The 113,970-nt window shown below is 66.6% G+C and carries 105 protein-coding genes, 1 tRNA gene and 1 other RNA gene (1 of these 107 cut by a window edge); 38 read left to right on the top strand and 69 right to left on the bottom strand.

What is annotated here, in order from left to right:
• From AC1Q5A_RS03775 to AC1Q5A_RS03660, 24 genes are all read right to left on the bottom strand, one after another.
• Window positions 1–685, bottom strand: partial view of an FkbM family methyltransferase gene (locus AC1Q5A_RS03775; RefSeq protein ID WP_492698456.1) — the 5' portion only. The gene continues 209 nt to the left of window position 1, outside the view; the window shows 685 of its 894 coding nt (coding positions 1–685); its start codon is at window positions 683–685; its stop codon lies off the left edge, out of view.
• A 94-nt stretch (window positions 686–779) separates the two neighbouring features.
• On the bottom strand, window positions 780–1,964 hold the full coding sequence (locus AC1Q5A_RS03770; protein WP_492698454.1) for a glycosyltransferase family 4 protein: 1,185 nt from the start codon (window positions 1,962–1,964) through the stop codon (window positions 780–782).
• A 43-nt stretch (window positions 1,965–2,007) separates the two neighbouring features.
• Complete coding sequence (gene wecB, locus AC1Q5A_RS03765) at window positions 2,008–3,138, bottom strand: non-hydrolyzing UDP-N-acetylglucosamine 2-epimerase (protein WP_492698452.1); 1,131 nt, start codon at window positions 3,136–3,138, stop codon at window positions 2,008–2,010.
• A gap of 2 nt (window positions 3,139–3,140) precedes the next feature.
• Window positions 3,141–4,247 (bottom strand): UDP-2-acetamido-2,6-beta-L-arabino-hexul-4-ose reductase, encoded by a 1,107-nt coding sequence (wbjC, locus tag AC1Q5A_RS03760; RefSeq protein ID WP_492698450.1) that lies wholly within the window; start codon window positions 4,245–4,247, stop codon window positions 3,141–3,143.
• Between the two features lie 3 nt (window positions 4,248–4,250).
• A complete protein-coding gene (locus AC1Q5A_RS03755; RefSeq protein WP_492698448.1) occupies window positions 4,251–5,285 on the bottom strand; it encodes a polysaccharide biosynthesis protein in 1,035 nt (344 codons plus the stop codon).
• A 47-nt stretch (window positions 5,286–5,332) separates the two neighbouring features.
• The gene (locus tag AC1Q5A_RS03750; protein WP_492698445.1) at window positions 5,333–6,259 is read right to left on the bottom strand and encodes a glycosyltransferase family 2 protein; all 927 of its coding nucleotides are present in this window, start codon (window positions 6,257–6,259) and stop codon (window positions 5,333–5,335) included.
• The gene (locus AC1Q5A_RS03745) at window positions 6,256–7,074 is read right to left on the bottom strand and encodes an FkbM family methyltransferase (RefSeq protein ID WP_492698443.1); all 819 of its coding nucleotides are present in this window, start codon (window positions 7,072–7,074) and stop codon (window positions 6,256–6,258) included. Before AC1Q5A_RS03745 ends, AC1Q5A_RS03750 begins: the two co-directional genes overlap by 4 nt.
• Window positions 7,074–8,201: a glycosyltransferase gene (locus AC1Q5A_RS03740; RefSeq protein ID WP_492698441.1), complete on the bottom strand. Its 1,128-nt coding sequence runs from the start codon at window positions 8,199–8,201 to the stop codon at window positions 7,074–7,076. Before AC1Q5A_RS03740 ends, AC1Q5A_RS03745 begins: the two co-directional genes overlap by 1 nt.
• On the bottom strand, window positions 8,198–9,988 hold the full coding sequence (gene asnB / locus AC1Q5A_RS03735) for an asparagine synthase (glutamine-hydrolyzing) (protein ID WP_492698439.1): 1,791 nt from the start codon (window positions 9,986–9,988) through the stop codon (window positions 8,198–8,200). Before asnB (AC1Q5A_RS03735) ends, AC1Q5A_RS03740 begins: the two co-directional genes overlap by 4 nt.
• Window positions 9,988–11,208 (bottom strand): glycosyltransferase family 4 protein, encoded by a 1,221-nt coding sequence (locus AC1Q5A_RS03730; RefSeq protein ID WP_492698437.1) that lies wholly within the window; start codon window positions 11,206–11,208, stop codon window positions 9,988–9,990. Before AC1Q5A_RS03730 ends, asnB (AC1Q5A_RS03735) begins: the two co-directional genes overlap by 1 nt.
• An 84-nt stretch (window positions 11,209–11,292) precedes the next feature.
• Window positions 11,293–12,465, bottom strand: a complete 1,173-nt coding sequence (locus AC1Q5A_RS03725) for a glycosyltransferase (RefSeq protein WP_492698435.1) — start codon at window positions 12,463–12,465, stop codon at window positions 11,293–11,295.
• Window positions 12,466–12,468: 3 nt separating this feature from the next.
• Window positions 12,469–13,530: a glycosyltransferase family protein gene (locus tag AC1Q5A_RS03720; protein ID WP_492698433.1), complete on the bottom strand. Its 1,062-nt coding sequence runs from the start codon at window positions 13,528–13,530 to the stop codon at window positions 12,469–12,471.
• Between the two features lie 63 nt (window positions 13,531–13,593).
• Complete coding sequence (locus tag AC1Q5A_RS03715) at window positions 13,594–15,060, bottom strand: DUF8712 domain-containing protein (protein WP_492698431.1); 1,467 nt, start codon at window positions 15,058–15,060, stop codon at window positions 13,594–13,596.
• Between the two features lie 140 nt (window positions 15,061–15,200).
• Complete coding sequence (locus tag AC1Q5A_RS03710; RefSeq protein WP_492698429.1) at window positions 15,201–15,944, bottom strand: class I SAM-dependent methyltransferase; 744 nt, start codon at window positions 15,942–15,944, stop codon at window positions 15,201–15,203.
• Entirely contained in the window at window positions 15,944–17,182 is a 1,239-nt protein-coding gene (locus AC1Q5A_RS03705; protein WP_492698427.1) for a glycosyltransferase, read from the bottom strand. Before AC1Q5A_RS03705 ends, AC1Q5A_RS03710 begins: the two co-directional genes overlap by 1 nt.
• Complete coding sequence (asnB, locus tag AC1Q5A_RS03700; RefSeq protein ID WP_492698425.1) at window positions 17,182–19,107, bottom strand: asparagine synthase (glutamine-hydrolyzing); 1,926 nt, start codon at window positions 19,105–19,107, stop codon at window positions 17,182–17,184. The genes AC1Q5A_RS03705 and asnB (AC1Q5A_RS03700) overlap by 1 nt, the downstream gene beginning before the upstream one ends.
• A 14-nt stretch (window positions 19,108–19,121) precedes the next feature.
• Window positions 19,122–20,432, bottom strand: coding sequence for an oligosaccharide flippase family protein (locus AC1Q5A_RS03695; RefSeq protein ID WP_492698423.1), 1,311 nt, complete (start codon window positions 20,430–20,432; stop codon window positions 19,122–19,124).
• A complete protein-coding gene (locus tag AC1Q5A_RS03690) occupies window positions 20,429–20,602 on the bottom strand; it encodes a hypothetical protein (protein ID WP_492698421.1) in 174 nt (57 codons plus the stop codon). Before AC1Q5A_RS03690 ends, AC1Q5A_RS03695 begins: the two co-directional genes overlap by 4 nt.
• Window positions 20,599–20,967: a GDP-mannose 4,6-dehydratase gene (locus AC1Q5A_RS03685; RefSeq protein WP_492699046.1), complete on the bottom strand. Its 369-nt coding sequence runs from the start codon at window positions 20,965–20,967 to the stop codon at window positions 20,599–20,601. Before AC1Q5A_RS03685 ends, AC1Q5A_RS03690 begins: the two co-directional genes overlap by 4 nt.
• Window positions 20,968–20,991: 24 nt before the next feature.
• Window positions 20,992–22,038: an NAD-dependent epimerase gene (locus AC1Q5A_RS03680; protein WP_492698420.1), complete on the bottom strand. Its 1,047-nt coding sequence runs from the start codon at window positions 22,036–22,038 to the stop codon at window positions 20,992–20,994.
• A 16-nt stretch (window positions 22,039–22,054) separates the two neighbouring features.
• Window positions 22,055–23,332 carry a Vi polysaccharide biosynthesis UDP-N-acetylglucosamine C-6 dehydrogenase TviB gene (gene tviB / locus AC1Q5A_RS03675; protein WP_492698418.1) on the bottom strand — a complete coding sequence of 426 codons (1,278 nt, stop codon included), beginning with the start codon at window positions 23,330–23,332 and terminating at the stop codon, window positions 22,055–22,057.
• 420 nt (window positions 23,333–23,752) lie between these two features.
• Entirely contained in the window at window positions 23,753–25,945 is a 2,193-nt protein-coding gene (locus AC1Q5A_RS03670) for a polysaccharide biosynthesis tyrosine autokinase (protein ID WP_492698415.1), read from the bottom strand.
• 11 nt (window positions 25,946–25,956) lie between these two features.
• Entirely contained in the window at window positions 25,957–26,406 is a 450-nt protein-coding gene (locus AC1Q5A_RS03665) for a low molecular weight protein-tyrosine-phosphatase (RefSeq protein WP_492698413.1), read from the bottom strand.
• Window positions 26,407–26,564: 158 nt separating this feature from the next.
• Window positions 26,565–27,155 (bottom strand): hypothetical protein, encoded by a 591-nt coding sequence (locus AC1Q5A_RS03660; RefSeq protein WP_492698411.1) that lies wholly within the window; start codon window positions 27,153–27,155, stop codon window positions 26,565–26,567.
• Between the two features lie 26 nt (window positions 27,156–27,181).
• Here AC1Q5A_RS03660 and AC1Q5A_RS03655 point away from each other — a divergent pair, with 26 nt between their 5' ends.
• Genes AC1Q5A_RS03655 through AC1Q5A_RS03640 form a run of 4 tightly spaced genes read left to right on the top strand, consistent with a single transcriptional unit; the run spans window position 27,182 to window position 31,908 of the window.
• On the top strand, window positions 27,182–28,285 hold the full coding sequence (locus tag AC1Q5A_RS03655; protein WP_492698410.1) for a polysaccharide biosynthesis/export family protein: 1,104 nt from the start codon (window positions 27,182–27,184) through the stop codon (window positions 28,283–28,285).
• Window positions 28,286–28,340: 55 nt separating this feature from the next.
• The gene (locus AC1Q5A_RS03650) at window positions 28,341–29,000 is read left to right on the top strand and encodes a YjbF family lipoprotein (protein ID WP_492698408.1); all 660 of its coding nucleotides are present in this window, start codon (window positions 28,341–28,343) and stop codon (window positions 28,998–29,000) included.
• Window positions 28,997–29,770, top strand: coding sequence for a capsule biosynthesis GfcC family protein (locus tag AC1Q5A_RS03645; protein WP_492698407.1), 774 nt, complete (start codon window positions 28,997–28,999; stop codon window positions 29,768–29,770). Before AC1Q5A_RS03650 ends, AC1Q5A_RS03645 begins: the two co-directional genes overlap by 4 nt.
• Complete coding sequence (locus AC1Q5A_RS03640) at window positions 29,767–31,908, top strand: YjbH domain-containing protein (RefSeq protein WP_492698405.1); 2,142 nt, start codon at window positions 29,767–29,769, stop codon at window positions 31,906–31,908. The genes AC1Q5A_RS03645 and AC1Q5A_RS03640 overlap by 4 nt, the downstream gene beginning before the upstream one ends.
• Before the next feature lie 384 nt (window positions 31,909–32,292).
• On the opposite strand, the gene AC1Q5A_RS03635 is transcribed toward AC1Q5A_RS03640, so the two are convergent.
• Window positions 32,293–32,649, bottom strand: a complete 357-nt coding sequence (locus AC1Q5A_RS03635) for a Rieske (2Fe-2S) protein (RefSeq protein ID WP_492698403.1) — start codon at window positions 32,647–32,649, stop codon at window positions 32,293–32,295.
• A gap of 77 nt (window positions 32,650–32,726) precedes the next feature.
• Here AC1Q5A_RS03635 and AC1Q5A_RS03630 point away from each other — a divergent pair, with 77 nt between their 5' ends.
• The 6 genes from AC1Q5A_RS03630 (at window position 32,727) to AC1Q5A_RS03605 (ending at window position 38,872) form a co-directional block, all read left to right on the top strand.
• Window positions 32,727–33,002, top strand: a complete 276-nt coding sequence (locus AC1Q5A_RS03630) for a hypothetical protein (protein ID WP_492698401.1) — start codon at window positions 32,727–32,729, stop codon at window positions 33,000–33,002.
• A gap of 54 nt (window positions 33,003–33,056) precedes the next feature.
• Window positions 33,057–33,968 (top strand): drug/metabolite exporter YedA, encoded by a 912-nt coding sequence (gene yedA / locus AC1Q5A_RS03625; protein WP_492698399.1) that lies wholly within the window; start codon window positions 33,057–33,059, stop codon window positions 33,966–33,968.
• A 499-nt stretch (window positions 33,969–34,467) separates the two neighbouring features.
• A complete protein-coding gene (locus tag AC1Q5A_RS03620) occupies window positions 34,468–35,856 on the top strand; it encodes a short-chain fatty acid transporter (RefSeq protein WP_492699044.1) in 1,389 nt (462 codons plus the stop codon).
• A gap of 202 nt (window positions 35,857–36,058) precedes the next feature.
• Complete coding sequence (locus tag AC1Q5A_RS03615; protein WP_492698397.1) at window positions 36,059–36,745, top strand: fumarylacetoacetate hydrolase family protein; 687 nt, start codon at window positions 36,059–36,061, stop codon at window positions 36,743–36,745.
• A gap of 110 nt (window positions 36,746–36,855) precedes the next feature.
• Window positions 36,856–37,266: a large-conductance mechanosensitive channel protein MscL gene (gene mscL, locus AC1Q5A_RS03610; RefSeq protein ID WP_492698396.1), complete on the top strand. Its 411-nt coding sequence runs from the start codon at window positions 36,856–36,858 to the stop codon at window positions 37,264–37,266.
• A 175-nt stretch (window positions 37,267–37,441) separates the two neighbouring features.
• Window positions 37,442–38,872: a M20/M25/M40 family metallo-hydrolase gene (locus AC1Q5A_RS03605; protein ID WP_492698394.1), complete on the top strand. Its 1,431-nt coding sequence runs from the start codon at window positions 37,442–37,444 to the stop codon at window positions 38,870–38,872.
• 483 nt (window positions 38,873–39,355) lie between these two features.
• On the opposite strand, the gene AC1Q5A_RS03600 is transcribed toward AC1Q5A_RS03605, so the two are convergent.
• Complete coding sequence (locus AC1Q5A_RS03600; protein ID WP_492698392.1) at window positions 39,356–39,808, bottom strand: MarR family winged helix-turn-helix transcriptional regulator; 453 nt, start codon at window positions 39,806–39,808, stop codon at window positions 39,356–39,358.
• A gap of 72 nt (window positions 39,809–39,880) precedes the next feature.
• Between AC1Q5A_RS03600 and AC1Q5A_RS03595 the strand changes: the two genes are divergently transcribed.
• On the top strand, window positions 39,881–40,399 hold the full coding sequence (locus AC1Q5A_RS03595) for an O-acetyl-ADP-ribose deacetylase (RefSeq protein ID WP_492698390.1): 519 nt from the start codon (window positions 39,881–39,883) through the stop codon (window positions 40,397–40,399).
• 76 nt (window positions 40,400–40,475) lie between these two features.
• On the opposite strand, the gene AC1Q5A_RS03590 is transcribed toward AC1Q5A_RS03595, so the two are convergent.
• The 11 genes from AC1Q5A_RS03590 to AC1Q5A_RS03540 all read right to left on the bottom strand — a co-directional run bounded on the left by AC1Q5A_RS03590 (window position 40,476) and on the right by AC1Q5A_RS03540 (window position 52,855).
• A complete protein-coding gene (locus AC1Q5A_RS03590) occupies window positions 40,476–42,164 on the bottom strand; it encodes a BatD family protein (protein WP_492698388.1) in 1,689 nt (562 codons plus the stop codon).
• On the bottom strand, window positions 42,161–44,047 hold the full coding sequence (locus AC1Q5A_RS03585) for a VWA domain-containing protein (RefSeq protein WP_492698386.1): 1,887 nt from the start codon (window positions 44,045–44,047) through the stop codon (window positions 42,161–42,163). Before AC1Q5A_RS03585 ends, AC1Q5A_RS03590 begins: the two co-directional genes overlap by 4 nt.
• The gene (locus tag AC1Q5A_RS03580; RefSeq protein WP_492698384.1) at window positions 44,044–45,030 is read right to left on the bottom strand and encodes a VWA domain-containing protein; all 987 of its coding nucleotides are present in this window, start codon (window positions 45,028–45,030) and stop codon (window positions 44,044–44,046) included. The genes AC1Q5A_RS03585 and AC1Q5A_RS03580 overlap by 4 nt, the downstream gene beginning before the upstream one ends.
• Window positions 45,023–45,541 (bottom strand): DUF4381 family protein, encoded by a 519-nt coding sequence (locus AC1Q5A_RS03575; RefSeq protein WP_492698383.1) that lies wholly within the window; start codon window positions 45,539–45,541, stop codon window positions 45,023–45,025. The genes AC1Q5A_RS03580 and AC1Q5A_RS03575 overlap by 8 nt, the downstream gene beginning before the upstream one ends.
• A complete protein-coding gene (locus AC1Q5A_RS03570; RefSeq protein WP_492698381.1) occupies window positions 45,538–46,473 on the bottom strand; it encodes a DUF58 domain-containing protein in 936 nt (311 codons plus the stop codon). Before AC1Q5A_RS03570 ends, AC1Q5A_RS03575 begins: the two co-directional genes overlap by 4 nt.
• Entirely contained in the window at window positions 46,470–47,465 is a 996-nt protein-coding gene (locus AC1Q5A_RS03565) for an AAA family ATPase (protein WP_492698379.1), read from the bottom strand. The genes AC1Q5A_RS03570 and AC1Q5A_RS03565 overlap by 4 nt, the downstream gene beginning before the upstream one ends.
• A 185-nt stretch (window positions 47,466–47,650) precedes the next feature.
• A complete protein-coding gene (locus AC1Q5A_RS03560; RefSeq protein ID WP_492698377.1) occupies window positions 47,651–49,804 on the bottom strand; it encodes a type IV pilus secretin PilQ in 2,154 nt (717 codons plus the stop codon).
• A 57-nt stretch (window positions 49,805–49,861) separates the two neighbouring features.
• The gene (locus AC1Q5A_RS03555) at window positions 49,862–50,407 is read right to left on the bottom strand and encodes a pilus assembly protein PilP (protein WP_492698375.1); all 546 of its coding nucleotides are present in this window, start codon (window positions 50,405–50,407) and stop codon (window positions 49,862–49,864) included.
• Window positions 50,407–51,060 carry a type IV pilus inner membrane component PilO gene (locus AC1Q5A_RS03550; protein WP_492698374.1) on the bottom strand — a complete coding sequence of 218 codons (654 nt, stop codon included), beginning with the start codon at window positions 51,058–51,060 and terminating at the stop codon, window positions 50,407–50,409. Before AC1Q5A_RS03550 ends, AC1Q5A_RS03555 begins: the two co-directional genes overlap by 1 nt.
• The gene (locus tag AC1Q5A_RS03545) at window positions 51,057–51,797 is read right to left on the bottom strand and encodes a PilN domain-containing protein (RefSeq protein ID WP_492698372.1); all 741 of its coding nucleotides are present in this window, start codon (window positions 51,795–51,797) and stop codon (window positions 51,057–51,059) included. Before AC1Q5A_RS03545 ends, AC1Q5A_RS03550 begins: the two co-directional genes overlap by 4 nt.
• Window positions 51,797–52,855: a pilus assembly protein PilM gene (locus AC1Q5A_RS03540; RefSeq protein ID WP_492698370.1), complete on the bottom strand. Its 1,059-nt coding sequence runs from the start codon at window positions 52,853–52,855 to the stop codon at window positions 51,797–51,799. Before AC1Q5A_RS03540 ends, AC1Q5A_RS03545 begins: the two co-directional genes overlap by 1 nt.
• 256 nt (window positions 52,856–53,111) lie before the next feature.
• Between AC1Q5A_RS03540 and AC1Q5A_RS03535 the strand changes: the two genes are divergently transcribed.
• The gene (locus AC1Q5A_RS03535; RefSeq protein WP_492698368.1) at window positions 53,112–55,640 is read left to right on the top strand and encodes a penicillin-binding protein 1A; all 2,529 of its coding nucleotides are present in this window, start codon (window positions 53,112–53,114) and stop codon (window positions 55,638–55,640) included.
• Window positions 55,641–55,702: 62 nt separating this feature from the next.
• The gene (locus tag AC1Q5A_RS03530) at window positions 55,703–56,374 is read left to right on the top strand and encodes a hypothetical protein (protein WP_492698366.1); all 672 of its coding nucleotides are present in this window, start codon (window positions 55,703–55,705) and stop codon (window positions 56,372–56,374) included.
• An 80-nt stretch (window positions 56,375–56,454) separates the two neighbouring features.
• On the opposite strand, the gene AC1Q5A_RS03525 is transcribed toward AC1Q5A_RS03530, so the two are convergent.
• From AC1Q5A_RS03525 to rpoZ, 7 genes are all read right to left on the bottom strand, one after another.
• A complete protein-coding gene (locus AC1Q5A_RS03525; protein ID WP_492698364.1) occupies window positions 56,455–57,750 on the bottom strand; it encodes a citrate synthase in 1,296 nt (431 codons plus the stop codon).
• A 274-nt stretch (window positions 57,751–58,024) separates the two neighbouring features.
• Window positions 58,025–58,279, bottom strand: a complete 255-nt coding sequence (locus AC1Q5A_RS03520; RefSeq protein WP_114343596.1) for a type B 50S ribosomal protein L31 — start codon at window positions 58,277–58,279, stop codon at window positions 58,025–58,027.
• Window positions 58,280–58,360: 81 nt separating this feature from the next.
• Window positions 58,361–59,296 (bottom strand): nucleoside hydrolase, encoded by a 936-nt coding sequence (locus tag AC1Q5A_RS03515; protein ID WP_492698362.1) that lies wholly within the window; start codon window positions 59,294–59,296, stop codon window positions 58,361–58,363.
• 82 nt (window positions 59,297–59,378) lie between these two features.
• Complete coding sequence (recG, locus tag AC1Q5A_RS03510; RefSeq protein ID WP_492698360.1) at window positions 59,379–61,493, bottom strand: ATP-dependent DNA helicase RecG; 2,115 nt, start codon at window positions 61,491–61,493, stop codon at window positions 59,379–59,381.
• 82 nt (window positions 61,494–61,575) lie between these two features.
• Complete coding sequence (locus AC1Q5A_RS03505; RefSeq protein ID WP_492698356.1) at window positions 61,576–61,959, bottom strand: RidA family protein; 384 nt, start codon at window positions 61,957–61,959, stop codon at window positions 61,576–61,578.
• 104 nt (window positions 61,960–62,063) lie between these two features.
• The gene (locus tag AC1Q5A_RS03500; protein WP_492698354.1) at window positions 62,064–64,229 is read right to left on the bottom strand and encodes a RelA/SpoT family protein; all 2,166 of its coding nucleotides are present in this window, start codon (window positions 64,227–64,229) and stop codon (window positions 62,064–62,066) included.
• Between the two features lie 127 nt (window positions 64,230–64,356).
• The gene (rpoZ, locus tag AC1Q5A_RS03495; protein ID WP_068092597.1) at window positions 64,357–64,647 is read right to left on the bottom strand and encodes a DNA-directed RNA polymerase subunit omega; all 291 of its coding nucleotides are present in this window, start codon (window positions 64,645–64,647) and stop codon (window positions 64,357–64,359) included.
• Window positions 64,648–64,844: 197 nt separating this feature from the next.
• Between rpoZ and AC1Q5A_RS03490 the strand changes: the two genes are divergently transcribed.
• Window positions 64,845–65,675, top strand: coding sequence for an MlaA family lipoprotein (locus AC1Q5A_RS03490; RefSeq protein ID WP_492698350.1), 831 nt, complete (start codon window positions 64,845–64,847; stop codon window positions 65,673–65,675).
• An 86-nt stretch (window positions 65,676–65,761) separates the two neighbouring features.
• On the opposite strand, the gene AC1Q5A_RS03485 is transcribed toward AC1Q5A_RS03490, so the two are convergent.
• The 7 genes from AC1Q5A_RS03485 to AC1Q5A_RS03455 all read right to left on the bottom strand — a co-directional run bounded on the left by AC1Q5A_RS03485 (window position 65,762) and on the right by AC1Q5A_RS03455 (window position 71,191).
• Window positions 65,762–66,070: an STAS domain-containing protein gene (locus tag AC1Q5A_RS03485; RefSeq protein ID WP_492698348.1), complete on the bottom strand. Its 309-nt coding sequence runs from the start codon at window positions 66,068–66,070 to the stop codon at window positions 65,762–65,764.
• Window positions 66,067–66,738: an MlaC/ttg2D family ABC transporter substrate-binding protein gene (locus AC1Q5A_RS03480; protein ID WP_492698346.1), complete on the bottom strand. Its 672-nt coding sequence runs from the start codon at window positions 66,736–66,738 to the stop codon at window positions 66,067–66,069. The genes AC1Q5A_RS03485 and AC1Q5A_RS03480 overlap by 4 nt, the downstream gene beginning before the upstream one ends.
• Window positions 66,739–66,789: 51 nt before the next feature.
• Window positions 66,790–67,641: an outer membrane lipid asymmetry maintenance protein MlaD gene (gene mlaD / locus AC1Q5A_RS03475; RefSeq protein WP_492698344.1), complete on the bottom strand. Its 852-nt coding sequence runs from the start codon at window positions 67,639–67,641 to the stop codon at window positions 66,790–66,792.
• Window positions 67,642–67,689: 48 nt separating this feature from the next.
• Window positions 67,690–68,466, bottom strand: coding sequence for a lipid asymmetry maintenance ABC transporter permease subunit MlaE (gene mlaE, locus AC1Q5A_RS03470; protein WP_492698342.1), 777 nt, complete (start codon window positions 68,464–68,466; stop codon window positions 67,690–67,692).
• Window positions 68,463–69,299 (bottom strand): ABC transporter ATP-binding protein, encoded by an 837-nt coding sequence (locus AC1Q5A_RS03465; RefSeq protein WP_492698340.1) that lies wholly within the window; start codon window positions 69,297–69,299, stop codon window positions 68,463–68,465. Before AC1Q5A_RS03465 ends, mlaE begins: the two co-directional genes overlap by 4 nt.
• Before the next feature lie 299 nt (window positions 69,300–69,598).
• Complete coding sequence (gmk, locus tag AC1Q5A_RS03460; RefSeq protein ID WP_492698338.1) at window positions 69,599–70,231, bottom strand: guanylate kinase; 633 nt, start codon at window positions 70,229–70,231, stop codon at window positions 69,599–69,601.
• A 102-nt stretch (window positions 70,232–70,333) separates the two neighbouring features.
• Window positions 70,334–71,191: a YicC/YloC family endoribonuclease gene (locus tag AC1Q5A_RS03455; RefSeq protein WP_492698336.1), complete on the bottom strand. Its 858-nt coding sequence runs from the start codon at window positions 71,189–71,191 to the stop codon at window positions 70,334–70,336.
• A gap of 104 nt (window positions 71,192–71,295) precedes the next feature.
• Here AC1Q5A_RS03455 and rph point away from each other — a divergent pair, with 104 nt between their 5' ends.
• From rph to cydX, 8 genes are all read left to right on the top strand, one after another.
• On the top strand, window positions 71,296–72,024 hold the full coding sequence (rph, locus tag AC1Q5A_RS03450; RefSeq protein ID WP_492698334.1) for a ribonuclease PH: 729 nt from the start codon (window positions 71,296–71,298) through the stop codon (window positions 72,022–72,024).
• 121 nt (window positions 72,025–72,145) lie between these two features.
• The gene (rdgB, locus tag AC1Q5A_RS03445; protein ID WP_492698332.1) at window positions 72,146–72,748 is read left to right on the top strand and encodes an RdgB/HAM1 family non-canonical purine NTP pyrophosphatase; all 603 of its coding nucleotides are present in this window, start codon (window positions 72,146–72,148) and stop codon (window positions 72,746–72,748) included.
• Window positions 72,745–73,926, top strand: coding sequence for a radical SAM family heme chaperone HemW (gene hemW, locus AC1Q5A_RS03440; RefSeq protein ID WP_492698330.1), 1,182 nt, complete (start codon window positions 72,745–72,747; stop codon window positions 73,924–73,926). The genes rdgB and hemW overlap by 4 nt, the downstream gene beginning before the upstream one ends.
• Before the next feature lie 485 nt (window positions 73,927–74,411).
• Window positions 74,412–75,728 (top strand): Xaa-Pro dipeptidase, encoded by a 1,317-nt coding sequence (gene pepQ / locus AC1Q5A_RS03435; protein ID WP_492698329.1) that lies wholly within the window; start codon window positions 74,412–74,414, stop codon window positions 75,726–75,728.
• A 210-nt stretch (window positions 75,729–75,938) separates the two neighbouring features.
• The gene (gene cydP, locus AC1Q5A_RS03430; protein ID WP_492698327.1) at window positions 75,939–76,169 is read left to right on the top strand and encodes a cytochrome oxidase putative small subunit CydP; all 231 of its coding nucleotides are present in this window, start codon (window positions 75,939–75,941) and stop codon (window positions 76,167–76,169) included.
• Window positions 76,166–77,737: a cytochrome ubiquinol oxidase subunit I gene (locus AC1Q5A_RS03425; RefSeq protein WP_492698325.1), complete on the top strand. Its 1,572-nt coding sequence runs from the start codon at window positions 76,166–76,168 to the stop codon at window positions 77,735–77,737. The genes cydP and AC1Q5A_RS03425 overlap by 4 nt, the downstream gene beginning before the upstream one ends.
• Before the next feature lie 10 nt (window positions 77,738–77,747).
• Window positions 77,748–78,878: a cytochrome d ubiquinol oxidase subunit II gene (gene cydB, locus AC1Q5A_RS03420; protein ID WP_492698323.1), complete on the top strand. Its 1,131-nt coding sequence runs from the start codon at window positions 77,748–77,750 to the stop codon at window positions 78,876–78,878.
• 15 nt (window positions 78,879–78,893) lie between these two features.
• Window positions 78,894–79,034 carry a cytochrome bd-I oxidase subunit CydX gene (cydX, locus tag AC1Q5A_RS03415; RefSeq protein ID WP_114343546.1) on the top strand — a complete coding sequence of 47 codons (141 nt, stop codon included), beginning with the start codon at window positions 78,894–78,896 and terminating at the stop codon, window positions 79,032–79,034.
• 27 nt (window positions 79,035–79,061) lie between these two features.
• On the opposite strand, the gene AC1Q5A_RS03410 is transcribed toward cydX, so the two are convergent.
• Both AC1Q5A_RS03410 and AC1Q5A_RS03405 read right to left on the bottom strand, forming a co-directional pair.
• Entirely contained in the window at window positions 79,062–80,402 is a 1,341-nt protein-coding gene (locus AC1Q5A_RS03410) for an aminopeptidase P N-terminal domain-containing protein (RefSeq protein WP_492698321.1), read from the bottom strand.
• Window positions 80,399–80,962 (bottom strand): UPF0149 family protein, encoded by a 564-nt coding sequence (locus tag AC1Q5A_RS03405; RefSeq protein WP_492698319.1) that lies wholly within the window; start codon window positions 80,960–80,962, stop codon window positions 80,399–80,401. The genes AC1Q5A_RS03410 and AC1Q5A_RS03405 overlap by 4 nt, the downstream gene beginning before the upstream one ends.
• Window positions 80,963–81,058: 96 nt before the next feature.
• Between AC1Q5A_RS03405 and AC1Q5A_RS03400 the strand changes: the two genes are divergently transcribed.
• The 6 genes from AC1Q5A_RS03400 to rpiA all read left to right on the top strand — a co-directional run bounded on the left by AC1Q5A_RS03400 (window position 81,059) and on the right by rpiA (window position 83,690).
• A complete protein-coding gene (locus AC1Q5A_RS03400; protein WP_492698318.1) occupies window positions 81,059–81,298 on the top strand; it encodes a TIGR02449 family protein in 240 nt (79 codons plus the stop codon).
• Between the two features lie 8 nt (window positions 81,299–81,306).
• Complete coding sequence (locus AC1Q5A_RS03395) at window positions 81,307–81,615, top strand: cell division protein ZapA (RefSeq protein WP_114343540.1); 309 nt, start codon at window positions 81,307–81,309, stop codon at window positions 81,613–81,615.
• Between the two features lie 75 nt (window positions 81,616–81,690).
• A non-coding RNA gene (ssrS, locus tag AC1Q5A_RS03390) (6S RNA) lies at window positions 81,691–81,877 on the top strand.
• Between the two features lie 67 nt (window positions 81,878–81,944).
• Entirely contained in the window at window positions 81,945–82,565 is a 621-nt protein-coding gene (locus tag AC1Q5A_RS03385; protein WP_492698316.1) for a 5-formyltetrahydrofolate cyclo-ligase, read from the top strand.
• A gap of 11 nt (window positions 82,566–82,576) precedes the next feature.
• The gene (locus AC1Q5A_RS03380; protein WP_492699043.1) at window positions 82,577–83,014 is read left to right on the top strand and encodes an EVE domain-containing protein; all 438 of its coding nucleotides are present in this window, start codon (window positions 82,577–82,579) and stop codon (window positions 83,012–83,014) included.
• Between the two features lie 34 nt (window positions 83,015–83,048).
• Window positions 83,049–83,690, top strand: a complete 642-nt coding sequence (gene rpiA, locus AC1Q5A_RS03375; RefSeq protein WP_492698314.1) for a ribose-5-phosphate isomerase RpiA — start codon at window positions 83,049–83,051, stop codon at window positions 83,688–83,690.
• Window positions 83,691–83,723: 33 nt separating this feature from the next.
• On the opposite strand, the gene AC1Q5A_RS03370 is transcribed toward rpiA, so the two are convergent.
• From AC1Q5A_RS03370 to rplM, 4 genes are all read right to left on the bottom strand, one after another.
• Window positions 83,724–85,670, bottom strand: a complete 1,947-nt coding sequence (locus AC1Q5A_RS03370) for a chloride channel protein (RefSeq protein WP_492698312.1) — start codon at window positions 85,668–85,670, stop codon at window positions 83,724–83,726.
• Between the two features lie 210 nt (window positions 85,671–85,880).
• Window positions 85,881–85,955, bottom strand: a tRNA-Gln gene (locus tag AC1Q5A_RS03365).
• A 12-nt stretch (window positions 85,956–85,967) separates the two neighbouring features.
• On the bottom strand, window positions 85,968–86,360 hold the full coding sequence (gene rpsI, locus AC1Q5A_RS03360) for a 30S ribosomal protein S9 (protein WP_492698310.1): 393 nt from the start codon (window positions 86,358–86,360) through the stop codon (window positions 85,968–85,970).
• A 65-nt stretch (window positions 86,361–86,425) separates the two neighbouring features.
• The gene (rplM, locus tag AC1Q5A_RS03355; protein WP_492698308.1) at window positions 86,426–86,854 is read right to left on the bottom strand and encodes a 50S ribosomal protein L13; all 429 of its coding nucleotides are present in this window, start codon (window positions 86,852–86,854) and stop codon (window positions 86,426–86,428) included.
• Window positions 86,855–87,183: 329 nt separating this feature from the next.
• On the opposite strand from rplM, the gene coq7 reads away from it, so the two are divergent.
• Window positions 87,184–87,825 carry a 2-polyprenyl-3-methyl-6-methoxy-1,4-benzoquinone monooxygenase gene (coq7, locus tag AC1Q5A_RS03350; protein WP_492698306.1) on the top strand — a complete coding sequence of 214 codons (642 nt, stop codon included), beginning with the start codon at window positions 87,184–87,186 and terminating at the stop codon, window positions 87,823–87,825.
• A 103-nt stretch (window positions 87,826–87,928) separates the two neighbouring features.
• Here the strand turns inward: coq7 and AC1Q5A_RS03345 are convergent, their stop codons facing one another.
• Entirely contained in the window at window positions 87,929–90,427 is a 2,499-nt protein-coding gene (locus tag AC1Q5A_RS03345) for a S8 family peptidase (RefSeq protein WP_492698304.1), read from the bottom strand.
• A 283-nt stretch (window positions 90,428–90,710) separates the two neighbouring features.
• On the opposite strand from AC1Q5A_RS03345, the gene AC1Q5A_RS03340 reads away from it, so the two are divergent.
• The 6 genes from AC1Q5A_RS03340 to AC1Q5A_RS03315 all read left to right on the top strand — a co-directional run bounded on the left by AC1Q5A_RS03340 (window position 90,711) and on the right by AC1Q5A_RS03315 (window position 98,149).
• Window positions 90,711–91,553 (top strand): DUF6689 family protein, encoded by an 843-nt coding sequence (locus AC1Q5A_RS03340; protein ID WP_492698302.1) that lies wholly within the window; start codon window positions 90,711–90,713, stop codon window positions 91,551–91,553.
• Between the two features lie 113 nt (window positions 91,554–91,666).
• The gene (locus tag AC1Q5A_RS03335) at window positions 91,667–92,578 is read left to right on the top strand and encodes an FHA domain-containing protein (RefSeq protein WP_492698300.1); all 912 of its coding nucleotides are present in this window, start codon (window positions 91,667–91,669) and stop codon (window positions 92,576–92,578) included.
• Window positions 92,575–95,874, top strand: a complete 3,300-nt coding sequence (locus AC1Q5A_RS03330; RefSeq protein ID WP_492698298.1) for a protein kinase domain-containing protein — start codon at window positions 92,575–92,577, stop codon at window positions 95,872–95,874. Before AC1Q5A_RS03335 ends, AC1Q5A_RS03330 begins: the two co-directional genes overlap by 4 nt.
• Window positions 95,871–96,602: a sensor histidine kinase gene (locus AC1Q5A_RS03325; RefSeq protein WP_492698296.1), complete on the top strand. Its 732-nt coding sequence runs from the start codon at window positions 95,871–95,873 to the stop codon at window positions 96,600–96,602. The genes AC1Q5A_RS03330 and AC1Q5A_RS03325 overlap by 4 nt, the downstream gene beginning before the upstream one ends.
• A 57-nt stretch (window positions 96,603–96,659) precedes the next feature.
• The gene (locus AC1Q5A_RS03320; RefSeq protein WP_492698295.1) at window positions 96,660–97,310 is read left to right on the top strand and encodes a response regulator; all 651 of its coding nucleotides are present in this window, start codon (window positions 96,660–96,662) and stop codon (window positions 97,308–97,310) included.
• Window positions 97,311–97,423: 113 nt separating this feature from the next.
• Window positions 97,424–98,149, top strand: a complete 726-nt coding sequence (locus tag AC1Q5A_RS03315) for a 2OG-Fe(II) oxygenase (RefSeq protein WP_492698294.1) — start codon at window positions 97,424–97,426, stop codon at window positions 98,147–98,149.
• 83 nt (window positions 98,150–98,232) lie between these two features.
• Here AC1Q5A_RS03315 and speD read toward each other — a convergent pair whose 3' ends face one another.
• Window positions 98,233–99,018, bottom strand: coding sequence for an adenosylmethionine decarboxylase (speD, locus tag AC1Q5A_RS03310; RefSeq protein WP_068092516.1), 786 nt, complete (start codon window positions 99,016–99,018; stop codon window positions 98,233–98,235).
• Window positions 99,019–99,309: 291 nt separating this feature from the next.
• On the opposite strand from speD, the gene crp reads away from it, so the two are divergent.
• Window positions 99,310–100,011, top strand: coding sequence for a cAMP-activated global transcriptional regulator CRP (gene crp / locus AC1Q5A_RS03305; RefSeq protein WP_492699041.1), 702 nt, complete (start codon window positions 99,310–99,312; stop codon window positions 100,009–100,011).
• 307 nt (window positions 100,012–100,318) lie between these two features.
• Here crp and AC1Q5A_RS03300 read toward each other — a convergent pair whose 3' ends face one another.
• The 10 genes from AC1Q5A_RS03300 to AC1Q5A_RS03255 all read right to left on the bottom strand — a co-directional run bounded on the left by AC1Q5A_RS03300 (window position 100,319) and on the right by AC1Q5A_RS03255 (window position 110,536).
• Window positions 100,319–100,993 (bottom strand): haloacid dehalogenase-like hydrolase, encoded by a 675-nt coding sequence (locus tag AC1Q5A_RS03300; protein ID WP_492698293.1) that lies wholly within the window; start codon window positions 100,991–100,993, stop codon window positions 100,319–100,321.
• A 5-nt stretch (window positions 100,994–100,998) separates the two neighbouring features.
• Complete coding sequence (gene trpC, locus AC1Q5A_RS03295; RefSeq protein WP_492698292.1) at window positions 100,999–101,793, bottom strand: indole-3-glycerol phosphate synthase TrpC; 795 nt, start codon at window positions 101,791–101,793, stop codon at window positions 100,999–101,001.
• 88 nt (window positions 101,794–101,881) lie between these two features.
• Window positions 101,882–102,940 carry an anthranilate phosphoribosyltransferase gene (gene trpD, locus AC1Q5A_RS03290; protein ID WP_492698291.1) on the bottom strand — a complete coding sequence of 353 codons (1,059 nt, stop codon included), beginning with the start codon at window positions 102,938–102,940 and terminating at the stop codon, window positions 101,882–101,884.
• Complete coding sequence (locus AC1Q5A_RS03285; RefSeq protein ID WP_492698290.1) at window positions 102,937–103,533, bottom strand: anthranilate synthase component II; 597 nt, start codon at window positions 103,531–103,533, stop codon at window positions 102,937–102,939. Before AC1Q5A_RS03285 ends, trpD begins: the two co-directional genes overlap by 4 nt.
• A gap of 203 nt (window positions 103,534–103,736) precedes the next feature.
• Window positions 103,737–104,972 (bottom strand): dicarboxylate/amino acid:cation symporter, encoded by a 1,236-nt coding sequence (locus AC1Q5A_RS03280; protein ID WP_492698289.1) that lies wholly within the window; start codon window positions 104,970–104,972, stop codon window positions 103,737–103,739.
• On the bottom strand, window positions 104,969–105,748 hold the full coding sequence (locus AC1Q5A_RS03275) for a L,D-transpeptidase family protein (protein WP_492698287.1): 780 nt from the start codon (window positions 105,746–105,748) through the stop codon (window positions 104,969–104,971). Before AC1Q5A_RS03275 ends, AC1Q5A_RS03280 begins: the two co-directional genes overlap by 4 nt.
• Window positions 105,749–105,898: 150 nt before the next feature.
• On the bottom strand, window positions 105,899–106,756 hold the full coding sequence (locus AC1Q5A_RS03270; RefSeq protein WP_492698286.1) for a MurR/RpiR family transcriptional regulator: 858 nt from the start codon (window positions 106,754–106,756) through the stop codon (window positions 105,899–105,901).
• Complete coding sequence (locus tag AC1Q5A_RS03265; RefSeq protein ID WP_492698284.1) at window positions 106,756–107,856, bottom strand: dipeptide epimerase; 1,101 nt, start codon at window positions 107,854–107,856, stop codon at window positions 106,756–106,758. Before AC1Q5A_RS03265 ends, AC1Q5A_RS03270 begins: the two co-directional genes overlap by 1 nt.
• A gap of 92 nt (window positions 107,857–107,948) precedes the next feature.
• The gene (locus AC1Q5A_RS03260; protein WP_492698282.1) at window positions 107,949–109,352 is read right to left on the bottom strand and encodes a C40 family peptidase; all 1,404 of its coding nucleotides are present in this window, start codon (window positions 109,350–109,352) and stop codon (window positions 107,949–107,951) included.
• Between the two features lie 26 nt (window positions 109,353–109,378).
• Window positions 109,379–110,536 (bottom strand): DUF819 family protein, encoded by a 1,158-nt coding sequence (locus AC1Q5A_RS03255; RefSeq protein ID WP_492698280.1) that lies wholly within the window; start codon window positions 110,534–110,536, stop codon window positions 109,379–109,381.
• Window positions 110,537–110,696: 160 nt separating this feature from the next.
• Between AC1Q5A_RS03255 and AC1Q5A_RS03250 the strand changes: the two genes are divergently transcribed.
• A complete protein-coding gene (locus AC1Q5A_RS03250) occupies window positions 110,697–112,226 on the top strand; it encodes a transglutaminase-like domain-containing protein (protein ID WP_492698279.1) in 1,530 nt (509 codons plus the stop codon).
• Between the two features lie 252 nt (window positions 112,227–112,478).
• Window positions 112,479–113,690, top strand: a complete 1,212-nt coding sequence (locus AC1Q5A_RS03245; protein WP_492698277.1) for a dipeptidase — start codon at window positions 112,479–112,481, stop codon at window positions 113,688–113,690.
• Window positions 113,691–113,970 lie beyond the last annotated feature (280 nt).

Here is a 113,970-nt window from a genome sequence, read left to right as displayed (position 1 = left end):
GAGAGCCGCTGCCGTTTAGCTCCATAATTACAGCGCTTAACAGCTTATTTTCTAACGTTTTCTGCGCTCCTTCTAGAACTAGTGTTTCATACCCCTCAACATCGATTTTTATGAGTGACGGGACCATCCCATCCAAGGCCCCGTCCAACGAAGTGACCTCAACAATTGTTGTATTCGCACATAACTCGTCAGGCGCAAGCGCGTGGTTCGTTGTGTCTCCATCAACAGTGAATGTGATTGCTCCAAGCTTAGCACCCACGCCCTTGTTTATGCATTTTACTTTCTCGTCCAAATGATTTATGCGCATGTTTTCGATTAGCCTGCTGTAGGTGCTTGGGACTGGCTCGAATGCAACGCCTTTAGCTCTAACCGCCGAGCATGCAAGAATAGTGTAAGATCCAACATTTGCACCAATATCAACAAAGAGATCATTCTCCCGCAAAAAATGGAGCAAAAAACCCATATCTGGAAACTCGTGGAGCCCAGTATATATATTTCCCGTTAATCCCGTTTCTCCAGCTTGAACCAAAAACTTTGAGTCGTTAACCCAAGTGTAAACAATTTCTCTCGCGGGAACTAATCGGCTTCCGGCCTGCCATTTTGCGAATTTAATTATTGAGCTGAATTTATGCCCACGGTTTAATGGGTGATTAGTAATAAATTTAATGGTGTTAAAGATCGACATTATGATTTCCTCCTTATGTTCCTGCGTAAGTCATGATCATTCTTCAGCCGAGCCGCCAGAAATGGGAATAGATCATTCGATATTACGCCACTATTTAGACAAGGCCTGAGACAACTCGCCTCGCAGCTGAAGCAGGAGAATATCTAGCTTCCGCCAACCACCTGCCCCGCTGCGCCATTTCATTCCGTAGCCATGGATTGTCCAGGAGTCTGATTGCAAGTGGTCTAAGTTGATGCTCCGCCAGACCCACGCAAACACAACCGACTCCATTTGCATTAATGATCTGCTCAAGGTCATTCCCCGCGTTGATGCGGGCGAGCACAGGCAGGCCGGCACGCAGGTAGGTCAGAAACTTTCCCGGAATGTTATGCGTGGTATGCCTTGGGTCGAGCGCGATCATGCCTACATGACATTGCGCCAGCAGCCCGGGAATCGACTTCGGATCGACCTCGTCCATGAACAACACGTGGTGCAGGTCGTGAAGCCGTGCATACTCGCGCAATCGCTCCACTTCACTGCCGCGCCCCACGAAAAGAAACCCGACATCGTCGCGACTGGCCATGTCCTCCGCCAGCTCCAGCAGACAGTCCATTCCCTGTGCCGCCCCCATGTTGCCCGCGTAGACAAAGATCGTCCTGCCGGCGAGCGGCGTTGTCTGCAGCGAAACGTGGCACTCGCCGTGCGCCGACTCGGATAGCCAGTTTTCCAGCACCTCGATCCGCGCCGCACCGACGGCAGTTGCTTCAACCATAGGTATATTGCTAGGCGTCTGCACGCCAATTACGTCGGCTTGGAGGTACTGGTAACGCTCCACGTGCTTCAACAGGCGATATGCCAAACCTCGCCGCATGATGCCCGCATCGACGGCCCAATCAGGGAACAGATCGCGCAAGATCAAATAAGACTTGAGGTTCTTGCGCCGTTTAAGCCAAGCAACTACGGGCCCAAGAAAGATCGTCGGCGAGTACCAGACCACCCCGCCCCACGATTCCTTGGCAAGCGGGCTGCGCTTGAGGCCGCGGAGCAAACATAGCGACAGCAGGAACTCCGCGAACACCCTGCGCAGGTAACCGACATCCTTGGTGCGCAAGGCCTTGACACGGAGAACCTCCACGCCTTCCAGCGTTTCCATGGTCCACGCACGATCGAGGTCAGGGGCCGGCACGATGACGGTGGGCCGGTGCCCTTGCCGGACGAACTCAACCGCCAGATCGCGCATCTGCAGAGCCCCAGAAATGCGGGCTGGCACGTACGTATCGATCACGATCAGGATGCGCATGGGTGCCCCGGGATGCGGAGTGCAACAGATCCAGGGAAACAGCTCACGGCTTCCCCCAGACAACCCGGTTCACATAGTCCACGTAGCTGTGGATGACCCGTACGACTTTGTCGGATACATTCGGCATGCTGTAGTCGCCAACCTGCCGCAACATGCGCTGCGCGCCAGCAGGCTGCGTCTCCAGAATAGCAAGCGCCTGCATCACACGTTCGACATTCAAGCCGACCATCATCACCGCGGCCTCCTCCATGCCTTCGGGCCGCTCATGCGCCTCGCGCAGGTTGAGCGCGCGAAAGTTGAGGATGGACGATTCCTCATTGATCGTGCCGCTATCAGACAACACCGCCTTGGCCGATGACTGCAGCCTCACGTAATCGGAAAAGCCCAGCGGCTTCAGCAGCTGGATGCGCGCATCCAGCGTGTAGCCCATGTGGTCAAACCGTTTTCGCGTGCGCGGATGGGTCGACACGATAATCGGCATGTCGTAACGTCCGGCCACCGCATTGAGCACCTCGACCAGCGCTCCGCAGTTTTCGTCCGACTCGACGTTCTCCTCGCGATGGGCGCTCACCACGAAATAGTGCCCCGCTTCCAGGCCCAGGCGCACCAGCACGTCGGAAGCCGCAATCCGGTCCTTGTAGTGGCCCAGCACCTCGCACATCGGGCTCCCGGTCTTGATCACCATGTCCGGCGGCAGACCTTCGCGCAGCAGGTACTCGCGCGCAATGTCGCTGTAGGTCAGGTTGATGTCCGCGGTGTGGTCGACGATGCGGCGGTTGATCTCCTCCGGCACGCGCATGTCGAAACAGCGGTTGCCTGCCTCCATGTGGAAGGTAGGAATCTTGCGACGCTTGGCCGGAATCACCGCCAGGCAGCTGTTGGTATCACCAAGCACCAATACCGCATCGGGCTTAACCTCGCCCAACGCCTGATCCACGGCAATGATTACCTTGCCTATGGTCTCCGCGCCGCTAGCACCGGCTGCCTCCAGAAAGTGGTCCGGTTTGCGGATGTCCAAGTCGTCGAAGAATATCCCGTTAAGCTCGTAATCGTAGTTCTGTCCAGTGTGGATCAGCACATGCTCGCAATGCTCATCCAGCTTGGCGAGTACGCGTGAAAGCCGGATGATCTCCGGCCGCGTGCCCACCACCGTTGCCACTTTCAGCTTCTTCATCGTCATACCTTGCTGGCGATGGTGTCGGGCCGCGCCCGGTCGAAAATCTCGTTGGCCCACAGCATCACCACCATCTCGTCGTCACCGATGTTGGTGATGTCGTGCGCCCAGCCGGGAATGGTCTCCACGATCACTGGCTCGTCGCCCGACGTATCGAGCGCATAGACCTCGTCGGTGAGGATGTGGCGGAACTTGAATCGCGCCCTGCCCTTGATGACCAGGAATTTCTCGGTCTTGCTGTGGTGGTAATGGCCGCCTCGGGTAATCCCCGGGTGTGCAGTGAAGAAGGAGAACTGACCCGAGTCCCGAGTCTTCAGCATTTCCACGAACACGCCGCGCTGGTCGCCGTACTTCGGCACCCCGTAACTGAATTGCGCCGGCTCCAGGTAGCTCACGTAGGTGGCATACAGCGCGCGCACCAGCCCCTCGCCAACCCGCTCGGTCACCAGGCTGCCGCGCACCTCACCGAACGCGCGGATCTGTTCGACCAGTTCACCGACGGTGGCCGTGTAGGCAGGTGCAACCGCACCGAACACGACGCCAGTCGGCGGCTCCCGCAGGAATCGCAGAAGCTCGGCCACCACATCATCCACATAGACCAGCTGCACGGGTGCAGCCGGATCATTGATCTGCACAGGCAGGCCACGCGCGATGTTGTGGCAGAACGTGGCCACGGCCGAGTTGTAGTTTGGACGGCACCACTTGCCGAACACGTTCGGCAACCGGTAGATCGCCACCGGCGAACCCGTGCTGACGGCATGCGCGGACAGCCGCTCCTCCGCGGCGCGCTTGCTGCACCCGTAGGGATTCTCCTGCACCGCCTGGATCGAAGACGCAAACGCCACTGGAATCGCCCGGCCGGATCGCGCCAGCAGATCACACAGATGCCCGGTGAAGTCGGCGTTGCCCGTTGTGAACTCCGCGGGATCCTGTGGCCGGTTCACGCCAGCCAGGTGAATCGCGGCGTCGGCGTCGCTCACCGCTGCCTGCAAGGCGGCCGAATCGGTAGCACGCGTGACAGGCAATACCTCGATGCCCTCGCGCTCACCCAGCGCCACGCGCAGATTCTTGCCAATGAAGCCGTCGGCCCCGGTGATCAAGACCTTCATGGCTCAATCCACCGGCTTGGCAACACGGCCAGCGATCAGGTCGCGAATGAAGTCCAGCTTCAGCAGCAGCTTCTTCATCCCTTCCACATCAAGCTGGTCGGTGTTGTGCGAGGTGTAATCGTCGCTGCGGCTGATCTTCGCCTCGCCATGCTCCACGAACTTGCCGTAGTTGAGATCGCGCAGGTCCGCCGGTATGCGGAAATAGCCCGGCAGATCATCCGTACGCGCGTGCTCCTCACGGCTCAGCAGGGTTTCGTGCAACTTCTCGCCATGCCGGGTACCAATGATGTCGATGCCGTGGTCCGGACGGCCCAGCAACTCGAACAAGGCATGTGCCAGCACGTCCAGGTTGGCGGCGGGTGCCTTCTGCACGAGGATGTCGCCGCTCTGGCCATGCTCGAACGCATACAGCACCAGGTCGACGGCATCGTCCAACGTCATCATGAAACGCGTCATCGCCGGGTCGGTAATCGTCACCGGCCGCCCCGCCAGCATCTGCTCCACGAACAACGGAATCACTGAACCTCGCGACGCCATCACGTTGCCATAGCGCGTACCGCAAATGGTGGTGCGCTCCGGGTCGACCACGCGCGACTTGGCGACGAAGATCTTTTCCATCATCGCCTTGGAAATGCCCATGGCGTTGATCGGGTAAACCGCCTTGTCGGTGCTCAGGCAGATCACCTTGCGTACGCCGCACTGGATCGCTGCCTCGACCACGTTCTCGGTACCGAGCGCGTTGGTCTTCACCGCTTCCAGCGGATAGAACTCGCAAGATGGTACCTGCTTGAGCGCAGCCGCATGGAAGACGTAATCCACTCCACGCATGGCGTTCATTACGCTCTGCGGATCGCGCACGTCGCCGATGTAGAACTTCAGCTTGTCGTTGGCGTACAGCTTGCGCTGATCGTCTTGCTTCTTTTCATCGCGGCTGAAAATGCGGATTTCGCGCACGCCAGTCTGCAGGAATCGCCGCAGTACGGCGTTGCCGAAAGAGCCGGTGCCGCCGGTGATCAATAAAACCTTGTCATCAAACACAAAAACCTCCATGCCCTCTTCGCCCCGGCGTGCTTGCCGGGCACCGATCAATACTGTGGAACCCGCGGATCCGGCTTGCCTGGTCCGTTCGGACGCTTCAGCGGCAGCCGCCCGGTAATTCGAATCTCGCGCAGCTTGTATTCCCACACCCGGTAGACGTCGCTGCGCAGGCGGGACCAGGCATAGCCCACCCAACCAACGCGCCATGCGCCCTGGATCAGATAATGATGCAGGAAGATCACCTGATAGCGGCACGGAAAACGGCGATAATGTTTCTTGATCCACATTCTGCGTTGCAGGGCATTGCCCAACAGCCGCGGCTCGACTGAAAGCGCGCGGCCCTCATGAGCCGCGACCGCCTCTGCCGACGTATACCGGTTCTGCTTGTCCAGCCAGTGGTCGAGATCGGGGCTGTCGTGATGTTCGATATCGCCCTCGACGCGCCGAATTTCCCCCTCCACCATCGGATGCTCATTGACCAGCACATCGGAGAACCGGCAATGGCCCGTGCGCCATACGCGAAGCAATTCATGCCGCACCGGCAAGGGACGCCCCATGAACCAGAGGCGCCGGTCCATCGAAAATCCGTCGGCCTTAGCGTTCGGCATCGCCAGGGTCAGGACCAGGTTCTGTTTCAACGCATCCGTCAAACGCTCGTCCGGGTCCAGCTTCATGGTCCATGGGGCCGTAATGGGTAGAGTCTCCAGCGCAAAGTTCCACTGGTCTCCGAAGCCATGGAATGCATGCTGCACGACGTGCGCACCGTGACGGAGCGCGATCTCCACCGTGTCGTCCGCACTGTAGCTATCAACCACGAACACTTCCTGCGCCCAGCCTTTCAGGTTATCGAGCACCGCATCCATGTTGTGCGCTTCGTTCAGCGTGATCATGACGACGGCCACAGGTACCCCGCCGCATCCTGATGAAGGCACATCGGCCACTGCGGATTCGGCCCCATGTTCGGACGCACTCATGAAGGTCGCCCTTCTCCATCCGATGGGAGCGCCACCAGATTGGTCGTTCGCATCCCGACTTCTCCAGGCTCCCTGGTGCCGAATGACTCGCCATCGAAAACGTCATAGCTCGCGGACCGCAAGAGGGCCACGACCTCGGCGCGCGTACCGCCAGTCACCTCACAATAGATGCGGGGCCTAATGTCGACCAACATGCGGCGGCCACCCCGTAACACGTCCAACTCCGCGCCCTCCACATCGATTTTCAGCACGGAAGGCGGCCGGAAATATTCAACAAGCTTGTCCAAGCGCAAGGCCGGGAGCGTTCGCACTTCCAGGACACCACCCGTTTGGGTGGAACCATAGCCTTCAATGGCGTTGGAGGCTCGCGCCCGGCGCGCGATGGCGAAACGCACAAAGCCGTCCTGATCGCTGATCGCGATTGGCAGAACCGTCAATCGGCGGTCAGCACGGCGTGCCGTCTTGAACAACAATGACACGGCGTCTTGATCCGCTTCGACGGCCACAACGCTTCCGGTACTGCCGACGTGATGCATTGCCGCCATCGAAAAAAGACCCACGTTGGCGCCAACATCCCATACGCAATCGCCGGGCCGGACCAAGGCTCCGGCAATCCTGAGAAGTTCGGGATCAAACTTACCGGATCGCTTGAACAGATACTTGAGCCCACCGACACGCGCACTGACCACAAGTTGCCCACCTCCGCTGCTGGCTGGGAGCCTGCGGGCAATCGTCAACGGCCCCAGAAGGCGCTCTGCGCACCGTCGCAGGAACCCAACCGGCAACACCGCTGTACTTTGATCACTTTGGCTCATCAGGCATCCTTCACAGATCCAGGCGGCGTGCCACCCTGCAACAACCATGCATATGCCGATTCCATCCGATCAGCCACCGACGCCCAACTGAAATCCCGCTGCATCCACGCACGTCCTGCGCGCCCCATGCTTGTACGCTGCTTGTCCGGCAAGCGCATCGCGGTATCCAGCGCCTGGGTCAACGTTGAGACCTCGTTGGAAACCCACCAACCGCACCCTTCGTCTTCGACACCGGACCATGGCGCGCCCCGGCTGACCACCACCGGGCAAGCATGGGCCAAGGCTTCCGCAACCACCATGCCGAAATTTTCTGAGTGCGTGGGCAGCACGAACAGATCCGCCTGGAAGTAGGCCTCCGCCTTGGCGGCGCCATACAGCGGGCCGGGGAACTCCACGCGCTGCAGCCGCAGTGACTGCGCCAGTGCCTCGACCTCCCGCACGTGCTCCGGCTCCCCTTGCCCGGCAATCACCAGTCGCCAGTCCGAATGCAAGGCTTGCAGTTCCATCCAGGAATGCAACAGCCGGTCCAGTCCCTTCGTCGGGTGAATCCGACTCAGAAACAGCAATGTGCGTGTACCACTTGGTGACTTGGCCGTTGGTAGCGGTGGCAGGTCGATGCCATTCGGCACCACGACGACAGGAGCGGTGAAGCCCCGTGCGCGGATCTCGGCATATTCCACTTCACTGGTGGCATGCAATAAATCCGCACGCGACAAGGCGCGGCGTTGTAGTGGCCACAACGCCGCCTTCAGCGCCTTGGTGCGGCCTAATGCCCAAGACGAGAGCGTGCCGCGCGGGGAAGTCACGAGCTTGGCACCGCGTCCGGGTACCACCCATCCGCTGGCAACATTCACCATCGACCACAGGCTGTGGTTGTGGACGATGTCCACGCGACACGCTTTTGCGTGCAGCGCGCGCGCAAGACTCGATGAAATGGCGAACCGCCCCGACACCGGCCATTGCGGGTGCACGTCCAGCCGGACACCCGGGATCTCGCCGCGTGTGGCCAGGCAGGATAATTCCACGTCGTGCCCGCGGGCGGCCAGGCTTTCACACAGGCGCGGCACTGAGTAGGAGGGACCTGCCGCCTCCTGGTCGATGTGGGGCACCACGTGTACCAACTTCATGTTCCCGCCTCGAAGGTCGCGACGACCTCTTTCGCCCAGGCACGGCTATCCAGAGTCGAGCCTGCTTTACCCGCCCGATCCGCCAGCCAACGGCCCACGGGTATCCCGAAGCCGGTCTTGCGGCGCTCGATGATCGCGCGCGGCAATGGTTTGGCGGGGGCCTCCGCCAGCAAGGTCTTCTTCGGAAACCGCTGGAACGCCGACAGCAGCGGCTGAACGTCGGCCAATAGCCATGCGTCGACCAGTGGTGTTCGCAGCTCCACGCTGTGATCCATGCTGGCCCAGTCACTGTCGCGCAGCAGCTGGTTGCGCATGTAAGTGGTAGATTCGATCTGCCCCAACGCGAGGCGCGGGTCGCCGGGAATAGGTCCGCTCATGCGCTGCGTCCACGTATCGGCTTCAAACCCCATCAGCGCCTCCCTCGCCCGATCCTCACCCATCAAGCCAGGCAGTTCGTCAGGCGCGTGCAGACTGCGACGCAGCCACCAGGCGCCCGACAGCGTGCGTGACCATTGCGCAGCGTGGCGCCAACGTTGGTTGCCAGTCCGGCGTGCCTGCAGATTTCCGGCCAATCGTGCCGCCATACCTGCGCCCGGGATGCGCATCGCCGCAGAGCAGCGCGCAACCAGACGCGGCAGCTCATCGAAACTCTCATAGCCCTGGAACAACTCGTCACCACCCACGCCTGACACCACGACCTTCAGCCCAAGCTCCGCGACGGCCTTGCTGGCGTACCAGGTATTGATGCCATCGATGCTGGGCTGGTCCATTGCATCCAGGATGCGCGGAAGGTCGGCGAGGAATTCCTCACGCGTTACTCGCCGGACGTGGTGGCGGATGCCGTAGTGAGCAGCGATGGCTGCCGCAACTGGCGCTTCATCCTGATGGCTGCCTTTGAATTCATCGTAGGAAATGGTGATGCCCTGCACGTCCCTGACACTTGGATCCACCATCAGGCCCGCCAGTGCGCCCGAATCGATGCCGCCGGAAAGAAAGACACCAACAGGTACGTCCGACACCAGATGATTCGCCACCGATGACCGCAAGGCTGCGCGCGTACGCTCGCAGGCTTCGTCATCGCTCACATCCGGGGCTGACGCAGCATTTCGCCAAGATTCGCCGATGTCCCAGAACATTCGCGGCTCGGCGATGCGCTCGTGCTCTACCCACGCATAGTGCCCTGCGGGCATTGCGTGGATATCGCGATACCATGTGTGCGGTTCCGGCACGCTGCCCAATAGCCAGAATCCCGCTTGGCCATGGACGCCCGGCTCGCGCGAGACCACGCCCGTGGCCAGCAGTGCCTTGACTTGCGAGGCAAACAAGACCCCTTCCCTGGAGACCGCGTAATACAGCGGCTTGATGCCGTAGGGATCACGCGCCGCGAACCCGCGTTTGGCCATCCGATCCCAGATCACAAAAGCGAACATACCCCGCAGTTTTCGCAGCATTGCTTCGCCTTCCGCTGCGAACAATGCCAGCAAGACCTCAGTATCCGACGTAGTGCGGAACGTGTCCCCTGCCGCTTCACGCTGGCGGCGCAAGTCGGCGAAGTTGTAGATCTCACCATTGAAGGCGATGACATAGCGACCACAGGCCGAATGCATCGGTTGGGCAGCACGCGAGTCCAGATCCAGGATCGCCAGTCGGCGGTGTCCCAGGCATGCGCCTTCCTCCTGCCACAACCCTTCGCCATCCGGGCCACGGCGTTGCATGCGTTGCAAGGCGAGGTGGATGCGGAATTGCGGCACGGAGGCAGGGCTGAATGTTGCGATGAGGCCGCACATCAGGGTTCTTTCCTTTTTCGCATCAGTCGCTCCCACATGTCGATGAATGCTTCACCGGCTACGCGCTGGTCAAAACGCTGCTCGATGGTCTGCCGGGCCTTTCCTCCCATCACGATATTGAGCTGGAGATTTTGCAGTAGTTGAGCCAGCCGCGAGGCCATGGCGGCAGCGTCGTCCAACGGCACCAGATAGCCATCGCTCCCATCCGTGATGATCCCATCCGGACCGCCACTGCGAGTGGAAACCACCGGCACGCCGCAGGCCATGGCTTCCAGGACAACGACGCCCAGCCCCTCCTCATCCGAAGGAAACCCGAACACGCTTGCCCCTTGATACAGGCGCAACAACGCGTCCTGGTCCGGCATTTCCACATAGCTGACCCGCTCCCGCAAACCCAGCACCGTGGCGCGCTGCCAGAATGCATCGGGTGGCCCGCTGGAACCGGCCAGCACCAGCCGCACGTCATCGCGAAGCTGGGCCGGCAGCAACGCATAGGCCTCCAGCAACAATCGGATGTTTTTGCGTGGGTCATCGAGACGAGCCACGCACAGGATGTAGGGATCGTGTCCAAGATCACGTGTCATGGGCGGACGAAAAGTCTCGGCATCGACACCTGGTGGCGCATAACGCAAGTCAACATCGCGGCCAGCATTCAGACCACGCGCATATTCCAGCATCCACGGGTTCATGACCTGGATCGCATCCACACCACGCAATGCGCTGTCATCCATGCGATCCGTGATTTCTGTCATGGCCTTGCGCCACCATTCGGAAAGGCGCCTGGGATTTGCATCGCGCTGGCGCCTCTCGACACGTGCCCGCGTCGCAACCTGCAGGGCAACCGGCTTGCCCAAGCCAAGCACCGCGTTCGCCCAGGCGGGCGATCCGCAGACCACCTGGATTATGTCGCAATCGGCAAGCAACGCTGCCAATGCAGCGCGTGGCCGATAGCGCTGGAACTCGAATTGGGCGAGACGGGCGCCCACATGGGGTACGTCGTAATCGAGCCACCTGCGACGCCCTGCGGTTGGTGCACGCATCCAACTGCCCGGCTTGAACACAGAAGTGCTTTCGCTATCGGTGGTCGACATGCAGAGTGAGACGGGACGCACGAGCCACTCGCCACTGCGTTCCGCGGTGTCTTTCATGAAACGGGCGACGGCAGGAACACCGCCTCCCTGATGGAGACCTGGAACAACAAGGGCAAGACGCGGGGTCATGGCGTGCAAGCCTCGACGGTACCCGGAGCGACTCTCGACAAGACGCACCCGTTTCCCATCACCGAATTCGCATCCGATATCCATCTAGTGGCCATGAGGATTTGCCACCACTCGTTTCGCAGCTTCCGCGATAGCATCTACCGTGCAGGTGATATCCCACGATTGAATGGTTATGCGGGCACGTTCCGCCATTTGCTTGCGCTGCATCTCATTCCCGAGAACAGTGGTCAGACATTCCGCCAATGCGAAGATATCACCACAGGGATACACGAGCCCCGCACCGGTGTCAGCAACCAAGTCACGCGCCGCCCCCACCTCATCGCTGACGACGACCGGCAAGCCTGCGGCCATGACTTCATTGACGACCAGGCCCCACGGCTCCGAATCGGACGGCAGCACAAAAACGTCGCACGATGCGTAGATTTTCCCGAGCTCCGACTGATTTTTGAAGCCGAGGAAGTGAATCTGATACTGACCGAGGGCAGTCGCCTGTTTCCGAAGTTTGGCTTCTTCCTCTCCCGAACCGACTATCACCAGCGCAGCATCGGGGAATCGACTCGCGGCGACTGAAAAAGCTTCGATGAGATCAGCCGCACGCTTCAGCGCAATCAACTTGGATGCAAACAAGACAAGCTCCGCGTTTTCTGACGTCCCGAGCTCTTTCCTGAACGCCGTGCGCACAGCTTCGCGACGCTCTTCTGGTATTGTGAACGCCGCGTTATCCACACTGAACGGCGCGAAAAAAATCGAATCCCTCGCCATCCCCAAGGAAGCGTAGTAATCACGGTTGGCGGAGCCCACCGCGATGGCACCGTGACACAGGCGCAAGATGGCTTGCTTTAGGCGGCGCTTGAATGGTGAAACGTTGCTTTCCTGAATCCTCGTGTCGCCACGTATGAGCACCCGCACGCCTGTCATGCGGGCGACCAGCATGGCCAACAGGTTGGTGGGGGAGGTATAGCCATGCACGATCAGCACGTCGGGCTTTTTTCGCATCAATTCCCAGGCGACTCGCCACTGGCACCCGCCATTTTCCACGCGGCTTGAGAGAAACCGATGGGAGTAGCCGTCCAGTAAAGGAAGATCCCATTGCACCTCGCGTCCGAAGCCTTCATCACGATAAGGCACCGTACCCATCCGCGTGTGGTAGAACACCTTGAAATCCAACTCCTGGCGTTCTGCCAGCAATCGAAACAAGGGAACGAAATACTGGATTGGATGGCTGACCAAGATGGCCAGACGCAAATTCCGGCGCATGGCCTAACGGTGCCCCGACCGCTTCTGCAACAGCTGCAAGATGTCAGCCGCGCGTGCATCTAAAGAATAGGCCGGAACGGCACGCGCGTGAGCTCGCGCCGCGAAAGCAGCACGCTTCAGTGGCTGGTCGACGAAATGGCGCACGTGCGCCGCCAGTTCGCTTGCATCGTCGAACATTGGCACTTCGGTGGCTTCGTCGTAGGCGAATTGCACGAAGGGCGTGCGCTGATGGATGAAGAAACAGTGGGCTGCAGCCAGCTCGTAGGTGCGCGTGGTGTCTTCATCGCCCGGCTGCTTCCTGCCGTCGATCTTGATCTCGCGATTGATCGGGGCGATGCACACACTGGAAGAGCGCAGGAAATCCACATATGAGCGCCCCTGAAGTGCGCCGGGGAATTGCCAATGGGCGGGAAACTCCGCAGCATGGTCCAGCCAACCAATGCCGCCAATCCCTACTCGCAGATGGAGGTTGCTCAGCGCAGGTACAAGCGCCAGCATCAGCCGGTGATACTCCGGTCGCCACGTGGCGACCATGCCGAGGTCAAACTGCGGCTCACTCTTGGCCGCTGCTTTTGCCAGATGCAAGGCCGGGTCGTAGCCCTGCGGTACGAACACGCACTCGTTGGAATAACCGTAGGTCGAGTTCCACTCGGACGGATGGAAAGTCTTGCTCGAAATGACCAGATCATAGGCACCCATTGCCTCGCGATGGCGCTGCCCATGTGCATGCGGGGAACAGTCTGGGTAAATATTGACAGTTAGGACATTCGATGCGCATGCCTTGATCCGCGCAAGAAGGTCCGCACCGATCGGATTGCCCTTGTAGGTCATGACTACGTCCGGTTGCAGGCGCTTCGCCCGCGTCATAATGGCGTCGCCCAGCTCTCGACGGTACTGCGGTCCCAGCAAACGGTGAATACCGCGTAACCATCGTGCGCGATGCTTGGGCAGGAACGCATCTTCGTTGATTTCGTCTAACTCGACGTCGGGGTAACGCGCGAGCGCCTCGCGCATGCTGCGCGCGCAAGAGCCAAGCCAAGACTCTCCGATGAACAATATCTTCATTACTCGGCACCCCTCGCCTCAACGCTATTGAAATCCCGTCAACCGTTGTTCTCACGAACAAACCTAACCTTGTCTGGAAGAACAGCGTGAGCGTATCCCCACCAACCTGCCCGCCCAGTCAATCATGACCAGAAAAATCGTCGAAAAAGCAATTGTTGTATAGGCATAAACAACGGATTTTTCGTCAAATCGCAGCACCCAGTACAAACTAATGAAGCAGAACGCCGAGTATGGAAAGCCCGGCAATCGCCCTGCCAACCAACGCTGCGCAAACCCCAACATCACGCCAAAAAGACCTGCTCCCAAAACGACACCCAACCATCCCCCACCCAGATAAAGTTCGGTTGAAAAGCCGGCTGCCGTCGCAGAGTGCACCTCTGAAAGCGGTCCACTGAATCCTAGTATGCGGGCAGTCTGCATGGCGCCAGGCTGTAGCACGGGTTTTCCCGGCCAGAGAAAGCGTGGGATAAAGCTGGCAGGAATCATCCCGAACACATTGACTGGTTCAAAACCGTTATGGTCCGCCAATGTCACCGTGATTGCATGCGCCGTCGTCATGTTCAGGCGCGAGCTGATGGCCGAGAATGCCTCGGCTTTATCCACCGTTCCCATCGATTCGCCAAAACTTTCCACCAACTCCATTGTGGATACATTCGAGGCACCCCCACTGCTCCATGTGAGATCCCGAACATGACTAACGTACAACTGCGCGACCGAAATTACGGTGAATGCCAGGGCAATCATGCCCCCCCGTGCCAGGGGGGCCTTGAAATGCCACCAATAGATCATGGCCGAAGGAATCAAAGGAAAGAACATCTCCTCTTTCATGCCACTACCCAAGGCCATTACTGCCATCGGAAACCCCATCAGGATCGACACCACCAGTTTTTTCCAGCGAGATCTGGCGTGCGAAGCAACGAAATAGATGGCCGCGACACCAAAGATAAACAAGAGATAACTCAATTGCTGTACCAAATCAAATTCAACCCCCAATACACGACGAAGGACGTCCACTGCGAACGCGCCAAGATAGACAAGAAGCGACAGCTTCAGCGGCACTTCCTTCAGATCTCGATTCAACGAGTACCGCTCAACTTGCGCCCCAACGGTCAGTCTCCAGCTACAAGCCACCAGTATAGTTCCGAAGACCGTGATGAACTCCGACTTCAGGAACAGCAACAACAGTTCATCCGGTAACGACACGGCGCTATAGGCGTACAGATCGTCCAATCTGACCCCAAAGGTCGCGGCATCCAGCAAGGCATGTATGCGAAAGGCCGCACTCACAAGTAACAGCGCTGACCCGAAACAGTCGTAGCGTGCGCTGCCCCAGCGGCCCATACGCCAAAACGATAAAAGCGCAGCCGCCCCCCCCCCGTGAATCAGGCATAGTGAGATCTCGGTGACAATGCTGGGCGAAGTAACCAGCACGGCAGCCGCAAGAAAAACTCCGTAAATCGTGAGTGACAGAAAGACAGTCTGGAACGCATAAGGCAGGCCAAAAGATACTGGTCTAAGATGAGACTTCATATGTGGATCCCACTACAAGGCCGTTTCATGACCTTTTCTTTAGGTTCTGATCGCATAGAAAGAAAAAGCATGACAGACATGGCTCGGCGCCCCAGAGCAGGAGCAAATGAGCGAAGGTGCCAGAGCAGATTTCCAACGACTTAGCGTTTGCGCAACCGGAACATCATGTCAGCCGTATAAATTCCGCCTTTTGACGAGCCCAGTTCCACAAACAACCAGAAGGCCACGAGCCCCCGGATCCCTTGCCAGAGCAGATACCGGATTCCGCTCACCAACCCATGGGGAACGGGACCACACTCCCGGAAATCTGGCTCGTATCCAAATCCGACAAGGCGTGTGAGCTGATGCACGCTGCTCGGTGTGAACGCATTGAAATGGGTAATATCCCAATAACGGGTCATTCCACCAAATGGCGAAGTGGCATTCGGCACCATCGCCACCAGTGCCCCTTCCGGGCGAAGTACCCGGCAGGCATGTTGCAGAACCGACACTAGAGTGTCCTTGTCGACATGCTCAAGGATATTAAGCGCGAAGATGCGATCGACGGATTCATCGGGCAGCGTGGCCAGATAGCGGCCGATATCGTCCACCACGAAATCCGCGGCAACGCGTTGCCGTGCGAACTCGACCTCTCCCTCACTCAGATTGACCCCGGTGACACGCGCCGCACCGCCCTGCACTGCCAATGCGCAAAGTTCCCCCGTCCCAGAGCCAAGGTCGACCACGACCTTTCCTTTGACATCCAACCAAGGACCCAAACGACGGATCAAACCCTGCTGCGAAAAGGCGAAGGCCTGTTCGCTGAATGCGCTGCCGGCGGCGGAAGTAGTCTCAAAGTAGTAGCGAACGACCAGGTCGCGGGCGTTGTTCGATTGCGGCTCCATCATTTTCTTCCTTCCAACACGGATGCGAACACGGTTTCAAGATCGGCTGCGAGCGCAGACCAAGTAAAGGGAAACGTATCGGCCTTGTGCGCCGGGGCAGCTCGCCGTTCGCCCAACGGATTTCCGGCCAGCCTTGCCAGCGCCTCTGCGACCGCTTGGCGGGTCGCCGCCTCCACCAAAGCACCTCCCGTGCGCTGCGCCAAGACGCGCGACTCACCCGATTCTCCCGGATACACCACGGTCGGCCGACCACAAGCCAACAACTCCAGCAACTTGTGGTGGAAACCTCCGTCATGGCGCACGTACAGATTCGCGACTGCTGAACGGCAGAATTGAGCGAGCTCACCGAGGCCCACATATCCGTGCGACTCAAGATTGCGCGCCTCGACTACATCCCTGGCGGCATCGGCGAACAGCTGGGTATCACCCCCGAAATAGCGGATGCGGACTCTCGCGCGTTGCGCATCCGTCAGCTGCGACATCCAGTCTGCAACACCGCCGAGCATCGTCCTGGTGCGCCCAGCATCGTAAAGTCCACCAACGAAATTGATCGCAAGGGGATCATGGCTTGGGAGGGTGTCGTGTTGAGCGAGCAAGAACTCATCCGCCACGCCGCTGTAGATCACGGTGGCATCCTGGCTCTGCCACTTGCGCGCCATTATGCGGGTGAACTCCGCATTTGCAGTGAGCGCTGCCCAACCACGGGTACGCCACGCCATCAGGTGGCGCAATCCGTTCGGAATATAGAGCTCCCAGTTGTCCTTGATATCCAAGATCCAGGGACATGTGGCTGCGCGGGCCAAGTGCCGCGCGGAGATGGCGTTGCCGGTGTGACCAAAGGTGGTCCAGACCAGATCTGGCCGGAATGCACCGACACACTCCTGCGCACTTGCCGCCACCGCATCACTCCAGCGCCAGCGAGGGCCACCGTGCACCAACAGGTTCCAGGCTGTCTGCATGCGCCTGATGAATGAAGGTACATGACGGAGTGGAGCATCTCTCGAAAGATGCTGGGGCACGCCCAACTCATGCAGGAACGGTTGCAACCAGTCATGGGCGGCCAGACGAGTCGCAAGCCCGGAATCGCGTTGAGCCGGTTCAGGCGTTGCGTCCCGTCGTTGGGTGATAAAGAGGACGTGGTGGCCGCGCACCGCCAGTTCGCGGGCGAATGCCCATAGGCGCACCGCTGAGATATGCGGCGTATCGGGATGCACATCGCTGACGAAGACGAGGCGCATCAAGGCGTGCCAGCTTGTGCACGCATCTGGCGAAGCGGCGCCAGGAAGTACCGCTTCCATTGCTCCACCATGTACGGGTGCCATAACGTCCAACCGAGAGCAAGCTCGCCTTGCTCCACGCGGCGCAATGCACGCTGCCACCAGCTTGCAATCCAGTACTCGCTATCCCGGAAGGCCTGGCTATGGAACGTATCGCGCACCGACGCCAGCATGTCGGGGGACTGGAACCATAAATCCTGCGGCGGACGGAAACCCTGCTTGTTCCAGCGGGTCCTGATCTCCTCGGGCAGGATCCCGCGCATCGACTCGCGTAGCAGGCGCTTGGTCTGGACTTCCCCCATCAACAGATACGGCGGCAAAGCGGCCACGAATTCGGCGATGCGATGGTCGCAGAACGGCAGGCGTACTTCGCGCGAATGCGCCATCGAATTGCGATCGCCGTAGCGCAGCAGCGTGGTCAGATAGCGACCAAAGGTGTCTTGGACCAGCGCATTCGCCAACGAGTTGAAGCCATGCACCTGTGGAAGTACGGTCTCGTGGGCGACTGTGGCCGCCTTCGACGGCTTCATCCCGTATAGCAGACCGGTGCCAAGGCCGAACCGGTTGGACAGCGCATGCCGGATCCGGAAGGGCAGCCGGTCGCGCAAAGCGCGGGCCGGCGGCGTCAGTGCAAGTGGATAGCGCTCACGGATCTTTGGCAATTCGTGCGTCAGGCGCTCGCTGTCTCCAGCCTGGTGCAAGGCTTGCGCGTACCTTGCGAAATACTGCTCGTAGCCGCCCAGGGTTTCATCCGCGCCCTGCCCGTCCAGCAACACCGTTACCCCGTGCTGCTTCGCTAGGCGAAACACGTTCCATTGGGCATATTGGCTGGAACTGCCCACAGGCAACTCGTTATGCCAGAGGAAGTCCGGCAATTCATCCACGAAGCCATCCACCGTGGGTTTCACCACATGGCTGTCCACGTGAGCCGCCTCCACCACCTGCTTTGCCCAGTTCCATTCATCCGCATGCGTACCCGGGAACCTCCCGGTGAACGTGTGGTACCGGGCATCATCGCCCAGTAGCCGACGAGCGATACAGACGATCGCGCTGGAGTCCAAGCCTCCAGACAAACAGGAACCCACCGGCACATCGCTGCGCATGCGGATACGCACGGAATCGATCAGCAGATCGCGGAACTCCGCGAACACCTCCTGCTCGTCGCTCACCTGGCGAGCCGGCTGAGGTTCCACTTGCCAGTAGCGCCAGATACGATGCTGCAAGGTGGCGACCTCCACCTCCATGGCCTCGCCGGGCAGAAGTTGCTGGACATCGTTGAAGACGGTCTGCCGGTCCGCGTCCAAGCCGGTGCTCGGATTATAGGCGGCCTGCACCAAGCGCCACTCATCGAAGTCCAGCGACAACCCCGGATGCTGCAACAGCGCTTTGTACTCCGAGGCGAACGCGAAGAATCCCTTGCCGAACCCGAACAGGAACGGCTTCTCCCCGTAACGATCGCGTGCGCAGAACAGCACACCACGCACGCTGTCATAGAGCGCGAATGCAAACATGCCATTGAAGCGCTGTAGACAGTCCACGCCCCAGTGCTTGTAGGCCTCCAGCAGTACTTCCGTGTCAGAGTGCGAGCGGAACACGACGCCCATCGAGGCCAGCTCCGCGCGCACTTCGAGGTAGTTGTAGATCTCGCCGTTGTAGGTCAGCACGAATCGACCGGAGGCGTCCAGCATCGGTTGATGGCCCGCTTCCGAGAGGTCGAGGATGGACAATCGACGATGTCCCAGACAAACCGACGCAACATCGTTCGACTCAGAGGACCAAATACCTTGCCCGTCGGGGCCACGATGAGCCTGAACTCCAAGCATCACCTGAACCCACCGAATTTCGGGCGACTGTTGTGACCCGATAGTTCCCGCTATGCCGCACATACACCGACCCCAATTTAATTACTTTTCGTAAATCCGTTGTATTCAACTCGATCCATTGCAATCACAAGCGCAAGAAACAGAAAAGAACCAGACAGCAGGGAAATCGCATACCCCAATGCACCGTAACTTGGTATCAACACCATGAAAGCCACACACATGACCAACAAGTACGGAATTTGAAGCCACAGCTGCCGCCACATTCGCGCCGCACCTATAAGTTCCTGCATATATACATTTGCGACTACCGCAGGAATCGTGGATAGAACGATCAGACAGAATGCGAGCCTGCCTCCTGCGAAACCATCACCGTACAACTTCATGATCCATCCGGAGCCTGCGATCACGACAACCGCCACTCCAGCGGCAACCATCAAATTGACCAATGCAAGATTTCGCCGTAGCCTTCTGGTAGCAAGCGGATCACCACTTGTCGACAATCTGCTGAATACGGGGACTGCAACGCCTCCCAGGGAGGCTGCCAGCAAGAGAACCGGGCCGCGCCACTGCTGGCCCGTATTGACAATTGCAACACCCTCAAAGCCACCAGGTTGTCTTGAAAGAATATACATTCCAAGCCATGTTACAAAACCGACAACCAAACTGACTGCCATGGATGGAAAGGCAAAGCCAGTGACGAGCCCCATGAACGAGACTCCCCTTCCGAATTGTGGAATCTGTTGAAGTTGGCGCGTCTTTTTGATGGAAAACCATAAAATCAGTAATTTCAGAAACAGACCGGCCAGAACGATGACAAGCACGCCCATCAGACCGAATCTTACTGCACCTGGGTATATAACTGCCAAGCTGAGCGCAGACGTGAGTATCTTCAATCTGGCGAGCACGCCGAAGAGTTCGAATCCCTGCGCAATCCCATCCTGAACACCACTTACAATTGTCGCACCGACAAACAAAATACCAAGGATGATCGGCATCTGGTATTTACCCGAATCAAGCAACCACATTGAAAGGATCTTGCTGAATGGCAGCGTTGCAACAATGAAGATAACTGCGACCGCACAAGCGAACTTCGAAACAATGGAAATGACGGCGGCCGCTTTCGTTTTTTCCATGTCACGATATTTGGCTATGAACACTGTTGCTGTGAGCCCCATCTGGAGACCCACAACCGACGCCACGAACCCGATGGTGCCAAATAGCAACCCGTAGATCCCGTACTCCGTAATTCCCAACGCGCGTGATATCAATACTGTCTGGGCAACTGCAAACAATCTCTCGAACGCAGAAAGCCCTGTAAACCAGAATACATTTCGACCAAAACTCGATCTCCCTAGTTCTGCAATTTTCCCCCTCAACAAGATATTCATGACATGAATTCAAAATCGCGCGAGCTAGAAGCCCTACAATTCGCGTATGGGCAGCACTTATCACGAATACAAGCAAGAGCCTTACTGCAGACACCTGACTCAAAAAGTGCGATGAGAATCACCTGAGCTTTCGCATCATTTTGCAACTTTTCATCAGTAATTTTCTTCATTTCGGGTAACCTTGCGGATTCAGAGTTTGCCACCGCCAAACGTGCGCACTCATCGCCCGCAGTTCATTCTTTGCACGCCACTGCAAAACTCCGTTTGCTCTGGAAGGGTCCGCAGTCAGCGCGGCAACATCGCCCGCACGGCGTTCCGCGACGCAATATGTAACTTCTTGCCCGACGACAGCCTCAAACGCCGCCACCATTTCCATAACCGAACATCCCCTTCCCGTCCCCAGATTGAATACCTCGCATCCCGCTTGTTCCATGGCGTATTCCACCGCTTTCAGATGCGCTGCGGCCAGGTCCATCACGTGCAGGTAGTCGCGCACGACGGTGCCGTCCGGCGTCGGGTGGTCATCGCCATAGATGCGACAGAAAGGGGACGAAGAGAATCAAGCATGCCCAATTCCCTCCGTCCCTTTTTCGCACCGCGCTGCGTAATAACCCCGATACCACGCCACGAAATTGGCCACCCCCTCCTCCACCGACACCACCGGCCGGTAGCCAACATTCTTGGTCAACGCCGACACGTCCGCCTCGGTGTCCGGCACGTCGCCGGCCTGCAAAGGCAACATCTCCATCCTCGCCTTCTTGCCCAGGCACTGCTCCAGCACTTCGATATAGCGAAGCAGTTCGACCGGCTGTTCGTTGCCGATGTTGTAGATCTTGTAAGGCGCGACGCCGCTGCTGCTCGGGTCCGGCGCATGGCCATCCCAGGCCAGGTCCTTGCCCGGCACCTTGTCTAGCGTACGGATCACGCCTTCGACGACGTCGTCGATGTAGGTGAAGCTGCGCTTGTGGTGACCGTGGTTGAATACCTTGATCGGTTCGCCAGCCAGAATAGCCCTAGTGAACAGGAACAGCGCCATGTCGGGGCGACCCCAGGGGCCGTAGACGGTGAAGAAGCGCAGGCCGGTCGATGAAATGCCGTAGAGATGCGCATAACTGTGCGCCATCTGTTCATTGGCTTTCTTGGTGGCGGCATACAGCGTCAATGGATGCTCGGTGCTCTGGTGCTCGGAAAACGGCATCGTCAGATTGGCGCCATATACCGAGCTGGTCGACGCGAACACCAGATGCTCCACGTCGTGATGGCGACAGCCTTCAAGAACATGCAGGAAGCCGATGACATTGCTCGCCACATAGATGTGCGGATTCTCCGCCGCATAGCGTACGCCCGCCTGTGCCGCAAGGTTGATCACCCGCTGTGGCTTGTGCGTGGCGAACACGCTTTCAACCAGGGCACGATCGGCCAGGTCGCCGTGGACATGCGTGTAATTCGGGTGATTCATGAAGCGTGCGAGCCGCGCCTTCTTCAGGCTCACGTCGTAGTAGTCGTTGAGGTTGTCGAATCCAATGACCTTGTCGCCACGCTCAAGCAATTTGAGGGCAACATGCGAGCCAATGAAGCCGGCGGTGCCGGTGACCAAGACTTTCATGCAATGCGATTCCGACTCAAAGACGACCATCTGCCGCGCCTCGCGGCAGAACGTATTTCACATCGTAGACAACGGAGTCCGGCTTGCCGAAGGCGCGGATGCCGTCGGAACCAAGCGAGACAAACTCCTGATGACCTACTGCCACGATCACGGCGTCGTAGCTGCCAGTTTGCGGCTGCGCCACAGTCGCGACCCCGTACTCGTGCCGCGCTTCGACGCTGTCGACCCAAGGGTCATGGATGTCGACCTCGGCGTTGTAGCCCTTCAGCGCATCCACGATGTCGACCACACGCGTATTGCGCAGATCCGGGCAGTTCTCCTTGAACGCCAGACCCAGCACCAAGACGCGCGCGCGCACCGGGTTGATGCCTTTGCGGACCATCAGCCGAATCACTTCGCTGGCAATATATGGGCCCATGCTGTCATTGGTGCGGCGACCGGCCAGGATCACGTCCGGATGGTGGCCCACTTCCTGCGCCTTGTGGGTGAGGTAGTACGGATCCACGCTGATGCAGTGGCCACCCACCAGGCCCGGGCGGAACGGCAGAAAGTTCCACTTGGTGCCGGCGGCTTCGAGCACTTCCAGCGTGTCGATGCCGAGTTTGTTGAACAGGATGGCGAGGTCGTTGACCAGGGCGATGTTGAGATCGCGCTGGGTGTTCTCGATCACCTTGGCGGCCTCGGCGACCTTGATGCAGCTGGCCTTGTGCGTGCCAGCGGTGATGATCGAGCCGTACAGACGGTCGACAAAGTCCGCTATTTCGGGCGTGGAGCCCGAGGTCACCTTGAGGATGCTGGTGACGCGATGCAGCTTGTCACCCGGGTTGATCCGCTCGGGGCTGTAGCCGGCGAAGAAGTCGCGGTTGTAGGTTAGGGCTGAAACCTTTTCCAGGATCGGCACGCAGACTTCTTCGGTGCAGCCGGGATACACGGTGGATTCGTACACCACGATGTCACCGTGCTTGAGCACCTTGCCCAAACTCTCGCTGGCCTTGACCAGCGGGGTCAGGTCGGGACGCTTGGCCGAGTCGATCGGGGTGGGCACGGTGACGATGTAGACGTTGCAGCCGCGAATGTCATCCAGACTCGCGCTGAAGCTCAGGCGCGGCGCGGCGGCGAGTTCGGCAGCATCCACTTCCAGCGTGTGGTCATGGCCACTGCGCAACTCGTCGATACGCGCGGTGTTGATATCGAAGCCCACTGTGTCGAAGTGCTTGCCGAATTCCACCGCAAGCGGCAGGCCGACATAGCCGAGGCCAATGATGGCTATCTTCGTGTTGTCCAGTGAGTGCATGGGGCTTCCGTTGGATGATCGGGTCGGGACTGTCTGGCGCAGGTCGGACGAATAGCGGGAGCCTTTACCGCGGGTTCGATCGCTGATTATGGGGTTTTCGTGTTACGGGGGCGATGCTGGATGGTTTGAAGTTGCCTGAGGCGGGAGACGGCTGGCTAGCGGGAGGGTTGGCAGCTGCTGCCGAAGTGGGTGTGGGGCGGTTTTTTTGCCGGGTTCAGGGGGTGGGGTATTGGCTGAGAGCCAAGAGCGACCCCTCCTCAGTCCTCCCCTGCTATGCAGGGGAGGAGGTGGTATCGGCTCGGTCCTCCCCTGCTTTACGGGGGAGGAGGTGGTATCGGCTCAGTCCTCCCCTGCTTTACGGGGGAGGAGGTGGTATCGGTTCCGTCCTCCCCTGCTTCGCAGGGGAGGAAGCAAAGCGGGTTATTTGGCGGTTTTGTATTCGTAGTAACCGTAGGAGTAGTAGCCGGCGGCGCGGCGTTCGACGGCGTTGAAGATGGCGCCCTTGATCTCCACACCGTTCTGCTGGAAGCGCTGTTTGGCCAGGGCGATCTCACGTATCTGGTTGAGGCCGAAGCGGGTTACCAGCAGGCTGATGCCGGCATGCTGGCCCACCACCGCGGCATCGGTGACGGCGAGGATGGGCGGGGTGTCGATGACGACGGTGTCGTAGGCCTGCGTGAATTTGTCCAGCAGGGCCTTGAAGGCCGGACGCATCAGCAACTCGGAGGGGTTGGGTGGCACCTTGCCGCGCGGCAGGAAATACATTCCAGCGATGTTGTCCACCGCTCGAATGGCCGCACTCGCCTCGACCTGGCCGCTGATCAGCTCGGACAGTCCGCCCTCTGGGCGGCCACCCAGGATGCGGTGCATGGTGCCCTTGCGCAGGTCGGCATCGATCACCAGCACGCGCTGACCACTCTGCGCAATCACCGCGGCAAGGTTGGTGGAGACGAAGGTCTTGCCGGCGCCCGGGCTGGAACCGGAGATCATCAGCACATTGCTGCCGGCTTCCATCCGCGCGAAGTGCAGGCTGGTGCGCAAGGAGCGCAGTGCCTCGATGGCGAGATCGGCCGGCGTATCCACCACCAGCAGGTGCTGGCGGCCGTCGCCGTGGCGTTGGCTCGCGGGCAGCAGCGCCACTTCGCGCGGGCTCAGCGGGATGACCGCGTACACCGGCAGACCCAGCTGCTCGATCTCGGCCGGGTCTTCCACGCCGCGGCTCAGCATCTTGCGCAGGAATACGAACGCCACGGACAGGAATGCCCCCAAGAACGTGCCAGTCAATACCACCGACGAACGCTTGGGCTTGACCGGATGCGTGGCATCGGTGGCCGCGGAGTCGACGATGCGCACATTGCCTACGGTGCCCGCGCGGGCGATCTCCAGCTGCTGGGCCTGGTTCAACAGCTCGATGTAGGTGGTATTGCTGACCTTCACGTCCTCGGTCAGGCCAAGCAGTTCCTTCTGCGTATCGGGCAGCAGGTCGACCTCCTCCTGCAGCTTGGCCTTTTGCGCCTGCAGTGCGCCGATCTGCTGCATCAGCACCTTGTAGGCCGGGTGATTGGCGGTATAGCGGCGCTCCACGTCGGCCTGATCGATCCTGAGCTTCTGGATGCTGGTGTCGATGCCTACCACCTGGTCGAGCAGGGCCTTGGTCTGCAGCGTGACATCCACCGAATGCGCCTTCACCTGGAAAGCGTTCAGCGCAGCCTGCGCCTTTTCCAGTTGCTGGCGCGTCACTGGCAGTTGCTGCTTGACGAAGGCGAGGCTGCTGGCAGCCTGTGCGGAGTTCTTGTCGACGTTCTGCTGCACGTAGGCCTGCTGCACCTGGTTCAGCACGGCCACCGCGAGCTTCGGGTCGCTGTTTTCGTAGCTGAGCTGGATGATGCCGGAGTCCTTGCCCTGCTCATTGGCATTTATTTGCTGCTGCAGCTTGAGCACGGTGCTGAGGATGCGATGGCGGATCACCGCGAAGTGCGTGCCGGGGTTGGCCCACAACGTCTCCACCTGCAGGGTGACGCCGTGGCCCTGGGCCACCTGCCCCACGCGCCCCTGCAGCAAGGTCGTACCGGCATGCGCCAGCGTGTAGCTACCGCCTGCGCCGGCGACCAGGGTCAGCGGCTGGCCGAGCAGGGCATCGGGCACGTCCAACTGGAACACGTCGAGCTTGGCGCCGCCCCAGTCGTCGCGGCCGAGGCCCAGCCAGGGCGTGGCCACGTCGCCGGGCTTGGCCGGCACGTAGCGGCGGGCGATGAAACCGCCAACCACCGGGAACTGCTGCGGCTGCACCGTGATGTCGAGCTTGAGCTGTTGCACCGCCCGCCCGATCACCGAGCGCGACCGGATGATGGCGATCTCGGTGGCGGCCTCGGAGTTGGAGGTGCCCAGGGTCTGGGTGAGTGCCGAGAGCCCCGGCAGTTGCGGCACCTTCTGCTCCACCTGCACCAGGCCGTTGGCCTGGTAGATCGGCGTGGCGAGCAGGGCGTGGGCCGCGGCCACGAGGAAGAAGGCGCCGGTGACCACGCCGATCAGCCATTTGTGGTCGAGCAGGGTGCCCAGCAGGGCGTTGAGGTCGATGTCGTCGTCGCCAGAAGCTTGCGGTGTTTCGGCCATGTGCGAGGTATTCACTGTCGTGGATTCTGAAGCCGGGGAAGCCAGGCCTGCACGCCCTGCTCGATCATCGCGTAGACGCGCTCGAACATGCCGCGCGGCTGGCGGTAAGGATCGGGAATGTCACGGGACGCCACCCATTTGTCCAGCAGGAAGACCTTGCCGACGGCCTCGGGCGCGAGGCGGCCGATTTGCGCGAGCTGCGCCTGCTCCATCGCCAGTATCAGCTCATGCCGGCGCAGCAGTTCCAGAGTGAGTTGCCGCGCGCGATGCGCAGACGGATCAAGCCCATGCCAGCTCAGGAGTTCGGCAGCCGTCGTATCCATGGGTTGCCCAGCCAGCGCGGCCAGACCGGCACTGCCGATCTCGAACTCATGGCCACGCAGAGCCTGGCGCATGAGCAGTTCGGCAATCGGGCTGCGACAGATATTGCCCACGCACACCAAGAGGATATTGCTGAACACGACTACGCACCGCTCCCTGACCGTTGGCCCTCTTCCCCTGCACGGCGGCCGTGGCGGCGTCCTCGCAGCGCATCGCAACTCCCAACGCAGTCGCCGCAAGAATCTTGCGGGCCTTGCATCTGCCGAAAATCCACTTGCGCGGATAGCTAGCTGTGGATTTATACTTCCAAGGCACACTTTACACAAGCGGACATCCGCAACAGGGAGGGCATGATGGCGACGATGAAGGTGCTTTGTATTGCTTTGCTCGGTGCCGGTATGTCGCTGGCGGCGTCTGCGCAGACTGCGCCGGCCAGCCAGGGCAACCAGATCCACCCGACCACCACGACGAGCCAGGCCGGGGCGACAGGTGCGAACGGGACCACAGCCAGCACGTCCGCCACGACGGGCGCAACCAGCACGTCCGCCACGACGGGCGCAGCCAGCACGTCCGCCACGGCGGCGGGCGCAGCCGGTGCGTCGGCCGCGTCCATCGGCGGCTTGTCTGCCGGCGCGATCGTCGGCATCGGCGCGGCAGCGGTGGCCGTGGGCGTGGCCGCCTCGAGCAGCGGCGGTGGCACCACCGGCACCACCGGCACCCACTGAGGCCGGCCCTCGACAAGGCACGCGGTGAGACCGCGCGCCTTGTCGGGCAACGAAAAATCGCGCCGCCCCTGAGTGGCCGATTGCAGGTTCCTCGTGACATTGCAGGCGTCGCGGATTCCATGCCGCGACGCCTGCCATGTTTTGCGCACACATCCGGCGGCCACGCCGCCGTTGCAAGGTTTCCCAGACGATGAAAGCCCTACCCGCGCTGACCGCCGCCGCGCTCGCCGCCCTGTTGTGCGGCTGCGTGTTCGCCCCCGGCCAGCACCTGGCGAGTTCCGGCTCGCTGCGCGAGAGCGATGCCAGCCGCTACTTCCAGCTGACCCCGATCACGCCGAAGCTGCTGGCGATGCAGCGAGCGACCAACGAGGCCATAGCGGCCGTGCCTGCGGCCCTGCTCGATTACCAGCCGGAGCCGTACCGCATCGGGCCGGGCGACACCCTCTTCGTGACGGTGTGGGAGCACCCCGAGTTGACGGCTCCCGGCGGATCACAGCAGCAGGCGACGGTCAACGGCCGGCAGGTGCGTTCCGACGGCACGCTGTATTACCCGTTCGTGGGCGAGGTGAAGGTGGCCGGCATCACGCTGGAAGATCTGCGCAAACTGATCACGAAGAAGCTGGCGCCGTACATCCCCAACCCGCAGGTAGACGTGGGCGTTATCATCTATGCCAGCCAGCACGTGACCCTGAGCGGCGCCTTCGTCAACACCACGCCGCAGCCGATCACCAGCGTGCCGCTGACCCTGGCGCAGGCGATCGGCACCGCGAAGATCGACGTGCCCGACGCCAACCTCTCCGGGTTGGTGCTGAGCCGCGGCGGCCACGACTTCCCCCTCGATCTGGACGCGCTGGAACACGGCGACCTGTTGGCCAGCCGCATCTACCTGCAGCCCGGCGACCGCATCTACCTGCCGCACAACGACCGCAAGCAGATCTACGTGATGGGCGAGGTGATACAGCCGCGAGCGATCCCGTTCAAGACCTCGGCGATGAACCTGACCCAGGCGCTGGGCCTTGCCGGTGGTTTGAACCCGAGCACCGCCAAGGGCAGCGCGGTGCTGGTGATCCGCGGGGTCAAGGATCTCGAAACGCAACCGGCCACCGTATTCGAACTGGATGCGAAGTCGCCGGCGGCGTTCGCACTGGCCGACAATTTCAAGGTGCTGCCCGGCGACGTGGTGTTCGTGGGTGCGGCGGGTGTGACACGCTGGAATCGCCTGATCAGCCAGTTGCTGCCGATCACCACGGCGCTGAACAGCGCCGCGGCGATCCAGAGCGCCAACCACAACTGATGGCCGTGCCCGGCAAGGTCGCCGCCCGGCGCTGGCGCCCCGGGACGACGCCGGCATGAGTCGCCGGTTCGCCCTGCCCTGCCTGTGGCTGGCCCTGTCGACACTGGCCGGCTGCTCCGCGCTGGGCGGCTCGGTCGCGGATACGGTCAGGCTGGCCGTGGCGCAGCACAGCTCGCAATTGCCGAGCGCGGCCGAGGTAGCTGCCAAGCCGTACTATCAGATGTACGCCAGCACGCGCAGCGGCCAGGCCGTGCTGATTCTGGGCAACCTCGATGGCGAGCGCGAGGCGTGGTACGGCAAGGGCGACGTGGTGCTGTTCCTGCGTCATGGCCAGGTGGTGGCCAGCAGCGGACTCGCCAGCAACCTGGAAGGCCTGCGCCTGCCGGCCGACAACTCCTTTGCGCGCGGCCTGCAGCATCTCGCGACGCCCGTGGAGTTCAACGCGAACATGGACTGGTCCGGCTATCGCTACGGCGTGGCGGTGCACGTGCGCCTGGTGCCGATGGGCGCGACCCGGCTCGAGATCCTCGGCCAGTCGCGCGACGTATTGCGGGTGGACGAGATCCTCGATGCCCCGGCCGCGCGCTGGCACGCGGTCAACCGCTACTGGGTCGACCCTGCCAGCGGGCTGGTGTGGAAGAGCGAGCAGCATCTCACACCGGAACAGGCGATCACCCTCGTGCAATTGAAGCCTTACGCCGGGGTACAGCCGTGAGGCGGCTGGCATGTTGCATCGCGTGCAGTTGGCTGGCGTGGACGGCGCCGGCTCGGGCCGGCATCCAGGTACGCGTGGCGGGCGCGGTGGCGCATCCCGGCACGCTCGTGCTGGCGGATACGGCGCGGCTCAGCGACGCGGCGCTGGCCGCGGGCGTGCAAGCGGACGCGTACCTGCTGGGCGCGGCGTGGTTGCGCCCTTCGCTGATCCGGCAGCAGACCGCATTGAAGGCCGGCATCGTGTACGACCTCGGCGCGCTGCGCGAACACGCATTGCGCGATGGCGACCTGGAGCGCGCCGGTCTCGCGCGCAGCCTGCACGCCTGGCTGGTGGATCTGCCGGTGACCGGGCGCGAAACCGCGCTGCTGGCGCCGCGCGTGGTCGAGGCCACGCCCGCCGCCAACCTGCCGCTGGCGGCGGGCGACACGCTGCTCTATCCGCCGCGCCCAAGCACCGTGCGAGTGGTCGGTGCCGTGCGACAGGCCTGCACGCTGCCGCTGCAACCGTTGCAGGGCGCACGCGAGTATCTCGGGCGCTGCGCGCCCGATGCGCTCGCCGACCGCGACTGGGCGTGGGTGATCCAGCCGGACGGCCGCGTGTTCCGCCGGGGCATCGCTGCCTGGAACCTTTCGGACACGCTGCCGCTGGCGCCCGGCGCAGTGGTCTACGTGCCGATCCGTGCGAACGTCGCCGACCGCATCGACCCCGATCTGAATCGCGAGGTGGCCGCGTTCCTGGCCACCCAGACCTTGCCGGACGCCGCGCCGTGAGCCCGCCACGCCCGTTCCCGTCGCGCCATCGCCTGCGCGCCGCCATCGGCGCGGCCCTGCTGCTGCCGCTGGTTCCACCTGCGCACGCGGGCGACGCCACTCCACCCACCTGGCTCGCGCCCACGTACAACGACTGGGGCAACACCGGCCTGTGGCAGACCCCGGTGGCCCGCATGGCACCAGACAGCGAGTTCGCCTTCACCGCCAGCCACGTGGCGCCGTACACGCGCTACAACTTCCTGCTGCAGCCGCTGCCTTGGCTGCAGGTCACATTCCGCTACTCGGCCATCGACAACCGCCTCTACGGCGTGCCTGGTCAGAGCGGCAACCAGTCCGACAAGGACAAGTCCATCGATGCCCGGCTGCACGTGTGGCAGGAGAGCCGCTACCTGCCCTCGCTCGCGTTGGGCATCCGCGACCTGACCGGCACCGGCCTCTTCTCGGGCGAATACCTCGTCGCCAACAAGCGCACGGGCCCGCTCGACTTCAGCCTCGGGCTGGGCTGGGGTTACCTGGGCGCGCGCGGCGACCTGACCAACCCGCTGGCGATCCTCGACGACAAGTTCAAGACGCGCCCACCGACCTCGATCGGCGAGGGTGGCAAGTTCAACACGCGCAGTTATTTCCGCGGCCGCACCGCGCTGTTCGGCGGCGTGAGCTGGCAGACGCCGTGGCAGCCGCTGCTGGTGAAACTGGAGTACGAAGGCAACGATTACCGGCACGAGCCGCTGGGCGACAACCAGCGGCAGCGCACGCCCTGGAATCTCGGCGTGGTGTACCGGCTCAGCCGCAACGTGGACTTCAGTGCGGCGGTCGAACGCGGCACCACCGCGATGTTCAGCCTCACGCTGCACACCAACCTGGCGGCGGTGGAACTGCCGGCCAAACCACTGGATCCGTCGCCACCGCCGCGACCGGCGTCACCCGCGGCCGGACCGACGGATTGGGCGCGGGTAAGCCAGGCTCTCGATGCAAACGCGGGCATCGCCGTGTCCAGGCTGGCCCTGCGCGGGCGCGAGTTGGTGGTGACCGGCGAGCCACAGCGTTACTACTACAGCGCGCGAACGCTGGGGCGCATGGCACGCGTACTGGACGAGCAGGTGGGAACCGGGGTCGACTGGTACACGCTGGAGTCGACCCAGGCCGGCATGCCGGTGGTGGCTACCAGCGTGGATCGCCGGCGCTTCGATGCGCTGCTCGACCACCGCCTCGCGCCGGACGAATTCGGCCGCGCAGTCGAACAGAACCAGCCGCTGCCGCAGCAGGAGAAGGTGTTGTACCGCGCGCCGCTGCGCCGCTACGACGGCGGCTTCTCACTAGGCTACGCTCAGACCGTGGGCGGTCCGAACGCCTTCCTGCTGTACCAGCTGAGCGCCGACTACAACGCCACGTTCCACTTCACTCCCGGCACGTGGTGGAGCGGCGAGCTGGACGCGAACCTGTTCAACAACTACGGCCGATTCACCTACGACGCGCCCAGCGAACTGCCGCGCGTGCGCACCTACATCCGCGAGTACCTGACCACCTCGCGGCTCACCGTGCCGCTGTTCCAGTTGACCACGGCGCGCCGCCTCGCCCCCGATTGGTACGCGATGGCCTATGGCGGCATGCTGGAGACGATGTTCGGCGGCGTCGGCGGCGAGCTGCTGTACCGACCGTTCGGCGAACGCTGGGCGATCGGCGCGGACCTGAACTGGGTGAAGCAACGCGGCTTCGACCAGCGCGCCGACTTCCGGCCCTACCACGTGGCGACCGGCCAGCTCACCGGCTACTTCGACACCGGTTTCGACAACGTGGCGCTGAAACTCAGCATCGGCCGCTATCTGGCCGGAGACTGGGGCGGCACCATCGATTTGTCGCGGCGCTACCGCAACGGCATCCGCATCGGCGCCTGGGCCACCTTCACCAATGTTTCCTCCCGCCAGTTCGGCGAAGGCAGCTTCGACAAGGGCATCTACGTCTCGATCCCGTTCACGCTGCTGTTGCCGCGCTCGACACCGGGCACCGCGCACATGACGTGGCAGCCCTTGCTGCGCGACGGCGGTGCCCGCCTGAACAAACGCTACAACCTCTACGACCTCACCAGCGACCGCGATACCGACGGACTGCAGGATAACCTGCAGAAGATCACCGAGTAGCAAGGCCTCGTACCCTCCCCTGCTTCAGAGCGAAGCGGCCTTGCTCCCTCCTCTGCGCCAGTAGGGGAGGGTTGGGGTGGGGTTCGCTATTGACCCTGCACTCCTCGCCACCCGGAGCCACCCCCTCACCTGAAGGACTCCCTTCGGTCGCCGACCTCCCCCTGCCGAGCAGGGGGAGGAGCGAAGCGGCTTTGCCCCCTCCCCTGCGCCAGTAGGGGAGGGTTGGGGTGGGGTTCGCTATTGACCCTGCACTCCTCGCCACCCGTAGCCACCCCATCACCTGAAGGACTCCCTTCGGTCGCCGACCTCCCCCTGCCGGGCAGGGGGAGGAGCAAATCGGCCTTGCTCCCTCCTCTGCGCCAGTAGGGGGAAGAGCGAAGCGACTCAGGCCAGCCGCACCTCGTCCGCCTCCACCCGCACCGCCACCGCGCGCAGGTGCTCGCCGCGGCACGGGCCGGCGATGCACAGGCCGTCGTGACGGTTGAAGGTGGCGCCGTGCACGGCGCAGATCAGGGTGGCGTCCTTCAGCAGGAAGTGGCCGGGGGCGTAGTCGAGGCGGCGCCCGGCATGCGGGCAGACGTTGAGGTAGCCGCGCACCTCCGCGCCCTGGCGCAGCAGGATCAGGCTTTCCTCGCCATCAGGCAGGCGGGCGTCGACGGCGGTGGCGCCGCCGTCGGGGATCTCGTCCAGCCGGCACAGCGTCTGCCGGCCCTGCGATGCGGCGGGGGTGAATGTATCCATCGGCACTTGCCTCGCGGGGCGGATGGCCCCATGGTTGTGGCGTAAGTCGTTGATTTTACCACACGGATTTTTAACACATGCACTTCGCCCTGCCTTCTCTTCGTCGTCCCCGCCACCCGCTGGCCCGTGCCCTGTCGCTGTTGCTGGGCGTGGCGATGCTGGGCGTGCTGCTGGTGTTCGGGCTGGTGGTGGCCGGTGTGTTGCTGGTCGGCGGCCTCGTGCTGCTGGTCGCGCGCCAGTGGAAGCAGGGTCGCATGCCGATGGCACCGGCGGCAGCCGGCGTGCACGCGCGGCCGGCCGTGCTGGAAGGCGAATTCGTGGTGATCCGCCAGGGGCGGCCGGTCGCGCATTGAGCAAACCGCAGGGGAACCGACGGATAATGCACCGTCCCCCCATGATCCGCCCCCATGTCCGACACCCCTGCCTCCGTCGCGGTCGCAACGCCGCGCAGCCTGACTGATCCCCGCTTCCTGATACCGCTGTCGCTGTTCGCGCTGTACGTGATCTGGGGCTCGACCTATCTGGGCATCCGATTCGCGCTGGAAAGCTACCCGCCGTTCCTGCTCGCCGGCGTGCGCTTCCTGGGCGCCGGCGTGGCGTTGTACGGCTTCCTGCGCTGGCGCGGGATGGCCCCGCCGACACCACTGCAATGGCGCAATGCGGCGATCACCGGCCTGCTGCTGCTCGGCATGGGCAACGGCCTGGTGTGCTTCGCGGAAGAACGGGTGAGCTCGGGCATCGCCGCGGTGGCGGTGGCCAGCATGCCGCTGTTCGCGGCGCTGTTTTCCGGCATGTACGGCGAGTGGCCGCACCGGCGCGAGGGCATCGGCCTGGCGATCGGCTTTGCCGGCGTGATCGTGCTGAACCTGGGCAGCAGCCTGGCCGGCTCGTCGCTGGGCGCGGCCGCCCTGCTGCTGGCGGCGGCGGCCTGGGCGTTCGGCTCGGTGTGGAGCCGGCGCCAGACGATGCCGCTGGGTCCGATGAACACCGCCGCGCAGATGCTCTGCGCCAGCGTCGCCCTGCTCGTCGTGGGCTTCGCCAGCGGCGAACACCTGCCGGCGCACCCGAGCACCCGCGCCACGCTGGCGGTGGTCTACCTGGCGGTGTTCGGCTCGATCATCGCGTTCAGCGCGTTCCTCTACGTGCTCAGGCACGCGCGCCCCGCGGTGGCCACCAGCTACGCCTACGTGAACCCGCCGGTGGCGGTGCTGGTCGGCGTGCTGCTGGCCGGCGAGAAGGTGGGACCGTTCGACCTGGCCGGCATGGCGATCATCCTGGCCGGCGTGGCGGTGATCACGCTGGCGAAGCAGAAGCGGTAGGTCAAGAGCGTTACCCCCACCTGACCTCCCCCTGCCTTGCAGGGGGAGGGACCGACCGTGCAACCCTGCTCCCTCCCCTGCTTGCAGGGGAGGGCCGGGGTGGGGTTGCTCTTCGCCGAACCCTAGATCAAAAGCATTACCCCCTTCCAACTTCCCCCTGCTTGCAGGGGGAAGGGTCCGACCGTGCGGCCTTGCTCCCTCCCCTGCTCGCAGGGGAGGGACTGAGCGTGCAACCTTGCTCCCTCCCCTGCTTGCAGGGGAGGGGTGGGGTGGGGTTGCTCTTCGCCGAACCCTAGGTCGAAAGCGTTACCCCCTTCCAACTTCCCCCTGCCTTGCAGGGGGAAGGGCGAACGAGGCGTCGCCGGCGGCGACGCAGCTTTGCTTCATTGAAGCGGGGGGGGGGTTCGACCATTGTCGCCTTGCTTGCCCATCCGCCGCCGCGCGACGATGTCGCGATTCACCGGCGGAGAGCGGCATGAACGCGAGACAGGACGGCTGGATGGCGCGCGCGGCATTGCGCAGTGCGGCGTGGGCGGAGCGCTGGTTTCCGGACGCGTGGGTGTTTGCGGCGCTGGGTGTGGTGGTGGTGGCGCTGGCGGCGCTCGCCTTCGGCGCTGCGCCGACCGCGACGGTCAATGCGTTCGGCGGCGGCTTCTGGAGTCTGATCCCGTTCACCATGCAGATGGCGTTCGTGGTGATCGGCGGCTACGTGCTGGCCACCGCGCCGGTGGTGGCGCGCTTCATCGACGTGCTGGCGCGGGCGCCGCGCACGGGGCGCGGCGCGATCGTATACATCGCGCTGGTCAGCATGCTGGCCTCGCTGCTTTCCTGGGGCTTCTCGCTGGTGTTCGGCGGGCTGCTGGTGCGCGCGCTGGCGCGGCGCAGCGACCTGCGCATGGATTACCGCGCTGCCGGCGCCGCGGCGTATCTCGGCCTCGGCGCGATCTGGGCGATGGGCCTGTCCTCGTCGGCGGCGCAGCTGCAGGCGAACCCGGCCAGCATGCCGCCGGGGCTGCTGGCGATCACCGGTGTGCTGCCCTTCAGCCAGACCATCTTCCTGTGGCAGTCGATCGTGCTGACCGCCATCCTGATCGTGGTGTCGCTGCTGGTGTGCTGGTACACCGCGCCGTCGGACGCCAACGCGCGCACCTCGCGCGACTTCGACGTGGGCGACGCCCCGACGCCGGCGCTGCCACCGCGCACGCGACCGGGCGAGTGGCTGGAATACAGCCCGCTGCTGGCACTGGCGATCGGCCTGCTGGGCCTGGGCTGGCTCGGCCACGAGTTCGCCAGCAAGCCGGCGGTCACGGCGATCGCCAACCTCAACACCTACAACTTCCTGTTCCTCACCCTGGGTATCCTGCTGCACTGGCGGCCGCGCAGCTTCCTCGACGCGGTGCACCGCGCGGTACCGAGCACGGCCGGCGTGCTGATCCAGTTTCCGCTCTATGGCGGCATCGCCGCCCTGCTTACCCACGTGCCGGGCGCCGACGGCGCCACCCTCGCGCACCGGCTGTCGAACCTGTTCGTGCACGTCGCCGGCACCGAGAGCTTCCCCGCGGTGATGGGCGCGTACTCGGCGATCCTCGGCTTCTTCGTGCCGTCCGGCGGCGGCAAGTGGCTGGTCGAGGCGCCTTACGTGATGCAGGCGGCGAACGACCTGCACGTGCACCTGGGCTGGGCAGTGCAGGTGTACAACGCGGCCGAGGCGCTGCCGAACCTGATCAACCCGTTCTGGATGCTGCCGCTGCTCGGCGTGCTGGGCCTGAAGGCGCGCGACGTGGTCGGCTACACCTTCATGCAGCTGGTGGTGCACGTGCCGCTGGTGCTGGGCATGCTGTGGCTGCTGGGGCTGACGCTGAACTACATACCGCCGGTGATGCCCTGAACCATCCGTAGGAGCGCAGCGCGGGGGGCGCCGCAGCCGCAAAGCCTGGCGTGCCGCCCGTGCCCTGGTCCGGCGTCGGGACGCTGCAGCCGGTGGACACCAGCCGGCGTCCCGCCCATGCAGCACCACCCCACACATCGGCAGTCCGCGTCCGGCGCCCTGTTCCGGCCACGCGTGGCCAGGCTTTGCTACGCTTGCGGGCATGAACTACGCCATCGCCCCGCCCGCCACCCCCAGCCTGCCGATCACCGGTTCCGACCAGCGCTTCCCGATCCGCCGGGTGTTCTGCATCGGCCGCAACTACGCCGAGCACGCGCGCGAGATGGGCGCCACGGTGGACCAGTCCGCGCCGATGTTCTTCTGCAAGCCGGCCGACGCGGTGGTCGCCGATGGCGCCGACGTGCCCTACCCGCAGGCCACCGCCGACCTGCATCACGAGGTGGAGATGGTGGTGGCGCTGGGTGCCGGCGGCCGCGACCTCGCCCCGGACGCAGCTGCCGCCCTGGTCTGGGGTTATGGCGTGGGGCTGGACCTGACCCGTCGCGACCTGCAGGCGCAGGCCAAGGCGAAGGGCCACCCGTGGGACGTGGCCAAAGGCTTCGACCATTCCGCCCCGGTTTCCGCGCTGCGCCCGGCCAGTGAGGTGGCAGTGGACGGGCAGACCGTGCTGCGGCTCAGCGTGAACGGCGAACTGCGCCAGCAGGCCACGCTGGGCGAGATGGTGCACGACGTGCCGCACATCCTGGCGGCGCTGTCCACGCTGTTCGAGCTGAAAGCCGGCGACCTGGTCTTCACCGGCACCCCGGCCGGCGTGGCCGCGCTGCGGCGCGGCGACCGCTTCCACGCCGAACTGGTGGGCGTGGCGGAACTGGACGGGCACATCGTCTGAGAACCTGTTCCCGATCCGGGACTTCCACGCGACCTTCATCTGTGCGCGCCTACGTTGTCGCATTAGAGTTGCACCGCCATCCGGCCCAACCCGAGGGGAGTAGACGCAGCATGAGCATGATCAGCGAGTTCAAGGCCTTTGCCATGCGTGGCAACGTCATCGACCTGGCCGTCGGCGTGGTCATCGGTGGCGCGTTCGGCAAGATCGTCACTTCCCTGGTCGACCAGATCATCATGCCGCCGATCGGCTGGCTCACCGGCGGCATCGACTTCTCCTCCATGAAGTGGGTGCTCAAGCCCGGCGACGACAGCGACCCGAAGCACAAGATCGCCGAGGTGGCGGTCCAGTACGGCGCCTTCATCAACACCCTGATCCAGTTCATCATCATCGCGTTCGCGATCTTCATGATGGTCAAGGCGATCAACAAGCTCAGCCGCAAGCAGGAAGCGGCACCCGCCGCCCCGCCGGCCGACGTGGTGTTGCTGACCGAGATCCGCGACCTGCTGAAGAACAAGCCATAGCGAACAAGACTATGGCTGCGTAGGGCGGGCACGGCCCGCCGGCTCTTTGGTATGGCCAAGCGAGAGCGGCGGGCACTGCCCGCCCTACGAAGCGGCTCCTCGCCACCGTGACTTCTAGCCTAAGCGGCAACCGGCAACCACGCCATAATCGGGGTTTCCCACGCGGAGTCCCCCGATGCGCCGTCTGTCCCTTACCTTGCTCGCCGCCAGCCTGCTGGCCAGCGGCATCGCCAGCGCCACCACCACGATTCCCGCCACAGCCGTAAAGACGGCCGAACTGCTGCGCGACAAGGCGCTGCACGACGACACTGCGTACGAGGTCACCGCCTCGCTGACCACCGAGGTCGGCGCCCGCCTGGCCGGCAGCCCGAACGACCAGCGTGCGCGCGACTGGGCCGTGGCGAAGTTCAAGGAACTCGGCTATGACAAGGTCTACACCGAGGCGGTGACCTACCCGCTGTGGGAACGCCGCAGCGAGCACGCCGCGATCGTGGCACCGTTCCCGCAGCCGTTGACGCTGACCGCGCTGGGCTATTCGGCCGGCACGCCGAAGGGCGGGCTGACCGCCGAGGTGGTGAAGTTCGACACGCTGGAGGCGCTGAAGGCGGCCGACCCGGCCAGCATCAAGGGCAGGATCGTCTACGTCGGCTACCGCATGGAGCGCGCGAAGGACGGTCACGGCTACGGCATGGGTTCGGCCGTGCGCACGATGGGCGCCGTGATCGCCCAGGCCAAGGGCGCTGCCGCCTACCTGCTGCGCTCGGCCGGCACCGATGCGCACCAGCGCGCCGCGCATACCGGCGTCGCCGGCTTCCGCGACCCGGCCAAGGCGATCCCCGCCGCCGCACTGACCAACCCCGACGCCGACCAGCTCGAACGCGTGCTGGCCTACGGCAAGCCGGTCACCTTGAAGCTCGACCTCGACTGCGGCGTGGTCGGCGAATACACCGGCGCCAACGTGATCGGCGAGATCACCGGCCGCAAGCACCCCGACCAGGTGGTGGCGATCGGCGGCCACCTCGACTCGTGGGACCCGGGCACCGGCGCGATCGACGACGGCGCCGGCGTGGCGATCGCGATGGCGGCCGGCAAGCTGATCCGCGACCTGCCGCAGCGGCCGGACCGCACGATCCGGGTGATCGCGTTCGCGAACGAGGAGATGGGCCTGTGGGGCGGCCGCGCCTACGCCGAGAAACACGCCGCCGAGGTGGCGAAGTTCCAGCTCGGCACCGAGTCCGACTTCGGCGCCGGCAGGATCTGGCGCATGAGCGCAAGCGTGAAGCCCGAGGCGCGCGACGCCATCGGCCAGATCGCCAGGGTGCTGGAACCGGTCGGCGTGGCCTACGATGCCGGCAAGCCCGGCGGCGGCGGTTCGGACCTGTCGCAGATGCACGCCAAGGGCATGGCGGCGCTGTCGCTGACCCAGGACGGCACGAAGTACTTCGACTGGCACCACACCCCGAACGACACGCTGGACAAGATCGATCCCGCCGAGCTGGCGCAGAACGTGGCGGTCTACGCCGCGTTCTCATACATGGCCGCCCAGGCCAACGGCGACTTCGGTTCCGCGCCGGGCGCATTCGCCAAGGACGGCGCCGGCGAGTAGATCGCTGCCTTGCTTCCTCCCCTGCAAGCAGGAGAGGGCCGTGACCGAAGGGAATCCCTTTTGGGAGGGTGGGGTCGCTCTTCAGGCAGATCAAAGATCAAAGGCGAACCCCCTCCCCAACCCTCCCCCTGCCTTGCAGGGGGAGGGAGTACGGGTGATGTTCACTTCGCGTAGTACTGCCCGGATCCCACCAGCGCATCCGGCACGCAGAACGTCTCCGACCGCACGGCGACAGCCAGCACCAGGACGATCTTTTTCCAGGACATGCGCGGGGGCTGCTCGATCTTCGCGCCACGCGCGGTGGCGATGCGGGTTCGGCGTGGTCGGATACCGCAGGGCTGATGACGATGCACCAAGTCCGTTGCAACGCATGCAGCGTCTTCGAGTTGACCCACCGCGAGACACGACCGTCGTCACTATGCCGCGAATTCCGCCGCACGCGCCCCCGACCCATGCACTGGCCGGCGCCGCCGCAGGCGCGCGTCACGGCGTGCCGTCGCCCTGCTCCAGCGCCTGCAGGTTGTCCTTGATCCGGCCGATCACCGCCAGCGCCTGCTGCAGCTCGTCGTGGCCGATGCCGCGGGTGGCGTCCTTGCGCAGCTCGCGCGCGATCAGCTCCATGTCGCCCACGATCACGCGCGCCTGCTCGGTGACGTACAGCCGCCAGGCGCGGCGGTCCTTCGGGTCGGGCCGGCGCTCGACGAAGCCGGCCGCCTGCAGCCGGTCGATCACCCGGCCCACCGCGATCGGTTCCATTTCCAAAAATTCGGCCAGCTCGGTTTGCCGCAGGCCCTCGCGGTGGTACAACACCTTGGTCGCACGCCACTGCGCGCGGGTCAGGCCGAATTTCACCGCGCGCCGGTCGAAATGCTTGCGGAACAGCAAGGTCACGTCGCTGAGCAGGTAGCCGAAGGAAACGTCTTCCGTTTTCGCCATGGTCCGTTGCCACCCCGCCGCGCCCGAATGCCTGCCCGAAGCATAAGCCAAGCCGTCAGCTCCCGCGAAGCCATGCCCATCCAGATCATCAGCGCCGACATCACCCGCCTGTCCGTGGACGCCATCGTCAACGCGGCCAACCCCAGCCTGCTCGGCGGCGGCGGGGTGGACGGCGCGATCCACCGCGCGGCCGGGCCGGCCCTGCTGCGCGCCTGCCGCGCACTCCCCGAATCCGCCCCCGGCGTGCGCTGCCACACCGGCGAGGTGCGCATCACGCCCGGCTTCGCACTGCCCGCCCGCTGGGTGATCCATACGGTGGGGCCGGTCTGGCGCGGCGGCGACGACGACGAGGCCGAACTGCTGGCGCGTTGCCACCGCAATGCGCTGCACCTGCTGCGCGAACGCCGGCTGCACACGATTGCTTTTCCGGCGATCAGCTGCGGCGTCTACGGCTACCCCGCCGGGCAGGCCGCCGCGGTGGCCACGGCCACGCTGCGTGACGAGCTGGCCCGCGACGACGGCATCGAGGTGACGCTGTGCTGCTTCAGCGACGCCATGCGCGCGGTGTTCCAGCAGGCGCTGGCGCCGTAGGGCGGGCACCGCCCGCCGCCCCCCGAGCGCGCCGGCAAAAGCCGGCGGGCAATGCCCGCCCCACGGCGCGAGCCGTTCAATGCAGCTTGAACGGATACAGCGGCGGCAGCCCGGAGTTTCCTTCGGTCGCATCCACGGCACGCCAGGCGAAGCCGTCCTTGAACGCTTTCGCCAGGTTCGCACCAACGTCGGGTGCCGGCGTGCCGGCGTAGTGGCGCTGCTGCAGGACGGCGATCGCCGCGCGTTGCGCGGCATCGCCCAGCGCCGCCGACAACTCGCCGAGGTGCTGGATCGCCGGCCGTTCCGCACGGGCCCAGGCCAGCAGGGTGCGCACCTGCGCGGCCGCATCGCCGCCGCGCGCCGCGGCGAGGAAGGCCAGCTGGCAGCTGCGCGCCGAAGTGCGCGCTGCGACCGGCGGCGCCGCCGACGACGCACGCCGGCGGCGCTGCCACAGCCACCAGGCCAGTGCGCTGAGCAGCCACAGGCCGAGGCTGGCCAGCGCAATCCGGCGCCATGGCGTGGCGGCAGGCGCCGCCGGGCTGGATGTGGCGGCGCCGCCCACCGCTTCGGCCAGTGCGGACGGCACGGCGGCAGCCGCCGCACCGATCGCCGGCAGCACGGTGATGCTGTGCGCGGGGATCTGCGCCACCTCCGGCTTGTCGGTCAGCACGTTCCACCACTTCAGCGTGGTGGCGGGAATGGTCAGCGTGCCGACATGCTCGGGTACGATCGCGAACGACTGCTGGCGCCGCCCGATGATCCACTGACCGTCCTGGCGGTTGCCGGTGACCGGCTTGTCCGGATACACGGTGGCGCCGTCCAGCGGCGGCAGGCTCAGCGCCGGCAGCGCCTCGTACGACAGGCCGGTGGCCTCGAGATTCATGGTGAGGTTGAGCGGCTGGCCAACCCGCGGCGACGCGCCCTGCGTGGTCGGCCAGCCGTCAAGGCTCAAGCTCAGCCGGCGTGCCGGCAACCAGGCGCTGGCGCCCCAGCCGGCCGGCGCCGGCTTCACCTCGATGGTCTGCGCCGGCGCGCTGGCGCTGACCGGTACGGTGGCGCCGAAGAAGCTGTTCGGGTCGGCCGGATCGGCCGTCTCGCCCTGGAAATCCACCGGCGGGATCTCGATCCTGCCGGCGTGCTGGGGGATCAGCGCATAGCGCTGTTCCAGCACGTGGTAGCTACGCCCACCGCGCTCGGCGTCGTAGTTCAGGCCCTTGCCGAGCGCGCTGACTTCCACGCCGTCGACCTGCGGCGGCGACGGCGCGTCGCCGCCGATGCGGTTGGCGTAGTACAGGCGCACCACGTAGGTCAGCTGCTGGCCGACGTAGCCGTGCGCCGGCTCGACCTGCGATTCCATGAAGACGTCGCGCTGCGTGGCGGCGGCCGCGGCCGTGTCCGGCGCCGTCACGGTGAGTTGCAGTGCTGCGGTGCGGCCGCCGGCCACGCTCAGCGCGGGGATCTGCAGTACGCCGACATGGCGCGGGCGCAGCGCCACGCCGAAGGTCAGCTCAGCGCTGGCCCGGCCGTTGACCACGCTGAGGCTGCTGTTCTGCGAGGTGCCGAGCAACTGGAAATCCTGGCTCAGCGCGCGCAGGTCGGGCGCGGCGGCGCCGGTGTCGCCCTCCACCCGCACGTTCAGCGTCACCGTCTCGCCCAGCTGCACGTGGTCGCGATCCAGCGTGGCGGTCACCTCGGCGGCACCGGCCAGCACCGGAACCAGCGCCAGCATCAGCAGGCACCCATGCACGACATGTCGGAACTTCACGGCTGTTGATCCTCGCTCGGCGCGCCGCCGTGGCGCTGCTGGTATTCCAGTTCGAACTTGCGCCGCAGCAGGGCACCGGGATCGTCCGGCACGCGCTGCAGGGCGTGGCGCAGGTCGGCCGGCAGCTTCGCCTGCAGGTCGTCCTTGGCCGGTGCGCCGAGCTGATGCCCAGCCTGGCGCTCGCCCGGCTTGGCCAGCGCCGCATCCATCTGCTGCTTCAGCGCCTGCCGCGCCTGTTCCGCCTCCGCCCGCTGCTCGGCCTGCTGCTGCGCGGTCTGCGGCTTGGGCTGACCGGCGGCGCCCGGCCCTGATTTGCCCTGCGGCGACTCGTTTTTGCCGGATGGGTCCTGCGCTTGCGACTTGCCGTTCTGGCCCGACTGGCCGGACGGCTCGGCATCATCCGAGGCGGACGACGGGTTCTTCGCATCCTGCTTGCCGGTCTTGCCCTGTTCGCCCGGCGACGACTGGTTTTTCTTGCCGTCGCGGCCTTCGTGTTCCTTCGGGTCCGACGGCTGCTGTTGCTGCCGGCGCAGCCAGTCCTCGACCGCCTGGCGGTTCGCCTTGGCGTCGGCGTTGGCCGGATCGAGTTGCAACGCATGGTCGTAGGCCGCGAGCGCCTTCTGGTACGCGCCCTGCTTCGCCAGCGTGTTGCCGAGGTTGTACGCCGCGTCGCTGCCGGGCGCCTGTGGCAAGGCCTGCGCCGCGGCGGCGTAGTCGCCGGCGCGATACGCCGCCACGCCGCGCCAGGCCGGATCGCGCGCGAGCTGCTGCGCCCGCTTCGCATCGCCCGCACGCAAGGCCTGCGCGGCCTGCTGGTCGGGGCGCTGCCACAGATCGTGCCAGCTCGTCGCCGCCGCCGTGCCCGGCCACAGCGGCAGCACGGCCAGCGGCAGCAACAACAGCCAGCCGCGGCGGAACGCCAGCGCCACCAGCGGCAACAACGGCAGCAGCAGCCACGCGCCGCGATCCTGCCAGGCATCGCCGACCTGTCCGTCCGCCAAGGTGGCCTTCGCGCTGCGCAGTTGCGCATGCAGCGCATCGACGTCGCGCTGGTCCGCGCTCATCGCCGCGTAGCGGCCGCCGCCGGCTACGGCCAGCGCGGTGAGCGCCGCATCGTCGCGGCGGGCCAGCAGCACGCCGCCCTGCGCATCGCGCAGGAAGCCGCCGTCGGGCAACGGCACCGGGCCGCCCTGCGGCGTGCCCACGCCCAGCACCGATACCTGCACGCCCGCAGCGTTCGCCTTGCGTGCGGCGGCATCGGCGGCGGCATCGGCCTGGTCGGTGATCAGTACCAGCGAACCGCCGCCGGCCTTGCCATCGCGGATCAATGCCACGCCGCGTTCGATCGCCGCCGCCGCGTTGTCGCCGTCCACCGGCATGGTGTCCGGCGCCATCGCGTCGAGCAGGTCGTCGAGGCTGCGCGCATCGGAGGTCAGCGGCGCCACCACGAACGCCTCGCCGGCGTAGCCGATCAGCGCGTTGAGCCCGTCCTGGTTGGCGCGCAGCAGGTCGCGCGCCTTGTAACGCGCGCGATCGAGCCGGCTCGGCGCCACGTCACGCGCCAGCATGTGCTGCGACAGCGAGATCGCCACCACCTGCGCTGCGCGGCTCGCATACAGCGGCTGCTCGACGCGGCTCCAGGTCGGCCCGGCCAGGGCCAGCGCGCACAGCGTCCAGCCCAGCGCGAACAGCCACAGCGGCAGGCTGCGGTTGCCGGCGCGCCCGTACAGCAGGTGCGGCAGCAGTTCGGCGTCGACCAGCCGCGACAGTTCCACCTGCGCCACGTTGCGGTGCACGCCGAACCAGCCCAGCAGCGGCAACAGCAGCAGTGCGGCCAGCCACCACGGCCGCAGGAAATGGAATTGCTGCAGCAGCGCGCTCATGCGGGCAACTCCCGCGCGCGCGCGAAGCGGCGCGGCACGATCACCAGCAACAGCAACGCGACCGCGGCCAGCAACGGCCAGCGGAACAGTTCGTGCCGCGGTCGCAGGCTGGGGCCGTGCTGCGGCATCGGTTCCAGCGCGTCGATCGCACGATACGCATCGGCCAGCTCGCCGCTGTCGGTGGCACGGAAGAAGCGTCCACCGGTCTCGTTGGCGATGCCGGTGAGCATGTCCGCATCCAGGTCGGCCGAGGGGTTGACCAGCTGGCTGCCGAAGAAACCGGGGATGCGCATGCGCGTGGCGCCGATGCCGATGGTGTAGATGCGCACGCCGGCCGCCTTCGCCGCGCGCGCCGCGTCGCGCGGCGCGATGCTGCCGGCGTTGTTGACGCCGTCGGTGAGCAGCACCAGCACGCGCGCCTGCTCGGGCAGCGCCGCCAGTCGCTTCACCGCCACCGCGATCGCGTCGCCGATCGCCGTTTCGGTGCCGGCCAGTCCCACCGCCGCGCCCTGCAGCTGTGCGCGCACTGCCGACAGGTCGTAGGTCAGCGGCGTCACCAGGAAAGCCTGGCTGCCGAACATGACCAGGCCCATCTCGTCACCGCTGCGGCGATCGATGAAATCGCCGGCGATCGCCTCCACCGCGCCGAAGCGGCTGACCGGTTGCCCGGCCAGTTGCATGTCCTCGGTGCGCATGCTGCCGGACAGGTCCACCGCCAGCATCAGCGCGCGGCCGCTGCGCTGCCGCGTTTGCGGCGGCCCGACCCATTGCGGCCGCGCCGCCGCGGCCAGCAGGCACAGCCAGGCCAGTGCCAGCAGCCACGGCGTGGCGCCACGCGCACGGTGGCCGGCAACGGCAGCCAGCCGCACGCCCGGCTGCGGCAAGTGCAGCGCCTGTCCCGGCGCGGCCGGTCGCAGCCAGCGACGCAGCAGCCACGGCAATGGCAGCAGCACGATCACCCAGGGCCAGGCGAATTCAGGCATCGGCGTGCTCCGTCGCGGCCGGCTTCCAGTGCGCCGGTTGCAACGCCAGTTGCAGCCAGGCCCTGGCAGCCGCTACGCTGGCTGCACGATCGAACGGTGCGGATGGCCGATACATCCGCTGCTCCAGCGCCAGCAGTTGCTGCAGCGTGGCCGCATCGACCGGTACCCGCGCCAGCGTCTGCCGCCACGCATCGCCGCGTTGCCGCACCGCCTGCGCATCATGACGGCGCGCCACGCGACGCAGCAGCTGGTGCAGCGCGCCGGCCAGCGCGGCCGCGTCGTCATCGTGCGGGTGTTGCCCGGCGATCCGCTCGAGCTCGTCCAGCACCTGGCGACGCTGGCGCCATGCACGGTGCCGGCGTCGCCACCAGTCGATGCAGAGCAGCGACAGCATCAAAAGCAGCGCCGCCAGGACCCACCAGCCAGGCGCCGGCGGCCACCAGGACGGCGCTGGCGGCAGATGGATGTCGCGCAGCTGCGGGCCGGGCGATGGCGCGGGCGGCAGCGTCATCGCGTTGCCCTCCGCACGCCGAGCAGACCGCTGACCGCATCGAACGCATCGGCCGCGGTGTCGATGCTGTTCCAGCGCAGGCCCAGCGATTGCGCCAGTTCGCCCAGCCGCGCCGCGCCGGCACCCAGCGCCCGCTGGAAATCGCCGCGCTGGCGTGCGGACTGCAGCAGCACTTCGCAGCGCTCACCGGCATGTTCCAGCGGATAGCGCCCGGGCGGCGCCGGCGCCAGTTCCAGCGCATCGGCCACCACCAGCACGCTGACCCCGGCATGCCGGCCGAGATCGAGCAGGCGCTGCCGCGCCGCGGCGTCGCAGCTGAAGCCGTCGCTGACCAGCAACACGCGGCTGGCGCCGTGCAGTACGCGGCCGGCGCGCGCCAGCGCATCGGACAACGGCTCGACCCGGCCGGACACCGGCTGCGCGTCCCATTCGGCCAGCGCACCACACACCGCCAGCGCGCCGCGCGGCCCGGCCTGCGGTCGCAGCAACGGGTCGGCGTGGCCGAAGGCCATCACGCCGACCCGTTCGCCGGCCCGCACGGCGTACCACGCGGCGGCCGCGGCAGCCCGCGCCGCCTGCACCGACTTGAAGCGCACGCGGGTGCCGAAATGCATGCTGGCATGGGTGTCGAGCAGGATCAGCAGGCAGCCTTCGCGGTCCTCCTGGAACAGTTTGGTATGCAGCTTGCCGCTGCGCGCGGTGAGCCGCCAGTCGAGCCGGCGCACGTCGTCGCCGGCCTGGTAGACGCGCGACTCGGCGTAGTCCATGCCGCGGCCGTACAGACGGCTGGACTGCTGGCCGCTGCGTGCGGCGCGGCTGAGCAGTGGCGCCAGGCGCACGCGGCCGACCCGTGCGCGCAGCGCGATCAGCTCGGCCAGAGCAACCCGGCTGCGACCGTCGCCACCCGCGGGATGTGACGCGACGGCATTCACGGCAACGGCACGAGGTCCAGCAGGCGATCGACCACCTGGTCCGGCCGCACGCCTTCGGCTTCCGCCTCGTAGCTGAGCAGCACGCGATGGCGCAGCACTTCGTGGGCGATCGCGTGCACGTCTTCCGGCAATACGTAATCGCGTCCTGCCAGCCATGCCTGCGCACGCGAACAGCGGTCCAGCGCGATGGTGGCGCGCGGGCTGCCGCCCCAGGCGATCCAGCGCTTCAGCTCCGGCCCGTAGCGGCCCGCATCGCGGGTGGCCAGCACCAGTTGGGTCAGGTATTCCTCCAGCGCCGGCGCCATGTGCACCGCCATCGCCGCATCGCGCGCGGCAAACACGTCGGCCTGGCTCAGCAGGGCCGGCGATGCCGCGACCGGATGAGCACGGCGACTGGCCTGTTCGCGTGCGAGCCTGAGGATGGCCAGTTCGGCGGCGGCATCCGGGTAACCGATCGTCACATGCATCAGGAAACGGTCGAGCTGGGCCTCCGGCAGGGTGAACGTGCCTTCCTGCTCGATCGGGTTCTGCGTCGCCATCACCATGAACAGTTCGGGCAACTGCCAGGTGCGGCGGCCGACGGTGATCTGCTGCTCGGCCATCGCCTCGAGCAGCGCCGACTGCACCTTGGCCGGGGCGCGGTTGATCTCGTCGGCCAGGATGATGTTGTGGAACAGCGGGCCGCGCTCGAACTCGAAGCTGCCCGACTGCGGGCGGAACACGTCGGTGCCGGTGAGGTCGGCCGGCAGCAGGTCGGGGGTGAACTGCACGCGGTGGAAATCCGCCTCGATCCGCGCCGCCAGCGCCTTCACCGCGGTGGTCTTGGCCAGGCCGGGTGCCCCTTCGACCAGCAGGTGGCCATCGGCGAGCAGGGCCACCAGCAGGCAGTCGATCAGGTGCGGCTGGCCGATGATGCATTGCTGCAGGTCGCCGCGCAGTTGCGCGAACGACTGCTGCAGGCGGTTCGGCGGGTTGGTTTCGGGCATGTCCATGAACGGTTCCGTACGTGGCGTGGCAACGGCGTGGCCCGGCCTGCAGAGCAGTCAGGCGCGGGGCCGGGCGGCGTGCTACAGACCATCGCCGGCGCCGGAAGTTTAGTCCGGCCGGCAACGCCCCGCCGGATGACGCAAAAAAAAAGGCGGCCGAAGCCGCCTCTTTCGCTGCATGTGCGCGGGGCCTATTGCAACGAGGCGCTGAGGATGCGCGGCGTCACGAAGATCAGCAGCTCGGCCTTGGTGTTCGTCCGCGAGGTCTTGCGGAACAGCACGCCGACGCCGGGGATGTCGCCCAGGCCGGGCACCTTGGTCATCGTGTTGGCCTTGTTGATCTCGTAGATGCCGCCCAGCACCACCGTCTGCCCGTTGTCGACCAGCACCGAAGTGTTGATCTCGCGGGTGTCGATGGTCGGGATCTTGCCGCTGCCCGGTGCGTCGACGTAGCCGGCGAGCGCGTCCTTCTTGACGTTGATCATCAGGTAGACGCGGTTGTCGGCGGTGATCGTCGGGGTCACCTTCAGCTCCAGCACGGCATCCTTGAACTGCACCGTGGCGGTACCGCTGCCGGCGCCGCCGCCGGCACTGTTCTGGAACGTGACGTAGCCGATTTCCTGGCCCTGGCGGATCACCGCCTCCTGCTGGTTCGCGGTGATCACCCGCGGGCTGGAGATCACCTCGCCGCGACCCTCGGTCTGCGCGGCGGAGAGCTCCAGGTCGATCGCGTAGTTGGCGCCGAGGATGGCCAGGCCGAAGGTTCCGGCGGCCGGGGCGACCGGCAGGTTCACGTTGAGCCCGGCGTTGGTCACGTTGCCGCCACCGAGGCCGGTGGTCAGGGCCGGCGTCGCCGCGGCGGCATTCTGGAACTGGGTGTTGTTCACCCGGCCGGTGACGCCGAACTTGGTGCCCAGTTCGCGGGTGAAGTCGTCGGAGGCGACCACGATGCGCGACTCGATCAGCACCTGCTGCACCGGCTTGTCCAGCACGGCGATCAGCTCACGCAGCTGCTTGATCTTTTCCGGCGTGTCGTTGAGCAGCAGCGTATTGGTGCGCGTGTCGAACGACACGCTGCCACGCGGCGACAGGAAGCCGCGCTGGGTACTGCTGCTGTTGCCGCCGCCGGCGCCGCCACCACCCTGCATGCTGCCGCTGGTCAGCAGCTTGGCGATGTCCGCCGCCTTGCCGTAGCTGATCGGCACGTAGTCGGTGAGCAGTTCCGCGGTGTCCTGCGCCTTGAGCTTGGCATCGGCCACGTCCTGCTCGTACTTGGCCAGCTCGGCCTGCGGCGCGACCCACACCACGTTGCCGTTGCGGCGCTTGTCCAGGTTCTTGGCACGCAGGATCACGTCCAGCGCCTGATCCCATGGCACGTTGACCAGGCGCAGCGTGACGCTGCCGCCGACGCTGTCGGAAGCAACCAGGTTGAGGCCCGAGATATCGGCGATCAGCTGCAACGCCGAACGCACCGGGATGTCCTGGAAGTTGAAGGTGACGCGCTTGCCGTTGTAGTTCGGCTCCTGGGTGAGCCGGGCCATGCGGTCGGCCGGCTTGTCTTCGGCCTTCTTCGGCGCGACTTCCACCACATACTGGTTGGCGGTCTGGTAGGCGGAGGTCTCGACGTTGCCCTTGACCGCGATTTCCATGCGCGCGCCACCACCGGCGCCGGCGCGGGTGACGATGGACTGCACCGGCGTGGCGAAGTCCAGTGTATCCAGGCGCTGGGCCAGGTTGGCCGGCAGGTTCGCATGGTCGATGGTGACCAGTACCTTGTCACCCTTGCGGACCATGTCGGCATTCGCGCCGCTGCCGCTGAAGTCGATCAGCACGCGGCCTTCGCCGTTCGGACCGCGACGGAAGTCGATGTTGGAGATGGCCGGGCCATTCGAGGCCGAAGGCAATGCCTTGGTCGGATCGATCGTGGCCGCGGTGGTGACGGACTGGTTCGCGCTGCCGTTGTCGACGGTCAGCACCAGGCTGTTGCCGTCGACCCGCGAGCGGTAGCTCGACTCGCGCATCAGTTCGACCACAACGCGGGTGCGGCCGCCGGCCGACACCGCGGACACGCCGGAGGTCGAGCCCTTGCCGATGTCCAGATGCCGTGGCGCCGCATTGTCGGTGTCGGGGAAATCGACGGCGATGCGCGGCGGATTGCTGGTGGTGAAGATCTTCGGCTGCGGCACCGGACCGCCGCCGAAGTCCAGGCGCAACGCGACGCTGCCGCCGGGCAGGGCGTCGTAGCTGATGTTCTTCAGCGTGGTGGTGGCAGCCATCGCAACGCTGGCCCAGGCGGCGCTCACGATCAGCAGGCACATCGACATGTAGCGGCTTGCATGGCGCATGACACGGCCCCGGACGGATTGGATTTGGTTGGTCATTAGCATGATGCCCCTGTCTACCTATTTCGCGTCGAGCGCGATGCTGGCAGGACGTTCCATCCAGCCACCATTACCGTTGGACACCAGCTCGACCAGATCGATGTGGTCTTCGCTGATTGCCGTGATGTGCCCGTAGTTCTGACCCATGTACTCGTTGACATGGACGCGGTGGATGACGCCGCCCGGATCCTTGACCAGCACTTCCATGCCCGCACCGGTACCGACGGTGCCGACCATCTTCAAGCTGTCCAGCGCGAACAGTTCCAGCGGCTGCTTGGCGCGGTTGGCATCCGGACGCGGACCACTTGCAGTGCTGCTGTTGTTGTCCAGTTCGGCCGTGCTCGGGCTGAACGGATCACGGCGGTCCTGGTCGTTGTAAGTGAAGGTCTCGAAGGTCTTGATCACCGGCAGCGGCTGGATCGGCGCACCCTTCTTGGCCTTTTCCTGCGCCACCCAGGCGCGCAGGTCGGACATGCCGCGGGTGCAGCCGGCCAGCACCAGCGCGACGCCCAGCATCAGCGCCAGTCGCAGGACCTGGGCGGGTTTGACGGCAGCAGACTTCTTCATCACTTCGCCCCCCCGGCTTTCTTGCCCTTGCTCGCGGTGGCGCTCTCTTCGTCATCCAGGTAGCGATAGGTCTTCACGGTGCCTTGCAGCACCAGCTGGCCGTTCGCGGTACCGTCCTTGCCCGGCGACTTCGGCGTCAGCGAGACGTCGTGCAGGGTCAGGATCACCACTCGCGGCAGCGACGCGACGCCGCTGATGAACGTGCCGAACTGGTGGTAGGTACCGGTGAAACGCAACGCGATCGGTTTCTCCGCGTAGAAATCCTTCGGCGTCTCCGGGCCGGGCTGGAACAGGTCGCTCTCCAGGCCGGCCGCCTGCGCGGTCTGCGAGATGTCGATCAGCAGTTCGGGCATCTCGGTCTTGCTGGGCAGCTGGCGCAGCAGCTGGCGCAACATGTCCTGCATCTCGTCGAGCTGCTGTTGCAGCGCTTCGAGGTTGACCGACTTCGCCTGCTTGGCGGAGAACTCCTGCTTGAGTTGGTTCTCCTTGCCGACCAGCGAGTTCAGGCTGTCCTGCTGGCCGCTGACGAAGAAATACCAGCCGGCCAGCAGCACGACGCCGAGCAGCAGCGCGGTGAAGAAGATCTTGACCGACTGCGGCCAGCCACCGACGTTGTTGCGGTCGAGGTTCTGGATATCGTGAAGGAAACTCATGATCCGGCACCTCCCTTGGCGGCGGCCGCACTCACCGGTTTGGCTTCCGGCGCGGGCGCCGCGGCCGTGGACGGCTTCGTCGGCGCGATGACGGCCTTCGCCGCAGCGGCGACCGAGGCCGGAACCGCGGGAGCCACGCCGGATCCGCTGCCGGCCGGCAGCACTGAAGTCTTGCCGGCGTCGTTCTCGTCGGCCTTCGGCTTGTTCAGCGATACGTTCAGGCCAAACACGTACGGCATGCGGCTGCCGTTATGGACATTTTCGGTCTTGCGCAGATCGGCATGCCCCATCCACGGCGAACCCTCGATGTTGCGCATGTACTCGGCGACGCTGGCATTGGACTGGGCCACGCCGTCGAGCGACATCGACTGGCCATTCTGCTTCAGCCCGCTCAGCCGGGCGCTGGCGGGAATCGTCTTCACCAGCTCGTCGAACAGGTGCACCATCTGCGAGCGGTCGGCCTGCAGCTGCTCGATGATCTGCTTGCGCGCCAACAGGTGCTCGCGGACTTTTTCCAGGTCCTTGATCTTCGCGATGCGCACGTCGAGCTGCTTGATCTCGGTCTGCAGGTACGTGTTGCGGTCGTTCTGGTTGTCGATGCGCTGATCCATCCAGAAGATCCACAGCAGCAGCACGCCCAGACCCACCACGAAGGCAGCACCGAGCTGCATGAAGAACTCGCGCTCGCGCTGCTTGCGCCGCGCTGCCCGCCACGGAAGTAGATTGACGTGTGCCATCAGTCGAAGCTCCTCAAGGCGAGGCCGACCGCAATCATCAACGCGGGGGCGTCCTGCGCCAGCGACTGTGCCTGCACCCGCGGCGACAGCGACATGCGGGCCAGCGGATTGGCGACGATGCAGGACACGCCGAGCTGCTCCTCCAGCATCGGGCCGAGCCCCTCGATCGAGGCGCAGCCACCGGCCAGCACCACCTGGTCAACCTTGCTGAATTCGCTGCCGGCGAAGAAGAACTGCAGCAGGCGGCTGATCTGCTGGATCAGCGATTCCTTGAACGGCTCCAGCGCCTCGGTCTCGTAGGACTCGGGCAGGCCGCCCTTGCGCTTGGCGCGACCGGCCTCCTCGTAGGAGAGGCCGAAGCGGCGCATGATCTCGTCGGTCAGCTGCTTGCCGCCGAAGACCTGCTCGCGCGAGTAGATCGTGCGCTGGTTGCGCAGCACCGACAGCGTGGTCATGGTGGCGCCGATGTCGACCACCGCCACCAGCGCGTCGCGACTCACGTTGAGCTGGTCGGCGATCATCGCGAAGGCGTTCTCCATCGCGAACGCCTCGACGTCGACCACTCCGGCGACCAGCCCGCCCAGGTCCAGTGCGGCCACGCGCATGTCGACGTTCTCGGTGCGCGAGGCAGCCAGCAGCACGTTGTTCATGTCGGGGCTGTCACGCACCGGGCCGAGCACCTCGAAATCGAGGCTGATCTCGTCGATCGGGTACGGGATGTACTGGTTCGCCTCGACCTGGATCTGGCCCTCCAGGTCGTCCTCGGAAAGATCGGCGCTCATCGGGATGACGCGGGTGATCACGGCCGATCCGGCCACTGCCACCGCCGCATGCCTGAGCTTGGATCCCGAGCGTGCCAGTGCGCGACGGATCGCGTCGCCGACCGCCTCGACCTCGACGATGTTCTTCTCGACCACGGCATTGGGCGGCAGTGCTTCGACCGCGTAATGCTCCACGCGATAGCGGCCACCTGCCTGACTGAGCTGCAGCAGCTTGACGGCGGTCGAACTGATATCGACACCAATCAGCGCCGGCTTCTTCGGTGTAAAGAGCCCCACGGTGTTTCCCCCTTGCCGCTGACGCCCATGACCAGGATCCTGGCGGGGTGCGCAGTGGCATTAAATCTAAAAATTAACGTAATAGCAACGGCCTACAGGAACTTTCTCAAGTAATTGGCGTGATGTCGGCCACATTTGCGCCATCGGCCCTGCACTGGCGCGACCCTTGCCTCAGCGGATCACGCCTCAGTGCGGCAGATACTGCTACATCTATACTTCGCCATGTTTTGACTCAGGTCTCGCTATCCCCCACACCATGCAAATTTTCCGACGTTTGTTGCGCTGGGCCCTGATCCTGGCGTTCTCCGGCTTGCTCCTGGCAGTTCTTGCGGTCGGTGTGGCGTACTGGCTGATTGCCCCCCGGCTCCCCTCGGTAGCGGAGCTGAAGAACTATCCGATGCAGGTGCCGCTGCGGGTGCTCAGCGCCGACGGCAAGCTGATCGCCACCTTCGGCGAAACCCGGCGCATCCCGGTGGACATCGGGCATGTGCCGGACCGGCTCAAGCGCGCCGTGCTGTCGGCCGAGGACGCGGATTTCTACCACCACCCGGGCGTGGACTGGCACGGCATCGCACGCGCCGGCTGGCACGTCATCGTCACCGGCGGCGACAAGGGCCCCGGCGGCTCCACCATCACCCAGCAGGTGGCGCGCAACTTCTTCCTCAGCCCGGAGAAGCTCTACTCGCGCAAGCTCACCGAGATCTTCATCGCGCTGCGCATCGAGCATGAGCTGAGCAAGGACCAGATCCTCGAGCTGTATCTCAACAAGATGTTCCTCGGCCACCGCTCCTATGGCGTGGCCGCGGCGGCCGAGTACTACTACGGCAAGACGCTGGACCAGCTGAGCGTCGCCGAATGCGCGATGCTAGCCTCGTCCTTCCAGCTGCCCTCGGCAGTCAACCCGATCAACAGCCAGAAGCGCGCACTCGCCCGGCGCAACTGGGTGCTGGGCGAGATGCTGCGGCACGACTACATCACCAAGGCGGTCTACGAGCAGGCGGTGGCCGAGCCGAACCGCGCCTATCCGCACGAGCAGCCGATCGAGGTGGACGCGCCCTACCTCGCGGAAATGGTGCGGCGGCAGGTGCTCGACCGCTTCGGCAACGATGCGCTCACCGAGGGCTATGTGGTCTGGACCACCGTGCCGAGCGGGCGCCAGCAGGCCGCCCTGGAAGCCGTGCGCAACGGGCTGGTCGTCTATGACCACCGGCACGGCTGGCGCGGACCCGAGGCCCATCAGGAGCTGCCCGCCGGCGCGGGCGAGGCGGATTTCGACCGCATCCTGTCCGGCTACGGCAGCGTTTCCGGCATGCAGCCCGGCCTGGTCACCGCCAGCAGCGAGAAGCAGGCTACGGTCTACCTGTCCAGCCGCGAGAGCGTGATCCTCGAACTGCCCGCGATGCAGTGGGCGCGACCGCACCTCAACGAGGATCGCGTGGGCGCCGCGCCGACCAAGGTCGACGCGGTGCTCAAGCGCGGCGACATCATCCGGCTGTCGCGTGACGTCAAGGGCGAATGGCAGCTGGCGCAGATCCCCGCGGCACAAGCGGCACTGACCTCGATCAACCCGGAGGACGGCTCGATCCAGGCGCTGGTCGGCGGCTTCAACTTCGTGCGCAGCAAGTTCAACCGGGCCGTGATGGCGGCGCGCCAGCCCGGCTCGAGCTTCAAGCCCTACCTGTATTCAGCCGCGTTCGAGCGCGGCTTCACCCCGGCCTCGATCATCAACGACGCGCCGCTCGCCCTGCCCGACCCGTCGCGCCCGAACGGCATCTGGACGCCGTCCAACGACGACGACAAGTTTGCCGGACCGATGCGCCTGCGCGAGGCGCTGGTGCAGTCGAAGAACCTGGTCTCGGTGCGCCTGCTCGACGCCATCGGCGTGCGCTACGTGCGCGAGTACGCCACCCGCTTCGGCTTCTCGCAGGACGCGATCCCGGCCAACCTGTCGATGGCGCTGGGCACCGCCTCGGTATCGCCGATGAGCATGGCACGCGGCTACGCCGTGTTCGCCAACGGCGGCTATCTGGTCACTCCGTACTTCATCCACCAGATCGACGACCGCAGCGGCAAGGCGGTGTACGTGGCCAACCCCGCGCGCGCCTGCCGCAACTGCCAGGAGCGTCTGCTCGACACGCGTCCGCCCGGGCCGCCGCCGGCGGACATGACGCCCACACCCGCCAACAACCTGGCCCATGCCGGCAGCGCCGGCGCGCCGGCCGAATCCAGCAGCGTCGACGGCGTGGGCGAGGCGGTGCTGCCGGCCGACGTGCACGGCGGAAACGCACCGCCGGTGCTCGCGCCGCGGGTGATCGACACGCGCAACGACTACCTGGTCACCTCGCTGATGAAGGATGTGATCCTGCGCGGCACCGGCTCGGCCGCGCGCGCGCTGGATCGCGACGACCTGGCCGGCAAGACCGGCTCCACCAACGATCATCGCGACGCCTGGTTCGTGGGCTTCAACGGCGACCTGTCGACCGCGGTGTGGGTGGGCTTCGACGATTACAGCTCGCTCGGGCGCGGCGAGTTTGGCGCCAAGGCGGCGCTGCCGATCTGGATGGAATACACCGGCACGGTGCTGAAGGGCCTGCCGCCGAGCACGTTGCCGATGCCGCCGGGAATCAGTACGGTACTGATCAACCGCAACAGCGGCCTGCCCACCGCGGCGGGTGATCCGGACGGCATCAACGAGATGTTCAAGGTGGAAGACGTCGACCGGCTGCGCAGCCAGGCGGCCCAGCAGAAGGAGCAGGACCAGCAGCACGCCTACGACATCTTCTGATGCCGCCCCGGGGCCGGGGTCGCCCCGGCCGCCGCTCATCCATCGTTGAAGGAGTGCCCCCCATGTCCCGAGGCGACCACCACCGCATCCACGCGCACGACCGTGCGCAGCGCAACCGCCTGCGGGTGGCCCAGGAAGCCGCGCGGCTGATGAGCGAACACGGCATCCGGGATTTCCATCACGCCAAGCTGAAGGCCGCCGAACGGCTTGGCATCCTCGATGCGCAGGCGCTGCCGCGCAACCTGGAGATCGAGCAGGCACTGCGCGAGCACCAGCGGCTGTTCCTCGCCGACAGCCAGCCGCAACTGCTGCGGCAGCGGCGCGAGGCGGCGGTCGAGGCGATGCGTTTCCTCGCCCCGTTCGAACCGCGACTGGTCGGCGCGGTGCTGGACGGCACCGCCGACGCGCATTCGGCGGTCTGCCTGCATGTGTACAGCGACGACCCGGAGGCGGTCGTGCTGTACCTGCGCGAGCGCGGCGTACCGATCGAAACCCAGGTGCGGCGGCTACGCTACGGCCGCGACGAGCAGCCCGAATATCCGGTGCTGCTGTTCGCCGCCGACACCCTGCCGTTCGACCTGACCGTGCTGCCGCGCGACGCACTGCGCCGGGCCCCGCTGGACCGTGCCGACGACCGGCCGATGCGCCGCGCTTCGCTGTCGCAGGTAGAAGCCCTGCTGGACGAGGAATCCGCCAGCGACTTCGAGCGGCGGCTGAGCGCTGCGCTGCGCTGACATCCGCAGTCGTCCATCCCGCGAAAAAACGCCCCGGCCGAAACCGGGGCGTTTTCTAGTGCTTCAGGGCTGGCCGGCGCTCAGCGCTTGGCCGTCGGCACGTAATCGCGCACGTTGGCGCCGGTGTAGACCTGGCGCGGGCGGCCGATGCGCGACCCGGGGGTTTCGTGCTGCTCGATCCAGTGCGCGATCCAGCCGGCGGTGCGGGCGATGGCGAACATCACGGTGAACATCTCGGTGGGGATGCCCAACGCCTTGTAGATGATGCCGGAGTAGAAGTCGACGTTCGGGTACAGCTTGCGCTCGACGAAATACTCGTCTTTCAGCGCAGCCTCCTCCAGCTTCATCGCGACGTCCAGCAGCGGGTCGTTCACGCCCAGCTCGGCCAGCACCTTGTGGCACATCTCGCGGATGATCTTCGCGCGCGGGTCGAAGTTCTTGTAGACGCGGTGGCCGAAGCCCATCAGGCGGAAGCTGTCGTTCTTGTCCTTCGCACGCAGCACCGCGGTCTCGACCTTGTCCGGCGAACCGATCTCCTGCAGCTGCTTGAGCACCGCCTCGTTGGCGCCGCCGTGCGCGGGACCCCACAGCGCGGTGATGCCGGCGGCGATCGACGCGTACGGATTCGCGCCGGTGGAACCGACCAGGCGCACGGTGGAGGTCGAGGCGTTCTGCTCGTGGTCGGCATGCAGGATGAACAGCAGGTCCAGCGCCTTGGCGGCGACCGGGTTCATCTGCAGCGGCTCGCTCGGCACCTCGAACATCATGTGCAGGAAGCGGTCGACGTATTCCAGGTTGTTGCGCGGATAGCGGAGCGGCCAGCCGATCGAGTAGCGGTAGCAGGCGGCGGCGATCGTCGGCATCTTCGCGATCAGGCGGATCGCGGCCATCTTGCGGTCGGCCGGATCCTCGACGTTGAGGTCATCGTGATAGAACGCCGACAGCGAGGCCACCGCGGCCGCCAGCATCGCCATCGGATGCGCATCGTGGTGGAAGCCCTGGAAGAAGTTCTTCAGCGACTCGTGCATCATCGTGTGATGCGAGACGTCATGCTCGAACGCGGCGAACGCGGCCGGCTTCGGCAGCTCGCCGTTGAGCAGCAGGTAGGCCACCTCGAGGAAGCTGGATTTCTCCGCCAGCTGCTCGATCGGATAACCGCGGTACAGCAGCACACCCTGATCGCCGTCGATGTAGGTGATCGCGCTCTTGGTGCTGGCGGTCGAGCCGTAGCCGGGGTCGTAGGTGAAGTAGCCGGTGTCCTTGTACAGCGTGCCGATGTCGATGCACGCCGGTCCCAGCGTACCGCTGACCAGCGGCAGCTCGCTGCTGCGCTTGCTCGACTCATCCACCAGCTTGACGATCTTGGGGTCGGACACGGAAACCTCCTTACATGTGGGTCGCCATCGACGGCGACCGCGAGGTCGGTGCCGTCCGACGGGGGAATGCCTGGATGCCGCACGCCGGGGAAAGCATGCGACGCAACGGACGCCTTGGCGCCGGTTCGCCGGCCATTATCGCACAAGGCCGCCGATGCATTCGATGGCGAATGGTCGTAGGCCGGACACGAAAAAACACGGGGCAAGCCTGCGCTCGCCCCGTGCCTGGAATCGGATCCGGCCGGCCCTTGCAGGCCGGGCCGCGGCCGCCCGGTTATTCCTTGGCGGAACCCGCGTAGCGGCGACGGAACTTGTCGACGCGACCGCCGACGTCCAGCGTCTTCTGCTTGCCGGTGTAGAACGGGTGCGAATGGCTGGAGATATCCACCTTGATCAGCGGGTACTCGTGGCCGTCCTCCCACTTGATGGTTTCCTTGCTGGACATGGTCGACTTGGTCAGGAACGCGAAGTCGGACGACAGGTCCTGGAACACCACCGGGACGTACTTCGGATGGATGTCAGGCTTCATGGCTGGCTCTAAAGCGGTGGTGAAAAGAGCGGCATTGTAACGGGCTAGCAGCCATGGCCGCAAGTCGGCGGCTCGTGCGCTTCAGCCAACCACGCCCAGCGCGCGGCGCACCATCGCGGCGAAGCGGGCCTGGTCCACCTCCAGCACGATGTTCGCCTGGGCCGGCCGGCCCAGCCGGCGCTTCCAGTCGACCACGGTGGCGCCGCGGGTCAGCCGGCCGTCCAGTTCCACCGCCACGGCGCGGGCCTCGCTTCGGGTGATGATCGAAGGATCCAGCGCCACCGCCATCGCCAGCGCGTCGGCGGCGACCAGCCCGTGGCGGTCGTGCTTCGCGTTGTAGCGGCGCGCTGTGGCCACGATCCTGCCAAAGAAATCCGCGCGCCGGTCGCCGGCCGCCAGCCAGCCGTCGAATTCGTCATCGTCGAACGCGTGCCGCAGGGTGGCCTCCCAGTCGACCAGCTCGAACGCGGGGAACGCCTCGAACACCACGTGCGCCGCCTCCGGGTCGAAGCCGACGTTGAACTCCGCCGGCACCCTGCCGGTATTGCCATGGCCGGTCACCGCGCCGCCCATCACCACCAGCCGCGCCACCCGGTCGGGCAGCGTCGGATCGAGCCGCAGCGCCAGCGCCAGGTTGGTCAGCGGCCCCAGCGCCACCAGGGTCAGCTCGCCCGGCCGCTCGCGGGTCAGCCGCAGCAGGGCCAGCGCGGCCGGCTCGTCGGCCAGTGCGGCGGCCGGCGCGGGGAAGCCGACATCGCCGAAGCCGTCCTGGCCGTGCACGAAGGAGGCGTCCTCGTCCGGTGCACGCACCAGCGGCGTGGCACAGCCAGCGAACACCGGCGTGGCCGCGCCGGCCAGGTCGACCAGGGTGCGCGCGTTGCGCACGGTATGGCCGAGGCCCACGTTGCCGGCGGCGATGCTGAGACCGGCGATGTCGGCGTGGGCGTAGGCCATCAGGATGGCCAGGGCGTCATCGACGCCGGGATCGGTGTCGATCAGGAGTTGCGGCTTGCTCATGGCTGGATAATCACAAGAATTGAAAAGTGCGGCCAGGGATGGCCGCCCGTTTGATCTTCGCAATCAGGGATGATCGCAAAAATCAGGCATGCGCGTAGCGCGCCGCGCCGCCGATCCAGCGCTCGATCAGCTGCGTGGTCCGCCACGGGTGCTCGGCCAGCATGTGTTCGCCGACCTGCTGCACCGCCGGCAGCAGGTGCGCGTCGCGGGCCAGGTCGGCGATGCGGAAACTGAGCTGGCCGGTCTGGCGGGTGCCCAGCACCTCGCCCGGACCGCGCAATTCGAGATCCTTCTCGGCGATGCGGAAACCGTCGCTGGTGTCGCGCATCACCTGCAGCCGCTCGCGCGCCAGCTGGCCCAACGGCGGCTGGTACAGCAGCACGCAGTTGGAGGCGACCGCACCACGGCCGACCCGGCCGCGCAGCTGGTGCAGCTGCGCCAGGCCCAGCCGCTCGCTGTTCTCCACCACCATCAGGCTGGCGTTGGGCACGTCCACGCCCACCTCGATCACCGTGGTGGCCACCAGCACGGCCAGTTCGCCGGCCTTGAACGCATCCATCACCGCCTGTTTTTCCTTCGGCTTCATGCGGCCGTGGATCAGGCCGACCCTGAAGCCAGCCAGCGCGGCGGACAACTCCGCGTGCGCCACCTCGGCCGCCTGCGCACGCAACTGCTCGGACTCCTCGATCAGCGTGCATACCCAGTACGCCTGGCGGCCCTCGCCGCAGGCGGCGTGGATGCGTTCGATCACGTCGCTGCGCCGCGCGTTCGAGATCGCGATGGTCTGCACCGGCGTGCGCCCGGGCGGCAGCTCGTCGATCGACGACACGTCCAGGTCGGCATACGCGCTCATCGCCAGCGTGCGCGGAATCGGCGTGGCGGTCAGCACCAGCTGGTGCGGCACCAGCTCGCCATCCCTGCCCTTGTCGCGCAAGGCCAGCCGTTGCTGCACGCCGAAGCGGTGCTGCTCGTCGACGATGACCAGGCCGAGCCGCGCGAACACCACGCCTTCCTGCATCAGCGCGTGCGTGCCGACCACCACCGGCACGCCTTCGGCCACCCGCGCCAGCGCCCGCTGGCGCGCCTTGCCGGTGACCTTGCCGGCCAGCCACTCCACCTCGACGCCGAGCGGCTGCAGCCAGTGGTGGAAATTGCGCAGGTGCTGCTCGGCCAGCAGCTCGGTCGGCGCCATCAGCGCGACCTGGCAACCCGACTCCACCGCCGCCAGCGCCGCCAGCGCCGCGACCACGGTCTTGCCGCTGCCGACGTCGCCCTGCACCAGCCGCAGCATCGGCCGCGGCTGCGCCAGGTCGCGCGCGACCTCTTCGCCGACACGCTGCTGGGCGGCAGTCAGTCGGAACGGCAGTCCGGCCAGCAGCCGTTCGCGCAATTCGCCCGTGCCGCCCAGTTTCGGCGCGCGCCGCCGGCGTACCGCCGCGCGCATCCGCTTCAGGCTGAGGTGCTGGGTCAGCAGCTCCTCGAACGCCAGCCGCTGCTGCGCGGGATGCCGACCCAGCATCAGCTGGCCAAGGTGGGCGTCCGGCGGCGGGCGGTGCACGTACAGCAGCGCATCGCGCAGCGAGGCGAGTCCGTGCCGGGCGCACCATTCCGGCGGAATCAGTTCCAGTTGCGCGGCCGGCGGCAGCAGCGCCAGCGCCTTGCCGACCACTCCGGCCAGCCGTTTCGGGCCCAGCCCCTCGGTGGTCGGATAGACCGGGCTCAGCGCCTCGTCCACGCTGGCTGCCGCAGCCTGGTCCAGGCGCCGGTAGTTCGGGTGCACCATCTCCAGACCCTGCGCGCCATGGCGTACTTCGCCGTAGCAAAGCAGCCGCGTGCCCGGCAGCAACTGCTCGGCCTGCGCGCGGTTGAAGTGAAAGAAGCGCAGCAGCAGGGTCTGCCGGCTGGCGTCGCCGATCGCCACCTTCAGCTGCGGCCGATAGCGGAAACCGCGCTCGACCGCCTCGACCACGCCCTCGACCTGCGCCCGCTCGCCCGCCCGCAGGTCGGCGATCGCGGTGATCCGGGTCTTGTCTTCGTAGCGCAGCGGCAGGTGGAACCACAGGTCCTGCACCCGCTCCAGCCCCAGCCGGGCCAGCGACGCTACCAGCGCCGGGCCCACCCCCGGCAGCGCGCCGACCGGCGTGAGGCCCGGGTCGGCGTCGATGGCGGAAACGGGGCGGACGGTGCGGGTGGCCATGGCCTGCAAGCCTAACCGAGCGCCGTCGCCTGCCGTAAGCCGCGCGCCGACGCCGGCCGTCGGCGCGCGGCGCCGGCGAGACTCAGTCCAGCACCATCACCGCGTCGACCTCGACCTGCGCCGCCTTCGGCAGGCCGGACACCTCGATGGTGGAGCGCGCCGGGTACGGCTGCCGGAAGTATTCGGCCATCACCGCGTTGACCGCGGCGAAGTTCGCCAGGTCGGTGACGTAGATGCCCACGCGCACGATCTGCGCCAGCGAGCCGCCGGCCGCCGCCGCCACCGCGGTGAGGTTGTCGAACACCCGCCGCGTCTGCGCCGTGATGTCGCCGTCGACCAGCGCGCCGGTGGCCGGATCCAGCGGGATCTGGCCGGAGAAGTACACGGTATCGCCGGCACGCACGGCCTGCGAATACGGGCCGATCGCGGCCGGCGCCTGTTCGGTGGAGATGATGCTGCGGGACATGGGCTTGCCTCAAGTGGGGAAAGATGCTGATTGTAGGAGCGCACCCCGTGCGCGAAAACCGGCAGGCAGCAGGGTACGGCACTTTTCGCGGACGGGGCGCGCCCCTACAAGGGATAGCGGTACGCACCGCTGACCACGCCGGTACGGCGCACGCGGCGGATCACGTCGGCCAGGTGCTTGCGGCTCTTCACTTCCAGCGTGAACAGCAAGGTGGCCGCGGTGGCATCGCGCTCGACGTACTCCACGTTCTCGATGTTCGAGTCGGCCGCGGCGATCGCGGCAGCCACGGTGGCCAGCACACCGGGGCGGTTGATCACCTCGATGCGCAGCTCGGCGCGGTAGTCGCCCTGCACGTCGCGGCCCCACTCGATCGCCACGCAGCGCTCCGGCGACTTGCGCAGCTCGGCCACGTTCGGGCATTCGTCGCGATGCACCACGATGCCCTTGCCCGAGGACAGGTAGCCGACGATCTCGTCGCCCGGCAGCGGATGACAGCAGTTGGCGAAGCTGAGCACGCCACGCTCGGCGCCGGTAATGCGGATCTTCTCGTGCGCATGCGCCGAAGCCTGCAGCTTGCCTGCCTTCCTGCCGCGCGAGGCCAGCAGCTGGCTGGCGACCACGTCGGGCATGCGGTTGCCCAGCGCGATGTCGGACAGCAATTCCTCCAGCCGCTTCAGCTTGGAGGTTTCCAGGAACCGGTCCAGCACCGCCGGCGGGATGCCGTCCAGGCTGCTGCCCTGCGCGTCCAGCGCGCGGTCGAGCATGCGGTGGCCGAAGTCCACCGCGTCCTCGTGCTGCAGGTGTTTCAGGTACTGGCGGATCGCGGTGCGCGCCTTGCCGGTGACCACCACTTCCAGCCAGGCGGGGTTCGGCACCGCGGACGGCGCAGTAATGATTTCCACCAGCTGGCCCGACTCCAGCTTCGTGCGCAGCGGCAGCAGCTTCTTGTCGACCCGCGCCGCCACCGCATGGTCGCCCACGTCGGTGTGCACGGCGTAGGCGAAGTCCAGCGCGGTGGCGTTGCGCGGCAGCGACAGGATGTCGCCGCGCGGGGTGAACAGGTAGACCTCGTCGGGGAACAGGTCGATCTTGACGTTCTCGATGAACTCCGACGACGACACGGTATTCGCCGAGCTGTCGACCAGCGAGGACAGCCACTCGCGCGCTCGCGCCTGCGCGCTGTTGGCCGGCCCCGAGTCGGTCTTGTAGGCCCAGTGCGCGGCCACGCCGCGCTCGGCCACCGAATCCATCTCGGCAGTGCGGATCTGCACCTCGATCGGCGCGCCGAACGGCCCCAGCAGCACGGTGTGCAGCGACTGGTAGCCGTTCGCCTTGGGAATCGCGATGAAGTCCTTGAAGCGGCGGTCGACCGGCTTGTACAGCGCATGCACCACGCCCAGCGCCATGTAGCAGCTCATCGCGCTGTCGACCACCACGCGGAAGCCATAGACGTCCATCAGCTGGGCGAAGCTCTTGTGGTCCCCGCGCATCTTCGAATAGATGCTCCACGCCGACTTGATGCGGCCGACCACCATCGCCGGCAGGTGCTCGGCGGCGAGCCGCGCGGACAGCGCCGCCTCGATCCTGCCCATCGCCTCGCGACGGTTGCCGAGCGCGGCGCGGATGCGCTCGCTGATCACCCGGTAGCGGTCCGGGTACAACGCGCGGAAACCCAGGTCCTGCAGCTCCGCCTTGAACTTGTTCATGCCCAGGCGCTGGGCGATCGGCGCGAAGATCTCCAGCGTCTCGCGCGCGATGCGGTGGCGCGAATCCGCATCCTTGGCGCCCAGCGTGCGCATGTTGTGCAGCCGGTCGGCCAGCTTGATCAGGATCACCCGGATGTCACGCGCCATCGCCAGCAGCATCTTGCGGAAACTTTCCGCGTCGGCCTCCTGGCGACTGCCGAAACGCATCTTGTCCAGCTTGGTGACGCCGTCGACCAGCTCGGCCACCACTTCGCCGAACTCCTCGGCGATGGCCTCGCGGCTGAGCTCGGTGTCCTCCAGGGTGTCGTGCAGGATCGCCGCGATGATCGTCTCGGCATCCAGCCCCAGTTCGGCCAGGATGCCCGCCACCGCCACCGGATGGGTGATGTACGGCTCGCCGCTCTTGCGTTCCTGCCCGGCGTGCGCCTGCGCGCCAAGCTGGAACGCGCGCAGCACGCGCTCGACCTGCGCTTCGGGCAGGTAGGCGATGCGTTCCTTCAGGGCCAGCGCGTACGGCGGCAGCGCGGACAGGTCGACCGTGGCGGTAGGGGTGGCCGCAGTCATCGGATGCCGGCGCCTGCTCAGGCGCCTACCTCGCGGCGGACGGGGGATGCGGCTGCCCGGCGCATGCAGGCCGTCGCACCGGACGCGCCGGCGCGACGGATGCGCGTGCTACAGCAGCCGCCATCCATCAGTCGTCGCCGCCCTTGGAAAGATCGTCGTCCACCTCGGCCGCCGCCCACTCCAGCGCCTCGCGCTCGGCGCGCTCGCGCTCGGCCTTGTCGATCTGGTCGATGGTGGCCTGGTCGATGCGACGGGCGGCGATTTCGCGCAGCGCCAGCACGGTCGGCTTGTCGTGATCGGGATTGACGGCCGGTTCGGCGCCCTTTTCCAGCTGGCGTGCGCGCTTGGTCGCCATCAGCACCAGCTCGAAACGGTTGTCGATCACCTCGAGGCAGTCTTCGACGGTAATGCGTGCCATGTGAAATCCTCAGGGAATAAATGACTTATGTAGTCCTACAGTGTAGCCAGCAGGTGCTTTGCTGGCAATGAGCACGCGCGTATGATGGCGGGCTGGCCACGGATCGGCGGTGCCCGGGAAAGCGCTCCGAAAGCCGTGCAGGATATAAAACCAGACAGTACACTTAACTGTCTCCCCGACGCGAATCCTCTGCGCCAATGACCCCACAGCTTCGATTCCCCTTGTTGCACCGCTGGTTGCCGGTGCTTGCGCTGGCGTTGCTGGCCGGCTGCACCATCGCCAAGCCGCGCACCGACGATCCGCTGGAGAAGTACAACCGCAGCGCGTACAAATTCAACGATACGCTGGACAAGGCGGTGGTGCGCCCGGTCGCGATGGGCTACCGCAAGGTGACCAATCCGCCGGTGCGCCGCTCGTTCAGCGATTTCTTCACCAACATCCGCATGCCGATCACGGTCGCCAACGATCTGCTGCAGGCGCGGCCGAAACAGGCACTGCAGAGCACCGGGCGGTTCCTGGTCAACCTCACGCTCGGCATCGGCGGCTTCTTCGACCCGGCCAGCCAGCTCGGCCTGCCGCTGGAATCCAACGACTTCGGCATCACCCTGGCACGCTGGGGTGCGCCGGAAGGCGATTACCTGATGGTCCCGTTCCTGGGCCCGAGCACCGTGCGCGACATCTGGCAGACCCCGGTCGACAGCTATTTCTTCGATCCGCTGACCCTGTACGCCAACCACCACCACTACAACGGCCTGCAATACCTGCCCTCGGCGATCTACCTGGTGACCCTGCGTTCGCGTGCGATCGATGCGGAAGGCTTCCTGCAGTCCGCCTACGATCCCTACGTATTCATCCGCGACGCCTACCGGCAGCAGCGCCTGTACAAGATCTACGACGGCAACCCGCCGCCTGAGGCCATCCAGCAGATGCAGGGCCTGAACGACCAGAATTTCGACCCTGAGCAGTTGCTGGAACAGCAGCACCAGTGGGAGAACAAGCATCCGGACCAGGCGGCCAAGCAGCCGTAGTCGCGTCCGGGGCACGGCCACGGATACGTAGAGGGGCCTGCGGCCCCTCTACGTATCCGCCGTTGTCGCCCAGGCGGATCAGGCGATCAGGCGATCAGGCGATCAACCTCGCAGACCTGCGCCAGCGCCCGCATGCCGGCCGGCACGTGGACGACCTGCAAGGGCCGTCCGTGCCGGGCCGCGCCGGCCATGACCGCCAGTATGCAGGCCAGCCCCGCGCTGTCGCTGCGGACCACTCCGGCGAGGTCCAGCCGCGACGCCGAGCCGGCCGCCAGTGCGGACTGGATCGCCTGCAGTGCGGCGGCGGCCGTGTCGAAACTCAGCTCGCCGTCCACGCCCAGGGTGGCGGGCGTGGTGGCATCGAGCCCGAAGCCCTGCCCGGTCTGGCCCGTCATGACGCGCTCTTGCTGTCCTTGTCCATCGTCTCCAGCGCCTTCGAGCCCTGGGTCTCCAGGTTCGTGATCAGCTTCTCGATGCCGGCCTTGCGGATTTCCGCGTCCACCTGGTTGCGGTAGTTGGTGACGTAGGAAATGCCCTCGATGATCACGTCGTAGGCCTTCCAGTCGCCGTTGCGGCTCTTGCGGAACGCGTAGTCGACCGAGACCAGCTTGCCGTCGTCCAGCACCACCTGGGTGCGCACCACGGTGCGCTTGTCGTTGAGGTCGCCATTGAACGGCAACACCTTGACCCGGCCGCGGGTGTAGTTGAGCAGGCCCTCGGCGTAGCGGTGGGTGATCGAGTTGTAGAACGCGTGGGCAAAGCGCTCGCGCTGCTCCGGACTGGTCTCGCGGGCATGCTGGCCGAGCACCAGGATCGAGGCATAGTCGACGTCGAAGTGCGGCAGGAACGCCTCGTCGATCACGCTGATCAGTTTTTCCTGGTTTTTCTTCAGCTCGTCGCGATGCCCCTCGATCGCCGAAGCCAGCTGGTCGGCGATGCCCTGCACGACCTGCACCGGCGCCGGCGCGGCGGCGGCCGTGGCCGCGGCTCCCTGGGCAAGGACCGGAGCGGCGATGACGCTGCCGAAAGCGATGGCGGTGGCAAGAGCCAGTCTGCGCAACATGGTGAAACTCCTTCAGCGGAACCGGCTCGGCGAGCCGGTGGGAATGGTGGGCTATTTGCCGCCGTTGCCGGCGTCCTTCTTGTCGCTGGGCGAACCATTGACGAGGAACTTGCCGATCAGATCCTCCAGCTGCATCGCGGACTGGGTGAGGATCATCTCGTCACCGTCCTTGAGCGCCTCGGGGGAGCCGCCGGGCTGGATCGCAACATACTGGCTGCCGATCAAACCGCTGGTGAACACCGCGGCGGAGGAGTCGTCTGGAATCGCGTTGTAGCGCTTGTCGATCGACAGCACGACCTGGGCGTTCAGCTTCACCGGGTCGGCGTGCACCGACTGCACGCTGCCGATCACCACGCCGGCCATTTTAACCGGCGCGCCGGCCGAGAGCGTGCCCACGTTGGAGAAGCTCGCCTTCACCGCATAGCTGCCGCCGACATTGTCGACTACGCCGCCGGCGCCGAAGAACTTGCCCAGCATCTCCTCCAGCGGCTGGGTCGACTTGGTCCGCGCCAGCGTGCCGCCGGGGGCCACCGCCTGCTTCGAGCTGCCGTAGTCGATGCCCACGTACTGGTCGCCGAGCAGGCCGCTGGTGAAGATCGTGGCCACCGAGTCGAGCGGGATGTGGTTGTAGCCCTTGTCGATCGACAGCTTCACCTCGGCGACGTCGTGATCGGGCTTCAGCGTGATCGACTGCACCTGGCCGACCCGCACGCCGGCGATCTTCACCGGCGCGCGCTCCTTCAGCTGGCCGATGTTGGTGAACTGCGCATCGACGACGTAGCTGTCGCCCTGGTGCACGTTCGCCACCGAACTGGTCTGGGTGGCCAGGTAGGCCAGTGCGGCAAAGCCGAGCACGATGAACAGGCCGGTGCCGACGGCATAGGAACTTCTCGGTTGGCTCACGGCAGAATCCTCGGAAAACGATGGGTCATGGCGGTCACATCAGCACAATCACATGAGAAACGCGGTGAGGACGAAGTCCAGCGCCAGAATCGCGATCGACGACGCCACCACGGTGCGGGTGGTGGCGTAGGCCACGCCTTCGCTGGTCGGCGGCGTGGTGAAACCCTGGAACACCGCGATCAACGACACCACCGCGCCGAACGCCAGGCTCTTCAGCAGCACGCCGTTGACGATGTCGGTGTGCACGTCGACCTGCGCGGTCATGTTCGACCAGAACGTGCCGTTGTCCACGCCCAGCCAGGTCACGCCGACCAGATGGCCGCCGAAGATCGCCATCGCGCAGAACACGCAGCACAGCAGCGGCATCGCGATCAGCCCGGCCAGGAAGCGCGGCGTGGCCACGTAGGCGATCGGGTCCACCGCCATCATCTCCATCGCGTCGATCTGGTCGGTGGCGCGCATCAGGCCGATCTCGGCGGTGACCGCGGTGCCGGCGCGGCCGGCGAACAGCAGCGCGGTGACCACCGGCCCCAGCTCGCGGTACACCGACAGCGCCACCACCATGCCGCTGGCCGAGGTACCGCCGAAGATCGACAGCACGTGATACAGCTGCAGCATCAGCACCATGCCGACGAACAGGCCGCAGACCATGATGATGGTGAGGCTCATCGCGCCGACGAACCACAGCTGGCGCACCGTCTCGCGCAGGTAGCGGAAGCTGCGCGGGACCGCCGCCAGCAGGGTCAGCAGGAACAGCCCGCAGTGGCCGATCTGGGCCAGCGACTGGGTCACCACGTTGTTGTGCTGCGGCGCACGCGCGTTCATTTCGACGCTCCGGCAAAACCCAGCTCGGCGGCGTAGTCGCCGGCCGGATAGCGGAACGGGATCGGCCCGTCCGCCTCGCCGCCGAAGAACTGCCGCGTCCACGGCGAGCCGTCGTCGGCGATGGTCTTCGGATCGCCCTGCGCCACCACCTTGCCCTTGGCCAGCAGGATCACGTGGTCGGCGATCTGCTGCACCGCGGCCAGTTCGTGCGACACCAGCACGCTGGTGATGCCGAGCGTCTGGTTCAGCGTCAGGATCAGTTTCAGCACCTGGTTCAGCGCCACCGGGTCGAGCCCCACGAACGGCTCGTCGTACAGGATCAGCTGCGGATCGAACACGATCGCCCGCGCCAGCGCCACGCGCCTCGCCATGCCGCCGGAGAGCTCGTTCGGCATCAGCCGCGCCGCGCCGCGCAGGCCCACCGCCTGCAGCTTCATCAGCACCAGGTCGCGGATCAGCACCTCCGGCAGCTTCGTATGCTGGCGCAGCGGAAAGGCCACGTTCTCGAACACGTCGAAGTCGGTCAGCAACGCGGAATTCTGGAACAGGTAACCCATGCCCTCGCGCAGCTTGTACAGCTGCTCGCGCGACAGGCCGGCGACATCCTGGCCGTCGACGTGGACGCTGCCGGCATCGGCGCGCATCTGCCCGGTGATGTGCTTCAGCAGGGTGGTCTTGCCGGTGCCGCTGGGGCCCATGATCGAGGTGATCTTGCCGCGCGGGATGTCGAGATCCAGCGCATCGAAGACGGTCTTGCCGCCGAGCACCGTGGTCAGCCCACGGACCCGCACCAGGGTGGCGTCGTCAGGCGTGGCGCGAACGGGTTCGGTCATGGGCGGCGGAAACTGTGGAGAGGAGCACAAGGTAGCGGAAGCGTGGTTCGAAGGCCATGTGAAGGCGGGAACGGGCTCTCAGAACTTGTGAAGAAAACCGCTTCCTGTGGTTTTCTTCAGCCGCGAGTCCGGTACACGCCCGGACTCGCTCACATGAAACAGCCACTGACGTGACTGTTTCATGTCCGGCCATCGGGCAACCGCTCCTGCGTGGCCTCCACTCGGGCATCCATGCCCTGGCCATGCCCTGGCCATGCCCTCGCCGTGGCCGGCCTGAGAGGTTGAATAGTCACAACCTCTCAGGCTCCATCGGCCAGCAGCTCGGTAATCAGTGCCTCGTGCCGCTGCAGCTGCAGCGCGCTGCGCAGGCGCACCGCCCGCACGATCGCCTGCAGCCCGGCCAGTGCCTCGTCGAACACGTCGTTGACCAGGATGTAGTCGAACTCGTGTGCGTGGGCGATCTCGCCGCGCGAATTGCGCAACCGGCGCTCGATCACCTCGGCGCTGTCCGAACCACGACCGCGCAGGCGCCGCTCGAGTTCCGCCCGCGACGGCGGCAGGATGAACACGCCGACGCAGTCGGGCTTGCTGCGGCGGATCTGCCGGGCGCCCTGCCAGTCGATCTCCAGCAGCACGTCGCGCCCCTGCCCCAGCAACTGTTGCACCGTGGTGCGCGAGGTGCCGTACAGGTTGCCGTGCACCTCGGCATGTTCCAGGAAGATGCCCTCGGCGATCTCGCGCTCGAACTCGGCGCGCTCGACGAAATAGTAATGCCGCCCGTACTGCTCGCCCGGCCGCGGCGGCCGCGTGGTGTGCGACACCGACAGCGAGATCCCCGGCTCGCGTTGCAGCAATGCATTGACCAGGGTGGACTTGCCCGCGCCCGAAGGCGCCGCGACCATGAACAGGGTACCCGCTGCCTCAACAGTCATAAAGCCGCGCAGCGCGTTTGCCCCCTCTCCCCGCCGGGGAGAGGGTTGTGACCGAAGGGAATCCCTTGCGGAGGGTGAGGGGCCGGGATTTGCTGAATAGGCTCATTCGATGTTCTGCACCTGCTCGCGCATCTGCTCGATCAGCACCTTCAGCTCGACCGCCGCGTTGGTGCTGCGCGCATCGACCGACTTCGAGCCCAGCGTGTTCGCCTCGCGGTTGAATTCCTGCATCAGGAAATCCAGCCGCCGCCCGACCGGTTCCTTCAGCCCCAGCACGCGGCGCGTCTCGCCGATATGGGTGCTGAGCCGGTCCAGCTCCTCGTCGACGTCGGTACGGGTGATCTGCAGCACCAGCTCCTGTTCCAGCCGGCCCGGCTCGACCGGCTGCTTCAGGTCGGCCAGCCGCGTTTCCAGCCGGGTGCGCAATGCGGCGCGGATCTCCGGCATCCAGCCGCGCACGTCGGCGACCACGCGTTCGATCGCATCCAGCTTGTCGCGCAGGATCCCGCCCAGCTTCTCGCCTTCGCGCTCGCGGGTGGCGGCAAGCGCGTCCAGTGCGCGGTCGAGCACCTCGAACAATGCCGCCTGCTGCGCCTCCGGCTCCGTCTCGGCCTGCTGCAGTACGCCGGGAAAACGCAGCAGCTCGGTGAACTCCACGCGCATCTTCGGAAAGAGTGCCTCCATGTCCAGCGACAGTTCGGACAGCCGCGACAACAGCGCGCTGTCGACCTGCAGCGATTCGCTGCGCGAGTCGCTGCGGCGCACGGTGAGGTCGAGCTTGCCGCGGGAAAGCTTCGCCGCCACGCGCTCGCGCAACTGCGGCTCCAGACCGCGCAACTCATCCGGCAGCCGCGGGCTCAGCTCAAGGTAACGGTGGTTGACCGTGCGCAGCTCGCAACTGAGCGTGCCGGCAGGGCCGGTGGTTTCGGCACTGGCATAAGCCGTCATGCTGCGGATCATCGGCGCCTTCCGGACGTGGGGAAAGGATGCAATGGTAAACTCTCCCGTCCGCCTTGCCCAATCCGGCCAAGCGAGCCCAGGACCTGCCCCATGAGTTCCCCCGCATGAATGACATCCGCCGCCCCAGTGGCCGCACCAGCGACCAGCTGCGCAGCGTCAGCATCGAACGCCACTACACCCGCCATGCCGAGGGTTCGGTGCTGGTGAGCTTCGGCGACACCCGCGTGCTGTGCACCGCCAGCATCGAGGACCGCGCGCCCGTCTGGCTGCGCGGCAAGGGCGAGGGCTGGGTCACCGCCGAATACGGCATGCTGCCGCGCGCCACCAGCACCCGCACCCAGCGCGAGGCCGCGCGCGGCGGCCAGGGTGGGCGCACCATGGAGATTCAGCGGCTGATCGGCCGCAGCCTGCGCGCCTGCGTCAACCGCCAGGCGCTGGGCGAGCGCGTGATCACGCTGGATTGCGACGTGCTGCAGGCCGACGGCGGCACCCGCACCGCGGCGATCACCGGCGCCTACGTGGCCCTGGTCGATGCGGTGAACCTACTGATGAAGCGCGAAAACCTCAAGCGCAACCCGGTGGTGGGCGCGGTCGCCGCGGTCTCGGTAGGCATCTACAAGGGCATGCCGGTGCTCGACCTAGACTACACCGAGGACTCCGACTGCGACACCGACATGAACGTGGTGATGAACGACGGCGGTGGCTTCATCGAAGTACAGGGCACCGCCGAAGGTCACGCGTTCCGCCGCGACGAGATGGACGCGCTGCTGGCGCTGGCCGAGAAGGGTATCGGCGAACTGGTGGCGGCGCAGCGCGCGGCACTGGCGCAATGAAAACTACGACCATTCGTAGGGCGGGCACTGCCCGCCAGCTCTGCTTTTGCGCCCGGGCTCGCAGGAAAGCGGCGGGCACTGCCCGCCCTACGCCATCGTCGCGGCGGTACGGAGTGAGTCCATGACACGGCGCATCGTGCTGGCCAGCAGCAACCGCGGCAAGCTTGCGGAGTTCGGCGCGCTGCTCGCCGGCAGCGGCTTCGAGGTGGTCACGCAATCGAGCCTGGGCATCACGGACGCCGAGGAAACCGGTGCGAGCTTCGTCGAGAACGCCCTGCTCAAGGCGCGCCACGCGGCCCGGGCCAGCGGCCTGCCCGCGCTGGCCGACGACTCCGGCCTGTGCGTGGCCCACCTGCACGGCGCGCCCGGCCTGTATTCGGCGCGCTATGCCGGCGGTCACGGCGACAGCGCGGCGAACAACGCGAAATTGCTGCGCGCGCTGGACGGCGTGCCGCCGGCCCAGCGCGGCGCGTTCTTCATCTGCGCGCTGGTGCTGCTGCACGATGCCGACGACCCGGCTCCGCTGGTCGCCGAAGGCCGCTGGCACGGCCGCGTGCTCGACGCGCCGCGCGGCGCGCAAGGTTTCGGCTACGACCCGCTGTTCCTGCCGCACGGCCAGTCGCGCAGCGCCGCCGAACTCGAGCCGGCGCTGAAGAACCGCCTCAGCCACCGCGGCCAGGCGCTGGCGCAGCTGCACGCGAGGCTGGCCGAACGCAACGCATGAGCCTGCTCGCGCCGCCGCTGTCGCTGTACGTGCACATGCCATGGTGCGTGAAGAAGTGCCCTTACTGCGACTTCAACTCGCATGGGCTGCGCAGCGAGCCGCCGCCGTACGCCGATTACATCGGCCACCTGCTGGCCGACCTCGACGCCGACCGCGCGGACTTCGCCGCGGCGCTGGAGGGCCACCGGGGCATCAGCCGGCCTGTCGTCAGCGTGTTCTTCGGCGGCGGCACGCCGAGCCTGTTCGCGCCGGAACTGATCGCGCGCCTGCTCGACGGCGTGCGCGAGCGGCTGCCGCTGGCCGATGACGCCGAGATCACCCTGGAGACCAACCCCGGCACGGTCGAGCACGGGCGCTTCGACGGCTACCTGGCCGCCGGCGTCAACCGCATCTCGTTCGGCGTGCAGAGCTTCGACGACGACAAGCTGCGCCGGCTCGGCCGCATCCACTCGGCCAGCGAGGCCGAGGCGGCGGTGAAGTCGGCGCAGGACGCCGGCTACGCCAACATCAACCTCGACCTGATGTACGCGCTGCCGCAGCAAAACCTGGACGGCGCACTGGCCGACGTGGAGCGCGCGGTGGCGCTGGCGCCCACGCACATCTCGCACTACCAGCTGACGCTGGAGCCGAACACCGCGTTCGCCGCCAACCCGCCGCCGCTGCCCGACGACGACGACGCCTGGGCGATGCAGGAAGCCTGCGAGGCGCGCCTGGCCGCCACCGGCTACGGCCAGTACGAGATTTCCGCGTATGCGCAACCAGGTCGGCGCTGCGCGCACAACCTCAACTACTGGCAATTCGGCGACTACCTCGGCATCGGCGCCGGCGCGCACGGCAAGCTCAGCAACGCGGCCAGCGGCGAAATCCGCCGGCGCTGGAAGACCCGCGGGCCACGCGCCTACATGGACGCAACCGGCGGCTCCGCCCGGATCGGCGGCGACAGCGTAGTCGGCGCCAGCGAACTGCCGTTCGAGTACATGCTGAACGCGCTGCGCCTGGTCGACGGCGTGCCGATGGCAGCGTTTGCCGAACGCACCGGCCTGCCGCCGGAACGGATCGCCACCGCACTGGCGACGGCGCGCCGCCGCGGCTGGCTGCACGACGATCCGCAACGGCTGCACACCACCGCACTGGGCCAGCGGTTCCTCAACGACGTGATCGGCGCATTTCTGGACTGAAAGCTGCGCTCCAGCTGCCCGGCACCCGGATGGCATAGCCACGGCAACCGGCAGAGACTTGCCGCACCGAGGGGAATTCACAGGTTGACGCATGGATGTCGGGCAGGATCGACGGCAATCGTTTGCGTCGCAGCAGGGCGGACGCACGAGGAACGCACTCTGGCCGGCGCGGGCGCAACGCCTGCTGGAAGCCAGCTGCCACCTCTGCATGGAGGGGTTGCGGGAACCGCTGCGCCGTTGCCTGAGCGAATTCGAAAAGCAGCTTTTTGCGCTGGCCGAGCGTACCCGGCATGGCGGCGAGCAGCAGAATTGCTTTGCCAGCGCCGCGCCGGCAGGCGCTTCACTGGCGATCGCCGCGCGCGCACGTCATCATGGGCGTCGTTTCCCATCCCCAGTTCACCACGGGCTGTACCGGCCCTGCGCGGAGGCCGCCAGTGGCGGCCACGGCACACGCAGGCGCCCCGACACGCCGCCGAGGAGTCCTCATGCACGACCAAGCCGCCTCGCTGTATCCGCACCACCTGGCCACCCTGCGCGAACGCGCCGACCAGGCGCTCGCGCTGGGTGGCTTCGACCACCTGCTGGTCGCCGCCGGTACGCCGCTGCGCAAGTTCCTCGACGACCAGGACTACCCGTTCGTGGTCAGCCCGCATTTCAAGCACTGGTTGCCGCTGACCAACGCGCCTGGCAGCTGGATCGCGTACACGCCGGGGGCGAAACCGAGGCTGGTGTTCGTGCAGCCACGCGACTACTGGCACGTGGTGCCGGAAGCGCCGCACGGCTATTGGGTCGAGCACTTCGACGTCGTGATCGTGCGCAGCGCGGCGGAGGCGATCGCGCAACTGCCGGCCGGCAAGCGCGCCGTGATCGCCGCCGCCTGCCCCGCCACCGATGGCCTGGAGGCGAACAATCCGCCGGCCGTGCTCGACCATCTGCACTGGCATCGCAGCTACAAGACGCCGTACGAACTCGAACAGATGCGCGAAGCCAGCCGCGTCGGCGCGCGCGCGCACCGCGCCGCCGCGGCCGCGTTCCGCGCCGGCGAGGGCGAGTTCGGCATCCACCTGGCCTACCTCGCCGCGGCGAAGCAGATCGACGCCGAGCTGCCCTATGCCAGCATCGTGGCCCTGAACGAGCACGGTGCGGTGCTGCATTACACGCACTTCGACCGCACGCCGCCGGCGCACAGCCACTCGTTCCTGATCGACGCCGGCGCCAGCGCTGCCGGCTACGCCAGCGACATCACCCGCACCTACGCCGCGCCGCATGCGGCCGAATTCCAGGCACTGATCGACAGCGTCGACGCCGCCCAGCGGGGCTTCGTGGCGAAAGTGCGCGCCGGGCAGAGCTACCCCGAGCTGCACATCCACTCCCATCAAGTGCTGGCCGGCGTACTGCGCGAGCACGGCTTCATCCGCATGAGCGCGGAAAGCGCGGTCGAGTCCGGCGTCAGCAGCGCGTTCTTCCCGCACGGCCTGGGCCATCCGATCGGCCTGCAGGTGCACGACGTCGCCGGCTTCCAGCAGAGCGAGCGCGGCGGCAGCATCGCGCGCCCGGACGGCCACCCCTACCTGCGCATGACCCGCGTGCTGGAAGCGGGCATGGCGGTGACGATCGAGCCCGGCCTGTACTTCATCGACATGCTGCTGGCCGAACTGCGCGACAAGCCGGTCGCGACCGACATCGACTGGGCAAAGGTGGACGCGTTCCGCCAGTACGGTGGCATCCGCATCGAGGACGACGTGGTCTGCACCGACGGCGCGCCGGAGAACCTCACGCGGGACGCGTTCGCTTCCGCTTGAGCCGGACCAGCTCCTCGCTTCTTCTTTTTTTCCAGAGCGTTAAAGAGCTTTCGCCCTCCGCAAGGAGGGTGAAAGCTCCACGCTCGCGATCCGACCGCACCATGAAAGAGTGATTCGGGGATGCCGGGCCTCCTGCTGCGACATCCGTCCACACCGCGCCTACATCCGCGCGGCGTATGCTGGCGGGCAGGTAATGCACGGATTCGTCGCATGTCCAGTCCCACGGTTTCCAGCGTTCCGCCCGAAAGCCTTCGCACGCCGCCACGCCCGCTGCGGCGGCTGACACTCGAGTTGTTCGGCATCGTCGCGCTGAAGATCGCGGCGCTCACGCTGATCTGGTGGGTGGTATTCGCGCCGCAGCCGAAGCCCGACGCCAGCCCGGATGCGATTGCGCACCGACTGGCCCCCACGTCGCAAACCCCGACCGAAGCCCAGCCATGATCCTGATCGACGCCGAGGTCGTCACGCTGTCGCGCCTGCAGTTCGCGCTGACCGCGCTGTACCACTTCCTGTTCGTGCCGCTGACGCTGGGGCTGGTGTGGATCCTGGCCATCATGGAAAGCGTGTACGTGATGACCGGGCGCGAGGTGTGGAAGCGCATGGTGCAGTTCTGGGGCGTGCTGTTCGGCATCAACTTCGCCATGGGCGTGGCCACCGGGGTGACGATGGAGTTCCAGTTCGGCATGAACTGGGCGTACTACTCGCACTACGTGGGCGACATCTTCGGCGCGCCGCTGGCGATCGAGGGGCTGATGGCGTTCTTCCTCGAAGCCACCCTGATCGGCGTGTTCTTCGTGGGCTGGGATCGCATCTCGCGGATCAAGCACCTGCTGGTGACCTGGTTCCTGGCGCTTGGCACCAGCCTGTCGGCGCTGTGGATCCTGATTGCGAACGCGTGGATGCAGCATCCGGTCGGCTCCGCGTTCAATCCGGACACGATGCGCATGGAAGTCACCTCGTTCTCCGAGGTGTTCTTCAACCCGGTGGCGCAGGAGAAATTCGTGCACACGGTGAGCGCCGGCTACGTGCTGGGCTCGATGTTCGTGCTGTCGATCAGCGCGTGGTACCTGCTGCGCGGGCGCAACGTCGATTTCGCCAGGCGCTCGATGACGGTGGCGGCCAGCTTCGGGCTGGCGGCGGCGCTGTCGGTGGTGGTGCTGGGCGACGAGTCCGGCTACGGCGTGTCGCTGAACCAGAAGATGAAGATGGCCTCGATCGAGGCGATGTGGGAGACCGAGCCGGCGCCGGCCTCGTTCACCCTGTTCGGCCTGCCCGACGTAGAGCAGCGCACCACCCATTACGCGCTGAAGATCCCGTGGGTGATGGGGCTGATCGGCACCCGCTCGCTCGATCGGACGATGCCCGGCATCAACGAACTGGTGGACGATGCGAAGGGACGGATCGGCAACGGCATCCAGGCCTACGACGCGATGCTGATGCTGCGCCAGAACAAGGACGACGCACAGGCGAAGGCGACGCTCGCCGCGCACGACAAGGACCTCGGCTACGCGCTGCTGCTGAAGAAATACGTGGACGACCCCCGCCGGGCCACGCCGGCGGACATCCAGCAGGCCGCCGACAGCACCATCCCGAACGTGCCGGTGCTGTTCTGGGCGTTCCGCATCATGGTCGCCTGCGGCTTCTATTTCATCGCGCTGTTCGCGTTCTCGTTCTGGAAGGCCAGCACGCGCACGCTGGACAGCCGGCGCTGGTACCTGCGTCTGGCGCTGTGGAGCCTGCCGCTGCCGTGGATCGCCATCGAACTGGGCTGGATCGTGGCCGAGTACGGCCGCCAGCCGTGGGCGATCGAGGGCGTGTTGCCCACCGCACTGGGCGTGTCGGCGGTGAGCTCGGGCCAGATCCTCACCTCGCTCGGCGGCTTCGTGCTGTTCTACACCGCGCTGGCGGTGGTCGACGTGGTGCTGATGCTGAAGTTCGCGCGCAAGGGGCCGGACGGGCTGGGCATCTGGCCGCCGGCGATCACCGCCATCCGCTCCGACCGGCCCTGAGGAAACCGCCATGCTCGACTACGCCACGTTGCGGGTGATCTGGTGGGCCTTGCTGGGCACGCTGCTGATCGGTTTCGCGATCATGGACGGCTTCGACTTCGGCGTCGCCGGCCTGCTGAAGGTGCTGGGCCGCGACAACGAGGAACGACAGGTGTTGCTGGAAGGGATCGAGCCGACCTGGGAGGGCAACCAGGTGTGGTTCATCCTGGCTGCCGGCGCCACCTTCGCGGCGTGGCCGATGCTCTACGCGGTGGCGTTCTCCGGCATGTACCTGGCGATCGCGCTGGTGCTGCTGGCGCTGATCCTGCGCCCGGTCGGCTTCAACTTCCGCGGCAAGATCCACGACCCGCGCTGGGCCTCGCTGTGGGACTGGATCCTCACCGGCTCCGGGCTGGCGGTGATGCTGGTCGCCGGCATCGCGTACGGCAACCTGTTCCTCGGCCTGCCGTTCCGCTTCGACGATGATCTGCGCATGAGCTGGCACGGCGGCTTCCTCGATCTGCTGCATCCGTTCGCGTTGCTGTGCGGGCTGGTCTCGCTGGGCATGCTGCTGGCGCACGGCGCGTGCTTTGCCGCGCTGAAGGCCGATCATGCGATCGCCGCACGGGCGGTGGCGACCGCACGCTGGGCAACGCTGGTCTTCGCCGTGCTGTACGTGCTGGCCGGCGTGTGGCTGGCCTGGGGCACTCCCGGCTACGCGATCGTCGGCCCGGCGGCGACCGGGGGCGTTTCCAACCCGCTGTACAAGCAGGTCGCAGTGGGTGGCAGCTGGTTCGCCGGCTACATGCGCTATCCGTGGTTCTGGGCAGCACCGCTGCTGGCGCTGGCCGCGGCGGTCGGCGTGCAGGCGCTGGTCGGCCGGCGCAACGTGACCGGCTTCATCGCCAGCAGCCTGATGGTCGGCGGCACGATCGCCTCGGCCGGCTTCGCGCTGTTTCCGTTCCTGCTGCCGTCCAGCCTCGATCCGCGTTCCAGCCTCACCGTGTGGGACGCCTCGTCGAGCCGCGGCACGCTGCAACTGATGCTGGTGGTCACGGCCGTATTGCTGCCGGTCGTCATTCTCTACACCGGCTGGGTGTACCGGGTGATGCGCGGGCGGGTCACGCTGGATCGGGTGCGCAAGGCGCACAGCGGTTATTGAAAGGAGTGCGGACCGATGTGGTATTTCTCCTGGATCCTCGGGCTGGGCCTGGCCTGCGCCTTCGCGATCCTCAATGCGATGTGGTACGAGGTGCACGCCACCGACGAGGCGAACCGCCTGCGCGAGGATTCCGAATTGCCGGACGAATTGACCTAGGGATGCCCTGATCCATCCAGCGCATCGCTAACGCGCCGCCAGCAACGCCTCGATCGCCTCGGCCTCCTTCGGCACCGCGGCGGTCAGCACCTCGTTGCCGTCGCGGGTCACCGCCACGTCGTCTTCGATGCGGATGCCGATACCGCGCCAGCGCTCGGCCACCGAGCGGTCGTCCGGCGGCACGTACAGGCCCGGCTCCACGGTCAGCACCATGTCCGGCTCCAGCAGGCGCGACTCGCCGTCGACCCGGTAGTCGCCGACGTCGTGCACGTCCAGCCCCAGCCAGTGCCCGGTCTTGGCGGGAAAATAGCGCTGGTAGCTGCCGTCGGCGATCGCCGTGTCGGCACCGCCCTTGAGCAGACCCAGCTCGCACAGGCCTTCGGCCAGTACGCGCACCGCCGCCGCATGCGCGGCACCGAACGGCCGGCCCGGCCGCACCTCGTCGATCGCCGCCAGCTGCGCGCCCAACACCACTTCGTACAGTGCGCGCTGCTCACGGCTGTAGCGGCCGTTGACCGGGAACGTGCGGCTGATGTCGGACGCGTAGCAGTCCAGTTCGGCGCCTGCATCGATCAGCAGCAGCTCGCCATGGCGCAGCGCGGCGCGGTTGCTCTGGTAGTGCATCACGCAGGCGTTCGCCCCGCCGGCAACGATCGGCGGGAACGCCGACACCGCGCCACGGCTGCGCACCACCCGCAGCAGCTCGGCCTCCACCTCGTACTCGTGGCGGTCCGGCGTGGCGAACCGCATGGCGGCCAGGTGCGCTTCGGCCGCGATCGCGGCCGAAGCGCGCATCAGCTTCAGCTCGGCGCGCGACTTGTACAGGCGCAGGTCGTGCAGCAGGTGGCCGAGCGCCACGAACTCCTTCGGCACCACGCCGCCTCCGCGCAGCTGGCGCAATCGGCGCATCCAGCCGAGCAGGCGTGCGTCGAAATCCGGCTCGCGGCCAAAGTGGCAATACACGCGGCCGCGGCCCTCGATCATGCCGGGCAGGATGTCGTCGATGTCCTCGATCGGGAAGGCATCGTCCATGCCGTAGCCGGCCACGGCCTGCTCGGTGCCGATCGACGGGCCGTGCCAGCGCTCACGCGCAGGATCATGCTCGCGGCAGAACAGCACCGTCTCGCCGTGCCGACGTCCCGGCAGCAGCGCCAGCACCGCGTCGGCTTCGGGAAAGCCGGCCAGGTAATGGAAGTCCGAATCCTGCCGGTACGGCCACGCCGCGTCGGCGTTGCGCATACGTTCGGGGGCGGCGGCAACCAGCACCACCGCGTCCTCGCCGGCCATCTGCATCAACTGGCGGCGGCGCCGCGCAAACTCATCCGGGCCAATCGCCAGCGCGGCCAGCTTCGAGGCCTGGGGGATCAATGCACGCTGCCGCTGGCGGACGGGTCGGCTGCCGCGCATTCGGTGTAGAGCAGCATCGCGGCGACGCGCACGAACTCCTGCACCTCGACCAGCGCATCCTCATCCTCTTCCTCATCGCCGAAATCGAACGACGATCCGGCGACCGTGCCGAGGTCGCGCAACACTTCCTGCGCCTCGTCCGACAGCTGCGCGTGCGCCGCGGTGCCGGCCAGGCCGAAACCGCCGAGGAACCCGCGGCACCAGTCGACCATCGCCTCGGCGCGTTCGGCCAGCGGGCGGTCGTCCTCCGGCAGCAAGGGCTCGAAGCCCAGCTCGGGGTCGATCAGCTCGGTTTCGCTCTGCCGCGCCAGCCGGTCGAGCAGGGCCAGATCGTCCGTGCCGACATCGGTCGCCTCGCCATCGAGCTGCAGCGCAGCCAATACCGAGGTACCGCGCAGCGAGCCGCCACCGGCCAGGTAGCCGCACAACGAGCCATGCAGTTCGCTGGCCGTGGTGCCCAGGCGCAGGCGCCCGACCAGCACGTCGATGTCGTCGTGGCCTACCAGCCCCGGTGCCGTCATGGCCTTGCTCCGTCAGGAAATGGCCGCCAGTTTAATGCAGCGCGACCCGTCACCGACCCGGCTGATTTCCGCCGGCGTCCTGTTATAGTTTTGGGCATGAGCACGCCCGAGTCCGTCCGGACCGATCCGGTCCATCAAGAGTTGGCCGTCCTGGCGCAGCAGCTTGACCGGCTGCTCGCCATGGTGCGTCTTCTCACCGAGGAAAATCGCAGCCTGCGCCAGAGCCAGGAACAGTTGTCCGGCGAACGCGCCGGCCTGCTGGCACGCAACGAACAGGCACGCAGCCGCGTCGAGGCGATGATCCAGCGGCTCAAATCGCTTGAAAGCAACGGCTGATAGAAACCATGTCCAGCAGTGAACCGGTCGCGCTGCGACTGATCGACCGAGAATTCCTGATCGCCTGCGCGCCGGAAGAGCGCGAAGGGCTGCTCGAAGCGGCCGGCTTCCTCGACCGCAAGATGCGCGAGCTGCGCGCGAACGCGAAGGCGCCGAGTTTCGAACGGCTGGCGGTGCTCACCGCAATCAGCGTGGCGCACGAATTCCTGAGCCTGCGCAAGGAGCACGACAACCAGGAGCGTCGCCTCAGCGACGGCCTCGCCGCGCTGCGAAGCAAGCTTGATGCCGCACTCGACGGTGAGCCGACCCGACGCTGACCGCTGCGCCCACATGAACCCCGGTTGGCGTCGGCAGTGGCACATTCCGCAGCAAGCGCCTAAAATCGTCCACGGCGTTTTCTGCGATGTGCGCCAGCACACTCTTACATTTGCCTTGTTCCTAAATACGGCCCCGGGTCGGCTTCACATCGGCTGTTGTGCATGTCCGCCACGTGCGGAAAGCCTTGAGGCCATGTAGCCCTCCCACCTGATCCATCGTGGATCAAGGTCGTTTGGTGGGCAGCGGCATCGCGGTTGACGCCACCTCTTCCCGCCGCCCCGTTCGTCACGCGACGGACGGGGCGCACCACGACGGAGCTGCGCGAAACGTGGACGCCCTCGCCCGACGACGCGAGCTTCGCCAACGCCTGGCCGACCAGCGCCGCGCCCTGCCGCCGACCGGGCGCATCGCCGCCGCGCAGGGCCTGCGCCGCAGCCTCGAACAACTCCCCGAATACCTCACCGACGCGCGCGTGGCCGGCTACTGGGCCAGCCACGGCGAGCTGCCGCTGAACCTCGCGATCGCCCCGCTGGCCAGCCGCGGCCAGCAGTTCCTGCTGCCGGTGCTCGGCGCGGACAGGCAACTGCGCTTCGCGCCCTGGCAGTCCGGTGACGCGGTGCAGCCGAACCGCTACGGCATCCCCGAGCCGGTCGCGCCGGCCGAACTGCTGGAGCCGTTCCAGCTCGACCTGGTGCTGGTGCCGCTGCTGGGTTTCGACCGCCGCGGCAACCGCCTCGGCCACGGCGGCGGCTATTACGACCGCAGCTTCGCCTTCCTCAACGAGCAGGTGCGCCCGACCGAGCCGTTGCTGGTCGGCATCGGTTACGCGTTCCAGGAATTGCCCGAGGTCGGCGAGGAGGACTGGGACGTCCCGCTCGACTTCGTCGCCACCGAGCGTGAACTGATCGACTGCCACGCGCCCGCCCCCCATCCGGAGACTGCCGCGTGAACCACTGGCTGATGAAGTCCGAACCCGATGCATTCTCGATCGACGACCTGAAGCGGAAAAAACGCGAAGCCTGGGACGGCGTGCGCAACTATCAGGCGCGCAACTTCATGCGCGACGGCATGCGCCCCGGCGACAAGGTGTTCTTCTACCACTCCAACTGCGCCGTGCCCGGCATCGTCGGCGTCGCTGAAGTGGCCACGGACGCGTACCCCGACCCCAGCCAGTTCGACCCGAAGAGCAGGTACTTCGACCCCGGCAGCTCGCGCGACAACCCGCGCTGGATGCTGGTGGACGTGAAGTTCGCGAAGAAGCTCAAGCGCACGATCAGCCTGGACGAACTGAAGAACGACCCTGCCCTCGCCGACATGCCGCTGCTGCGCAAGGGCAACCGGCTGTCGGTGATGCCGGTCGACGCCGCCCACTGGAAACACATCCTGGCGCTGGAATGAGCGCCGTCCAATCCTCTTCCACCGGAACCCATTCATGAGCAACGCAAGCGAAAAACGCCAGGCCGGCGAGGCCGCGATCCGCTACGTCGAGGACGACGCCATCGTCGGCGTCGGCACCGGCTCCACCGTGGCGTTCTTCATCGACGCGCTGGCCGACCTGAAGCAGCGGATCCAGGGCGCGGTGTCCAGCTCGGAACAGTCCACCGCGCAGCTGAAGAAGCTGGGCATCCCGGTACTCGACCTCAACGCCACCGGCCCGTTGACGCTCTACGTCGACGGCGCCGACGAATGCGATCCGTACAAGCGCCTGATCAAGGGCGGCGGCGCCGCGCTGACCCGCGAGAAGATCGTGGCGGCAGCCAGCGGGAAGTTCGTCTGCATCATCGACTCCAGCAAGCGGGTCGACTTGCTCGGCAAGTTCCCGGTACCGATCGAGGTGATCCCGATGGCGCGCAGCCTGATCGGCCGCGAGATCGTCAAGCGCGGCGGCCACCCGGTGTGGCGCGACGGCGTGGTCACCGACAACGGCAACTGGATCATCGACGTGCACGGCTGGCAGATCGTCGACCCGGCCGCGCTGGAAGGCGAGCTGAACCAGCTGCCCGGCATCGTCACCGTCGGCCTGTTCGCGCGGCGGCCAGCGGACGTGGTGCTGATCGGCGACCGCGAGATGTGAGGCGTGGGCGGCCCGGCGCAGCGGGCCGCCGCGTCAGGGCTTCTTCGAGCCGCGGGCGTGCCCGTAGCCTTCCATCAGATTGTCGGGGGACGGCCGGGGCTTCAGGCCGTCGCGGAAGCGCAGATGGCGCGAAGGCTCGCGCGCCTCGCGCAGGCGCCTCGCATGCGCGGCGAGGATGTCGCCGCGGGTGAGGATGCCCACCAGCTTGCGCGGGTCATCCTTGCCCACCACGACCAGCCGGCCCACTTTCTCTGCCACCATGTGGTCGGCCGCCTCGCGCAGCGAGTGGCTCTCGTTCACCGCGATGGGCTCGCGCGTCACCAGCTCGCCCAGGGTCTGGGTGTAGTGCCACTGCGGATCGAGCAGGGTGCGCCGGGTCAGCACGCCATACACCCGGCCGGCCCCGTCCACCACCGGGAAGCCCTGGTGGCGCGTCTCCGGCGCGCCGTCGTTGAGCCAGGGGCGCACTTCGGCCAGAGTCTGGCTGGCCCTGAGCGACACCACCTCGCGCGAGCACACGTCGCCCACCGCCACCTGTTCGAGGTAATCCGCCGCGTACTCGGCGGGCACCCGCACGCCGCGGCGCGCGATCTTCTCGGTCATGATGGTGTTGCGCATCATCAGCGCCGAGATCAGGTAGGCCGCGGTGCAGCCGCCGAGCAGCGGCAGCAGGCCCACCGGCTGGCCGGTGGTCTCGAACGCGAACACCACCGCGGTGAGCAGTGCGCGCGAGGCGCCGGCGAAGATCGCCGCCATGCCCACCAGCGCGGCGATGCGCGGATCCACGCCGAAGTGCGGCGCCAGCGCAGCCACGCCGATGCCCATCATCGCGCCCAGCGCGCCGCCGATGGTGAACAGCGGCGCCAGCGTGCCGCCGGAGGTGCCGCTGCCCAGCGCGATCGACCAGGACAGGAACTTCATCACGCACAGGAAGGCCAGCGCCGCCAGCGTCAGCCGGCCGTTCACGATGTCCTCGATGTTGGTGTAGCCCACGCCCAGGGTCAGTGGCGCAAAGTAGCCCACCACGCCCACCACCACGCCGCCGATCGCCGGCCACCACATCCAGTGGATCGGCAGCTTCTCGAACCAGTCCTCGATGGCGTAGACGATGCGCGTGACCCACACGCTGACCAGGCCGACCAGTGCGCCGACCAGCACGTAGGCGGCCAGCGCCACGCCGCCGGGCGCGGCCAGCACCGGCATCGCGAATACCGGCGTGGTGCCCATCAGTACGTAGCGCACGCCGGTGGCGGTCACGCAGGCCAGCGCTACCGGGATCAGCGAGCGCGGGCGCAGTTCGAACAGCAGCAGCTCCACCGCCAGCACCACCGAGGCGATCGGCGCGGAGAAGATCGCCGTCATGCCGGCCGCGGCACCGGCCGCCAGCAATACCTTGCGCTCGCTGCCAGTAACGTTGAGGATCTGGCCCACGAACGAGCCCAGCGCGCCACCGGTGGCGATGATCGGGCCTTCCGCGCCGAACGGGCCGCCGGTGCCGATGGCGATCGCCGAAGAGATCGGCTTCAGCAGGGTGATGCGCGGAGGGATCTTCGATTCGTTGAGCAGCACCTGCTCCATCGCCTCGGGGATGCCATGGCCGCGGATCGCGCGCGACCCCCAGCGCGCCATGAAGCCCACGATCACGCCGCCGGCGGCGGGAATCAGCACCACCCACCAGCCCAGGTGCGGCACCGCATCGGCTGGCGAAGAGAACGCGGCCGAGGCACGGCCATAGAACACCAGGTTGGTGATCAGGCCGATCAGCATCGTCAGCACTTTCGCGATCAGCGCGGCACCCACACCCAGCAGTATGGAGACTGCGGTGATACGCAGCACGCGGCGGTCCACCAGGGTGGAGCGCCGCGGCATCTTGGCCGCGTCGAGCGTGGAGCCCAGTGCGGGAGACAGCGGCAGCGCGTCGGTGCTGCCCTCGGTTCGTACGGCCGGACGGCCCGGGTCGTTTTCGCTTGCCGTAGTCATGAATCCGCCCGCGGGCTCAAAAGCGGGAATTCTACTCTGCTGCGGTGCAGAACCGAAGGATGGAAGCCCATGAATTGGATCGAAACATCCTGCGATATCACCGGACGACGGGACCGCCGCGCGTCGAGCCGCCCACACGAAAAAAACCCGCCGTGAGGCGGGCTTTTTGGCCGAACCCCCGCGTGCGGCGGCGGGTATCGGCATCTGGATTGGCAGCCCCGGATGGATTCGAACCACCGAATGCCTGAGTCAGAGTCAGGTGCCTTACCGCTTGGCGACGGGGCTAGGAAGCTCAGTTTAGCGCTTCGAGAACTGCGTGGCGCGACGTGCCTTGTGCAGACCGACCTTCTTGCGCTCGACCTCGCGGGCGTCGCGGGTCACGAAGCCGGCCTTGCGCAGCGACGACTTCAGGCTTTCGTCGTACTCGATCAGCGCGCGGGCGATGCCCAGGCGGATCGCGCCGGCCTGACCAGTGATGCCGCCGCCAGCGACCGTCACCTTGATGTCGAACTTGTCGGTGCTCTGGGTCAGTTCGAGCGGCTGGCGCACGATCATGCACGAGGTCTCGCGGCCGAAGAACTGCTCAAGCGACTTGCCGTTGACCACGATTTCGCCCTTGCCCTTGCGCAGGAACACGCGAGCGGCGGAGGTCTTGCGGCGGCCGGTGCCATAATTCTGCTGGATCGTCATGATGTTGCTCGATTTATTGAAAAATGCGGCCACGGATGGCCGCTTTCATGCGCAGGGACTGCGCATTAAACATCCAGCGCCTGTGGCTGCTGTGCGGTATGCGGATGCTCGGCACCACCATAGACCTTGAGCTTGCGGTACATCTCGCGGCCCAGCGGGTTCTTCGGCAGCATGCCCTTGACGGCGATCTCGATCACGCGCTCCGGGTAGGTGGCCAGCAGGTCCTTCAGGCTGGTGGTCTTCAGGTTGCCGACGTAGCCGGTGAAGCGGTGGTACATCTTGTCGTCCAGCTTGGCACCGGTGACGGCCACCTTCTGCGCATTGATCACCACGATATAATCGCCGGTGTCGCAGTGCGGGGTGTATTCCGGCTTGTGCTTGCCGCGCAGACGACTGGCGATTTCGGTCGACAGGCGACCGAGCGTCTTGTTCGTGGCATCGACCACGAACCAGTCGCGCTTGACGTTGTCGGCATTGGCGCTAAACGTTTTCATTTCAGAATACCTGTCTGCCGCCGTGAGGCGGTACGCATGATTCAGGAAAGCATGCTTCGGTGGAACAAAGGCGCGAGATGATAGCGGAGCCGTCATCCACGGCGCAAGCCCGCCGCCGGCGAGCTGTGAGCTGGCAATGATAGCATGACCACCCTGCCGCTTGGAAAGCCCCCCACACGCGCGGGCGCACTGCAGCAACCGGTCACGCTGGCACTGCAGGCGCTGTTGTCGTCCAATACCGGCTGCCGCCGGCGTCGAGGCGCCGGGCCGGGCTTGGCCGATCCGGCGCGCACTGACTCTGCTGGCCGACAACTGCAACGGGAAACCCCATGAACGTGCGCACCCTGAGCCTCCTCGACCGCCTGCTCGTCCAGGGTGAACGCGCACTGGAAGCGATCGCCGGCGTGCCCTCCGCGCACCGTCCTTCGCCGGCGACCGGCGTCGCCGAAGCGACGCTGGACGAGGCCGAGCGGAACCACGCCGCTGGCCTGATGCGGATCAACCACACCGGCGAGGTCTGCGCGCAGGCGCTGTACTTCGGCCAGGCTGCGCTCGCGCGCGACGCCGACAACCGCCGCCACCTGCTGCACGCCGCGGCCGAGGAAACCGACCACCTGGCCTGGTGCGCCGAACGCCTGCGCCAGCTGGACAGCCGGCCCAGCCTGCTCAATCCGCTGTGGTACGCCGGCAGCTACGCGATCGGCGCGGTCGCCGCGCTGGCCGGCGACCCGGTCAGCCTGGGCTTCGTGGTCGAGACCGAACGCCAGGTGGAAGCGCACCTGGCAGAGCACCTGGAAAAGCTGCCCACGCAGGACGGGCGTTCGCACGCCGTACTGGTGCAGATGCAGGCGGATGAGGTCCGTCATGCGCAGGCGGCGCAGGCGCGCGGCGGCATCGAGCTGCCGTTCCCGCTGCCGCAGCTGATGCACCTGAGCTCGATGGTGATGAAGACGGTGGCGTATCGCCTGTAGGGGCGACCGCCCCCTGAAACAGGCGCCCGGCTGCCCGCAGGAAAAGTTGCGGCCCGCCGGGCGGGCCGCAACAAGGGCATCAGCCTTTACCCACCCCGGCGGTTCATCGGCCGCTCTGGTAGAGCGAGAGATAACGGCCGGCCGCCACGGCATAGGCCGCGCGCGTGACCACCAGGTCGGGGTCGAAGTACGCATGCAGGGTCGGCTGCAGGTCGTACGGCCCCTGGGTCACCGCGAAGCGTGCATTGAGCACGCCACGGTCCAGCGCCAGCTGCACGTAGCCGCGCATCGACGCCGGAATGGTTGCGGCATCGTCGAGCGGGATCCGCTTGCCGTCGTAGAACGCCGTGAGCTGACCGGTGAACGCACGCGCCTCGCCCTGCAGCGCCAGGCTCTGCACCAGGGAGTAGGCGAGGCCGAGCCGGGAGACACCGTCATTCGGCCGGAACGCACCGTTCGACTGCAGGGTCATCACGCCATCCTGGTTCTGCTCCCGATTGCGCAGCGCGCCGCCGCGGGCCACGGCCGACTCGGCGAACGGATAGGCGGCATCGCCGATGCCGAGGTCGGTGAAGCTCGGCGTGGCGGAGAACGGCAGGTACTGGCGCACGCTGGTTCCCATCACCAGGTAGCGGGCCATCTCGCTGCGCTTGAGTGCCTGGTCGGGACGGAACTGTCCGTTCGCATAGCCGTCGACGAGGCGGTTGGCGACGGCGAACTGGATCGCCGTCCTGGCCGGATGGCTGGCGATGTCGCCGAGGCCGGTGTAGCCGCCGCTGTTGAGGAAGCTGACCTGGCCGTTCACCGTGCCGGGCGCCGCGTAGCCATTGGTGACCTTGGCCGGATCAAGGCCGATGCCCGAGACCGAACCGATGCCGCGCACGGTGACCCGCCACACGCCCGGCTTGGCCGGCGCGCCGGTGGTCACCGTGTCGCCGATGACCGGCAGCGCGATCGACGAGCCATAGCGCACGCCGTCCGGGTCGATCAGCACCAGGGCGAGGGTGTTGGCGTCGATGGTGGCGCGCGCGCTCACCCAGGCCGTCTCCGGCCCGACCGTGAAGGACTGCTCGCCCACCGGCCCGATCGGGGCGAAGTTCACCGAGAACGGTACCGGCGGCGGACCCGCGACGAGCACCTCGTTGCTGTTGAAGCTGTTCAGCGCGTTCACGGTCGCACCGAAGCCACCGCGCACGCCAGCGGCCTCAGCCACCGCGGTATAGGCGTTGATGTGCCCCGCGCCCGCCTCCCACGACAGCCGTCCGGTCATGTTGGTGGCGGTGCGGGTGATGACGTCACGGACGTTCGCCGGGGTCAGGTTCGGGTTGGCCTCGAACATCAGCGCGACGATGCCCGCCACGTGCGGCGTGGCCATCGAGGTGCCGCTCATCACGGTGTAGAACGGCAGTTCGGCCGGTGAAAGCATCTGCGCGTCCTTCTGCGCGGCCAGCGCCGGCAGCGTGCCCGTGCTGTCACGGGTGGAGATGATGTTCACGCCCGGCGCCACGATGGTGGGCTGGTTGACGTAGGTCCACTGCACACCGTCGGGCATCTTGAAGGTACCGGACTCGCCGCGCTTGCCGCGCGAGGAGAACCCGGTGAGCACGCCGTTCTTCTCGCCGGCGCCCACCGAGATCACCCATGGCGCCTGGGCGTACGGGTTGTGGGTGTCTTCGCCCGGGCCGTCGTTGCCGGCGGCGAACACGCTGACGATGCCGCGCTTGTAAAGCTCGTAGCTGGCGATGTTGACCGGATTCAGCGGATTGAACTTGCCCGAGCTGCCCCAGGAATTGCTGGTCACGCGGATCGGGTTGCGGAAACTGAACTGGTTGGTCGCGGCGTAGTCGAGGCCGCCGACCGCGTCGAGGATGAACAGCACGGCGCCGGAGCCGTAGCCGACCAGGTCGGCCCCCGGCGCCACGCCGCGGTACAGGCCGTTCGAGCGGGCGCCGGTGCCGCCGATGGTGCCGGCGCAATGGGTGCCATGGCCCGAACCCCAGTCGGTGTTGGGCACGCCCTCGACGTAGGTGATCGGCAGCATCGAGTCGTATGAGGCGAGGTTGGTCACACCTTGCGTGTTCTGCACCAGGTGCGGACCGTACTGCAGGTCCATGTGGGTGCCGTCGACACCGGAGTCGTTGACCAGCACGCTCACGCCCTTGCCGCTGAACGGGATCGCGCGGTGGTAGTCGGCCGGGTTCTCCACCGTGCGCGCGGCGCCGGAGATCTTGCGCGCCTCGCTGTTGAGGTACTGCAGCGGGGCGTTGAAATAGATCGAGACCACGTCGCTGCGCTTGGCCAGCGCGCGGATCTCGTCGGGGGTCGCCAACGCGCCGGCAATCGGCAGCGTGCGCATGGTCATGCCCCTGTTGATGCCAAGTGCCTTGAGCGCGGCAATCTGGTCGGCGGTGACCGGGCCGGACTGCTGGTAACTGATGACGACCTGCAACTGGTCCGTGGGGGCGGCAGCGCCCATCTTCGTCAGCAGTTGTGGATCAAGCTGGGCATCGGCCAGCGCAACGCCGCTGGCCAGCAGGCCTGCCGCCACGGCGCAGAGGCGAAAGGTCTTGCGTTTGACGTTTGGAACAAACCTGGACGACATAGTGATGGCTCCGGAGATTCGCCCGCCGGGATGGGGCGCCCCCGGAGTATCCCGGCCGACATGGCGGCCTCTCCATCCGGGATTGCACCCAGCCGCCACAGGGGAAATCACCCACGCCGCCACGTTGTTGGCATCCCTGCAGCCCACGCCATCGGAGCGCCAGACGCGCCCGTACTGAGTGAACTCCCCTACTGGCGCGGTCGGACCGGATCGGCTAGGTTCATGCGTTCGCACGATTTTCCGAACGCCTGCCGTCATCGGCGTCGCATTCAGGAGGCCCGCCATGCCGAAATCCGCTCTTGCAGCCAAGCTGGTGTTTGGCCTGACCCTTTGTTTGTGCGCTCCGCTGGCCTTGGCGCAGAACCTGCCGGTCACCGTCGCGGTCGCCGGCAACGTAGCGACGGTGCGGGTCGACCTGCCGACCCAGCAGGCGCTGGCCGAAGTGATCCTGACTTTCGACGACAGCCTGGGCCTGAGTCCCAGCAGTCTCGGCGTGAGTGCGCAACTGGTGGACCTGTCCAGTCCGGCGCTGCAGGGGCGGCTGCCCAATGCCGGCCTGAACCGGCTCGATCCCTCCTTTCCGCTGATGATCACGATCGAGCCGCCGGCACTGGGCGGGCTCAGCTTTCAGCGCACTGTGCGCGTCGAGGTGCATACCCATGCGCTCACCTACGCGGCGGGAAGCCAGCTGCGCCTGTTCAAGGCGCCGCTGAACGGAAGTTTCCGCGACATCACTGACGAGATTGCGCCAGGCAGCGTGCGCGCACGGGGCACCACCGGAGGTTTCTCGCAGTTCCTGGTACTGACCGATGTTCGCCCCAGCAGCGAGGTGGTGGCTGACAAGTTCGACCGGCTGCAGTCGCTGATCGCGGCGCTGCCGCTGTCCGAACGCGGACCGCTGCAGATGAGCGCGGACGCGGCGCAGAGCGCCGTCAACCAGGGGCAGTTCGGCGACGCCCTGAGCTCGCTCGATCAGCTGCGCGCGCGCGTGGCGGGCCGGGCCGGCACGGCGATTCCCTCGCAATGGCGGGCCACCCGGGATACCGACAACCAGGCCGGCGAACTGCTGGCCGCCACCTCCACGCTGGCCTTCAGTATCGGCTACCAGCGCGACTTCGGTCGCTGAAGGGTTCGCCGGCGCGAACGCGGGCTTGGGCGGCGCATGGCGGGCGGAGATGCTTCGCCGGGTCTTGCGCGCGGCTGCCTGTGCACGTGAATGCCGTGCGCTAATATCACCGCATGCAGGCACGGCTGACCGCATTTGTCCCAGATCACGCCGCCCTCACCCGCTCCCTGGGCCCGGGTGACCGGTTGCGGATCGGCCGCGCCGACGATTGCGGGCTGCTGCTGGAACACCCATCGATATCGCGCGTGCACGCCGAACTTTTCGCCAGCGACGGACGCTGGCACCTGGCCGACCTGCACAGCAGGAACGGCAGCTTCGTGGAAGGCGCCCGGATCGACTCTGCGGTGATCGACGCGTCCTGCTGGCTGCGCTTCGGCGACGTCCACTGCGAGTTCGCGCTGCTCGACGGCGCCGCGGCGGAAGCGGACGCAAAACGCCGCAGCGAACGTCGCCTCACGGCTACCGCATGCACGGCCCACCTGGACGCGATCGCCCGCATCGACAGCACCGATGATGCCGCCTCCGGCCAGTCGCTGCCCGACGCCAGCCTGCGCGCGGTGGCCGAGCTCGCCGACTGCAGCCGGGGCTTCCTGCTGGTCGACACGCACGGCCGCCACCGCGTCCTCGCCGCGCTCGCGCTGGACCCATCACAGATGATCGGTCGCGAATTCGCCGGCAGCCTCAGCGCAGTCACCCGAGCCATCGAGCAACGCCGCCCGGTCGTCTTCAACGACATCGGCGGCGATGCGTGGCCCGGCGCCTGTGCTTCGGTAGTCCAGGGCGGCTTGCGTACGCTGGTCTGCCTGCCGCTGCTGGACGGCGACCGGGTACTCGGTGCGATCTACGCCGACCGCCGCGAACCGGGCCCACCCCTGACCACGCTCGACCTGGAACTGCTGGAGGCGTTTGCCGACCGCACCGCGCTGTGGCTCATCGCGCATCGCGCGGGCGAGGACCTGGCCATGGTCCCGCCCACGCCGCTCGACTGGAACAGCATCCTCACCGAGAGAATGCTGGAGACATGACGAGCCAGCCGACCGCCACTGGCATCTATGCGCACATGAACCTGGCGCCCGGCACGATGCTTGCCGGGCGTTTTCGCATCGAGGCGCCGCTCGGGATGGGCGGCATGGGCGTGGTCTACCGCGCCCACGACACCGCGCTGGACGTGCCGGTCGCGCTCAAGCTGTTGCGGCCCGAGCTGGCGGCCCGGCCGGATTCGTTCGAACGATTCCGCCAGGAGCTGTTGCTGGCGCGCCAGGTTTCCAGCCCGCATGTGGTGCGCATCCACGACCTCGCCCAGCACGATGGCCACTGGCTGATCAGCATGGACTACGTCGACGGCGAAGGGCTGGACCAGCGCATCGACCGTGGCGCGCTGCCGCTGGAGGACGCACTGCGGATCGCGCGGCAGATCGCTCTCGGCCTGCAGACTGCCCATGCCCGGATGGTGGTGCATCGCGACCTGAAACCGGCCAACGTGCTCATCGACCGCGAGGGCAACGCGTACATCAGCGACTTCGGCGTGGCCCGTTCGCTCGCCAGCAGCGGCCTTACCCTCGCCGGTACGGGCGCGGTGATCGGCACTCCCGACTACCTCTCCCCGGAACAGGCCCGCGGTGATCCGGTGGACACGCGCAGCGACCTGTATGCGCTGGGCCTGATCATGCGCGAGATGCTGACGGGCACGCCTGCGTTCCAGGGCGCCACTGCCGCCGAGGCGATCGCCCAGCGACTGGTCCGTGCCCCGTCGCCGGTCACCCGCGAACGCCCCGACGTGCCGACCTGGGTCGCCCGGCTGATCGAACGGCTGCTGCGACCGCGCCCGGCGCATCGATTGCCGGATGCGGCCGCCGTGATCGAGGCCATGGACCGCCGCGCGATGCCGCCCGACATGCGCGCGCATCGTCGCGCCTGGCTCGCAACGGCAGCCTTGCTGACCACGATCGGCGTCGCCGGCACGCTGTGGTGGATGCCGCACGACAAGGCGGCCGGCACCGCCGCCGCGCCGCCGCTCCACCGGGTCCTGGTACTGCCGTTGCGCGGCGCGGCGCTTCCGGTGCCGCGCGTGACCGCGCTGGACGCCTACCTTCGCGCGACCCTGTTTGCATTGCCCGGCGTCGCCAGCGTCGATGCCGACCGGACCTTCCAGGCGCTGCGCCAGCTGGACGCGGCCGGCAGCGACCCCGACCCGGCAGCGCTGCGCCGCCTTGCCGTTGCCGACCGCACCCTGTCCCCGGATCTGCGCCAGCACGACGGTCGCTGGTACGTGCACGCCGAGCTGCGTGAGGACGACGGCGTGCCGCAAACCCTGGACGGTCCGCCGGCCGTGGATGCGGTTGGCGCTTTGCATGCCTGGCTCATCGAGCCGGTCCTGGCCAAGGCGCTCGGCGCACATGCGCCCGCAGCGGAGCTGAAACTGCCCACCGCAGTCGCGACCCTGGATGCCTTCGGCGCGGTCCTGCAGGCGCGTGAGAAAGACGACATCCCCGCTGCACTGACGGATTTGCGCGCCCTCACCCGGCACGAACGCAACGACCCCATGCTATGGCGCACCCAGCTCCGCCTGGCGCAGGCGATCGGCGAGCGCGATGTGGCACTGGAGGCCATCGAACAGGGGCAGCGCGCGGCCAACGCCGGACCTGTCCGGCTGCAGCGCGTGTTCGCTGCAGAACGCGCGCTGTACGATGGCGACGTTCCGGCTGCGATCACGCAATGGCGTGCGCAACTGGCCGAAACGCCCGACGACACCCTGGCCGATCTGCAACTCGCGCGAGCCCAGGGCGGCGGCGGCGATTTTCGCGCCGCCATTGCCAGGCTGTCGCAACTCACCACCCGCGACAGCGACGACCCCCGCGCCTGGTTCGAGCTGGGCAAATTCTCGATCATGCAAGGTGAGGCGAGGCGCGCCGTCGACGATTATCTGGTGCGTGCGCTGGTGCTGTACAAGCGTGGCCGCAACCTCTACGGGGTGGCGGAAACGACCAACGCGCTCGGCATCGGCTATGGCCGCCTCGGCCAGACCGCCAACGCCGAGGAGCAATACCGCAAAGCGGCGGCGCTCCAGCGCGACGTCGGCAACCGTCGCGGCGTGGCCACCAGCCTGCGCAATCTGGCCAACATATTGAGCCTGCGCGGTGCCTTCGACGAAGCCGGCAGCGCACTCGCCCAGGCCCGCGCGCTCACGGTCGAGCTCGACGACCGCGAAGGGCTGGCTGCCGTGGACAACGAACTTGGCGTGCTTGCCGAGGAACGCGGTGACTACCACGGCGCACTCGAAGCTTACCGTCGTGCGTTGCAGGGCTGGCAGCAGGTCGGCGATGCGCATGGACTGGCCCAGGCACTCAACGATATCGGCTTCGCCAACTTCCAGCTCGGCCGATACGACGACGCACAGAGCTACTGGCAACGCGCCGCGGAAAGCGAGGCCGGCCTCGGCGATACTGGCCGCATCCGCACCGGGCAGAACCTGGGACTGCTGGCGGCGGCGCGCGGCCGCTGGCAAGAGGCGCGCAAGCTGCAGGAAGGCGCGCTGGCTGAAGCCGAAAAGCAGCAGATGCCCGAAGAGGCGGCCGTGAGCCGGCGCAATCTGGCCAAGCTCGCGTTGATGCAGGGCGACGTGGCCGGCTCGCTCACGCAAGCTGACAAGGCCATCGCCCTGTTCAGCCAGCGCGGCGACCGGCGCGGCGAATCCGACACGCGCCTGTTGCGCGTGCAGGCATGGCTCGCCGCTGGCGCCGAGGCCTTGGCACGGCGCGAACTCAAGTCGCTCGAAGGTGCCGGCCCCGGCACCTCGCGCGAACAGCGTGCAGGGGTCGAGATCGTGCGTGCGCAGCTGGCTCTGCATGCGGGCGACCCGAGGAGCGCGGCCGCAGCCCTGGACGACGCGCAACCATTGGCCGAGGCGTCGGGGGTACGCGAACTTCAGCTGCGGGTAGCGCTGCTGCGCGCGCGCATCGACCCGCACGCCGATAGCGGACTGGATGCTGCAACCGCCATGCTCGGCAATGCCGAGCTGCGGCTGGACTGGCTGACCCTGGCGATGCAACGCGCGCTCGCCGCGCACGATGGGACGGCGGCAGTACGCGCCTACCGTGAGGCGGTCAGCCTGATGCGCGGCAGCGAGGTGCTGGGAGCGCCGCAGATCCACACCTTGGGCGCCAGCGCCCAGCGGCTGGCGGGCGACAGCGCCGGAACGGCAGGTGCCGAGCAAGCCGCGGCTGCCGCGCAGGCCGCCTTCCGGACCAAACTGCCCACCCGATTGCACGATGCGGGAAGTCCGCCGGCCCGCCGCACGGAAGCGGACGCCCCCACGCCATGACCTACGACACCCCGCCTCCTCCCGCCGAAGCCCACTTGCGCTACCAGCACCTGCTGCAGCGGCTCGAGGCGAGCGAGCGCGAATTTCGTCGCCTCGGCCGCTCGGTGCTGCACGTGCAGGAGGACGAGCGGCGCCGGCTCGCACGCGACCTGCATGACGGCATCGGCCAGAACCTGACGGCACTCAAGCACCGGCTCGCGCAGATCGGCGACGCGCTGCCGGCGCAATTCGAGGTGCTGCGGGCCAGCCTCGACGAGGCGATCGTATTGTGCGCCGGCACCCTCGACGACACCCGCCAGCTCTCGCGGCTGCTGCGGCCGCCGATCCTCGACGACCTCGGCCTCGAACCGGCGCTGCGCTGGCTGGCACGCAGCCTCGGCGAAGCGGCCGGCGTGGCGATCACCGTGGAAATCGAACCGATACCCGCCCTTGACGAAGAGCTGCAGACGCTGCTGTTCCGCATCGCCCAGGAAGCGCTCAACAACGTGGTCAAGCACGCCGGTGCACACAGCGTACTGGTGCACCTGGTCGAGCGCAGCGGCCGCATGCAGCTGCAGATCGTCGATGACGGGTGCGGCTTCGACCCGGCGCAGGCACAGGCCGCCGGCGGTACCGGTCTGGGCGTCATCCGCGAACGCCTGCAATTGTTCAACGGGCAGTTCGAGTTGCGTTCCGCTTCCGGCCACGGCACCCGTCTGCGCGCGGTCGTGCCGCTGGACAATCGCTGACCCGGGCCCACCGGGTCTGCGCTTGACGCAACCTGGGATGGCGTGCAGGGTATCCGCATGCCGCCCAAGCCCATCCGTGTCCTGCTCGTGGACGATCACAACCTGGTCCGCGAAAGCCTCGTCGGAATCCTGCAGGGCGACGGCGACATCGAGGTCATCGCGCAGGCGGCCGACGGTGTCGAGGCCATCGGCAAGGCGCTGGCCACCCGTCCGGACATCGTCATCACCGACCTGTCGATGCCGCACCTGAACGGCATCGAGCTCTTACGCCGCTTGAACCAGGAATTGCCGGACACACGCGTGCTGGTGCTGACCATGCATCAGGAAGACCAGTACGTGCTGCAGGCCGTTCGCGTCGGGGCCAGCGGCTACCTGGTCAAGGACAGCGCTGCGGCCGAACTGCTCGCCGCCGTACGAAACGTCCATGCCGGACGCGGGCATTTCGGACCGCACGCCTCGCGCGCGCTGGCGGAGCAGCTGCAACATCCCGAGCGCCTGCCGGACGACCGCTACGAACTCCTCACCGCGCGCGAACGCGAAGTGTTCGGCCTGATTGCCGAGGGCCTGACCACCAAGGAGATCGCGCGCCGCCTGTCGATCAGCACCAAGACGGCGGAAAACCACCGCACCCGCGTACTGGCCAAGATCGCCGTACGCAATACCGCCGAACTCGTGCGATATGCGCTGCGCCGCGGCTTGCTCGACTAGATATCCGCGGCGCGCCGCACCAGGGCGTACTCAAGTTCGACCCGCGGCATGCCATGATGGGCGCCTGCATTCCTCCCGCTCTTTCCGCGCGCTGCATGCCAACGGTGCCCCGCATGCCCACTGCCCCTGATGCCAGCGATGGCCCGGCGGACTTTATCGAGACGTACCGCGACGCGCTGACTGCAGCGCAGTGCGCGATGCTGGTGGAACGCTTTGCAGCCAGCGGGAAAACCCGCCCCGGCCGGGTCGGCAGCGGCGTGCTACCCGAACTGAAGGACAGCCAGGATCTCGCCCTCAGCGAACAGGCCGACTGGCGCGACGCGGAAGCGTTGCTCAACCAGGCGGTGTTCCGCGGCCTGCTGGCGTACCTGCGGCGGTATCCGCACGTGCTGATTGCGCCGCTGATGCTCGAGGTTCCAGGCCCGGGCGGCACCCGCCACCGGCTGACGCCCGAGCGCCTCCGGGCGATGGACGACGGCGCGCTGTCGTCCATGGCGGAAATGGTCTTCCGGCCGGGCGCCATCAACCTGCAGCGCTACAGCGCGGGGCGCGGCGGGTATCCCTACTGGCATTGCGAACTGTACCCGCGCGACCTGCGCGCGGACACCCTGCACAGGCACCTGCTGTGGACGATCTACCTCAACGACGATTTCACCGAAGGGGAAACCGAGTTCCTCCATCAGCAGCGGAAAATCGTTCCACGCACCGGCACGCTGCTGCTGGCGCCGGCTTCGTTCACGCACACCCACCGCGGCAACCGCCCGCAGGGCGGCGACAAGGTCATCGCGACGAGCTGGGTACTGTTCCAGCGCGCCGAGCAGTTGTTCGGCGGAGCCTGAAAGCATGTGCCGCATGGCACGGTCTCCGGCGCGGATCCCGACAGGGAAGTCCGGAAAAAACCCGCCTTTCGGCGGGTTTTTCGTCACATCAGGTTGCGGCCGTGGAACAGTTCCTCGATCTCGCGGCGCAGCAGCGATTCGATGCGCTGGCGCTCCTTGAACGAGAGATCGTCGGCATGCGCCTCGAACAGATACGTATCAAGGTCGAAGTCCTTGATGTGCATCTTCGTGTGGAACATGTTTTCCTGGTACACGTTGACGTCGAACATCTCGTACTTCTGGCGGATGTGCTTGGCCAGGTAGTCCTGCACCGAGTTGATCTTGTGGTCGATGAAGTGCTTCTTGCCCTTCACGTCGCGGGTGAAGCCGCGCACGCGGTAGTCGGCGATGACGATGTCCGACTCGAAGCTGTCGATCAGGTAGTTCAGCGCCTTCAACGGCGAGATCACGCCACAGGTGGCCACGTCGATGTCCGCGCGGAAGGTGGCAATGCCGTTGTGCGGATGCGTTTCCGGGTAGGTATGGACGGTGATGTGGCTCTTGTCCATGTGCGCCACCACCGCGCCCGCGATCGAATCGCGGCCCAGCTTCTCGACCACCGGCTCCTCGGAGATCAGGATGGTGACCGAGGCGCCCTGCGGATCGTAGTCCTGGCGGGCCACGTTGAGGATGTTCGCGCCGATGATCTCGGCCACGTCGGTAAGGATCTGGGTGAGCCGGTCGGCGTCGTACTGCTCGTCGATGTACTCGATGTAGCGCTGACGCTGGTCTTCGGACACCGCATAGCAGATGTCGTAGATGTTGAAGCTCAGGGCCTTGGTCAGGTTGTTGAAACCCTGCAGGCGCAGACGGGGAAGTGGCTTGACCACAGGCGGCTCTCCATGACCGATATGTTCGGCCAGCAGCAGAGGCGGGTTAGCGACAAGGGTCCCCGCGATATGGTGTGAAGTACAGGCGCGCAGCCTGCACGACCCTTGTGTACCGAGTGCGACAATCCTGCCGCATCCGGAAGACCGCGGATTATGGGGCAAAAGAATCAGAAATTGAACCTGCCGCAAACCGTCAGGTTTGCCATAATGCCAAGCTTGCAGGGATGGTCCGCGGACAAGCAGTGCCGTGTGGCAATGGCCGCCGCTGTGACTTCAATCATCTGTGGGGGGATAGACGTGGCGCAACTCAAATACCAGCTCCAACAGGCTTTCGAACGTTCGCAGGCGCCGCTCGGCTTCGCTCCGGATCCCGCCTCCATGGAGCGTTTCCTGGCTCTGTGCCACCGCCGGCGCTACCCGGGCAAGACCGCGATCATCCGTCCCGGCGACCCGGCCAATACCCTGTACTATGTGATCGACGGCTCGCTGGCCGTCTGCACCGAGGACGAACAGGGACGCGAGCTGATCCTCGCCTACATCAGCCGCGGCCAGTTCATCGGCGAAATGGGCCTGTTCGTGGAGCAGGCGCAGCGCGAGTCGATGGTGCGCACGCGCACCCCGTGCGAGATGGCCGAAGTCAGCTACGAGCGGCTGTTCCAGCTGATGGAGGGCCCGCTGCGCGAGGAATGCCCGAAGATCCTGTTCGCGATCGGCTCGCAGCTGACCAACCGCCTGCTGCGCACCTCGCGCCAGGTCAGCCGGATGGCGTTCATGGACGTCACCAACCGCATCTCGCGTACCCTGCTGGACCTGTGCCAGGAGCCGGACTCGATGACCCATCCGGACGGCACCCAGATCCGCATCTCGCGCCAGGAAGTGAGCCGCATCGTGGGCTGCTCGCGCGAGATGGTCGGCCGCGTGCTCAAGCAGCTGGAGGAGCAGCGGATGATCGACGTCTCCGGCAAGACCATCGTGGTGCGCGGCACGCGCTGACCCCGAAGCAGGAGCTGCCCTGCCGCCATCCGAATCAGTTCCTTGCGAAACCTGGCCGTGATGGCGGCGGTGGCAACCTTATCGCGCCGATCAGCCTGGGCCAGTTGGCGCAGAGGCTGGGCAGCAACAGGGGCTGCGAGCCACGACCTGGACGACGTAGGGCGGACACTGTCCGCCAGCTCTTCGACTCGCCGCCACGCACCTCGACGAATACGGCTGGCCGTGTCTGCCCTGCGCCTGATCAGCCTGGGCCAACTGGCGCAGACGTGCTGCAGGAGCGCCGCGCGAGTCGATCACGCGGCCGCGGTCAGAACCACTCGACGCGGGTGACCGCCCGCCCCAACGCCTTCTCCACCCTCCTGCACAGCGCGGGCGTGCCGTTGACCAGCACCGGCTCGGCGGCCAGCTTCAGCATCGCCACGTCGTGCATCGAGTCGCCGTAGGCAACCTGCCACGCGCCGACCCCGTGCTCGCCCAGCGACTGCACCTTGCGCCGGCCCACGTTGTGCCGCTGCAGCCGCATGCCGAACCAGCCCGGCCGCAGCTGCGAGGCCAGTACCTCCAGTCCGGTCAGGCCCAGCTGCTGCAGGATGCCGCTGGCCAGGATGTGCTCGCAGCCGGTCACCACGAGCACGCGATCCCCCGCCAGCTGGTGCCGGCGCAGCGCCTGCAGGCCGTCACGGCAGAACTGCTTCGGCCGGCGCGCCAGCGTGGCGGCGAACGCGCTTGCCGCCAGCTGGTAGCGCCGTTCGCCCAGCCCCAGCAAGGCAATGCGCACCAGCGTGTACATCGGCCAGCGCCGCGAGAACGGCCGCTGCAGCAGCAACAGCGGCGAACACAGCAAGGCCAGCGCGCAGCGCCACGGCGAGCGCCGGTAGCGTTCGCGCATGAACTGGTAAAACGAATCGCCGCGGATCAGCACGCCGTCGAAATCGAACAGCACCACCCGCGGCGGCGTGGCCTCCGTATCCCCCTCCGACATGACGGTCACGGCAGGGCGAACAGCCGCTTGAGTTCGCTGCCCGGATCCTCGACGCGCATGAACGCCTCGCCGACCAGGAACGCCTGGATGCCACCCTCGCGCAGGTACGCCACGTCTTCCGGCGTGTGGATGCCGGACTCGGCCACCAGGATGCGGTCGTACTCGATCAGCCCCTGCAGCTGCAGCGAGGTCTCCAGCGAAGTCTCGAAGCTGCGCAGGTTGCGGTTGTTGACGCCGATCAGCGGCACCGGCAGCGCCATCGCGCGCTCCATCTCTTCCTCGTCGTGCACTTCGCAGAGCACGTCCAGGTCGAGCTCGGCGGCCTGCAGCGAAAGCTGCAGCAGTACGTCGTCGTCCAGCGCCGAGACGATCAGCAGGACGCAGTCGGCACCGATCGCCCGCGCCTCCTGCACCTGGTACGGGTCGATGATGAAATCCTTGCGCAGCACCGGCAGCGAGCAGGCCTCGCGCGCCTGCTGCAGGAACACCTCGCTGCCCTGGAAGAAGTCGCTGTCGGTCAGCACCGACAGGCAGGCCGCGCCGGCGGCCTCGTAGCTGCGCGCGATCGCGGCCGGGTCGAAATCCGGGCGGATCACGCCCTTGCTGGGGCTGGCCTTCTTCACCTCGGCGATCACCGCCGGCAGGCCGGCGTCGATCTTCGCCTCGATCGCCGCGGCGAAGCCGCGGGTGCCGGGCAGATCCGCGATGCGAGCGGCCAGCTCGGCTTCGGGCAGCCGCGCCCGGCGTTCGGCAATCTCTTCCGCCTTGCGGGCAAGAATGCGATTGAGGATGTCAGTCATGGCATCTCACTGGTGGTGTAGGAACGCATCCCATGCGCGACGGGAGCCCGGACAGCGGGCCACGGCAGTTTCGCGCACCATGCACACCCTACGATGAATGGGCAAGCCGACGGGTGGCCGCCACGAAGGCCTGCATTTTCGCATGGGCGGCGCCGCTGGCAATCGTGGCGCGGGCCAGCTCGATGCCCTCGCCGATCGAAGCGGCCACGTCGGCCGTGTACAGCGCTGCACCGGCGTTCAGGCAGACGATGTCGTAGGCCACGCCATGACGCCCCTGCAGCACGTCCAGCAGCATCGCCTTCGACTCGTCCGCATTCTCCACCCGCAGGTTGCGGCTGGATGCCATCGCCAGGCCGAAATCTTCCGGTTCCACCTCGTACTCGCGCACCACGCCGTCGCGCAGCTCGCCGACCAGGGTCGCCGCGCCCAGCGAGATCTCATCCAGCCCGTCGCGGCCCCACACCACCAGCGCGTGCCGCGCGCCGAGCTGCTGCAGCGCGCGCACCTGGATGCCGACCAGGTCGGGATGGAACACGCCCATCAGGATGTTCGGCGCGCCGGCCGGGTTGGTCAGCGGGCCGAGGATGTTGAACAGCGTGCGCACGCCCATTTCCCTGCGCACCGGCGCCACCACCTTCATCGCCGGATGGTGGTTCGGCGCGAACATGAAGCCGATGCCGGTCTCGGCCATGCACGCGGCCACCTGCGCCGGCGGCAGCTCGATCGCCGCGCCGAGCGCCTCCAGCACGTCGGCGCTGCCCGACTTCGACGACACGCTGCGCCCGCCGTGCTTGGCGATGCACGCGCCGGCCGCCGCCGCCACGAACATCGCCGTGGTGGAGATGTTGAAGCTGGAAGCGCCGTCGCCACCGGTTCCCACGATGTCGACAAAGTGCTGGTGCGGCGGCGCGTCCACCTTCGCCGACAGCTCGCGCATCACCCGCGCCGCGCCGGTGATCTCGCCCACCGTTTCCTTCTTCACGCGCAGGCCGGTGATGATCGCCGCGGTCATCAGCGAGCTCACCTCGCCGTTCATGATCTGTCGCATCAGCGCGATCATCTCGTCGTGGAAGATCTCCCGGTGCTCGATCGTGCGCTGCAGCGCCTCCTGCGGCGTAATGGTGATCGCGCGGACATGGCCGTTCATGCCGCCGCCCTCAGCGGCTGGCCCAGGAAATTGCGCAGCAGGTCGTGGCCGTGCTGGGTCAGGATCGACTCGGGATGGAACTGCACGCCCTCGACCGCCAGCGTCTTGTGGCGCAGGCCCATGATCTCGTCGATCGAGCCATCCGGGTTCTCCGTCCACGCGGTGACTTCGAGGCAATCCGGCAGCGACGACTGCTCCACCACCAGCGAGTGGTAGCGCGTCGCCTCGAACGGATTCGGCAAACCGGCGAACACGCCCTGCCCGCGATGGATCACCGGCGAGGTCTTGCCGTGCATGATCCGCTTGGCGCGGACCACCCTGCCGCCGAACGCCTGGCCGATCGCCTGGTGGCCCAGGCACACGCCGAACACCGGGATCTCGCCGGCCAGCTCGTGCAGCACGTCCAGCGACACGCCCGCATCGTCCGGCGTGCCCGGCCCCGGCGAGATCATGATGTGCGAGGGCCTGAGCGCGCGGATGCCGTCCACGTCCAGCGCATCGTTGCGCACCACCTTGACCGCCTGCCCCAACTCGCCGAGGTACTGCACGAGGTTGTAGGTGAAGCTGTCGTAGTTGTCGATCATCAGCAGCATGGCGGGATATCGCTTCGGTCGTATTGGCGCAGTGCATCATGATAACCGCAGTAGGTGCGCTGCGCGTCACCGCGCCGGATCGCCCGCATCCGGCCAGCGGCGGGGCGGCCGGCGGGGCGGACCGGTGCGCGCGCCGGGGCGGACCGCCGGCCTCGCCGTACGGCGCCGACGGCGGTCGCAACGGCCCCAATTCACGGAGGTGCTCAGGCGAGGTCGCGCCGCGACTGCCGGGCCACCACGCTGGTGGCGGCGAGGTCGCCGGTGACGTTGCCCAGCGTGGCGAGCGCGTCGGGGATGGTGTCGACCGCCAGCATCAGGCCCAGCGGACTCAGCGGCAGGCCCATCGCCTGCGTCACCGGCAGGTTGGTGGCGATGAAGATGACCTGGCCCGGCAGGCCGACCGAACCCAGGCTGATCACCACCGCCAGCAGCGCACCGGCGAGCAGTTGCGCGGTGCCGAGGTCGATGCCATAGGCCCAGGCGATGAACACCGCCGAGGTGACGTACTGCACCGGACTGGTCAGGCGGAACAGGCTCACCGCCATCGGCAGCACCAGTGCGGCCACCTGCTTCGGGTAGCCGAGCCGGCGATCGGCGCTTTCCAGCATCGCCGGCAGCGAGGCCAACGACGACTGCGTGCTGATCGCCACCACCTGCGCCGGCACCAGCGCCAACGCGAAACGGCGCAGCTTCTCGCCGCCGAAGACCACCGCCAGCGGCAGCATCATCGCGGTGACCGACAGATACAGCAGGCACTCCACCAGCACGTACACGCCCAGCGCGCTGAGCATCCCCAGGCCCGAGCGCGCGCACACGGCAAGGATCAGCGCGAACACGCCCAGCGGCGCGATCCACAGCACCCAGCGCACGATCACGATCATCGCATCCGCGATCGCCTGGAAGAATTCCATCAGCAGTGCGCGCCGCGCCGGCGCGATCCGGGTCAGCGCGAAACCGAGAAACAGCGCGAATACCACCAGCGGCAGCATTGCGCTCTGCGCCGCGGCCATGATCGCGTTGTTCGGCACGATCGCCACCAGCGTGTCGATCCAGTCCGGCGCCGCCTGCGCGGCCGCCGGCACGCTGGCGTGGTCGAACGCGGCGACCAGCGCCGGGTTGCGCGGGAACAACGAAAACACCAGCGGCGCGGCCAGCGCCGCGAACACCGCGCCGCCGGTCAGCACCACGATGAACACCACGATCGCACGACGCGCGATGCGGCCCGAGGCGGCCGCGTCGGTGGCGGTATTGACGCCCACCACCACCAGCGCCAGCACCAGCGGCACCACCGTCATCTGCAGCGCGTTCAGCCACAGCTTGCCGATCGGCTGCGCCACGCTCGCCACCTGCAGCGCCACGGACTCGTTCCAGCCGGCCAGCAGCAGGCCGATCAAGGCGCCGGCGGCCAGTCCAATCAGGATCCGGGTGGTCGCACTCACCGTGCGACATCCTTGCCAGCCAGTGCCGGCAGCTGCCACGGCGCGCGTAGCCGCTCGTACTCGGCCTGCGGCAGCAACACGAACACCGGATGATCCTGCGGCTTCAGCCAGGCCAGCAGTTCCTGCATCAACGCTGGCGTCATCGCGGTGCAGCCGGCGGTAGTACCGGCCGCCGACTTCCACAGGTGCGCGAAGATGCAGCTGCCGCCCTGCGGCGCCGCCTGCGCGTTGTGCTCGATCACGAAGCCGAGCCGATAGCGCTGGTCACCGTTCGCGTGCAGGTCGCGCCGCATCGGTTCACTGGAACCCTGCACCGCGTCGGCGCCGACCACGTTGGCGTCGACGATGCGGTTGTACTGCGCCGTGCCGCTGACATCCATGCACCAGTCGGTGGCGCTGAGCGCGCGGTACGGCAGCGCGGTGGCCGCGTGCGCGGCATAACCGAACGCTTCGCCGATGCGGAACACGCCGGCCGGGCTGCGGTTGTCGCCCTCGCGCTTCAGCGGGCCATCGGTTTGCGGCGGATTCAAACCCAGGCCCCAGCCGGCGCCGTTCTTGCCGATGATCACCGGTGCGGGCGCGACGACTTCCTTCCAGGCGTCGCCGCTGCGCTCGAAGGCGCGCAGTTCGCCGTGGTCGGCGTTCCAGTCGGCCGTGGTGACCAGCACCAGCTGGCGGGCATCGTGCCACGGCGCATTCGCCGCACCGGCGTGCACGGCACCGGCAAGTGTGACGACGAGCGTCGACAGGGCAAGGGTTCGGCGGCTAACAGTCATCGGTTTCCGTCCTGCAGGGTGAAAATGCGCTCAGCCTCGTAGGGCAGGCAGTGCCCGCCGCTCTCGTGAAAGAGCGCCGGCGACATATCGGAAAGGCGGCGGGCAGTGCCCGCCCTACGATCCCGGAAAACACTGTTGCGGTGCATGCGGCTACGGCTCCAGCATCAGCTGGATGCGGTCGAGGTTGGCCAGCAGCTGCGCGTGGAGGTCGTCGTGGCCCTCGCACAACTGCACGAACACGCCGTCGAGCAGGTGCTGCAGCGCCGACTGGTACAGCAGCGGCTGGATGTACGGCAGCTCGTCATGCGCCGACACCACCAGGGAGAGGTCGGCCAGCGCCCGCAGCGGGTTGGCGGTGTGCCGGGTCACCGTGATCACCTGGCCGCGGCGCTCGCGGAAATAGCGGGCGATCTTGCCCAGCGCCGGATGGTTGCCATACTCGGAGAACACCAGCAGCACGTCGCCGGCGCTGGCCGCGGAAACGTTCGCGGTCATCCGCGCGGTGTCGAAGTTGTGCACGGTGAGGATGCCGAGCAGCGACAACTTCAGTGCGAAGCCGCGCGCATGGATGTCGTCCTCGCCCAGCCCGATGATGAACACCTTGCCGGTACGGCCGGCCTGTTCGATCGCGGCCGCCACCGCGTGCAGCATCTGCGGCGGATTGATCAGCCGGGTGGCCTCCTCGGCCTCGGACTTGCGCCGCCACAGGTTGCCGGCGGATGCGCCGCCGCGCTCGCTGTCGTTGGCCGCGTCGGGTTGCGGCGCGTCGCCGTTGTCGGCGCGGGCGATCGCCTCGCCCACCGAATACTTCAGATCCGGATAGCCCTTGAAGCCCAGCTTCTGGGTGAACTTGACCACGCTGGACTGGCTGATCCCCAGCGCGTTGGCCAGCTGCTGCGAGGAGTAGTCGCGCAGCAGCTGCGCGTTCTCCAGGATGAAATCGGCGATGCGCCGCTCCACTGCCGACATCTGGTCGCGCTCCGAACGGATTTTGACCAGCGGCGACATCACCAATCCCCCAGCCTCTCCAGCCCGCGGATCTCGCGGATGCCCAGTCCGGGGGCGTCCGTCACGGAGATTTCCGACTCGTTGAAGATGACCCCGCCGTCGACCGGGTTGAACTGGCACAGCGAGGGGCCGTCCAGGTCGACCTTGGTGATCACGTCCGACTTCGCCACCGCCACGTGCACCGCCGCGGCCACGCTGATCGAGGTCTCCAGCATGCAGCCCATCATGCACTCGATGCCGTGCATCGCGGCGATGTCGGCGATCTTGATCGCATTGGATATGCCGCCGGTCTTCATCAGCTTGATGTTGATGATGTCGGCCGCGCGCATGCGGATCAGCTCGATCACCTCCATCGGGCCGAACACGCTCTCGTCGGCCATCACCGGCGTGTGCACGCGCTCGGTGACATAGCGCATGCCGGCCAGGTCGCGCGCCTTCACCGGCTGCTCGATCAGCTCCAGCTTGATGCCGGCCTCCTCCAGCGTCTGCAGCGCGTACACCGCCTGCTTGGCGGTCCAGCCCTGGTTCGCGTCCAGCCGCAGCAGCGCGCGTCCCTCCACCGCCGCATAGATCGCCTTGACCCGCTCGATGTCGACGCCGATGTCCTTGCCGACCTTGATCTTCAGCGACTCGAAGCCACGCTCCACCGCGGAGACCGAATCGGCCACCATCTTGTCGATGTAGTCCACGCTGATGGTGATGTCGGTGGTGATCACCGGGTCGCCGCCGCCCAGCAGCTTGTACAGCGGCGCGCCGTAGAGCTGGCCCCACAGGTCGTACACCGCGATCTCCACCGCCGCCTTGGCGCTGGTGTTCTTCTCCATCGAGGACTGGATCAGCTGGGTGAGATGGTTGAGCTCGGCGATGTCCTGGCCGATCAGACGCGGCGCGATGTAATGCCGGATCGCCTCGATGATCGAGCCGTGGGTGTCGCCGGTGATCACCGCGGTGGCCGGCGCCTCGCCGTAGCCGACCTGGCCCGAGTCGGTGTGCACCATCACCACGATGTCCTCCACCGTGGCGACCGTGCGCAGCGCCGTCTTGAACGGGGTCTTCAGCGGCACCCGCAACATGCCGAACCGGATGTCGGTGATCTTCATGGATTGGCGTGCTCTGATCCTGTGCGATGACATTTCACAACGTCATTCCCGCGCAAGCGGGAATGACATCGCGAGAGAGGGGCGGGCTTCCTTCATGGGCGGATGCGCACGATGCTGGTCATGCGCTCTACATAGCTTTGCTTGTCGTTGTAGAGCAGCGGCAGCAGTGGGGTCACCGACACCGCGTTGAGCTTGACCCGCGCCTTGCCGCCGTCGGCCTTGCGGTAGCTCATGCCGGCCACGTCGTGGATCACGTACGGCTGGCCGTGCAGATGGCCGATCACCATCATCACGTGGCCGGGGATGTAGACCAGGTCGCCCACCTCGAGCGCCTGCGCGGCCTTGATGCGCGCCTCGCGGCTGTCCTTCGCGGTGAACACGCGATGCTCCAGCGCCGGGCTGACCGCCTGCCGGCTGGTATTGCGCGGCATCTCGACGCCCATGCTGCGGTACACGTCGGAGACGAAGCCGGAGCAGTCGCGGCCGTCGTAGGCGTGGCCCCAGCCGTAGCGCTCGCCGAGGAACTTGAACGCCTGGCGGATGATGTTGGCGCGGGTCAGCGGCAGGTAGTCGCTCGCCGTGTCGGTGTTCTTCTGCAGCAGCGCCGGGGTGAACGCCAGCGTGCCGTCGGCCTTGCGCAACGGCAGCTCGAGCACGTGCGTGGCGTACGGCGTCTGGCCGTTGACCGGCTGATCCGGCGGCAGATCGGTCAGCAGCGGCACGCGCGTGCCCATGTCCAGCGGCAGCTGCGACACCGCCGGCTGCTCGCGGGTGAACACGGTGCGTTCGACTGCACCGGTGACCACCCGGTAGGGTGCCTTGACGGCGTAGCCGAACACCTCGGCGGCGCTGCCCTCGGCCACGTTTTCCTTCGCGGTCCACGCGGCGTAACGCGGGCTGACCACGAACAGCCACTTGCCATCGGCGCTGGTGTGCACGATCGCCACCGGCGTGCCGGGGAACTCGGCGGTTTCCTGGAAGCGGTCGATGTCGGTGTCGCCCTTCTCGCTGAATACGCGCAGCGAGGTGGGGAAGGTGCGCAGCGCAGCGCGGCGCACCACCAGGCCATAGCGTGTCGGCTGCTGCGCGGGAACCGCGTCGAGTGCGAGGTTGCCGACCACGGCATCCAGCGCGGCGACCGGCACCGGCTGGCCGTCGACGTCGAACAACGGGCGATCCGGCCGCTCGGACAGTTTCTCGATCCAGCCGGCGACCTGCTCGCGGCCCAGGGTTTTCGGCAACGCGCGCAGGTCGTGCATCGACGGATCGACCTGCAGCAGCCTCGCGTTCTGCGCCTCGATCGCCACGCGGTCGAGGATCACCCGGTCCGGCTGCGCCTGCAGACCGATCCAGAACGCCGGGGTGAGCTGCGCCTCGCCGACGCCGAGCACGCCGGACGGCGGCACCGTCAGCGCATCGTTCGCCTCGCGCGCCTGCAGCGGTGCGCCGGCGAAGGCGAGCGCGAACGCGGTGGCGGCAAGCAGGTGGATTCGCATCGTCTTGATCCTTGGTTGATGCCGCGTCACGGGCCGGCCAGCGCCGACAACACCGTTGCCACCACCAGCCCGTAACCGGTGCCCAGGATGTAACCCAGCAGCGCCAACAGGATACCGACCGGCACCAGCGCGGCGGAATAGCTGGCCGCCAGGATCGGCGTGGCCGCCACCCCGCCAATATGCGCCAGCGACGAGATCCCGCACAGGTACAGGTCGAAGCGAAACAGTTTGGCGAAGCCGACCAGCAGCACGGCGTGGATCGCGATGATGGTGACGCCGCACAGCAGGTACAGCGGCGCCGCGGCGATGCCCTGGAAGTTGCTCTGCGAGGCCAGCACCGCCACCACGCTGATCAGCATCGCGCTGGAGATCGTGCTGGCGCCCGGAAACTCCGCCAGCGGCGTGTGCGCCACCACCAGGCCGAAGCCGGTGGCCAGCAGGATGGTCCAGGTGGTGGCGCCGATCATGCCGGACGCCGGCAACCAGTCGGCCAGCCAGCCCGACAGCGCCGCCACCGCCAGCGCCATGCCGAGCCACAGCAGCACGCTGTCGTAGGTGGTCGGTGCCTTGGTCTTCACCGGCGCCAGCGGGATGTCGCCGCTGGATTCCGCCCGGGTCCAGCGATTGAACGCCGGCGCCAGCCGTGCCACCGAGAACAGCACCACCACCCACATCGAGTAGCCGAGCGCATCGGTCAGCAACGACATCGCCAGGTGCGCATCGGACATGCCGATCGCCTGCTTCACCGCGATCATGTTCGCGCTGCCGCCGACCCAGCTGCCGGAGAGCGCGGCCAGCGGCTGCCAGTCGTCGCCGGGCAACCAGCGGCGATAGAGCAGATAGGTGCCGATGAAGGCCACGAACAGGCTGATCGAGGTGCAGGCAAACACGCCGAGCACCCGCGGGCCGAGCCGCCAGATCGCGCGCAGGTCGCAATTGATCATCAGCAGGAACAGCAGCGCCGGCACCAGATGCGACACCAGCATCGACTGCGCCGCCTGGATCTCCGTGTTGACCTGCCACAGCCCGGAAACCGCCAGCGTGGTAACGGACAGATAGGTCAGCACGATCGGCGGCAGCACCGAAAACACCTTCCAGCCGAAGTGGCGTTCCACCGCCGGAAACAGCCCGGCGACCAGCAGCATCAGCGCCAGGTAAGGCCAGACGGTATGGATCACAGGCATCCCCTCGTGGATGGTTCGCGGGTATTCGCAGGCTGGCGGGCTTGCGCTATCAAGGAATAGATGATTCTTATGAAATTCTTTTCAGCATAAATTATTGAACGGCATTTGCAAGCATGCTACACAGCGGTTTCAGGGGATTCGTTGCAGAGGCCGCTTGTCGATGGATACGTTACTGCCTATGGCACCGGGAATACGCCGCCACACCCGCGGCCTGCGTCTCGTCGTGACCCTGCTCACCTTGCTGTCCGCCGCAGCGCCCGCCTTCGCCGGCAACGGTATCAACGACAAGGTCGTCACCCCCATCATCGTCCAGATCGACGCCGGCCACTTCAAGGCGGCCGAGGCGGCGAGCGCCGACGCACTGGCGCAACCCGGCCTGCCCGCCGGCACGCGCGACGCGCTCGCGTTCCAGCGCGAACGCATGCGCCGCATCCTGCTCGACTTCACCCTCGGCGCCGACGACGTCGAGGCGCACGTGCGCAAGCAGATTCCCGACCTCACCGAGGCCGAATTCGCGAAGTGGAACGCGGCCGGCCTGTTCGAGCACCAGGTCATCGACGGCAGGACGCTGTACTTCAAGCGCTCGCCCGGCAACCTGTTCCGGCTCAGTCCCGAAGCCGTGGCGCGGCGCGCGGTGCAGACGCCGATCAGCGACGGTCCGATGGAAACGCTGAACGACCAGCAGCGCGCGATCTACAGGGCCGCGCTGGCCGAACACCGCAGCAGCGTGCTGCCGCAGCGCCTGCGCATGACGCAGACGCTGACCGTCGATGCCGATGCAGTGCCCGCCGGCGAGACCGTGCGTGCGTGGATCCCGTATCCACTGGCGGTGCCGGGCCAGCAGGAAGACATCCGCTACGTGGCCAGCGTGCCGGCGCAGCACCGCATCGCGCCCGCGTCGGCGCCGCAGCGCGCGGTGTACCTCGAAAAGCCCGCCGTGGCCGGGCAGAAGACGGTGTTCTCGGTCAGCTACGAGCTGACCCTGCTGGCGCAGTACCACGCGATCGACCCGGAGCGGGTGCAGCCGGAAAACATCACGCCGGAACTGGCCCCGTTCGTGGCCGAGCGCGCGCCGCATATCGTGTTCACCGACGCGATGCGCCAGTTCTCGCGCGAGGTGGTCGGCGACGAGAAGAACCCGTACCGCGTCGCACAGAAGCTGTTCGCCGCGGTCGACCGCATCCCCTGGGCCGGCGCGCGCGAGTACTCGACGATTTCCAACATCAGCGACTACGCGCTGCACGCCGGCCACGCCGACTGCGGCCAGCAGACCCTGCTGCTGATGACCCTGCTGCGGCTAAACGGCATCCCCGCTCGCTGGCAGTCGGGCATGGTGTATTCGGACGACGGCAGCCGCTACAGCAACATCCACGACTGGGGCTATCTCTATCTGCCGCCCTACGGCTGGGTGCCGATGGACGTCACCACCGGCCGCCTGCACCCGGCACCCGGCGACGACAAGGCGCTGGAGTGGTTCTACCTGGGCGGCCTCGACAACTGGCGCATCGCGTTCAACGACGACTACGGCCGCCGCTTCCAGCCGTCCAAACAGCACTTTCGTTCCGACAACGTGGACTCGCAGCGCGGCGAAGCCGAGTGGCGCGGCGGCAACCTCTATTTCGACCAGCTGGACTACGACTTCGACTGGCAGGTCCTGCCGGTGGCGCTGGCAAGCGGAGGCACGCGATAACGCGCGACTTTCACAAGCACGGCATCGCCGACGTCGAGGGGAAATGAACAACCTTCGTACCTTGCGCAGGACCGTGCCGTGCACGGCGCTCGGCCTCGGCCCGGCGCCGCCGAGGGCACCGGTCGCCTGCGACAGGCGTCGGCCAGGTCTGCGAAACCGGCGATACTGGGGCATCCGCGCCGTGTTGCGCGGATGCCGGCACTTCAAGGACATGGTCGCCGGCAAACCGCCGACGCGGAACTGGAAAACGACATGAACACCATCGCCCGCCTCGCCCTCCTCGCCGCCCTGGCCCTGCCCGCCGTGCTGCATGCACGGGCCGCGCAGGACCCGCCGGTCACCATCGACACCCACGTCGACATCCCGTTCACCTACATGGCCGAGCCGCGCTTCGACGTGGGGCACGACACCCGGCTGCTGGTCGACCTGGGCAAGATGGAGCGTGGCGGCCTCAACGCGGCGTTCTTCGTGGTGTGGGTGCCGCAGCACCAGCTCGACGCCGCCGGCTACGCCAAGGCGGTGCAACAGGCCAGCCAGAAGTACGACGGCATCGGCCGCATGCTGATGACGTACCCCGACCGCATCCGCCTGGCCACCACACCGGAGCAGCTCGTCGCCAACCACAAGGCCGGCCTGCTCTCGGCGACCATCGAGATCGAGAACGCCTACTCGCTCGGCCACGACCTCCGCCGCCTCGACGCCGCGTTCGACCGCGGCGCCCGTTCGGTCGGCCTGGTCCACGTCGGCAACAACGACCTGTGCAGCAGCTCGCTGCCCGACACCGAGCACGGCGAGCCGGCGATGAACAGCGCCGGCGACCAGGGCATGAGTGCGTTCGGCCGCGCCGTGGTGAAGCGCGCCAACCAGCTCGGCATGCTGGTCGACATCTCGCACGCCTCGGACCACTGCGTGCGCGATGCGCTCAAGGTGTCCGCCACGCCGCTCATCGCCACGCACTCCGGCGCCCGCGCCGTGCTCGACCACCCGCGCAACCTGCCCGACGACCTGCTGCGCGCGATCGCCGCGAAAGGCGGCGTGGTGCAGGCGGTGGCGTACAAGGAATTCCTGAGGCACGACCCCGGCCGCGAGGCCGCCGAGAAAAAATTGCAGGCGGCCGTGGCGAAACAAGCCGGCGAGAAGGCATACGACAGCGACAACGACGACTACCGGCCCGAGATGGAAGCAGGCATGGCCGGGATCCAGAAGAAGTATCCGCTGGCCACGCTGGACGACTACATGAAACAGATCCGGCACATGGTGCAGGTGGCCGGCATCGACCACGTCGGCCTCGCCTCCGACTTCGACGGCGGCGGCGGCATCACCGGCTGGAAGGACGCCAGCGAAACCCGCAACGTCACCGCCGCCCTGCGCCGCGCCGGCTTCAGCGACGCCGACATCGCCAAGCTGTGGGGCGGCAACCTGCTGCACGTGTGGGGCGAGGTCGAGCGCCATGCGCAACATTGAACAACGCCCGCCCCCTCCCCCGCGATCGAAGGAAGTCCCGGTGGGGCGGCGCAGGGAAGGGTCGGGGTGGGGTGCTCTCCCGCACGCCCGAGCCACCCCCTCCCAACCTCCCCCTGCAGGCAGGGGGAGGAGCCAGAAGCATTTGCTCCCTCCCCTGCCACGCAGGGGAGGGCTGGGGTGGGGGGCTTCCCCGCACGCCGAAGCCACCCCCTCCCAACCTCCCCCTGCAGGCAGGGGGAGGAGCCAGAAGCATTTGCTCCCTCCCCTGCCACGCAGGGGA

This window comes from Rhodanobacter sp. GW835-FHT13D09, from assembly GCF_058793995.1.
This window is presented reverse-complemented; position numbering and strand designations above follow the sequence as displayed.

Coding starts and splice junctions, on each gene's coding strand:
- AC1Q5A_RS03770 (WP_492698454.1), bottom strand. CDS start 1,964: ATGCGCATCCTGATCGTGATCGATACGTACGTGCCAGCCCGCATTTCT.
- wecB (WP_492698452.1), bottom strand. CDS start 3,138: ATGAAGAAGCTGAAAGTGGCAACGGTGGTGGGCACGCGGCCGGAGATC.
- wbjC (WP_492698450.1), bottom strand. CDS start 4,247: ATGAAGGTCTTGATCACCGGGGCCGACGGCTTCATTGGCAAGAATCTG.
- AC1Q5A_RS03750 (WP_492698445.1), bottom strand. CDS start 6,259: ATGAGTGCGTCCGAACATGGGGCCGAATCCGCAGTGGCCGATGTGCCT.
- AC1Q5A_RS03745 (WP_492698443.1), bottom strand. CDS start 7,074: ATGAGCCAAAGTGATCAAAGTACAGCGGTGTTGCCGGTTGGGTTCCTG.
- AC1Q5A_RS03740 (WP_492698441.1), bottom strand. CDS start 8,201: ATGAAGTTGGTACACGTGGTGCCCCACATCGACCAGGAGGCGGCAGGT.
- asnB (WP_492698439.1), bottom strand. CDS start 9,988: ATGTGCGGCCTCATCGCAACATTCAGCCCTGCCTCCGTGCCGCAATTC.
- AC1Q5A_RS03730 (WP_492698437.1), bottom strand. CDS start 11,208: ATGACCCCGCGTCTTGCCCTTGTTGTTCCAGGTCTCCATCAGGGAGGC.
- AC1Q5A_RS03725 (WP_492698435.1), bottom strand. CDS start 12,465: ATGCGCCGGAATTTGCGTCTGGCCATCTTGGTCAGCCATCCAATCCAG.
- AC1Q5A_RS03720 (WP_492698433.1), bottom strand. CDS start 13,530: ATGAAGATATTGTTCATCGGAGAGTCTTGGCTTGGCTCTTGCGCGCGC.
- AC1Q5A_RS03715 (WP_492698431.1), bottom strand. CDS start 15,060: ATGAAGTCTCATCTTAGACCAGTATCTTTTGGCCTGCCTTATGCGTTC.
- AC1Q5A_RS03710 (WP_492698429.1), bottom strand. CDS start 15,944: ATGGAGCCGCAATCGAACAACGCCCGCGACCTGGTCGTTCGCTACTAC.
- AC1Q5A_RS03705 (WP_492698427.1), bottom strand. CDS start 17,182: ATGCGCCTCGTCTTCGTCAGCGATGTGCATCCCGATACGCCGCATATC.
- asnB (WP_492698425.1), bottom strand. CDS start 19,107: ATGTGCGGCATAGCGGGAACTATCGGGTCACAACAGTCGCCCGAAATT.
- AC1Q5A_RS03695 (WP_492698423.1), bottom strand. CDS start 20,432: ATGAATATCTTGTTGAGGGGGAAAATTGCAGAACTAGGGAGATCGAGT.
- AC1Q5A_RS03690 (WP_492698421.1), bottom strand. CDS start 20,602: ATGAAGAAAATTACTGATGAAAAGTTGCAAAATGATGCGAAAGCTCAG.
- AC1Q5A_RS03680 (WP_492698420.1), bottom strand. CDS start 22,038: ATGAAAGTCTTGGTCACCGGCACCGCCGGCTTCATTGGCTCGCATGTT.
- tviB (WP_492698418.1), bottom strand. CDS start 23,332: ATGCACTCACTGGACAACACGAAGATAGCCATCATTGGCCTCGGCTAT.
- AC1Q5A_RS03670 (WP_492698415.1), bottom strand. CDS start 25,945: ATGGCCGAAACACCGCAAGCTTCTGGCGACGACGACATCGACCTCAAC.
- AC1Q5A_RS03655 (WP_492698410.1), top strand. CDS start 27,182: ATGAAAGCCCTACCCGCGCTGACCGCCGCCGCGCTCGCCGCCCTGTTG.
- AC1Q5A_RS03650 (WP_492698408.1), top strand. CDS start 28,341: ATGAGTCGCCGGTTCGCCCTGCCCTGCCTGTGGCTGGCCCTGTCGACA.
- AC1Q5A_RS03635 (WP_492698403.1), bottom strand. CDS start 32,649: ATGGATACATTCACCCCCGCCGCATCGCAGGGCCGGCAGACGCTGTGC.
- AC1Q5A_RS03630 (WP_492698401.1), top strand. CDS start 32,727: ATGCACTTCGCCCTGCCTTCTCTTCGTCGTCCCCGCCACCCGCTGGCC.
- yedA (WP_492698399.1), top strand. CDS start 33,057: ATGTCCGACACCCCTGCCTCCGTCGCGGTCGCAACGCCGCGCAGCCTG.
- AC1Q5A_RS03620 (WP_492699044.1), top strand. CDS start 34,468: ATGGCGCGCGCGGCATTGCGCAGTGCGGCGTGGGCGGAGCGCTGGTTT.
- AC1Q5A_RS03615 (WP_492698397.1), top strand. CDS start 36,059: ATGAACTACGCCATCGCCCCGCCCGCCACCCCCAGCCTGCCGATCACC.
- mscL (WP_492698396.1), top strand. CDS start 36,856: ATGAGCATGATCAGCGAGTTCAAGGCCTTTGCCATGCGTGGCAACGTC.
- AC1Q5A_RS03605 (WP_492698394.1), top strand. CDS start 37,442: ATGCGCCGTCTGTCCCTTACCTTGCTCGCCGCCAGCCTGCTGGCCAGC.
- AC1Q5A_RS03600 (WP_492698392.1), bottom strand. CDS start 39,808: ATGGCGAAAACGGAAGACGTTTCCTTCGGCTACCTGCTCAGCGACGTG.
- AC1Q5A_RS03595 (WP_492698390.1), top strand. CDS start 39,881: ATGCCCATCCAGATCATCAGCGCCGACATCACCCGCCTGTCCGTGGAC.
- AC1Q5A_RS03585 (WP_492698386.1), bottom strand. CDS start 44,047: ATGAGCGCGCTGCTGCAGCAATTCCATTTCCTGCGGCCGTGGTGGCTG.
- AC1Q5A_RS03580 (WP_492698384.1), bottom strand. CDS start 45,030: ATGCCTGAATTCGCCTGGCCCTGGGTGATCGTGCTGCTGCCATTGCCG.
- AC1Q5A_RS03575 (WP_492698383.1), bottom strand. CDS start 45,541: ATGACGCTGCCGCCCGCGCCATCGCCCGGCCCGCAGCTGCGCGACATC.
- AC1Q5A_RS03565 (WP_492698379.1), bottom strand. CDS start 47,465: ATGGACATGCCCGAAACCAACCCGCCGAACCGCCTGCAGCAGTCGTTC.
- AC1Q5A_RS03560 (WP_492698377.1), bottom strand. CDS start 49,804: ATGCGCCATGCAAGCCGCTACATGTCGATGTGCCTGCTGATCGTGAGC.
- AC1Q5A_RS03555 (WP_492698375.1), bottom strand. CDS start 50,407: ATGAAGAAGTCTGCTGCCGTCAAACCCGCCCAGGTCCTGCGACTGGCG.
- AC1Q5A_RS03550 (WP_492698374.1), bottom strand. CDS start 51,060: ATGAGTTTCCTTCACGATATCCAGAACCTCGACCGCAACAACGTCGGT.
- AC1Q5A_RS03545 (WP_492698372.1), bottom strand. CDS start 51,797: ATGGCACACGTCAATCTACTTCCGTGGCGGGCAGCGCGGCGCAAGCAG.
- AC1Q5A_RS03535 (WP_492698368.1), top strand. CDS start 53,112: ATGCAAATTTTCCGACGTTTGTTGCGCTGGGCCCTGATCCTGGCGTTC.
- AC1Q5A_RS03530 (WP_492698366.1), top strand. CDS start 55,703: ATGTCCCGAGGCGACCACCACCGCATCCACGCGCACGACCGTGCGCAG.
- AC1Q5A_RS03520 (WP_114343596.1), bottom strand. CDS start 58,279: ATGAAGCCTGACATCCATCCGAAGTACGTCCCGGTGGTGTTCCAGGAC.
- AC1Q5A_RS03515 (WP_492698362.1), bottom strand. CDS start 59,296: ATGAGCAAGCCGCAACTCCTGATCGACACCGATCCCGGCGTCGATGAC.
- recG (WP_492698360.1), bottom strand. CDS start 61,493: ATGGCCACCCGCACCGTCCGCCCCGTTTCCGCCATCGACGCCGACCCG.
- AC1Q5A_RS03505 (WP_492698356.1), bottom strand. CDS start 61,959: ATGTCCCGCAGCATCATCTCCACCGAACAGGCGCCGGCCGCGATCGGC.
- AC1Q5A_RS03500 (WP_492698354.1), bottom strand. CDS start 64,229: ATGACTGCGGCCACCCCTACCGCCACGGTCGACCTGTCCGCGCTGCCG.
- rpoZ (WP_068092597.1), bottom strand. CDS start 64,647: ATGGCACGCATTACCGTCGAAGACTGCCTCGAGGTGATCGACAACCGT.
- AC1Q5A_RS03490 (WP_492698350.1), top strand. CDS start 64,845: ATGACCCCACAGCTTCGATTCCCCTTGTTGCACCGCTGGTTGCCGGTG.
- AC1Q5A_RS03485 (WP_492698348.1), bottom strand. CDS start 66,070: ATGACGGGCCAGACCGGGCAGGGCTTCGGGCTCGATGCCACCACGCCC.
- AC1Q5A_RS03480 (WP_492698346.1), bottom strand. CDS start 66,738: ATGTTGCGCAGACTGGCTCTTGCCACCGCCATCGCTTTCGGCAGCGTC.
- mlaE (WP_492698342.1), bottom strand. CDS start 68,466: ATGAACGCGCGTGCGCCGCAGCACAACAACGTGGTGACCCAGTCGCTG.
- AC1Q5A_RS03465 (WP_492698340.1), bottom strand. CDS start 69,299: ATGACCGAACCCGTTCGCGCCACGCCTGACGACGCCACCCTGGTGCGG.
- gmk (WP_492698338.1), bottom strand. CDS start 70,231: ATGACTGTTGAGGCAGCGGGTACCCTGTTCATGGTCGCGGCGCCTTCG.
- AC1Q5A_RS03455 (WP_492698336.1), bottom strand. CDS start 71,191: ATGATCCGCAGCATGACGGCTTATGCCAGTGCCGAAACCACCGGCCCT.
- rph (WP_492698334.1), top strand. CDS start 71,296: ATGAATGACATCCGCCGCCCCAGTGGCCGCACCAGCGACCAGCTGCGC.
- rdgB (WP_492698332.1), top strand. CDS start 72,146: ATGACACGGCGCATCGTGCTGGCCAGCAGCAACCGCGGCAAGCTTGCG.
- hemW (WP_492698330.1), top strand. CDS start 72,745: ATGAGCCTGCTCGCGCCGCCGCTGTCGCTGTACGTGCACATGCCATGG.
- pepQ (WP_492698329.1), top strand. CDS start 74,412: ATGCACGACCAAGCCGCCTCGCTGTATCCGCACCACCTGGCCACCCTG.
- cydP (WP_492698327.1), top strand. CDS start 75,939: ATGTCCAGTCCCACGGTTTCCAGCGTTCCGCCCGAAAGCCTTCGCACG.
- AC1Q5A_RS03425 (WP_492698325.1), top strand. CDS start 76,166: ATGATCCTGATCGACGCCGAGGTCGTCACGCTGTCGCGCCTGCAGTTC.
- cydB (WP_492698323.1), top strand. CDS start 77,748: ATGCTCGACTACGCCACGTTGCGGGTGATCTGGTGGGCCTTGCTGGGC.
- cydX (WP_114343546.1), top strand. CDS start 78,894: ATGTGGTATTTCTCCTGGATCCTCGGGCTGGGCCTGGCCTGCGCCTTC.
- AC1Q5A_RS03405 (WP_492698319.1), bottom strand. CDS start 80,962: ATGACGGCACCGGGGCTGGTAGGCCACGACGACATCGACGTGCTGGTC.
- AC1Q5A_RS03400 (WP_492698318.1), top strand. CDS start 81,059: ATGAGCACGCCCGAGTCCGTCCGGACCGATCCGGTCCATCAAGAGTTG.
- AC1Q5A_RS03395 (WP_114343540.1), top strand. CDS start 81,307: ATGTCCAGCAGTGAACCGGTCGCGCTGCGACTGATCGACCGAGAATTC.
- AC1Q5A_RS03380 (WP_492699043.1), top strand. CDS start 82,577: ATGAAGTCCGAACCCGATGCATTCTCGATCGACGACCTGAAGCGGAAA.
- rpiA (WP_492698314.1), top strand. CDS start 83,049: ATGAGCAACGCAAGCGAAAAACGCCAGGCCGGCGAGGCCGCGATCCGC.
- AC1Q5A_RS03370 (WP_492698312.1), bottom strand. CDS start 85,670: ATGACTACGGCAAGCGAAAACGACCCGGGCCGTCCGGCCGTACGAACC.
- rpsI (WP_492698310.1), bottom strand. CDS start 86,360: ATGACGATCCAGCAGAATTATGGCACCGGCCGCCGCAAGACCTCCGCC.
- rplM (WP_492698308.1), bottom strand. CDS start 86,854: ATGAAAACGTTTAGCGCCAATGCCGACAACGTCAAGCGCGACTGGTTC.
- coq7 (WP_492698306.1), top strand. CDS start 87,184: ATGAACGTGCGCACCCTGAGCCTCCTCGACCGCCTGCTCGTCCAGGGT.
- AC1Q5A_RS03345 (WP_492698304.1), bottom strand. CDS start 90,427: ATGTCGTCCAGGTTTGTTCCAAACGTCAAACGCAAGACCTTTCGCCTC.
- AC1Q5A_RS03340 (WP_492698302.1), top strand. CDS start 90,711: ATGCCGAAATCCGCTCTTGCAGCCAAGCTGGTGTTTGGCCTGACCCTT.
- AC1Q5A_RS03335 (WP_492698300.1), top strand. CDS start 91,667: ATGCAGGCACGGCTGACCGCATTTGTCCCAGATCACGCCGCCCTCACC.
- AC1Q5A_RS03330 (WP_492698298.1), top strand. CDS start 92,575: ATGACGAGCCAGCCGACCGCCACTGGCATCTATGCGCACATGAACCTG.
- AC1Q5A_RS03325 (WP_492698296.1), top strand. CDS start 95,871: ATGACCTACGACACCCCGCCTCCTCCCGCCGAAGCCCACTTGCGCTAC.
- AC1Q5A_RS03320 (WP_492698295.1), top strand. CDS start 96,660: ATGCCGCCCAAGCCCATCCGTGTCCTGCTCGTGGACGATCACAACCTG.
- AC1Q5A_RS03315 (WP_492698294.1), top strand. CDS start 97,424: ATGCCCACTGCCCCTGATGCCAGCGATGGCCCGGCGGACTTTATCGAG.
- AC1Q5A_RS03300 (WP_492698293.1), bottom strand. CDS start 100,993: ATGTCGGAGGGGGATACGGAGGCCACGCCGCCGCGGGTGGTGCTGTTC.
- trpC (WP_492698292.1), bottom strand. CDS start 101,793: ATGACTGACATCCTCAATCGCATTCTTGCCCGCAAGGCGGAAGAGATT.
- trpD (WP_492698291.1), bottom strand. CDS start 102,940: ATGAACGGCCATGTCCGCGCGATCACCATTACGCCGCAGGAGGCGCTG.
- AC1Q5A_RS03285 (WP_492698290.1), bottom strand. CDS start 103,533: ATGCTGCTGATGATCGACAACTACGACAGCTTCACCTACAACCTCGTG.
- AC1Q5A_RS03275 (WP_492698287.1), bottom strand. CDS start 105,748: ATGACTGTTAGCCGCCGAACCCTTGCCCTGTCGACGCTCGTCGTCACA.
- AC1Q5A_RS03270 (WP_492698286.1), bottom strand. CDS start 106,756: ATGTCGCCGCTGGTCAAAATCCGTTCGGAGCGCGACCAGATGTCGGCA.
- AC1Q5A_RS03265 (WP_492698284.1), bottom strand. CDS start 107,856: ATGAAGATCACCGACATCCGGTTCGGCATGTTGCGGGTGCCGCTGAAG.
- AC1Q5A_RS03260 (WP_492698282.1), bottom strand. CDS start 109,352: ATGCGAATCCACCTGCTTGCCGCCACCGCGTTCGCGCTCGCCTTCGCC.
- AC1Q5A_RS03255 (WP_492698280.1), bottom strand. CDS start 110,536: ATGCCTGTGATCCATACCGTCTGGCCTTACCTGGCGCTGATGCTGCTG.
- AC1Q5A_RS03250 (WP_492698279.1), top strand. CDS start 110,697: ATGGATACGTTACTGCCTATGGCACCGGGAATACGCCGCCACACCCGC.
- AC1Q5A_RS03245 (WP_492698277.1), top strand. CDS start 112,479: ATGAACACCATCGCCCGCCTCGCCCTCCTCGCCGCCCTGGCCCTGCCC.